Annotated in this window: 105 protein-coding genes, 1 tRNA gene and 1 pseudogene (2 of these 107 running past the window's edge); 57 read left to right on the top strand and 50 right to left on the bottom strand. The window is 66.4% G+C overall.

Annotated elements, in window-relative coordinates:
- From J2S53_RS05125 to J2S53_RS05095, 7 genes are all read right to left on the bottom strand, one after another.
- Positions 1-485 carry the beginning of a Gfo/Idh/MocA family protein gene (locus J2S53_RS05125; protein WP_456239991.1) on the bottom strand. The gene continues 679 nt to the left of window position 1, outside the view, so 485 of the gene's 1,164 nt are visible here — the first part of the coding sequence; it begins with the start codon at positions 483-485; its stop codon lies beyond the left edge, outside the window.
- Between the two features lie 108 nt (positions 486-593).
- A complete protein-coding gene (locus J2S53_RS05120; protein WP_456239990.1) occupies positions 594-1,658 on the bottom strand; it encodes a substrate-binding domain-containing protein in 1,065 nt (354 codons plus the stop codon).
- 56 nt (positions 1,659-1,714) lie between these two features.
- Positions 1,715-2,746 (bottom strand): ABC transporter permease, encoded by a 1,032-nt coding sequence (locus tag J2S53_RS05115; RefSeq protein WP_092972733.1) that lies wholly within the window; start codon positions 2,744-2,746, stop codon positions 1,715-1,717.
- On the bottom strand, positions 2,743-4,254 hold the full coding sequence (locus J2S53_RS05110; RefSeq protein WP_456239989.1) for a sugar ABC transporter ATP-binding protein: 1,512 nt from the start codon (positions 4,252-4,254) through the stop codon (positions 2,743-2,745). Before J2S53_RS05110 ends, J2S53_RS05115 begins: the two co-directional genes overlap by 4 nt.
- A 120-nt stretch (positions 4,255-4,374) precedes the next feature.
- A complete protein-coding gene (locus J2S53_RS05105) occupies positions 4,375-5,574 on the bottom strand; it encodes an ROK family transcriptional regulator (RefSeq protein WP_456242706.1) in 1,200 nt (399 codons plus the stop codon).
- Positions 5,575-5,888: 314 nt separating this feature from the next.
- On the bottom strand, positions 5,889-7,046 hold the full coding sequence (locus J2S53_RS05100; RefSeq protein ID WP_456239988.1) for a uroporphyrinogen-III synthase: 1,158 nt from the start codon (positions 7,044-7,046) through the stop codon (positions 5,889-5,891).
- Positions 7,047-7,258: 212 nt separating this feature from the next.
- Positions 7,259-8,653 carry an MFS transporter gene (locus J2S53_RS05095; RefSeq protein ID WP_456239987.1) on the bottom strand — a complete coding sequence of 465 codons (1,395 nt, stop codon included), beginning with the start codon at positions 8,651-8,653 and terminating at the stop codon, positions 7,259-7,261.
- A gap of 311 nt (positions 8,654-8,964) precedes the next feature.
- Between J2S53_RS05095 and J2S53_RS05090 the strand changes: the two genes are divergently transcribed.
- Positions 8,965-9,996 (top strand): LacI family DNA-binding transcriptional regulator, encoded by a 1,032-nt coding sequence (locus J2S53_RS05090; protein WP_456239986.1) that lies wholly within the window; start codon positions 8,965-8,967, stop codon positions 9,994-9,996.
- Positions 9,997-10,124: 128 nt separating this feature from the next.
- Here the strand turns inward: J2S53_RS05090 and J2S53_RS05085 are convergent, their stop codons facing one another.
- The 3 genes and pseudogenes from J2S53_RS05085 to J2S53_RS05075 all read right to left on the bottom strand — a co-directional run.
- Positions 10,125-10,892 (bottom strand): GH12 family glycosyl hydrolase domain-containing protein, encoded by a 768-nt coding sequence (locus tag J2S53_RS05085; RefSeq protein WP_456239985.1) that lies wholly within the window; start codon positions 10,890-10,892, stop codon positions 10,125-10,127.
- Between the two features lie 185 nt (positions 10,893-11,077).
- On the bottom strand, positions 11,078-11,749 hold the full coding sequence (locus tag J2S53_RS05080; RefSeq protein ID WP_456239984.1) for a lytic polysaccharide monooxygenase auxiliary activity family 9 protein: 672 nt from the start codon (positions 11,747-11,749) through the stop codon (positions 11,078-11,080).
- Positions 11,750-12,113: 364 nt separating this feature from the next.
- Positions 12,114-13,451, bottom strand: a pseudogene (locus J2S53_RS05075) (glycoside hydrolase family 6 protein); the annotation flags it as partial.
- 525 nt (positions 13,452-13,976) lie between these two features.
- Here J2S53_RS05075 and J2S53_RS05070 point away from each other — a divergent pair.
- The 5 genes from J2S53_RS05070 to J2S53_RS05050 all read left to right on the top strand — a co-directional run bounded on the left by J2S53_RS05070 (position 13,977) and on the right by J2S53_RS05050 (position 19,816).
- Complete coding sequence (locus tag J2S53_RS05070) at positions 13,977-15,302, top strand: ABC transporter substrate-binding protein (RefSeq protein WP_456239983.1); 1,326 nt, start codon at positions 13,977-13,979, stop codon at positions 15,300-15,302.
- Complete coding sequence (locus J2S53_RS05065) at positions 15,299-16,270, top strand: carbohydrate ABC transporter permease (RefSeq protein WP_456239982.1); 972 nt, start codon at positions 15,299-15,301, stop codon at positions 16,268-16,270. Before J2S53_RS05070 ends, J2S53_RS05065 begins: the two co-directional genes overlap by 4 nt.
- Positions 16,263-17,102 carry a carbohydrate ABC transporter permease gene (locus J2S53_RS05060; RefSeq protein WP_092972717.1) on the top strand — a complete coding sequence of 280 codons (840 nt, stop codon included), beginning with the start codon at positions 16,263-16,265 and terminating at the stop codon, positions 17,100-17,102. The genes J2S53_RS05065 and J2S53_RS05060 overlap by 8 nt, the downstream gene beginning before the upstream one ends.
- A gap of 88 nt (positions 17,103-17,190) precedes the next feature.
- Complete coding sequence (locus tag J2S53_RS05055; RefSeq protein WP_456239981.1) at positions 17,191-18,600, top strand: GH1 family beta-glucosidase; 1,410 nt, start codon at positions 17,191-17,193, stop codon at positions 18,598-18,600.
- A 121-nt stretch (positions 18,601-18,721) separates the two neighbouring features.
- Positions 18,722-19,816, top strand: coding sequence for an ABC transporter ATP-binding protein (locus J2S53_RS05050; protein ID WP_456239980.1), 1,095 nt, complete (start codon positions 18,722-18,724; stop codon positions 19,814-19,816).
- Between the two features lie 23 nt (positions 19,817-19,839).
- On the opposite strand, the gene J2S53_RS05045 is transcribed toward J2S53_RS05050, so the two are convergent.
- Positions 19,840-21,048, bottom strand: a complete 1,209-nt coding sequence (locus J2S53_RS05045; protein ID WP_456239979.1) for an AGE family epimerase/isomerase — start codon at positions 21,046-21,048, stop codon at positions 19,840-19,842.
- A gap of 523 nt (positions 21,049-21,571) precedes the next feature.
- Between J2S53_RS05045 and J2S53_RS05040 the strand changes: the two genes are divergently transcribed.
- Positions 21,572-22,588, top strand: coding sequence for a class I fructose-bisphosphate aldolase (locus J2S53_RS05040; protein WP_456239978.1), 1,017 nt, complete (start codon positions 21,572-21,574; stop codon positions 22,586-22,588).
- Positions 22,589-22,755: 167 nt separating this feature from the next.
- On the opposite strand, the gene J2S53_RS05035 is transcribed toward J2S53_RS05040, so the two are convergent.
- A complete protein-coding gene (locus J2S53_RS05035) occupies positions 22,756-23,952 on the bottom strand; it encodes an amidohydrolase family protein (protein ID WP_456239977.1) in 1,197 nt (398 codons plus the stop codon).
- Between the two features lie 185 nt (positions 23,953-24,137).
- Between J2S53_RS05035 and J2S53_RS05030 the strand changes: the two genes are divergently transcribed.
- The 8 genes from J2S53_RS05030 to J2S53_RS04995 all read left to right on the top strand — a co-directional run bounded on the left by J2S53_RS05030 (position 24,138) and on the right by J2S53_RS04995 (position 32,553).
- On the top strand, positions 24,138-25,430 hold the full coding sequence (locus J2S53_RS05030) for an SGNH/GDSL hydrolase family protein (protein WP_456239976.1): 1,293 nt from the start codon (positions 24,138-24,140) through the stop codon (positions 25,428-25,430).
- Between the two features lie 198 nt (positions 25,431-25,628).
- Entirely contained in the window at positions 25,629-26,651 is a 1,023-nt protein-coding gene (locus tag J2S53_RS05025; RefSeq protein WP_456242705.1) for a LacI family DNA-binding transcriptional regulator, read from the top strand.
- A 191-nt stretch (positions 26,652-26,842) separates the two neighbouring features.
- A complete protein-coding gene (locus J2S53_RS05020; protein ID WP_456239975.1) occupies positions 26,843-28,780 on the top strand; it encodes a cellulase family glycosylhydrolase in 1,938 nt (645 codons plus the stop codon).
- Positions 28,781-28,940: 160 nt separating this feature from the next.
- The gene (locus J2S53_RS05015) at positions 28,941-29,948 is read left to right on the top strand and encodes a glycoside hydrolase family 5 protein (protein ID WP_456239974.1); all 1,008 of its coding nucleotides are present in this window, start codon (positions 28,941-28,943) and stop codon (positions 29,946-29,948) included.
- Between the two features lie 317 nt (positions 29,949-30,265).
- On the top strand, positions 30,266-30,721 hold the full coding sequence (locus tag J2S53_RS05010) for an excalibur calcium-binding domain-containing protein (protein WP_456239973.1): 456 nt from the start codon (positions 30,266-30,268) through the stop codon (positions 30,719-30,721).
- On the top strand, positions 30,722-31,360 hold the full coding sequence (locus tag J2S53_RS05005) for a class F sortase (RefSeq protein ID WP_456239972.1): 639 nt from the start codon (positions 30,722-30,724) through the stop codon (positions 31,358-31,360).
- Between the two features lie 338 nt (positions 31,361-31,698).
- Complete coding sequence (locus J2S53_RS05000; protein ID WP_456239971.1) at positions 31,699-32,043, top strand: Scr1 family TA system antitoxin-like transcriptional regulator; 345 nt, start codon at positions 31,699-31,701, stop codon at positions 32,041-32,043.
- A gap of 69 nt (positions 32,044-32,112) precedes the next feature.
- Positions 32,113-32,553, top strand: a complete 441-nt coding sequence (locus tag J2S53_RS04995; RefSeq protein WP_456239970.1) for a GNAT family N-acetyltransferase — start codon at positions 32,113-32,115, stop codon at positions 32,551-32,553.
- 235 nt (positions 32,554-32,788) lie between these two features.
- On the opposite strand, the gene erm is transcribed toward J2S53_RS04995, so the two are convergent.
- A complete protein-coding gene (gene erm, locus J2S53_RS04990; protein ID WP_456239969.1) occupies positions 32,789-33,643 on the bottom strand; it encodes a 23S ribosomal RNA methyltransferase Erm in 855 nt (284 codons plus the stop codon).
- A 245-nt stretch (positions 33,644-33,888) separates the two neighbouring features.
- Positions 33,889-34,596, bottom strand: coding sequence for an SDR family NAD(P)-dependent oxidoreductase (locus J2S53_RS04985; RefSeq protein ID WP_456239968.1), 708 nt, complete (start codon positions 34,594-34,596; stop codon positions 33,889-33,891).
- Between the two features lie 478 nt (positions 34,597-35,074).
- Between J2S53_RS04985 and J2S53_RS04980 the strand changes: the two genes are divergently transcribed.
- Positions 35,075-36,394, top strand: a complete 1,320-nt coding sequence (locus J2S53_RS04980) for a multidrug effflux MFS transporter (protein ID WP_456239967.1) — start codon at positions 35,075-35,077, stop codon at positions 36,392-36,394.
- A gap of 203 nt (positions 36,395-36,597) precedes the next feature.
- A complete protein-coding gene (locus tag J2S53_RS04975; protein ID WP_456239966.1) occupies positions 36,598-37,890 on the top strand; it encodes an alpha-hydroxy-acid oxidizing protein in 1,293 nt (430 codons plus the stop codon).
- Between the two features lie 63 nt (positions 37,891-37,953).
- On the opposite strand, the gene J2S53_RS04970 is transcribed toward J2S53_RS04975, so the two are convergent.
- On the bottom strand, positions 37,954-38,220 hold the full coding sequence (locus J2S53_RS04970; protein ID WP_092972685.1) for a DUF3040 domain-containing protein: 267 nt from the start codon (positions 38,218-38,220) through the stop codon (positions 37,954-37,956).
- A 308-nt stretch (positions 38,221-38,528) separates the two neighbouring features.
- On the opposite strand from J2S53_RS04970, the gene J2S53_RS04965 reads away from it, so the two are divergent.
- Positions 38,529-38,963, top strand: a complete 435-nt coding sequence (locus J2S53_RS04965; RefSeq protein ID WP_456239965.1) for a DUF7144 family membrane protein — start codon at positions 38,529-38,531, stop codon at positions 38,961-38,963.
- A gap of 234 nt (positions 38,964-39,197) precedes the next feature.
- A complete protein-coding gene (locus tag J2S53_RS04960) occupies positions 39,198-39,467 on the top strand; it encodes a DUF1876 domain-containing protein (protein WP_092973570.1) in 270 nt (89 codons plus the stop codon).
- A 77-nt stretch (positions 39,468-39,544) separates the two neighbouring features.
- Here J2S53_RS04960 and J2S53_RS04955 read toward each other — a convergent pair whose 3' ends face one another.
- From J2S53_RS04955 to J2S53_RS04940, 4 genes are all read right to left on the bottom strand, one after another.
- Positions 39,545-40,450: a universal stress protein gene (locus J2S53_RS04955; RefSeq protein ID WP_456239964.1), complete on the bottom strand. Its 906-nt coding sequence runs from the start codon at positions 40,448-40,450 to the stop codon at positions 39,545-39,547.
- A 218-nt stretch (positions 40,451-40,668) separates the two neighbouring features.
- Positions 40,669-41,106: a universal stress protein gene (locus J2S53_RS04950; protein WP_456239963.1), complete on the bottom strand. Its 438-nt coding sequence runs from the start codon at positions 41,104-41,106 to the stop codon at positions 40,669-40,671.
- Between the two features lie 73 nt (positions 41,107-41,179).
- Positions 41,180-41,632 (bottom strand): universal stress protein, encoded by a 453-nt coding sequence (locus tag J2S53_RS04945; RefSeq protein WP_456239962.1) that lies wholly within the window; start codon positions 41,630-41,632, stop codon positions 41,180-41,182.
- Positions 41,633-41,742: 110 nt separating this feature from the next.
- Positions 41,743-42,561, bottom strand: coding sequence for a lipase family protein (locus J2S53_RS04940; RefSeq protein WP_456239961.1), 819 nt, complete (start codon positions 42,559-42,561; stop codon positions 41,743-41,745).
- A gap of 312 nt (positions 42,562-42,873) precedes the next feature.
- Between J2S53_RS04940 and J2S53_RS04935 the strand changes: the two genes are divergently transcribed.
- Positions 42,874-44,307 carry an endoglycoceramidase I gene (locus tag J2S53_RS04935; RefSeq protein ID WP_456239960.1) on the top strand — a complete coding sequence of 478 codons (1,434 nt, stop codon included), beginning with the start codon at positions 42,874-42,876 and terminating at the stop codon, positions 44,305-44,307.
- 154 nt (positions 44,308-44,461) lie between these two features.
- The gene (locus J2S53_RS04930; protein ID WP_456239959.1) at positions 44,462-45,343 is read left to right on the top strand and encodes a universal stress protein; all 882 of its coding nucleotides are present in this window, start codon (positions 44,462-44,464) and stop codon (positions 45,341-45,343) included.
- Positions 45,344-45,394: 51 nt separating this feature from the next.
- Here the strand turns inward: J2S53_RS04930 and J2S53_RS04925 are convergent, their stop codons facing one another.
- Positions 45,395-45,820, bottom strand: a complete 426-nt coding sequence (locus J2S53_RS04925) for a pyridoxamine 5'-phosphate oxidase family protein (protein ID WP_456239958.1) — start codon at positions 45,818-45,820, stop codon at positions 45,395-45,397.
- Positions 45,821-45,989: 169 nt separating this feature from the next.
- On the opposite strand from J2S53_RS04925, the gene J2S53_RS04920 reads away from it, so the two are divergent.
- The 3 genes from J2S53_RS04920 to J2S53_RS04910 are packed head-to-tail and all read left to right on the top strand — an operon-like array spanning position 45,990 to position 48,153.
- Entirely contained in the window at positions 45,990-46,880 is an 891-nt protein-coding gene (locus J2S53_RS04920) for a universal stress protein (protein WP_456239957.1), read from the top strand.
- 46 nt (positions 46,881-46,926) lie between these two features.
- Entirely contained in the window at positions 46,927-47,532 is a 606-nt protein-coding gene (locus J2S53_RS04915) for an Rv1733c family protein (protein ID WP_456239956.1), read from the top strand.
- Positions 47,533-47,541: 9 nt separating this feature from the next.
- On the top strand, positions 47,542-48,153 hold the full coding sequence (locus tag J2S53_RS04910; protein ID WP_456239955.1) for a CBS domain-containing protein: 612 nt from the start codon (positions 47,542-47,544) through the stop codon (positions 48,151-48,153).
- Between the two features lie 51 nt (positions 48,154-48,204).
- Here the strand turns inward: J2S53_RS04910 and J2S53_RS04905 are convergent, their stop codons facing one another.
- Both J2S53_RS04905 and J2S53_RS04900 read right to left on the bottom strand, forming a co-directional pair.
- On the bottom strand, positions 48,205-49,956 hold the full coding sequence (locus tag J2S53_RS04905) for a sensor histidine kinase (protein ID WP_456239954.1): 1,752 nt from the start codon (positions 49,954-49,956) through the stop codon (positions 48,205-48,207).
- Between the two features lie 115 nt (positions 49,957-50,071).
- Positions 50,072-50,719, bottom strand: coding sequence for a response regulator (locus J2S53_RS04900; RefSeq protein ID WP_456239953.1), 648 nt, complete (start codon positions 50,717-50,719; stop codon positions 50,072-50,074).
- A gap of 714 nt (positions 50,720-51,433) precedes the next feature.
- Between J2S53_RS04900 and J2S53_RS04895 the strand changes: the two genes are divergently transcribed.
- The 6 genes from J2S53_RS04895 to J2S53_RS04870 all read left to right on the top strand — a co-directional run bounded on the left by J2S53_RS04895 (position 51,434) and on the right by J2S53_RS04870 (position 57,121).
- Complete coding sequence (locus J2S53_RS04895) at positions 51,434-51,724, top strand: WhiB family transcriptional regulator (protein ID WP_165400782.1); 291 nt, start codon at positions 51,434-51,436, stop codon at positions 51,722-51,724.
- 334 nt (positions 51,725-52,058) lie between these two features.
- A complete protein-coding gene (locus J2S53_RS04890) occupies positions 52,059-53,069 on the top strand; it encodes an iron-siderophore ABC transporter substrate-binding protein (protein WP_456239952.1) in 1,011 nt (336 codons plus the stop codon).
- Between the two features lie 130 nt (positions 53,070-53,199).
- Positions 53,200-54,138 carry an NADP-dependent oxidoreductase gene (locus J2S53_RS04885; protein ID WP_130467320.1) on the top strand — a complete coding sequence of 313 codons (939 nt, stop codon included), beginning with the start codon at positions 53,200-53,202 and terminating at the stop codon, positions 54,136-54,138.
- A 296-nt stretch (positions 54,139-54,434) separates the two neighbouring features.
- Entirely contained in the window at positions 54,435-54,842 is a 408-nt protein-coding gene (locus J2S53_RS04880; RefSeq protein ID WP_456239951.1) for a cold-shock protein, read from the top strand.
- 302 nt (positions 54,843-55,144) lie between these two features.
- Positions 55,145-55,405, top strand: a complete 261-nt coding sequence (locus tag J2S53_RS04875; protein WP_456239950.1) for a DUF3040 domain-containing protein — start codon at positions 55,145-55,147, stop codon at positions 55,403-55,405.
- Between the two features lie 210 nt (positions 55,406-55,615).
- Complete coding sequence (locus J2S53_RS04870; protein ID WP_456239949.1) at positions 55,616-57,121, top strand: SDR family oxidoreductase; 1,506 nt, start codon at positions 55,616-55,618, stop codon at positions 57,119-57,121.
- 4 nt (positions 57,122-57,125) lie between these two features.
- Here the strand turns inward: J2S53_RS04870 and J2S53_RS04865 are convergent, their stop codons facing one another.
- Positions 57,126-57,518, bottom strand: coding sequence for a gamma-glutamylcyclotransferase family protein (locus J2S53_RS04865; RefSeq protein ID WP_456239948.1), 393 nt, complete (start codon positions 57,516-57,518; stop codon positions 57,126-57,128).
- 144 nt (positions 57,519-57,662) lie between these two features.
- A complete protein-coding gene (locus tag J2S53_RS04860; RefSeq protein WP_092972655.1) occupies positions 57,663-58,184 on the bottom strand; it encodes a hypothetical protein in 522 nt (173 codons plus the stop codon).
- A gap of 467 nt (positions 58,185-58,651) precedes the next feature.
- Here J2S53_RS04860 and ligD point away from each other — a divergent pair, with 467 nt between their 5' ends.
- Together ligD and J2S53_RS04850 are read left to right on the top strand one after the other, a co-directional pair.
- Positions 58,652-59,554, top strand: coding sequence for a non-homologous end-joining DNA ligase (gene ligD / locus J2S53_RS04855; protein ID WP_456239947.1), 903 nt, complete (start codon positions 58,652-58,654; stop codon positions 59,552-59,554).
- Positions 59,555-59,769: 215 nt separating this feature from the next.
- Complete coding sequence (locus tag J2S53_RS04850) at positions 59,770-60,657, top strand: universal stress protein (RefSeq protein WP_456239946.1); 888 nt, start codon at positions 59,770-59,772, stop codon at positions 60,655-60,657.
- 159 nt (positions 60,658-60,816) lie between these two features.
- On the opposite strand, the gene J2S53_RS04845 is transcribed toward J2S53_RS04850, so the two are convergent.
- From J2S53_RS04845 to selA, 4 genes are all read right to left on the bottom strand, one after another.
- Complete coding sequence (locus J2S53_RS04845) at positions 60,817-63,345, bottom strand: ATP-dependent Clp protease ATP-binding subunit (RefSeq protein WP_456239945.1); 2,529 nt, start codon at positions 63,343-63,345, stop codon at positions 60,817-60,819.
- Between the two features lie 122 nt (positions 63,346-63,467).
- Entirely contained in the window at positions 63,468-64,505 is a 1,038-nt protein-coding gene (gene ku, locus J2S53_RS04840) for a non-homologous end joining protein Ku (protein ID WP_456239944.1), read from the bottom strand.
- Positions 64,506-64,709: 204 nt separating this feature from the next.
- The gene (gene selB / locus J2S53_RS04835; RefSeq protein WP_456239943.1) at positions 64,710-66,473 is read right to left on the bottom strand and encodes a selenocysteine-specific translation elongation factor; all 1,764 of its coding nucleotides are present in this window, start codon (positions 66,471-66,473) and stop codon (positions 64,710-64,712) included.
- Positions 66,464-67,735 carry an L-seryl-tRNA(Sec) selenium transferase gene (gene selA, locus J2S53_RS04830; RefSeq protein WP_456242704.1) on the bottom strand — a complete coding sequence of 424 codons (1,272 nt, stop codon included), beginning with the start codon at positions 67,733-67,735 and terminating at the stop codon, positions 66,464-66,466. Before selA ends, selB begins: the two co-directional genes overlap by 10 nt.
- Before the next feature lie 238 nt (positions 67,736-67,973).
- On the opposite strand from selA, the gene J2S53_RS04825 reads away from it, so the two are divergent.
- On the top strand, positions 67,974-68,540 hold the full coding sequence (locus J2S53_RS04825; protein WP_456239942.1) for a DnaJ family domain-containing protein: 567 nt from the start codon (positions 67,974-67,976) through the stop codon (positions 68,538-68,540).
- Here the strand turns inward: J2S53_RS04825 and J2S53_RS04820 are convergent.
- Positions 68,508-68,603 (bottom strand) — tRNA-Sec (locus tag J2S53_RS04820). The two genes, J2S53_RS04825 and J2S53_RS04820, sit on opposite strands and share 33 nt — an antisense overlap.
- A gap of 61 nt (positions 68,604-68,664) precedes the next feature.
- Between J2S53_RS04820 and selD the strand changes: the two genes are divergently transcribed.
- Entirely contained in the window at positions 68,665-69,681 is a 1,017-nt protein-coding gene (selD, locus tag J2S53_RS04815; protein WP_456239941.1) for a selenide, water dikinase SelD, read from the top strand.
- 67 nt (positions 69,682-69,748) lie between these two features.
- Here selD and J2S53_RS04810 read toward each other — a convergent pair whose 3' ends face one another.
- The gene (locus J2S53_RS04810; protein ID WP_456239940.1) at positions 69,749-70,402 is read right to left on the bottom strand and encodes a TetR family transcriptional regulator; all 654 of its coding nucleotides are present in this window, start codon (positions 70,400-70,402) and stop codon (positions 69,749-69,751) included.
- A gap of 105 nt (positions 70,403-70,507) precedes the next feature.
- Here J2S53_RS04810 and J2S53_RS04805 point away from each other — a divergent pair, with 105 nt between their 5' ends.
- Entirely contained in the window at positions 70,508-72,244 is a 1,737-nt protein-coding gene (locus tag J2S53_RS04805) for an MFS transporter (RefSeq protein ID WP_456239939.1), read from the top strand.
- A 129-nt stretch (positions 72,245-72,373) separates the two neighbouring features.
- Here J2S53_RS04805 and J2S53_RS04800 read toward each other — a convergent pair whose 3' ends face one another.
- Positions 72,374-72,565 carry a DUF397 domain-containing protein gene (locus J2S53_RS04800; RefSeq protein WP_456239938.1) on the bottom strand — a complete coding sequence of 64 codons (192 nt, stop codon included), beginning with the start codon at positions 72,563-72,565 and terminating at the stop codon, positions 72,374-72,376.
- Between the two features lie 4 nt (positions 72,566-72,569).
- Complete coding sequence (locus J2S53_RS04795) at positions 72,570-73,436, bottom strand: helix-turn-helix domain-containing protein (RefSeq protein ID WP_456239937.1); 867 nt, start codon at positions 73,434-73,436, stop codon at positions 72,570-72,572.
- A 165-nt stretch (positions 73,437-73,601) separates the two neighbouring features.
- Between J2S53_RS04795 and J2S53_RS04790 the strand changes: the two genes are divergently transcribed.
- Positions 73,602-73,832, top strand: coding sequence for a hypothetical protein (locus J2S53_RS04790; protein ID WP_456239936.1), 231 nt, complete (start codon positions 73,602-73,604; stop codon positions 73,830-73,832).
- A 105-nt stretch (positions 73,833-73,937) separates the two neighbouring features.
- Here J2S53_RS04790 and J2S53_RS04785 read toward each other — a convergent pair whose 3' ends face one another.
- The 4 genes from J2S53_RS04785 to J2S53_RS04770 all read right to left on the bottom strand — a co-directional run bounded on the left by J2S53_RS04785 (position 73,938) and on the right by J2S53_RS04770 (position 77,296).
- On the bottom strand, positions 73,938-74,720 hold the full coding sequence (locus tag J2S53_RS04785; RefSeq protein ID WP_456239935.1) for an ESX secretion-associated protein EspG: 783 nt from the start codon (positions 74,718-74,720) through the stop codon (positions 73,938-73,940).
- 89 nt (positions 74,721-74,809) lie between these two features.
- Positions 74,810-76,072 (bottom strand): hypothetical protein, encoded by a 1,263-nt coding sequence (locus J2S53_RS04780; RefSeq protein WP_456239934.1) that lies wholly within the window; start codon positions 76,070-76,072, stop codon positions 74,810-74,812.
- A gap of 14 nt (positions 76,073-76,086) precedes the next feature.
- Positions 76,087-76,662 (bottom strand): DUF3558 domain-containing protein, encoded by a 576-nt coding sequence (locus J2S53_RS04775; RefSeq protein ID WP_456239933.1) that lies wholly within the window; start codon positions 76,660-76,662, stop codon positions 76,087-76,089.
- Complete coding sequence (locus J2S53_RS04770) at positions 76,655-77,296, bottom strand: hypothetical protein (RefSeq protein WP_456239932.1); 642 nt, start codon at positions 77,294-77,296, stop codon at positions 76,655-76,657. Before J2S53_RS04770 ends, J2S53_RS04775 begins: the two co-directional genes overlap by 8 nt.
- Positions 77,297-77,464: 168 nt before the next feature.
- Here J2S53_RS04770 and fdh point away from each other — a divergent pair, with 168 nt between their 5' ends.
- From fdh to J2S53_RS04730, 8 genes are all read left to right on the top strand, one after another.
- Positions 77,465-80,773: a formate dehydrogenase gene (gene fdh, locus J2S53_RS04765; RefSeq protein WP_456239931.1), complete on the top strand. Its 3,309-nt coding sequence runs from the start codon at positions 77,465-77,467 to the stop codon at positions 80,771-80,773.
- Complete coding sequence (locus J2S53_RS04760; protein WP_456239930.1) at positions 80,763-81,782, top strand: 4Fe-4S dicluster domain-containing protein; 1,020 nt, start codon at positions 80,763-80,765, stop codon at positions 81,780-81,782. Before fdh ends, J2S53_RS04760 begins: the two co-directional genes overlap by 11 nt.
- Positions 81,779-82,729 (top strand): NrfD/PsrC family molybdoenzyme membrane anchor subunit, encoded by a 951-nt coding sequence (gene nrfD / locus J2S53_RS04755; RefSeq protein ID WP_456239929.1) that lies wholly within the window; start codon positions 81,779-81,781, stop codon positions 82,727-82,729. The genes J2S53_RS04760 and nrfD overlap by 4 nt, the downstream gene beginning before the upstream one ends.
- Before the next feature lie 147 nt (positions 82,730-82,876).
- A complete protein-coding gene (locus tag J2S53_RS04750; protein WP_130467298.1) occupies positions 82,877-83,869 on the top strand; it encodes a ring-cleaving dioxygenase in 993 nt (330 codons plus the stop codon).
- Positions 83,870-84,005: 136 nt separating this feature from the next.
- Positions 84,006-84,950, top strand: coding sequence for a DUF5996 family protein (locus tag J2S53_RS04745; protein WP_456239928.1), 945 nt, complete (start codon positions 84,006-84,008; stop codon positions 84,948-84,950).
- Between the two features lie 60 nt (positions 84,951-85,010).
- Positions 85,011-85,457, top strand: coding sequence for a VOC family protein (locus J2S53_RS04740; protein WP_456239927.1), 447 nt, complete (start codon positions 85,011-85,013; stop codon positions 85,455-85,457).
- An 844-nt stretch (positions 85,458-86,301) separates the two neighbouring features.
- Positions 86,302-87,669 (top strand): MurT ligase domain-containing protein, encoded by a 1,368-nt coding sequence (locus J2S53_RS04735; protein WP_456239926.1) that lies wholly within the window; start codon positions 86,302-86,304, stop codon positions 87,667-87,669.
- Positions 87,666-88,382 carry a type 1 glutamine amidotransferase gene (locus J2S53_RS04730; RefSeq protein WP_456239925.1) on the top strand — a complete coding sequence of 239 codons (717 nt, stop codon included), beginning with the start codon at positions 87,666-87,668 and terminating at the stop codon, positions 88,380-88,382. Before J2S53_RS04735 ends, J2S53_RS04730 begins: the two co-directional genes overlap by 4 nt.
- Before the next feature lie 158 nt (positions 88,383-88,540).
- Here J2S53_RS04730 and J2S53_RS04725 read toward each other — a convergent pair whose 3' ends face one another.
- Complete coding sequence (locus J2S53_RS04725; protein ID WP_456239924.1) at positions 88,541-91,198, bottom strand: EAL domain-containing protein; 2,658 nt, start codon at positions 91,196-91,198, stop codon at positions 88,541-88,543.
- A gap of 320 nt (positions 91,199-91,518) precedes the next feature.
- The gene (gene murJ, locus J2S53_RS04720) at positions 91,519-93,153 is read right to left on the bottom strand and encodes a murein biosynthesis integral membrane protein MurJ (RefSeq protein WP_456239923.1); all 1,635 of its coding nucleotides are present in this window, start codon (positions 93,151-93,153) and stop codon (positions 91,519-91,521) included.
- Positions 93,154-93,355: 202 nt separating this feature from the next.
- Here murJ and J2S53_RS04715 point away from each other — a divergent pair, with 202 nt between their 5' ends.
- A complete protein-coding gene (locus J2S53_RS04715) occupies positions 93,356-93,751 on the top strand; it encodes a hypothetical protein (RefSeq protein ID WP_456239922.1) in 396 nt (131 codons plus the stop codon).
- Here the strand turns inward: J2S53_RS04715 and J2S53_RS04710 are convergent.
- Positions 93,738-94,661, bottom strand: coding sequence for a CPBP family intramembrane glutamic endopeptidase (locus J2S53_RS04710; protein ID WP_456239921.1), 924 nt, complete (start codon positions 94,659-94,661; stop codon positions 93,738-93,740). The two genes, J2S53_RS04715 and J2S53_RS04710, sit on opposite strands and share 14 nt — an antisense overlap.
- 53 nt (positions 94,662-94,714) lie before the next feature.
- Entirely contained in the window at positions 94,715-95,368 is a 654-nt protein-coding gene (locus tag J2S53_RS04705; RefSeq protein ID WP_456242703.1) for a hypothetical protein, read from the bottom strand.
- Positions 95,369-95,495: 127 nt separating this feature from the next.
- On the opposite strand from J2S53_RS04705, the gene J2S53_RS04700 reads away from it, so the two are divergent.
- Positions 95,496-96,077 carry a TetR/AcrR family transcriptional regulator gene (locus J2S53_RS04700; protein ID WP_456239920.1) on the top strand — a complete coding sequence of 194 codons (582 nt, stop codon included), beginning with the start codon at positions 95,496-95,498 and terminating at the stop codon, positions 96,075-96,077.
- A gap of 218 nt (positions 96,078-96,295) precedes the next feature.
- On the opposite strand, the gene J2S53_RS04695 is transcribed toward J2S53_RS04700, so the two are convergent.
- Complete coding sequence (locus tag J2S53_RS04695; RefSeq protein WP_092972597.1) at positions 96,296-97,450, bottom strand: acyl-CoA dehydrogenase; 1,155 nt, start codon at positions 97,448-97,450, stop codon at positions 96,296-96,298.
- 163 nt (positions 97,451-97,613) lie between these two features.
- On the opposite strand from J2S53_RS04695, the gene J2S53_RS04690 reads away from it, so the two are divergent.
- Positions 97,614-98,366: a TetR family transcriptional regulator gene (locus J2S53_RS04690; protein ID WP_456239919.1), complete on the top strand. Its 753-nt coding sequence runs from the start codon at positions 97,614-97,616 to the stop codon at positions 98,364-98,366.
- A gap of 148 nt (positions 98,367-98,514) precedes the next feature.
- Here J2S53_RS04690 and J2S53_RS04685 read toward each other — a convergent pair whose 3' ends face one another.
- Positions 98,515-98,979, bottom strand: a complete 465-nt coding sequence (locus J2S53_RS04685; protein ID WP_456239918.1) for a GNAT family N-acetyltransferase — start codon at positions 98,977-98,979, stop codon at positions 98,515-98,517.
- Positions 98,980-99,200: 221 nt separating this feature from the next.
- On the opposite strand from J2S53_RS04685, the gene J2S53_RS04680 reads away from it, so the two are divergent.
- Positions 99,201-99,983 carry an alpha/beta fold hydrolase gene (locus J2S53_RS04680; protein ID WP_456239917.1) on the top strand — a complete coding sequence of 261 codons (783 nt, stop codon included), beginning with the start codon at positions 99,201-99,203 and terminating at the stop codon, positions 99,981-99,983.
- A gap of 121 nt (positions 99,984-100,104) precedes the next feature.
- Here J2S53_RS04680 and J2S53_RS04675 read toward each other — a convergent pair whose 3' ends face one another.
- The gene (locus tag J2S53_RS04675) at positions 100,105-100,284 is read right to left on the bottom strand and encodes a hypothetical protein (protein ID WP_092972589.1); all 180 of its coding nucleotides are present in this window, start codon (positions 100,282-100,284) and stop codon (positions 100,105-100,107) included.
- Positions 100,285-100,511: 227 nt separating this feature from the next.
- Between J2S53_RS04675 and J2S53_RS04670 the strand changes: the two genes are divergently transcribed.
- Positions 100,512-101,561, top strand: a complete 1,050-nt coding sequence (locus J2S53_RS04670; protein WP_456239916.1) for a lipoate--protein ligase family protein — start codon at positions 100,512-100,514, stop codon at positions 101,559-101,561.
- Positions 101,562-101,635: 74 nt separating this feature from the next.
- Here the strand turns inward: J2S53_RS04670 and J2S53_RS04665 are convergent, their stop codons facing one another.
- The 3 genes from J2S53_RS04665 to J2S53_RS04655 all read right to left on the bottom strand — a co-directional run bounded on the left by J2S53_RS04665 (position 101,636) and on the right by J2S53_RS04655 (position 103,911).
- A complete protein-coding gene (locus J2S53_RS04665) occupies positions 101,636-101,857 on the bottom strand; it encodes a DUF5703 family protein (protein ID WP_092972587.1) in 222 nt (73 codons plus the stop codon).
- Positions 101,854-102,855, bottom strand: a complete 1,002-nt coding sequence (locus J2S53_RS04660; protein ID WP_456239915.1) for a YncE family protein — start codon at positions 102,853-102,855, stop codon at positions 101,854-101,856. The genes J2S53_RS04665 and J2S53_RS04660 overlap by 4 nt, the downstream gene beginning before the upstream one ends.
- 120 nt (positions 102,856-102,975) lie before the next feature.
- On the bottom strand, positions 102,976-103,911 hold the full coding sequence (locus J2S53_RS04655) for an aldo/keto reductase (RefSeq protein ID WP_456239914.1): 936 nt from the start codon (positions 103,909-103,911) through the stop codon (positions 102,976-102,978).
- 291 nt (positions 103,912-104,202) lie between these two features.
- On the opposite strand from J2S53_RS04655, the gene J2S53_RS04650 reads away from it, so the two are divergent.
- The 5 genes from J2S53_RS04650 (at position 104,203) to J2S53_RS04630 (ending at position 107,536) form a co-directional block, all read left to right on the top strand.
- Positions 104,203-105,033, top strand: a complete 831-nt coding sequence (locus tag J2S53_RS04650) for an undecaprenyl-diphosphate phosphatase (protein ID WP_130467285.1) — start codon at positions 104,203-104,205, stop codon at positions 105,031-105,033.
- Between the two features lie 35 nt (positions 105,034-105,068).
- Complete coding sequence (locus J2S53_RS04645) at positions 105,069-105,755, top strand: histidine phosphatase family protein (protein WP_456239913.1); 687 nt, start codon at positions 105,069-105,071, stop codon at positions 105,753-105,755.
- Between the two features lie 20 nt (positions 105,756-105,775).
- Entirely contained in the window at positions 105,776-106,213 is a 438-nt protein-coding gene (locus J2S53_RS04640; RefSeq protein ID WP_456239912.1) for a DUF6314 family protein, read from the top strand.
- Entirely contained in the window at positions 106,214-106,966 is a 753-nt protein-coding gene (locus J2S53_RS04635; protein ID WP_456239911.1) for a M24 family metallopeptidase, read from the top strand.
- A gap of 156 nt (positions 106,967-107,122) precedes the next feature.
- Positions 107,123-107,536 (top strand): hypothetical protein, encoded by a 414-nt coding sequence (locus tag J2S53_RS04630; protein ID WP_456239910.1) that lies wholly within the window; start codon positions 107,123-107,125, stop codon positions 107,534-107,536.
- Positions 107,537-107,613: 77 nt separating this feature from the next.
- Here J2S53_RS04630 and J2S53_RS04625 read toward each other — a convergent pair whose 3' ends face one another.
- Positions 107,614-108,852 carry an MFS transporter gene (locus J2S53_RS04625; protein WP_456239909.1) on the bottom strand — a complete coding sequence of 413 codons (1,239 nt, stop codon included), beginning with the start codon at positions 108,850-108,852 and terminating at the stop codon, positions 107,614-107,616.
- 364 nt (positions 108,853-109,216) lie between these two features.
- Between J2S53_RS04625 and J2S53_RS04620 the strand changes: the two genes are divergently transcribed.
- A complete protein-coding gene (locus J2S53_RS04620) occupies positions 109,217-109,705 on the top strand; it encodes a hypothetical protein (protein ID WP_456239908.1) in 489 nt (162 codons plus the stop codon).
- A 204-nt stretch (positions 109,706-109,909) separates the two neighbouring features.
- Here J2S53_RS04620 and J2S53_RS04615 read toward each other — a convergent pair whose 3' ends face one another.
- Both J2S53_RS04615 and cmtR read right to left on the bottom strand, forming a co-directional pair.
- Positions 109,910-110,713: a cation transporter gene (locus tag J2S53_RS04615; protein WP_456239907.1), complete on the bottom strand. Its 804-nt coding sequence runs from the start codon at positions 110,711-110,713 to the stop codon at positions 109,910-109,912.
- Positions 110,713-111,069, bottom strand: coding sequence for a Cd(II)/Pb(II)-sensing metalloregulatory transcriptional regulator CmtR (cmtR, locus tag J2S53_RS04610; protein WP_456239906.1), 357 nt, complete (start codon positions 111,067-111,069; stop codon positions 110,713-110,715). Before cmtR ends, J2S53_RS04615 begins: the two co-directional genes overlap by 1 nt.
- 175 nt (positions 111,070-111,244) lie before the next feature.
- Between cmtR and J2S53_RS04605 the strand changes: the two genes are divergently transcribed.
- Both J2S53_RS04605 and J2S53_RS04600 read left to right on the top strand, forming a co-directional pair.
- Positions 111,245-112,150 carry an LLM class F420-dependent oxidoreductase gene (locus J2S53_RS04605; RefSeq protein ID WP_456239905.1) on the top strand — a complete coding sequence of 302 codons (906 nt, stop codon included), beginning with the start codon at positions 111,245-111,247 and terminating at the stop codon, positions 112,148-112,150.
- A 182-nt stretch (positions 112,151-112,332) separates the two neighbouring features.
- A complete protein-coding gene (locus J2S53_RS04600; protein ID WP_456239904.1) occupies positions 112,333-113,523 on the top strand; it encodes a macrolide family glycosyltransferase in 1,191 nt (396 codons plus the stop codon).
- 120 nt (positions 113,524-113,643) lie between these two features.
- Here the strand turns inward: J2S53_RS04600 and J2S53_RS04595 are convergent, their stop codons facing one another.
- Positions 113,644-114,923 carry the 3' portion of a nucleoside recognition domain-containing protein gene (locus J2S53_RS04595; RefSeq protein WP_456239903.1) on the bottom strand. The gene runs 136 nt beyond the window's last position, so 1,280 of the gene's 1,416 nt are visible here — the last part of the coding sequence; its start codon lies beyond the right edge, outside the window; its stop codon occupies positions 113,644-113,646.

Below are 114,923 nucleotides of genomic sequence, written 5' to 3'. Positions count from 1 at the left end.
ACGTGCCGGATCGTGCCGATTCGGCCGTCGGCCACCATCCGCCGAGCCAGGGCCAGCGCCGGAACCCTGCGGTAGTTGAATCCCACCATGCTGCGTACACCGCGTTCCCGTGCCCTTCGAGCGGCATCGGTCATCGCGCTCGCTTCCGCGACGGAGTTCGCCAGCGGTTTTTCGCAGAGTACGTGTTTGCCCGCTTCCAACGCGGCGATCGCTATCTCGGGGTGGGTGTCACCAGGGGTGCAGATGTCGACCAGCGCCACGTCCCGACGTTCGATCAGTTTCTCCCAGTCGGTTTCGACCGCGGCCCATCCGAGGCGTTCGGCGGCTGCTGCCGTGTTGTCCGCTCGACGCCCGCACAACGCGGCCATCACGGGCTGTACGCGTGTGTCGAAGACCCGGCCGACGGTACGCCAGGCCTGTGAGTGGGCCGCTCCCATGAACGAGTACCCCACCATCCCGACGCCCAGTCGGTCGTTTTCCGTCATCGGTCACGGTCACCTTTCTGTGTGTGGCTCGTCCCGCTTCACGGGGAGCACCTCTTCGTTCGGTGCCCCGGAAGGTGTGTCCGCTGCTCGTGGCTGTTCTCGGCTCGCTCAGAACGCCGTTTTCAGGTATTCGTCGACGTTGTCCTTGGTGACGGTCGCCGAGTGCAGCGTGATCTCACTGGGCACGGCACTTTCCACCAGTCCCGACACGCTGCGCTGCTGTGCGATGAGCCTGGCCATGTTGACGGCCGAGGCGGACATGGTCGGCGGGTACGACACGGTGGCGGCCATAGGGCCGTCACCTGCCTTGATGTGTTCCATCATCACCTTCGAACCGGCGCCGCCCACCATGAAGAACTCGTCGCCCCGGTTGGCCTGCTCGATCGCGGCCAGTACCCCGACCCCCTGGTTGTCGTCGTGGTTCCAGACCGCGTCTATGTTGTTCCTGGCCTGCAACACGTTTCCCATGACCTGACGACCGGACTGCGGGGTGAACTCGGCGCTCTGACTCATCGTCACGCTCAACCCCCGTGACTTGAGCGCTTCCGCGAATCCCCTGCTGCGCTCGCGGGTCAGTTCCAGGTTGTCGATGCCCGCGATCTCGACGATCACCGGGTTCTCGACGCCCTGCTGCTCGAGACGATCGGCGATGAAGTTGGCCGCGTTGACCCCCATGCCGTAGTTGTCCCCGCCGATCCAGGTGCGATAGGCCAGCTTCGACGCGAAGACGCGGTCGATGTTGACCACCGGGATGTTCGCCCGCATCGCCTGTTCCGCCACCTGGGTCAGCGATTCACCGTTGAACGGTAGGATCGCCAGTACATCGACCTTTTTGTTGATCAGCGTCTTGACCTGTGATATCTGACGGTTCACATCGTTGGTGCCTTCCGTGGCCTCCAACTTGACGTCCTCGAAGCTCTCGGCCTGGGCGGTGGCGTTCGCGCCGATGGCACCCATCCAACCGTGATCGTCGGAGGGGATGGACAGTCCGATCGTGACGGTTTCGCCGGGTTGCGAGTTGTCACCCTGCTGTTGGCCGACGAGCTGGTTGGCGCCGTCGGACTCGCCGCTGCCGCTTCCGGTGCAGGCGGTGAGCAGCGCGCCCGCTCCCACGGCGGCCCCTCCCATCAGGAAACGGCGGCGTTGCGTCGCTGAACTGTCCCACTTCGACATGTCGATGCTCCTTCGACGACGGGTACTGCACGGTCTGGTCAGGAATCCCCCCGGTTTCAACCGGCCGATTCCTTGTTGGCACGGCGTTGCAGCAGCACGGCGATCACGATGATCACGCCCTTGGCTATCTGCTGGATCGGAGTGGACAGGTTGTTCAGCACGAAGATGTTGTTGACGGTGGTGAACACGACCACCCCCAGAATCGAACCGATCAGTGTGCCGCGGCCGCCGGAAAGCAGCGTGCCGCCGAGAATCACCGCCGCGATGGCGTCGAGTTCGTAGAGATTGCCGTGGGTGCTGGCTCCGGTGGCGGTGCGGGCCGTGAGCATGATCGCCGCGACGGCGCAGCACAGCCCGGACAGTACGAACACGATCGTGCGAATTCGACGTACATCGATACCGGCGAGCCTGGCTGCCTCCGCGTTACCACCGACGGCGAACACGTGCCTCCCGAACGTCGTCCGGTTCAGTAGTAACCATCCGAGGACCACGGTGGCGGCGAACATGTAGACGAGCAGCGGGATGCCCAGGAACTCCGTCGTGGCGATGGCACCGAATCCGTCCACCCGTACGACCTGTGGCTGTCCTCCCGAGATGAGGGTGGCCATGCCGCGGTAACTGGCCAGGCCCGCGATCGTCACGATCAGCGACACGAGACCGCCGTAGGCGATCAACACACCGTTGATGAGACCGCACACTCCGGCCACGACGACCGCGGTGAACAGCATCCCCCACAGCCCGAACTCCTGGGTGGCTCCCGTCGTGGCCCACACCGAGGCCAGGGCGATGATCGCGCCCACCGACAGGTCGATACCACCGCTGATGATCACGAAGGTCATCCCGATCGACAGCACGCCGATGATCGACGCCTGACTCAGCAGCAGCACCAGATTGGATACCTCGAAGAAGTTGTCCGTGGTGAAACTGCCCACCGCGATCAGAATCACCAGTACGGCCAACAGTCCGAGAATCTGCCGCTGATTACCGTCCGAGAATCTCGCGCGAGCGCTTCTCGTTCTCGGCGCCGCGGCTGTGGCGGACCGTGATTCCGACGCCGGCACCGTGTCGGTCTGCGATTGCTCCGTCACGCGGCACTCCCTTCGATGAACAGATCGAGCACTTCGGCCTCGTCGATCTCGTCGGCGGGGGACTCCCGAACGATTCGTCCCTCGCGAAGCACCAGGACGCGATCCGAAAGACCGAGAACCTCGGGTATCTCACTGGAAACCAGCAGCACTCCCACCCCGGAGTCGGCCAGCTCACGCACCAACGCGTAGATCTCGGCCTTGGCGCCCACGTCCACACCTCGGGTGGGCTCGTCCAGCAACAGCACCCTGCAGTCGGTCAGCAACCATCGAGCCACCACGGCCTTTTGCTGGTTTCCCCCGGACAACACTCGTACCGGTTGTTTCGTGTCCGATGGCTGGAGGCGCAGCGCGGTGGTTACTTCCTCGGCAGCGGCTTGTTCCCCGGTTCTGTCCACCCAGCCCAGCCGGGCGTAGCGCCCCAGAGCGGCCAGCGAGATGTTGTGCGCGATCGACTCGTACGGAACCAGGGCCTGACTCTTGCGTTCTTCCGGAGCAAGCCCCATCCCGGCACGTACGGCGGCTCGTACATTGCCCGGTGGGAGACGTCCACCGTCGAGTTCCACCCCTCCGTTACGGGGTTTGCGCGCCCCGTAGACGGTCTGCAGGATTTCCGAACGCCCCGAGCCCACGAGTCCGGCTATTCCCACGATCTCGCCACCGCGCACCGTGAACGAGATGTCCTCGAACTCACCGGTGCGGCTCAGCTCCGCCACCCGGAGCAGTTCGCTCTGCCGATCGGGAGCGCTCACGGAGTTACGTTCCGGGAAGGCGGAGACCATACTCCGCCCCGTCATCAGCGACACGACCCGTTCCGTGGGGGTGTCGGCCGCAGGAAGGCCCTCGGCCACCGTCCGGCCGTCCTTGAGCACGGTGATGCGGTCGCCGATCTCACGGATCTCGTCCAGCCGGTGTGAGATGTAGACGATCGAGATTCCCTGCCTGGTGAGCTCCTCGATCACCCGGAACAGGCCCGAGATCTCGTCGTGGGCGAGCACGGCCGACGGCTCGTCCATGACGATCAACCTCGCGTCGAGGGAGAGCGCGCGTGCCATGCTGACGAGTTGTTTGCTCGCCGATGACAGTTCACCGACCTCTCGTGCCGGGTCGATCTCGCCGTGACCGAGTCTTTCGAGCAGCCGCCGAGCGTTTCGCCGCATCTCAACGCGTCGTGCGAAGCCGACAGTGGTCGGCTCGTGACCGAGGAAGATGTTCTCGGCGACCGACAGGCCGTCGACCAGGTCCAGCTCCTGGTAGATCGTGGCGATACCGAGTTTCATCGCCGCGGCGGGGCTCCGGGCCGAGACCGTGTTGCCACCCCACTCGATGGTTCCCTCATCGGGCCGTTGTGCTCCCGCGAGCACTTTGATCAATGTCGATTTGCCCGCGCCGTTCTGTCCGAGCAGACAGTGCACCTCGCCGGTTCGCACCTCGAGGTCCACCCCGTCCAGCGCACGCACGCCGGGAAAAGTTTTCACTATTCCGCGCATTTGAAGCAGGGTCGTACTCATTCGCTAGACTCCTCGAACCGTCGTGCGTCGGGGAGACGCGAGGTGATGCCGAATCGAGTGACGGCTCCGGCGGGAGGTGGTGCACAACACCTGGTGAAGCTGATCATCGTCACAGTGCCCCTAACGTTCCTCGATGCCACGCGGTACGGACAGGACCTGGTCGCTGATCAACCTCGCACCGCCGACCACTCCGGCCGCCGCGGCCAGTTCGGACAGCACGATCGGCAGGTTGCCCGTGGCCAGTGGTAACGACCTGCGATAGACAGCGCTGCGCATCTCGGCCAGCAGGGAGTGGCCCGCGCCCGCCACACCGCCGGCCACGACCACCAGCCCGGGGTTGAAGAAGCTGACCAGACTGGCCAGCACCTGTCCCACGCGATGCCCACCGCTGCGCAGTAGCTGTACCGCTGCGGGATCGCCCACCGAGACGGCGTCGGTGACGTCGGCGGCCGAGAGTGCCCCCGACTTCTCGAACAGCTCGGCCAGCCGTGGGGACTTACCGGCCCGTGCCGCGGCCATCGCGTCCCGGGCCAGCGCTGTTCCGCTCGCGTAGGCCTCCAGACAGCCGCTGTTTCCACAGGCGCAGGGCGGCCCGTTCTCCTCGATCTGGATATGACCGATGTCGCCCGCGCTGCCCGAGACCCCCCGATGCAGCTCACCACCGACGACGATGCCGCATCCGATGCCGGTGCCTATCTTGACCAACAGGAAGTCGTCGACGGAGCGGGCCACGCCCGCGTGCAGCTCACCGAGAGCCATCAGGTTGACGTCGTTGTCCACCTGTACCGGCACGCCGAGAGCCTGGCTCATCGTCTCGCGGACCGGGTACTGGTCCCAGCCCGGCATGATCGGTGGAGCTACCGGAGCTCCGTCGCGGAAACTCACCGGTCCGGGGATGCCGACACCGGCACCGTGGATGTCCGGGGCGGTGCCGTCCGCACGTAGCTTGCTCAGCAGGTCGAGCGCGGTGTCCAACACGGTGTCGGGGCCGTTGTGGACTCCGATCTCGGCATTGCTGTGCCCGAGAACATCGAGCTGTCCGTCGGTGATGGCGACATCGACGGAGGTCGCGCCGATGTCCACGCCGACGAATCGAAGATGCTTCGACAGCCGGACGATCGAGGAACGGCGTCCGCCTCGGGATGCGGCGAATCCGCCGCTCTCCACGAATTCCAGTTCCGTGAGCCGGTCGACCTCGTGGGCCAGTTTCGACCGGGAGAGCTTGAGTGCCTCGCCCAGTTCCGCTCGGGAGTGCGGCCCACTGTCCCGCAGCAGCCGCAGCAGTCGTCCCTGCTGGGGGTTTTCCGGGCGTGATGCGATACGCGGCACCGTTTCTCCTCCCGTGTCCGGATTGCTCTCCAGGCGAGGTGAGACGTTAATCACGTTTCACGGGATGTGGCAATACTAGTGCCGCTTTTGAACAAACTTTTGCTGTGTTGAGAACAAAGTTTGTCGGCCGTTCGGAGCTGTTGACTGGTCCGTTCACAGTAACGAACGGCTCGATCGATCGGAGTTGTCTCCGCCCCGTATCTACTGTGGAGTTCCGAGCCCCAGTCGCGACGGTCCGGCCTGCCCCGCTCCCGGGCGGTATGGGGTGTTCCTCATGGAACAGGTGGTGCGTCGTGATACCCGCTTCAGGACGGCGGGCGTGCCCCGAGCATCTCCGAGCTGTCCATCCCGAGCCGGTAGCCCCGTTTGACCACGGTCTGCACCAATCGTCTCCTCCCCAGCGCGGTTCGTAACCTGCCGATCGCTGTCTCGACGGCGTGCTCCTCGCCACCGTTGGGCAACGCTGTCACCAGCTCCTCGCGAGACACCACTCTTCCGGGGTGCTCGGCGAGTTTGCGCAGCAGCGCCATCGGGACCGGCGACACGGGGCGTAGCTCGCCGTCGACGAGCACCGCCTGTCCGCGCAGCTCTATCTCCCGGCCGCCGATTCGCAGGTGGTCGCCCCGCTGTGGCAGGGAATGCGAAAGCGAACGCACCAATGATCCGAGCCTGGCCCGTTCCGGGAACGTCACCGCCACGTCGATCTCCCGCAGCGGTTGTGCGCAGACCGGCCCCACACAGGCCGCCACGACGTGTTCCCGGAAAGCCGTGAGCAGTCCCTCCCACCTGCCGGTGCGCCTGGCCAGCTCCAGCATGCTGGTCACGGCGGGTGCGCTGGTGAAGGCGAGTGCGTCGATACGCCGGTTCACCGCGGCGTCCACCAGCCCGTCCAGCGGGCCGATGTCCAGCGGTGCCGCCCACCGATACACTGGTACCTCGATGACCTCCGCCCCGGCCGCACGCAACTCGTCGGTGAACTCCGGCATCCGCCGGCCGTGCAGCTGTACCGCGATCCGTTGCCCGCGCACCCCTTCCTCGAGCAGTCCGTGCAGTATTTCCGAGTTGCTTTCCGAATCGGGACACCAGGCCTCGTGAAAACCAGCGGCCCGCAGTGCTCCGGTGGACTTGGGCCCTCTGGTGAGCAACCTGGCTTCGCTCAGGTGCCGGGCCAGTTCCGCTGCCAGTCCCCAATCCTCCGCCGCTTCCAACCAGCCTCGGAATCCGATACCCGTGGTGACCACGACCTTGTCCACCGGCCGCTCCGCCAGGTTCCGACTCGCCTCGAACAGTTCCCGGTCGTCGGCGAGCGGAAGGATGCGGATGGCTGGACCGTGCTGCACCTCCGCGCCTCGACGGCGCAGCATGGTCGCCAGTTCCTCGGCTCGTCGTGCCGCGGTCACCCCCACGGTGAAACCGGTGAGTGGTCCTGTCTGCCGTAGTGCTTCCTGTCGTTGTGCTGTCATCCCGCGCTCGGTTCGCGCTCACGTGGCTGTCGGAGAGGAGGATCCGCGCGGCGCTGTCGGCAGTGCGCGGCACGCGCACCTCCTCGATCGGGTGCTGCTGCTCGCATGCTCGTAGTCGTTGATGTCACTCCTGGTTCGAAGTGGTTTCCCGCCTGTTACGGAGTTCTCGCCGCGGTGCGTGGTGAGCTGTGCGTCCTGTCCCCGGGACGTGCTCAGATGCGGGCGTGGGAGAGGTTGGGGGCACGCTCGATGGCGAAAGTGCTCCGGACGTAGAACCACCAGGTGACGAGGGCACAGGCCAGGAAGAACACGAGGATCGCGAGCAGTGCCGGGATCAGCGTTCCGCCGGCCTGCAACGAGAACTTGAAAACCAGGTTGATGACCACACCGCCGAAAGCCCCGACGGAGCCGACGACCCCCACGACGGCGCCGGCCTGGCGCTTGGCCGCTTTCTGTGCGGCGTCCATGTCCTCGCCGGTTCTCGCCACCCGTGCACTCGTCTCGGTCCGGAATATCAACGGAATCATACGATAGGTGGAACCATTCCCTATCCCGGTGAAAACGAACAGGAGAACGAACGATCCGAAGAACAGCGCGAAGCTGTCCGCTCGTACGCCGAGAAGTACTCCCACCGTTCCCAGGGACAGTCCCACGAAGTTCCACAACGTTATTCGAGCCCCACCCAGCCGATCGGACAACCAGCCACCGATCGGCCGTGCGACCGATCCGATCAGTGCTCCGATGAACGCGATTCCGGTGAATCGCGAGAAATCGCTGAAAGCGATCCCGATAAGCGACGGAAAAGCGAACGAGAAGCCGATGAAAGATCCGAACGTCCCCACGTAGAGCAGCGCCATAACCGGAGTGTGTTTGCTGGTCAGCGCCTCGCGGTAGGAGTTGTTGTCCGGCTTGGCCGCCGTCAGGCTGTTCATGAAGAACCACGAACAGGCCGACGATACGACGATCACGGGCATCCACATCAGGGCGGCGTAGGAGAGGTTGATTCCGGTGCCCAGGTGTATCGCGAACGGCACGAGCAACTGACTCACGGCCACGCCGATGTTGCCGCCCGCGGCATTGATCCCCAGTGCCAGCCCCTTGCGGTGTTCCGGGAAGAAGAAGGAGATATTGGTCATCGAGGACGAGAAATTCCCGCCCCCCACGCCCATGACCGCGGCTGTGAGGAGGAAGAACCAGTAGGGTGTTCCCGCCGCGGTGACGGCACCGGCGAGCATCGCGCACGGAACGAGCAACAGCGAAGCGCTCGTGGTGGTCCAGCCCCTGCCACCGAATCGTGGTACGGCGAAGGTGTAAGGAATGCGCAGCGCCGCTCCTACCAGATTCGGCAGAATCAACAGCCAGAAGGTCTGCCCCACGGTGAACGCGTAGCCGACGTCGTCCAGGCTGACCACGACTATGCTCATCAACGTCCAGACGTTGAATCCCAGGTGTTCGGCCAGTACCGACAACCACAGATTGCGCCAGGCCACCCGCTTTCCGGTCCGGTGCCAGAATCCGGCGTCCTCCGGTTCCCAGTGGTTGATCCAGCGACCGGTTGTCGCTTGTTCCGCTTCGACCGGATTTCTCTCGACACTCTCGAGCGTCATCCGCGCACCTCCCGATGGTCGACCATGCTGAAAGCATTCGAACATGCCGTGATTTCCGATCGTCAACGTGTAATAAACGATGGGCGAAATTTCGCGCACGCCCGACGTCGGTCGCTGTGCGTCCCACCCGTTACCGGCGCTTAACTCTTCGGGTGGTGTGCGTCGTCCGGATGCCACACGATCGTGATGATCAAACGTCACTGTTCAGACGCACTGTGTAATATCATCAGGTCAGCGTAGGCGTTTCTTACGTGAGCGTTCCCAGTATTATGGCTGGGGTACGGGGATATGTGGGGCGAGCTGGAGGCCGTATGACGAGTCTTGGGCGTGTGCGGACGACGGGGCGGCCGACGCTCGAACAGGTGGCCGCGGAGGCGGGTGTGTCGCGAGGCACCGTGTCGCGAGTGGTCAACGGCTCGCTCGAAGTCAGTACCACCACGTTGCGCGCGGTGCAGGATGCCATCGACAAACTCGGTTACGTGCCCAACCACGCGGCACGCAGCCTGGTGACCAGGCGAACCGACACCGTGCTGCTCGTGGTTTCGGAATCCGAGGCACGAGTTTTCGACGAACCCTTCTTCGCGGGAGTCGTGCGTGGGCTCGGGCAGGAGCTGGCAAAGACGAATTTGCAGCTCAATCTGATGATGGCCAGTGGTGCTCGGCAACGGGACAGAGTGGAGCAGCTGGTCGGCAACGGTCACGTCGACGGTGCGGTGCTGATTTCACTGCACGGTGACGACCCCCTGCCGCGCAAGCTCGTGGAGGTGGGAGCTCCGGTCGCGTTGAACGGGCGCCCGTTCTCCTCGGAGGTCGCCGTACCGTTCGTCGACGCCGACAACCTGGCGGGCGCGAAGAGCGCCACCGAGTACCTCTACCAGTCAGGTAGGCGTCGTATCGCCACTCTGGCGGGTCCGCAGGACATGGCCGCCGGTATAGACCGGCTGGCGGGGTACCGGAGTGCTCTCAAGTCGCGGCGCGGCGTGACACGAGTCGTCGCGCAGGGCGACTTCGGGCAGGCCAGTGGTGAGCAGGCCATGCGCGACGTGCTCGAACGTGACAGCGACGTGGATGCCGTCTTCGCGGCCAGTGACCTCATGGCGGCGGGCGCGATGCGGGTGCTGCGCGAAGCGGGCAAACGTGTTCCCGAGGACGTCGCCGTGATCGGTTTCGACGATTCCGACGTCGCTCGCAACACCGAACCGGCCATGACCAGTGTCGCGCAGCCGGTGCAGCGGATGGGAACCGAGTTGGCGAAATTGCTGATCACACAGTTGGAGGATCCGGGGCGCAGCCTGGAACCGGTGATCCTGCCGACCGAGCTGGTCTGCCGCGGCTCGGCCTGACGCAGCGGGACTCGCCGCGGCGTTCTTCGGCTCGTGGTGGTGCGGGATCTCCCCGTTCGCATCGGTCGTTCACGCGGCAGCGGAGCGGGCGGGCACGAGTTCGTGCCCGCCCGCTCGTCAGTGACGGATCACCCGACGTTGACCGAGAAGTCGTTCGTCGCGAGTCCGGTGCCGTTGATCCACGGTTCGAATCCCGCCTGCACGCTGTTGAGATACCAACTCGGTTCGACGGAGCCCCGTTCGACAGCGTCGGCGCTGAAGGCGGTCAGATCCAGATCCACGGAATCGGTCGTTTCCGTCCGGACGTAGCTGATCACGTTCCAGCCGGCGTCACCGGTCCAGACCTCCCACTGGGCGCCGTCTATCGTCACGGTGCCCACCTGTGAACCGATCGGCTGGATGTCGCCCCGGTGATCGACCCAGATCATCAGTTCCGCGGCGTTCTGCCCCGAGTTGCTCGGCTGCGGATCGAACCACAGGTCATAGGCGGCGTTGTACGTTCCGGTATCCGGAGTGGTGATGTCCCAACTGGTGGTCGCCTCGGTCATCCGGTCGGCCCGCACGGGCAGCCCGGTGTTCGTCGTGCAGTTGCCGTAGTGACATCCCGCGTAGATGGAGGGGTAGCTCGCCGGTGAGCCGTTGGTGGCCTTGTCGTGGTTGGCCGTGGTCACCGTGAACGAGCTGCCGTCGACGCTGACGCACTGCTGGGTGTCGGCGCCCCACACGTTGTTCTGCACGATGTAGCGTCCACCTTCGACCTGGGTGGAGGCGTACTTGCCGCACATGGTTGTGGCGGGTTGTGCCGCGGCCGCACCCGTGCTCAACGAGCTCAGTGCCAGTCCGGACACGGCGAGTGCGAGTACGGCGCGTCGTCCGCGGTTGTTTCCGTTGAACATCGAGACGTAGTCCTATCCGATCCGGTGGGTGCTGCGGATTCCGTCCTCGGGCTCCACCGCCGCCTCACGGCGGTCCGTCGAGCCGCGAAACGGGTCCGTTGTCAAAGTGGTGATGGGAGCACTGAACGGGACCACGGTCGTCGTGTCCCATCACCACGCCCGACTGACCAGTCACGGTGTGACGATCACTCGAAGATCACGTCGGAGCAGTTGTAGAAGGCCTCCGGGCTGTCCGAGCGTTGCCAGATCGAGTAGATGAGGTGTCTGCCGTTCTTGTCCGGCAGCTCGGCCTGCCAGGTGTACTCGTCACCGTGGGGTCCGCTGCCGTTGATCGGCGGGTTGGTGACCGTGTTGAAGGGCTCGGGTTCCAGATCGGACCAGGCCAGTGGTTCGCTGGGATCCCAGCTGTCCTTCGTCACGTACTGATACCAGGTACCGGGGTGTGCGGCCCAGGCGTTGTACCGCAGGGTGACCGTCTCACCGGCGGGCATCGTGGTGGTCGGCCAGTCCGTACGGGCCATGTTGTAGGCGTCGAACGTCTCCGTGGGCCCGCACAGCTTCCCGTCGGGAATCCTCTCGCGATGGTTGTCGCCCACATCGCTGATCAGGTTGCCGAACCAGTTCCACAGCGCGGTCTTGCCGCCGCGCTCGATAGCCTCGGCACAGGCCGGGTTGGTGGGGGCGAGGTCACCGCCCTGGCCACCTTCCAGACCGTTGACGTAACAGGCGTAGGTTCTGGTTTTCGGGTACGTGAATCCGCCGTGGGCCTGTGCCACTCCGGGATTCATCGTCGAGGTGAACAGTGCGACCGCCGCGCCCAGGGCGCCGAGGGCGATCATTTTTCCTCGTAATCGCATTTCTGCTCCTGTTCGGTTCTCTTCGTGGTCCACCGTTGATTTTAGTGAGCGCTCCCGACGGACGAATGGTGCGATCAGGTGATTTTGTGTACTGTGGCGACAGTCTTTGGTGCTTCCCGATGTGATTTGCTTTTTCCGGGGGAGATCGTGGAACGTTTTTCCGTGTTGTTCCGGAGTCGGCAACTTTGATCAATTTGGAGGTCGGGCGAGCGGTCGATATGCGAAAAACCGCCCCGCCCGAATCCGATCGGGCGGGACGGTCCTGGTTCCGGCTGATCTACATGGCGCGGTGTTTCAATCGAGCCGGATCAAACTGTCGGTGGTGCTCCCCTCAGCTCGTTCCCTGCCGGGAGGCCGCTGTGTTGATTTCCGGATGAGCGTTCTGCACCAGCATCTTGAACTGCTCGTGGAACCAGTGACCCGCCAACGGCGAGTTCGGCAGTGCCCCGGTGGGGTTGTTGCCCGCGTTGGGTGCGACGTAGTCGGGGTCACACATCGGGTCGGCGTGTTTGCCCTCGTCGTTCGGGATCTCCTCGCTGGAACCGTCGGATTCGCCCGGAGGCTTCGTCCACACGAACGCGTCGATACTGGAGCCGTAGCCCGAGGGCGAGGCCTGTGGTGGAGTTCCGATGCCGGCACCGCTGACGTTGCACCAAAGGCCGCGGTGGGCGCGGCGGTCCACCTTCGATTCCTCGATGTAGGTGTTCAGGTCGTTGCTGGAGCTGGCCTGGGTCGGCCGTTCCGAACCTCCCCATCCGTTGCGGCCCGTGTCGATGATGGTTCCGACGTCACTGGGCCAGCCGTTGCTGATTAACTGGTCGTGGAGGTTTCTCGCGAAATCGGACTCGTCGAAATTAGGGTTCCACTTGTAGAAGTCTCCGGATCTGACCTGACCACCGCCGACCCGGGCGTTGGGATCGGTAAGGAAAGGCTCTTCCGTCGGAGTGTAGTTCGAAGTGTTGGTCGCGAATCCGTCGACGCTCTGGAATCCTGCCTCGGTGCTCTGCGCGACGTCAGTGTAGAGCTGTACCGTCTGGGTCAGATTGTTGTTCCAGCCCAGCCAGCCGGAGTGCGCGAAATCCATGTACGTGTAGACGTTCGAAATATCGTGCAGCTCGTTGAGGGCGTACTGCACGGCATCAACCTGAATGCCGCTGGACTTCGCCTCGGCGCACTCCGGATCGTCCAGATTGGTGACCAGGTTGGGCAGCCCGTCCGGCTCGATCACCGTGGTGATTCGGATGTCGTTGTACTTGGGGTCGTCCATCACGTCGGTGATGGCGTCGATGTAGTCGGTCTTGTAGCGCTGCAGGCCCTGCTGCGTCAGCGGCAGCTCGCCGTTCGAGGCCAGCGCGGAGCAGTCGCGTCCCGGCAGGTCGTAAACGACGAACGAGGCCGTGATCGGACCGGAGCCCTTCTGCGCCAGTGCCTCGTCGAGGTGCTCGCGCAGACTCAGTCGACCACTGTTGGCATCGCCGCCCTCGATCGCCGCGATGCGGTCGAGCCACACCGCGGTGGGGTACGACTTGACCTGCTGCATCTTGGCTTTCAGCTCGGCGTCCTGTGTTTGGTCGATGGACGACTGGACGTTCTCGGCATAGTCGGGATTCACGTAGGAGGTGGCTCCCTCGAAGGGGTTGTCCACATGGGCGGGAGCTGCCTCCGACGAGGCCGGGGCCAGTATGGGAACCGCCGCCGTCATCGCCAACGCGACGAATCCCGGCACGACGCGACGCCAAGTCGGTCTGCGCCCCTGCTCGGGTAATGAGTTGGATGGCATGCGAGATGCTCCTTGCCGTTTTCGGTTCTGCCGGTGACCGGTTGGCCGCCCGGCCACCGTCGACTGAGCGCAGCGGAGGAAGCTACGCCGAATCATTCCTCCCGAGCCCGGAACCATTCGGTGATCCAGATCACTGGGAGCGCTCCCAAGCTAGCGACTCGAACGCGTTGCGTAAACCCCTGAATTCGAACCCCCTAGTCGTGTCGGTTCGGTATCGAACACAGTTGATCACGTTGTGTTGTCCGATTTGGTTGCTGTGTCAGCCTGTTGCCCTCGTCTTTCGTGTGACTTGCTTGACAATCCACGGGTCCGCGAGCAGTCTTTCACGACTAGTGAGAGCGCTCCCAGCAAGACGAACGAGTGAGCCGGTGGAGGAGATGTCCGGGCGTGCGCTTCGCGGTCCGGGCGCCGCTGCCGACTCCATCGACGCCGCGACAAGGAGTGGTAATGCGGCACAGAAGGTTATCCGGGGTGATCGTGCTCATCCTGGTGCTGGCGTCGAGCCTGTTGTCGGGGTGCGCCCGGGAACAGGACGACGAGCGGACCCTGACCTACTGGGCGAGCAATCAGGGCAACAGTCCGCAACAGGACCGCAGGATTCTGAACGAGGAGTTCGAGAAGTTCACCGCCCGTACGGGTATCGAGGTGAACGTCGAGGTGATCGGCTGGGGGGATCTACTGAACAAGATTCTGGGGTCGGCTGTTTCCGGAGTGGGACCGGACGTGGTCAATCTCGGAAACACATGGGCGGCTTCGCTGCAGGCCACGGGTGCCTTCGTGCCGTTCACCGAGGAACGGATGCAGCAGTTGGGCGGACGCGACCGTTTCCTGGAAACCAGCATGAGCTCCACCGGCATGTCCGGTAGGCCACCGTCCTCGGTTCCGCTGTACGGGCTTTCCTACGGGGTCTTCTACAACAAGGCGATGTTCCGCGAGGCGGGAATCGAACAACCGCCGGAGAACTGGTCGGAGTTCGTCGACGTCGCCCGTGACCTCACTCGACCGAGCCAGGAGCAATGGGGGATGACGCTGGCAGGTGCCAGCTACACCGAGAACGCGCACTTCGCCTTCATGCTCGGGAACCAGGAGGGGGCCCAGCTGTTCGACTCGAACGGCAGGGCGACGTTCGCCTCACCGCGGATGGCCTCCGGCGTGCAGCGCTACGTGGAGCTGATGAGCGAGCACCGAGTGGTAAATCCCGATGATGCCGAGATCGGCTCGGCCACCGAGGCCGTGGGCAATTTCGCCACCGGTGAGGCGGGGATGCTGGTGGCGCAGAACAGTTCGATCGCCGCGATCCGCGCCGCCGGCATGTCGGACAGCGAGTGGGGGGTGTTCCCGCTCCCGACTCCGGATCCGTTGCCCGATGGAGGGGAAGCGGTCCGCAGTCACGTCGCCGGTACCAACATCGCGGTGTATCGCAACAGCGAGAACAAGGATGCTGCGATCGAGTTGGTCAAGTTTCTGACCAGTGCCGAAGAGCAGAGCATTCTCAACGAGAAGTACGGCAGCCTGCCCGTGGTCTCGGACGCCTACGACAATCCCGCTTTCAACACCGACGCGTTGCGTACTTTCTCCCGAATACTCGCCGAGTCGTCGAAGCAGGTCCCGATGATTCCCAACGAGAACCGATTCGAGACCACGGTCGGAGCCGCGGTGCGTGACCTGTTCGCCAGAGCGGGTACCAACCGTTCGGTGCGCAGCGAGGACATCGCGGAAGCACTGGACGAGGCACAGCAGAAGATGCGGAGCGGTGGAGGTTCGACACGATGACGGTGACCAGCACCGCTTCGACGGCACCACCTTCCGGCGCCGAGCCGAACGGTTCCCGAGCCAGACGTCCCAGGATCAGCAAACGCAGCGTGCCGTACCTGCTGCTGGCACCCGCGCTCTTCTTCGAGTTGCTGGTGCACATCGTGCCGATGCTCGGTGGACTCTGGATGAGCTTTCTGCGGCTCAACCAGTTCTTCCTGCGCGAGTGGATGAGCGCTCCGTTCACCGGGCTGCAGAACTACCGCTTCGCGCTGGATTTCGACGGCGCCGCCGGGGTCGAACTGTTCCAGTCCTTCGCCGTGACCATCGCCTTCGCGGTCATCACCGTGGGGGTGTCCTGGGTGATGGGGCTGGCCGCGGCGCTGTTCCTGCAGCGGTCCTTCCCCGGCAGGACCCTGCTGCGCGGGCTGTTCCTGGTGCCGTACGCCCTACCGATCTACACCTCGGTGATGATCTGGAAGTTCATGCTCGACCGCAGCGACGGTATGGTCAACGCGACGTTGTCCGATCTGGGGCTGGGCGGTGAACGTTTCTGGCTGCTCGGAAACAACGCGTTTCTGAGCCTGACGGTGACCGCGATATGGCGGTTGTGGCCGTTTGCCTTCCTCGCCCTGATGGCGGGACTGCAGTCCATTCCGACCGACATCTACGACGCCGCCGCGGTGGACGGTGCCGGGCTCTGGCAGCAGATACGCACGATCACCGTGCCGATGTTGCAGCCGGTCAGTCAGGTGCTGATCCTGGTGCTGTTCCTGTGGACGTTCAACGACTTCAACGTTCCCTATCTGCTGTTCGACCAGGCGGTTCCCTCCTCGGCGAATCTCATATCGATCCACATTTATCAGAACTCGTTCTTGACCTGGAACTTCGGACTCGGCTCGGCCATGTCGACCCTGTTGCTGCTGTTCCTGCTCGTCATCACCGCCGGGTACCTGATGCTGACTTCGAGGAGGAGCCGCAATGCGTGAGCCACGCTGGTTCCAGTGGGTTCGCGGTGTAGGACTGTGCCTGCTGACGCTGTTCACCGTCATACCGCTTTACGTCATGGTGACGACCTCGGTGAAGCCCCTGGCCGACGTGCAGGACACGTTTCAGTGGTTGCCCTCGGCGCTGACGCTGGAGCCCTATGTCGACATGTGGTCGACCGTGCGGCTGGCCGACTACTTCGTCAACAGTGCCGTGGTCTCGCTGGGCGCGGCCGCCTTCTCGGTGTTGATAGCGCTGTTCGCCGCCTACGCGATCAGCCGTTACCGCTTTCGCGGTCGTGACGCCTTCCGGTTCACCGTGCTGTCCACCCAGATGTTTCCGGGAATCCTGTTCCTGCTGCCGCTGTACCTGATCTACGCCACTGTCGGACAGGCAACGGGAATCGTTCTCCAGGGCAGCCACATCGGCCTGATCATCACGTATCTGACCTTCTCGCTTCCCTTCTCGATCTGGATGCTGGTCAGTTACTTCGACTCGATCCCGGTCGATCTCGACGAAGCGGCCTACATCGACGGAGCCGGCCCGGTCCAGACGTTGTGGCGGGTCGTGATCCCGGCCGCGAAGCCGGGCATAGCCGCGGTGTCGATCTACGCGTTCATGACGGCCTGGGGCGAGACCCTGTTCGCCTCCATCATGACCGATTCCGATTCCACGACCCTCGCGATCGGGCTGCGTGATTACTCCACACAGTCCACGGTCTACTGGAACGAGGTGATGTCGGCCTCGTTGGTGGTCAGCATTCCGGTCGTGCTGGGTTTCCTGGCCCTGCAGCGTTACCTCGTGCAGGGGCTGACGGCTGGAGCCGTCAAGTGATCCGGGGGAGCGAAGCCGTCCCCGGCCGTTTCGTTCGGCGCCTTACGGCGGGTCCGGACTTCGCAACAGCGGAAATGGAGCGAACGAGTTGACTGGCGAATCTACTTTCCCCACCTTCCCCGACGGTTTCAGGTGGGGAGTGGCGACCTCGGCCTATCAGATCGAAGGGGCGGTGGACGTCAACGGACGCGGGGCGTCCATCTGGGACACCTTCTCGCACCGAGCAGGTGCGGTGGACAACGGTGACACCGGCGATGTGGCCTGCGACCACTACCACCGTTACGAGGAGGACATCGCGCTGATGCGCGAGCTGGGGGTCGACAGCTATCGGTTCTCGGTGGCTTGGCCCCGGATACAGCCGCAGGGCAGCGGTGCGCCGAGCAGCGCGGGACTCGACTTCTACTCGCGGTTGGTCGACGAACTGCTCGCGGCGGGTATCGAACCGTGCCTGACGCTGTACCACTGGGATCTGCCCCAGCGGCTCGAGGAAGCGGGCGGATGGCGTGAACGCGACACGGCAGGCCGGTTCGCCGACTACGCGGCGATCGTGCACCGCGAGCTCGGCGATCGGGTGCGGTTGTGGACGACGCTCAACGAACCGTTCTGTGCCGCGTTCCTCGGCTACGCCGAGGGCAGGCACGCGCCCGGCGCCAGGGAAGGCCACGAGGCGCTCGCCGCCGCCCACCACCTCCTGCTGGGCCACGGCGCCGCGACAGCCGCGATGCGTGCGCAGCGTTACGGTGACGAGTCGTTCGGGATCACGCTCAACCTGAATCCGGTGACACCGGTCAGCGACTCCCCCGAGGACGTGGCAGCGGCCAGGCGCTACGAGTGCTACCAGAATCTCGCGTTCTCCGATCCGGTGTTGGCCGGGAGCTATCCGGACATCGAAAGCACGGTGTGGGGCGAGATCAGTGACTTCTCCTTCCGGCGCGGTGGTGATCTGGAACTGATCGGCACGGAGCTCGACTTTCTGGGCGTGAACAACTACTTCCCGGCTTACGTGCGTGCCGAACCCTTCGAGAGCGTCGATCCGAAGCTGCGCACGGCCGACGACATCGGGGTAGAACTCGATCCCCCCGAGTCGCTGCGACGGACCACGATGAACTGGCCGGTGGAGGCGGCGGGACTGTCCCGACTGCTGCTGTGGCTCGGCGAACGCTATCCCGAGCTTCCACCGATCTACATCACCGAGAACGGAACGAGTGGATTCGACGCGCCGGACGGCGAGGGCGAGATCCACGATGGGCACCGCATCGAGTATCTGGACACGCATCTGCGCGAACTGCGCGGCGCGATGCGCGCCGGGGTCGTCGTGCACGGCTACTACTGCTGGTCGTTGCTGGACAACTTCGAGTGGGCTGAAGGGTACAAGCAGCGTTTCGGCCTGGTGTACGTGGACTTCGAGTCCCAACGACGAGTCCGCAAGGACAGCTTCGACTGGTACCGCCGTGCCGTCGCGCACTCGCGGGAACCCGACAGCTCGTTGACAGGCTGACGCCCTGTTCGATTCCGGTCCCGGTGCGCCCCTCCGGCGGCCGGGGCCGCGGCCCGTGGCTCCGGTGTTGTCCACCGAAGCGCCACGCCCCCAACACATCCGAACGAATTGGAATACCGCCATGGCAGAAGTCGAATACCGCGCCGCCACGAGAGCCTATCCGAGCACACCGCCGGTCCGGGCGGTCGACTCACTGGACCTCGAGATCGGTGACGGCGAGTTCCTGGTACTGGTGGGGCCTTCCGGCTCCGGGAAGTCGACGGCGCTGCGCATGCTCGCTGGGCTGGAGGACGTCGACGAGGGCGGCATCTCGATCGGCAGCGCCGACGTCACCGGCACTCCTCCCAAGGCGCGCGACATAGCGATGGTGTTTCAGTCCTACGCGCTGTACCCGCACATGACGGTCGGCGAGAACATGGGGTTCGCCTTGAAGCTGCGCAAGACCCCCAAGGACGTGATACGCCGCAAGGTCGCCGAGGCGGCCGAGATGCTGGATCTGCGCGAGTTCCTCGATCGCAAGCCACGTGCCCTGTCCGGCGGGCAACGGCAGCGGGTCGCGATGGGCAGGGCCATCGTTCGGGATCCGAGCGTGTTCCTGATGGACGAGCCCCTGTCCAACCTCGATGCCAAACTGCGGGTGGAGACCCGCGCGAACATCGCCGCCCTGCAGCGGAAACTGGGCACCACCACCATCTACGTCACCCACGATCAGGTCGAGGCCATGACCATGGGCGACCGGGTGGCGGTGTTGGACGGGGGAGTCCTGCAGCAGGTCGCCGCCCCGCGTGAGCTCTACGACAACCCCGCCAACTCGTTCGTCGCCGGATTCATCGGATCACCCGCGATGAACCTGGAGACCGTCCCGTCGCGGGGAGACAGCGTGTTGCTCGGCGGTCATCGGGTCGAACTGGCCCGCGCCGCACAGGCCGCGGCGGAGGGCCTCGACGAGGTGATGTTCGGGGTACGCCCGGAGGCGCTGCGTCCGGTGCCCGCCGACGAGGAGGGTATCCGGATGGACGTGGAACTGGTCGAGGAACTGGGTGCCGACGCACTGGTAATCGGCTCCGTGGATGTCTCGGGTGTCGCCAAGCGGTTCACGGTTCGTACCGACGGCCGCGGCGTTCCCGGCGCGGGGGAGACGCTGAACCTGGTGCTGCGGGATCACGAGGATGTGCACCTGTTCCACCCCAGCACCGGTCAGCGGCTCGTCGCGTGAGTTAGCGGGCGTTGCCACCGGCCTCAGCGCGGGGCGGGTCGCAACGCCGTCGCCGCCGAGGGCGCCAGGGGAAGGGTCGGGAACAACGCGGCCTGGTAGGCGTGATAAGCGTCGGGCTTACCCGCCCACACGGTTGTCGAGGGGCGGCCGTCCGGGGTCAGCTCGTGGTGCCAACTGCCCTGTCCGTAGTCGATGTGCCTCGTCCGTGCGAAATCCCAGAACGTGGCATACCACCGTTGGTAGTAGGACTCGGCGGTACGTCGGTGCAGCGCGGCAGCGGTCAGGACCGCCTCGGCGGTGACCCAGTGCATTCGTTCGCGAACCTGCGGGCGGTCCTGCCAGTCCAGGGTGTAGACGAACCCGGGGTGACCGTCGGCGTGCCAACCGTGCTGTATGGCGGCCTCGAACAGATTCCGAGCGTCGGAGATCAGCCAGTTCGGTGACTCCTCCTCCCCGAGGGATGCCTCCAACTGCAGCAGCAGTCTGGACCATTCCAGCCAGTGCCCCACAGTGGTGCCGTGCGGGCGGAACGGGTCGTGCGGACGATCGCTGTTGTAATCTGGTTCGGGCTCCCACGCGGGAGTGAAGTGCTCCGGCAGTCGCCAGCCGTGGGTACGGGCGACCTCGTCGATCAGCGTTCCGGCGATCCGCAGCGCTCGCTGGTGCCAGATCCGTTCATCGGTGACGTCGCCCGCGGCGAGCATGGCTTCCACGAGGTGCATGTTGCTGTTGGCGCCACGGTAGGACTCGGTGATCGTCCAGGCTCTGTCCCAGCTCTCCAGCCCCAACCCCACCTGGTCGTCCCAGAAGCGGGACTCGACGACGCGCAGCGCCTCGGTGAGCAACTCCGCGGCGCCGGGGCGTTCCGCGGCCGTGGCGCTACTGGTCGCCAGTACCACGAAAGCGTGTTCGTAGGCACCCTTGGTGGTGTCGACCGTGCTGGTGAACCAGCCGCCGTGCTCGGAGTCGCGCAGTTGGTCGACCAGCGCGGCGATGCCGTGGTCGGCGAGTTCCGCGGCGTCAGGTTCACCGAGCAGATGGGCGAGACTGAACACGTGTGTCATCCGGGCCGTGATCCAGGTTTCCACTGGTCGGCCCGGATCGGGATTTCCGGCGTCGTCCAGCCATCCGAAGCCACCTTCGGAGCCGCGTGCGGCGGAAGCGAAGTCGAACAGCCTGCTCCGTTCGGCCGTCAGCCACTCGTGGTGTTCCGCGGAGTCGGGATTGGTCAATGTCGTTCCTCTTATCGGGTGGATGCGATACGTGGTGGCGAGTGATGACCGCCGCGGTGGGTGTGACCCGTGCGGACTGAATCGGTACTTCCTCCCACAGTCGTCGGACGCTATCGGCATCGGCCCCCGGCGGGAAGCACGGGTCGGCGGAGTGAGCTCGGTGAGCGTCCGGACGGCGGCGAATCCTCTCCCGATCGGCCGAATCGATTCCGTCGTGAGGCCGCACGGTTGTGTGTACCAATTCTGCTGTCCTCCGGGTGATGGGTACTTGTCGTAACCACCGAATTGCTACCGCCGAACGGGTGACCCGTTTTGGGCGATCGATATATAGCTTTCTGTGATGAATGGTCACCGGCTCGGGTGACGTGCGATACTTTACTGATTCGATTCCGTTCGATCTGATTCGATTCAAGGTGATTGGGTTCGGAATACCGGGCAGGAGTCTGTCAGGCTTGAAGTGAGTCCGGCCCGGCGATCACCGGCCGACAACGACAGGCAGATACGTCCCTAAGGAGAGCGCACCGTGTTCAGCGACGACATGCGGTTGATCGCACAGCAGATGGTTGCACCGGGCAAAGGCATTCTCGCCGCCGACGAGAGCACCGGAACGATGGAGAAGAGGTTGCACGCCGTCGGCCTCGACTCCAACGAGGAAGTGCGGCGCCAGTACCGCGAGCTGATCGTCTCCACGCCGGAGTTGGGGAGCTCGATCAGCGGTGTGATCCTGTACGACGAAACCGTCCGCCAGGACTCCGGCTCTGGGGTGCCGCTGCGCAAGATCGCGGAGCAGAACGGCGTCCTGCCCGGTATCAAGGTGGACAAGGGAGCCAAGCCGCTCGCCGGAACCGACGGTGAGAAGATCACCGAAGGACTGGACGGACTGCGGGACAGGCTGGCCGAGTACGTCCAGCTCGGCATGAAGTTCACCAAGTGGCGCGCGGTGCTCGACATCGGGTCCGGCAGGCCCAGTGACTACGCGATCCACACCAACGCCCACGCGCTCGCCCGCTACGCGGCGCTGTCGCAGGAGGCGGGGCTGGTTCCCATGGTCGAGCCGGAGGTGCTGATGGACGGCGACCACTCGTTGGCCGCCGCCGAGGAGGCGAGCACCCGGGCGCTTCGTCGTGTCTTCGCCGAACTCGCCGAGCAGCACGTCGATCTCGAGTCGATGGTGCTCAAACCGAACATGGTGGTCGCGGGCAAGGATCACAGCCCGCAACCCGGTTCCGTCGAGGTCGCCGAGGCCACGGTACGCACGCTCAAGCGAACCGTTCCCGCGGCGGTCCCCGGCATCGCCTTCCTCTCCGGAGGACAGAGCGACGAGGAGGCCACGGTCAATCTCAACGCGATCAACCAGCTCGGTCCGTTGCCGTGGCAGGTCACCTTCTCGTTCGGACGCGGCCTGCTGGCTCCTGCCCTGCAGGAGTGGGTCGGACGTGACGAGAAGTTCGACAGCGCCCAGCAGGTACTGGCACACCGGGCGAAGTTGAACGGGGCCGCCTGCGAGGGGCGTTACGAATCCGCCCTGGAAAACGCCTGATCCGTTCGGCCGTTCCCGCCGGGGATCCGGTGCCGCGATCGGATCCCGGAGTCGGAGAGGCTCGTTGATCACCGGGTTCGGCAGTGCTCGCCCGCTGCCGAACCCGGCTTCCGAAGCGCCGCCCGCCACGGAGGAGCCCGGTGACGACTTCGGAGGACTTGGGCGCCTCACCCACTCGCCGAGGGGTGGTGTGGTCTACCGTTCGCGACCGTCAGGGCCACCTCACCCAGATCGCCCAATCGCGTCAGCGGATCACCGCGCACCACCACCAGGTCGGCGGCCAGCCCCGTCGCCACCCGCCCGGTACGTTCGCCGATGCCGAGCGCGATCGCGGCTTCGGAGGTGGCCATCCGAAGGATCCGTTCGTTGCCGAACCCCAGGTGCTCGTACAGCCCCAGCGCTCCGGCGAAATCGTCGAACACCGAGTCCCGCAGCCCCGCGTCGGTTCCGATGATCACATCGACTCCTGCCTCGTCCAGGGTGCGGAGTCGTCGCTGGAACCGCTGCGCCCGTTCCGCACCGACCTTGTCGGCGAGCCGGTGCCAGTTGCGGGACTGCCCGGCACACACGCTGATACCGCGCTGCCGCATCTCGCGGATCACCGGCTCACGTTCGTCCAACCCGTCCGGTCCCAGCCACGTGCAGTGCTCGATAGTGCTCACACCTGCGGAGACCGCGCCCTCGATCGCGTCGGATCCGTGCGCGTGTGCGGCGACCGGCAGTCCGTGCCGCCGGCTTTCGTCCACGATGACTCGTAGTTCGGCGGCGTCGAACTGTGACTGCCACATGGCGGGCGACTTCGGGGTGATCTGCCCACCGGATGCCATCACCTTCACCACGTCCGCGCCGAGTTCCGCGCGATGCGTGACCGCTCGGCGCAGCGAATCCTCCTCGCGTTCCACCTCACCGCCGAGGAACCAGCAGTGTCCCTCACGGACGGTCAACGGTGGGCCCGCCGCGAGCACGCGCGGTCCGGCGATCTCGGACCGTGCGACGGCGTCCCTGATCCGGATCGCCGCGCCGTTCCTGTCGCCGAGGTCACGAACGGTGGTGGTTCCCGCGTCCAGGGAGTCGCGAGCTCGTTCGGCCATACCGTCCAGCAGCTCGTGGTCCTCGGTGGCCAGCAGCGTGTTGATCGGTTCTTCGCCCGCGTCGAAGGACAGGTGCACGTGTGCGTTGATCAGTCCCGGCAGGAGCGTGTGTCCTGGGAAATCGTACCTCTCCGCCTCGATCGCCGATTCGGCCAGCTCGGTGCGCGGACCCACTGCGGTGATCGTGCCCTCGTCCACGAGCACCGCACCGTCCTCGATGATGTGACCTTCGTTTCCGGTCCATATCCGTTCCGCCGTCACCAGTAGTCGCATTCCCGCGTGAAACCTCCGATTTCCGCATTGTCCCGGTGTGCCGATCTCCCGTTACTTTCCCGAATTCTCCTGCCGTAACCGGATCGGCGGTAGCGAATTCGAGGAATCGTGTGTTGAGTTTCTGGGAGCGCTCACATGTGCTGTTGTCGATCGGAGTTCGTCGAGAATCCGAGGAGCGATATCCGTTGCGTGGTTTGGTCCTTCGTACGTTGCTGTGCCTGCTCGGCTGTCTGGCCGCCGTTGCCGCGACCGCGCCGGCCGCCACCGCTCGTCCTGAGCCGGAGCCGCGTGCCCAGGAATGGGTGGCCGCATGGGCGGCCAGTCCCGTGCGAGGCAGCGATCTTCCGGGAACCGACTCGTGCCCGGCGGGGGAGGGGGTCGACGACGCCACGGTGCGCGATGCCGTGTTCATCAGCAGCGGCGGTTCCGAGGTCCGGATCAGACTCAGCAACGTGTACGGGAACGCTCCGCTTCGGAGCGGCCACGCGACTGTCGCGGTGCGCTCCGCCGGTGCCACCGCCGTGCCCGGAACCATGCGCGAACTGAGGTTCGGCGGGAGCTCGAGCACCGTGATCCCGGCGGGCGAGTACCGCTACAGCGATCCGGTCGAGCTGCGGGTCGAGGCGCTGTCCACGCTGCTGATCAGCGTTCACCTTCCCGAGACCACCGGTGCGCTGACCAATCATCCCTTCGCCAATCAGACCAACTACCTGGCACGGGGTGACACCGCTGCCGATCCGGCCGGTTCGGGATACAGCACCATGCCGTGTTGGGTCGTGGCGGATGCCGTCGATGTGCGCCCGAGTCCACGAATCGAGGGCACGGTGGTCGCCTTCGGAGACTCGATCACCGACACCGCCGCCACCACTTACAACTCCAATCAACGTTGGCCCGACCATCTGGCGCGACGGTTGCACGCCAGAAGCGGCGCCACCCTCTCGGTCGTCAACGCGGGGCTCGGCGGTAACCGACTGCTGGCCGAGCGCCCCGGGCAGCCCTATTACGGGATTGCCGGGGTGGACCGGTTCGCCGGGGACGTGTTGAGCCAGTCCGGGGTGCGCAGCGTGATCGTGCTGGAGGGGATAAACGATATCGGCTACAACGCCACCGCCGATGAGATGATCGCGGGCTACGAGCGGCTGATCGAGCTGGCCCACGCTCGGGGAGTGACCGTGTTGGGCGGCACGATCACGCCGTTCAAGGGATCGAGCGTCTGGACCCAGCAGCGGGAGGACACCCGGCAGCGGGTCAACGAGTGGATCAGGAATAGCGGCCGGTTCGACGCGGTGATCGACTTCGCGGCGGCCACCGCCGATCCCGACGCGCCGCTGCGGTTGCGACCGAGCTACGACGGCGGTGACGGGCTGCACCCCGGCGATGCCGGTACCGCCGCCATGGCGGATGCCGTGGATCTCGACGAACTGCTCGCGGTGTCGGTGGACCGGGCCGCGACGGTGACGGGTTCCGCGCACCACTGATCCGTTCTCGCAGCTGTCCTGGGGAGGTTTCCGGCGGCCACGGGAACCTCCCCGCGGGTGCCTATCCGACTCGGGCGTTCCGTGCGGGAGTCCGCCGGAGGTTCCGCCCGACGGGAAACGCGGAACAGCGGGGAAACCGGCCGGCGGAGCTCCTCTACTAGGGTGTTGCCGTACACCACAGCAGCACCCGGGGACGTGATGCCGTCGAAGCGCCCGACGATCTCCGACATCGCCAGAGCGGCGGGAGTCTCCACCGGCGCGGTCTCCTACGCGCTCAACAAGCGCCCCGGGGTCTCGGCGGCGACCCGCGACCGCATTCTGCGGATCGCGGCCGAGCTGGGCTGGGCACCGAGCAGCGCCGCGCGCTCGCTGACCGGCGGCAGGGCCGAAGCGGTGGGGCTGGTGGTGGACCGCCCCGCCCGCGAGATCGGGGTCGAGCCGTACTTCATGCAGCTGATCTCCGGGATCCAGGCCGAGCTGGCCGATGGCCCCACCGCGCTGCTGCTGCAGGTCACCGACAACGCCGAAGCCGAACTCGCGACCTATCGTCGCTGGGCCGCCGAGGGCAGGGTCGACGGTGTGCTGCTGGTGGATCTGCGTCATGAGGATCCCCGGGTCCGGCTCGTACGCGAGCTCGGGTTGCCCGCCGTGCTGCTGGCCGATCCGGTCGATCGGTTGGGCCTGCCCTCCGTGTGGACCGACGACCGGGGCGTGATGACCGAGGTGCTCGAACGGCTCGCGGCGCTCGGGCACCGCTGGATCACACGGGTGGCCGGGCCGGAGGAGTTCGTGCACACCGGTATTCGCTCGGACGCGTTCACCGAGGCGGCGGCACGACTCGGTTTGGAGGGGGCCCGGATCGTGCACGCCGACTACACTGACGAGTCCGCCGCGCGTGTCGTCCGTGCGGCGCTCTCCTCGTCGGAGGCTCCGAGCGCCCTGGTGTTCGACAACGACGTGATGGCCGTCTCCGCACTGGGGGTGGTGCGGGAGCTGGGACTGTCCGTTCCGGAGGACGTCTCGCTGGTGGCCTGGGACGATTCCGCGCTGTGCCGGTTGGTTCGACCCGCGTTGTCAGCGGTGCGCAGACCGATCGCCGAACGCGGAGCCACCGCGGTGCGGATGCTGCTCGAACTGCGCAGCAGGTCAACGCTCGAGGACCGGCGCACCTCCGATCCGGAGTTCGTCGAGCGGCACAGCACCGGATCTCACTCGGGGTGAGCCCCGGGAATCGAAGGCGCTTCGTCCGTCCGGTTCGGGATTCGAAGGCCGTCCGTGCTTCCTGTCCCACGTGGTTTCGCCTTGACTGTTAATCGCTTAAGTGATCCAATTCACTTCAGTGTTTCGTGTGGATTCGCGACTCGGATTCCGCGAGCCGCAGCGGTCCGCACACTGTTGATGGGAGCGCACGGATGCGTCGTGGTTTCGCCTTCGTCGAGACGAAGGACGGCCCGGTCAGCTGGTTCGGGGCCAATTTCTGGTCCGCGTCCGGCGGGCCGCGGATGTGGACTCGTTACGATCCCGAGTTGGTCCGTGCCGAGCTCGCCGTGCTGCGTGAGCACGGCTTGACACTGACCAGGTCGTTCTTCTTCTGGCCCGACTTCATGCCGGAGCCCGACCGGATCGACGAGAACTGTGCCGCCGCCTACGCGGATTTCCTGAACGCACACGTCGAAACGGGCATGCGGACCGTGCCGACCTTCCTGGTGGGGCACATGTCCGGTGAGAACTTCGATCCACCCTGGCGCGGGGGTCGTGACCTCTATCGGGACGTATGGCTGTTGGACCGGCAGAGCTGGTTCGTCGAACAGCTCACCGCGCGCTACACCGATCATCCCGCGGTGGCGGGGTGGTTGATCAGCAACGAGATGCCGATCTACGGCGAGCCCGCCGATCGGGAGAGCGTGACTGCCTGGGCGGGCCTGATGGTCCGCTCGGTGCGGGCGGGTGGGGCCACCCAGCCGGTCTCCATCGGCGACGGTGCCTGGGGTGCCGAGATCACCGGAACCGACAACGGGTTCTCGGTGCGTGACCTGGCCTCGTTGACCGATTTCCTTGGTCCGCACGTCTATCGCATGGAGGACGACCGGATCCGGCAGCACTTCGGGGCGGCCTTCATCTGTGAGCTCACCACCACGTTGGGCAGTCCCGTGGTGTTGGAGGAGTTCGGGCTGTCCTCGGACTTCGCCTCCGACGAGCACGCGGCGGTCTACTACCGGCAGGTGCTGCACAACAGCCTGCTCGCCGGCTCCACCGGCTGGATGGCCTGGAACAACACCGATTTCGACGAACTCGCCGAGCAGGACCCGTACCGGCATCACCCCTTCGAGCTCCACTTCGGCCTGACCACCTCGGGGCGCGAGCCCAAGCCGCAACTGCGCGAGATGGCGCGGTTCTCCGCGACTCTCGCCGCGATCGACGTGCTCGGTTGTGAGCGGGAACCGGCGCGGGCCGCGATGATCGTCCCGGAGCACCTGGAGGGCGACATCCCGATCAGCGACGGCGACGACGCACGGTTCGCGTTCAGCACGTTGCGTCAGGCTTACACCAGCGCGAAACTGGCCGACCTCCCGATCGGACTCTGCCGGGAGCGGGACGGTATCGTCGAGGACTGCTCGCTGTATCTGCTGCCCTCGGCCAAACAACTGACCGCGCCCTCGACGGGCAGGTTGGAGGAACTCGCGGCCTCGGGGGCCACGGTCTACCTCTCTTACTGCCACGGCACCGGTTCGTTCCAGCGCGGCCCGTGGATCGCCGGACTCGACCGGATCTTCGGGGTGAAGCACCAGTTGTGGTACGGGCAGGTGGATCCGATCGAACGCGACGAAGTCGAGCTCACCTTCCGGGCGGACTTCGGCGGTCTGGCCGCGGGCACGAAGCTGTCGCTGCCGGTAGCCGGTAATCAGCACAGCCGGGCCAGGCTGCCGGTGCGGGCCACCGATGCGGAGGTCGTGGCCGTGGATCAGGACGGCGAGCCTGCGGTGCTGCGCAACCGGGTCGGTTCCGGTTGGACGGTGCTGTGTACTTACCCGATCGAGCACATGGCCGACTGGACTCCCGGGGCGAATCCGGATGCCGCGGTAGGGCTCTACGACGCGCTGGCCGAGTTCGCCGGGGTGCGGCGGAGCGTGCGGGTGGCCGATCCTGCCGTGAGCGCGGACGTGCTGCGGCACCGTGACGGGCGGCGCTTCGTCTTTCTCACCAGCCAGAGCCCGGAGCCGCTGCGGGTGACTCCGGAAGCGACGGCGGGCGAACTCACCGGTCTGGACGATGAGAAGCCCGTGGACACCCTCGAACTGCCACCCTACGAAGTTCGAGTGCTGCGTATGTCGAGTTTCGACGCGGCATGAGTGCCGCCGCGTCTCGGTCGGCTCGCGGAATCGACGTTGTCGGCGTGTCGACCAGTCGCGCCGAACGAGCACATCTCGATCGGCGATGCTGACAGCGGAACGGAGGTGTGGTCGGCGGCGCGACGCGATGGAATGTTCGAGAATGTTTTCGGAGGAAAACATGAAACGACGATTGAGGTTACCCGCCGCCGTCCTCACCGTGCTGGCCATGTCGGTGTTGCTGACGCTTTCGCAGCTTTCGTTCGGGATGACCGGGAAAGCCGCGGCGGCAATGGGATTCCACGTCTCCAACGGCAGACTGCTCGACGCCAACGGGAACGATTTCGTGATGCGCGGGATTAACCACGCCCACACGTGGTATCCGAACGAAACGGACTCGCTGGCCGACATCAAGGCCACGGGCGCCAACACCGTGCGTGTGGTACTCAGCAGCGGTGACCTCTGGAACCGCAACGACACCGCCGACGTGGCGTCCGTGGTCGAGAACTGCGAGCACAACAAGCTGGTCTGCGTGCTGGAGGTGCACGACACCATCGGCTATCCGGAGAAGTCCGGTGCGGTGCCGCTGTCGCGTGCGGTGGACTACTGGAACAGCGTCAAGAGCGCGTTGATCGGAGAAGAGGACCACGTCCTCATCAACCTCGGCAACGAGCCGTTCGGCAACACCGGTTACGAGGCGTGGGCCGAGGACACCTCGAACGCCATCCAGCGGATGCGCGATCTCGGGTTCCAGCACACCCTGATCGCCGACGCCCCGAACTGGGGCCAGGACTGGACGTACACGATGCGCGACGACGCCGCTTCGGTATTCCAGGCCGACCCGCTGCGCAACACCGTGTTCTCCGTCCACATGTACGGCGTGTTCGACACCGCCACCAAGGTCAGGAACTACCTGAACCACTTCGTCGACGCAGGGCTGCCCATCATGGTCGGTGAGTTCGGGCATCGCCACTCCGATGGTGACCCGGCCGAGGACGCCGTCATGGCCACCGCCGAGTCGCTCGGGCTCGGCTACATCGGCTGGTCCTGGAGCGGCAACAGCGGTGGGGTCGAATACCTCGACATGGTGCGGGACTTCGACCCGAACCAGTTGACCCCGTGGGGCGAGCGCATCATCAACGGCCCCAACGGCATCCGGGAGACCTCCGAGGAGTCCTCGGTGTACTGACCCGTCCGATGTGAGTTCGAGTCGGTCGCACCACTCCGGCCGCGCGGTCGCCCTCGGGCCGCGCGGCCGGATCTTTTCGCTTCTTGCTTTCCGTTGTCGGCAGTACGGGCCCGCTGTAAACGTTCAGTTGCCCGTTCGATCCATTCTTTACGCTGGACGTGGCTCGATTACCTGCTGTAGCGATGTTGATTGCTACTGAAAGTGATATTCTTTGTCTAGCTTTCACGCTTCCGTGTGTATGGTTCCCTCTAAATTGTGATCTGTAGTGTCACTACTTGTTCTTCGTCTGCCACTGTTGTCGAGGAAAGTGGGTAGCCATGACACTTCGCAAGATCGCTGCCACTACGGCGCTCACGGTTGGGATCTCCTTACCACTGGCGGGCTTGGCCACGGCGCAATCCGCGGATCGTGGCTGTAAGGATTTCGCCACGCAGCAAGAGGCTCAGCGGGCCTACGACTCCGTGCCTGGCGATCCGGAAAGGCTGGACGCTGACGACGACGGGATCGCCTGTGAGGATCTTTCTTCCGACTCCACGGAATCCACCGAGGACAACAACGGTGCCGTCGGTGGTGATAGTGAGAACGGAGATGGAACCGCAGATACCCGGGGAGACTCCGGTGCCGCTCCTTCTGGCGGGGTGGATGCCGGATACGGTGGTGCCGCCACTCATGGTGATTCCCAATTGCTGTTGCCGTTGAGCGCGGCAGGCGGGGTGGCATTCGCCGGTGGAGTGCTTCTGATGTTCCGCCGTCGTTCCTCCGGCGGAGCGTGAATGAGCTTCCTCGGTCGTGGTTCGTCGGTAGTGCGTAGCGGTCACGGGGTATGGGTTCCCGTGGCCGCTACGCTCCTGTTGGCACTTCCGTGGTTGTTGACCGGAGCAGCCGCGCCCGCGGGCCCTGAATCCACCCGGGCACGATCCGCGGTCAGTGCGAACACAGCTATCGACCAACGCTTCGTTCCCCGACAGCAGGCCTTGCCCGTTCGTGTTCGGATTCCCGCTTTGGAGCTGGTCGCTCCGGTTGATCCCTTGGAACTCACCGATGAGGGCAGACTGGCCGCTCCGGATTCGGCGAATCGAACCGGTTGGTGGCGTGCGGGACCTGAACCCGGTGAACAGGGCCCGGCCGTGATCGCGGGACACGTCGACTCGAGGAACGGTCCGGCGGTGTTCTACGAACTGGACACGTTGTCGCCCGGAAACCGGGTGTTCGTGGATCGAGCTGACGGATCCACTGCCGTGTTCCGGACGTATCGCAGCGAGCGACACGCCAAGTCCGATTTCCCGACGAACAGGGTTTACGCTGAGACAGCTGCCCCCGGGTTACGGCTTATCACTTGCGGTGGGGTTTTCGACGAGCGCTCCGGTGACTATCTCGACAATGTGATCGTTTTCGCTGTCCGGGTTCGCTGATTCGCGATGCCGTTTGCGGGACGAGCAGTGGTTCTCGGTCTCGGGACGGTGTTGTGCAGGGGTACTGGTAAGCACTACTCCAGTGTGCGGACCGGCCGCTGCGGAGTGTCCAGCCACACGGTGTGGGTTCCGTCCGGCCCCACGGTCAGCCGTACCGGTTAGCACAGGGCACGCGTTCCTGGAACAGGTGGGTGGTACGTGCGACTCCGTCGGTGACCAGTTCCGGGGTGACCTGTGGTCGGTCGTCCATGAGTCCGCGTTGCGCACTCCGTCGGAGGTGGAGACATGACCCGTGAACAGCTCCATCACCTGTTGCGTCTCGTGGAAGAGCCGTACAAGTGCTGCCCATGTCCGTCGGAGCTCATACCGGCATAGAAGGCGCTTTCATATATCTGGCTTTCCCGCCCGAGCTGGAGAACGATCCAGGAACCGTCTATGTGGACACACGTGTCAAGGGGTACTACTACCGGCAGCCCGAGGAGATAGCCGTTTACCGTGCGGCGATGAGGCGGTTGCAAGCCGCAGGCTTGTCAGCCTGCGGAAATCGCCTGCTGCCTGGGCGGCTTTCACCACGGCGCTGCGCGGCGGACGATTCGACTGAGCCGCACCGGTTGTGGCTCCCGCACGAGCCGCTGCCGGGTCCGACGGTGGCAGAGCCCCGACCTCTCACCGGGTCGGGGTGAGCTCGTCGCCCCCGGGATCACGTGGAAAAGCAGTGGCGAGATCCCACCCGAGTCTGCTTCGATCGGGGCGTGTCGCCGCATCACCCTTACGAGTTCGACGACGATCCGAACCGGCTCGACCTCGACGCCGTCTGGCGTTTCCTGTCCACCGAGGCCTACTGGGGCCGCTGGCGCGAGTTCGACGACTTCCACCGACAGGTTCGGCACGCCTGGCGCGTGGTGGGCTGTTACGACCCGCACGGCGATACCGTCGGTTTCGCCCGGGCGTTCTCCGACGGCGTGGCCATGGCCTACCTTGCCGACGTCTACATCGAGACCGCGCACCGCGGTCGGGGCCTCGGCAGGGGACTGGTGCACGAGATGATCGACAACGGTCCGGGCAAGAACTTCAAATGGATGCTGCACACCGACGACGCGCACGAGCTCTACCGCGACTTCGGGTTCGCCGAACCGAACGCGAGGTACCTGGAGCGACAGCCCTCGTACCACAGCGGCTCCGGCTCGGTGTGAGATCCAGGGCCGGAGTTCCGCATCCACGCCGTGGATCTGGGTAACGGCGGCGCGTTCGCCGACATGTCCGCCGACTTCCTGGCGGACCCGCTCTCCGACGCCACGGGGTTGTGGGAGCGAAAGCGGCCGGGGCCGGGACACGGAGGTGGACGTCTCGCACGTCGCGTCCCCTTCCGAGAGCCCGGCTCCGGCTGTTCCGGTCACTGTCGATGCCCGCTTGGCGGAACCTCCCGACTCAGCGGTTCCGGTTCCGACCACGCCGCCCGGAACGTGTGGTGCCACCCCGCCGACGGTGCGGCGTTCCCTCGTCGGTCCCCTCGCTGGTCGCCGTGACCCGGTGCCACAGCGAGGCCCACTGCTCGGCGGTGAGTTCCTTGGGCAGCGATCGGGTCGAGACGTGCTCCAGGCGCAGCCACTCCCGCAGGGCGGAGCGGTCGATCCGCCCCGTGCGTTCGAGGATCTCGCCCAGCCCCCGTCCCCGGCCGGTGTAGACGTCTCTGACGAATCGCCGGTACTCCTCACCCGCTGTGGTGACCAGGGGGACTTCCCGCCTCCTCATCACGAGCAGGCCGCCGTCGACGGAGGGCACCGGCCGGAAGGCACGCGCCGGTACCCGCTGTCGCAGGCTGAACTCGTACCAGGGCCACCACTGGGCCGTGAGCATCGTTGCTCCGCCCACACCGGATCTCCTGCGGGCGACCTCCCACTGCACCAGCAGGACCGCGGTTCGCCACTCGTGCGCTCCCAGCACGCGTTTGAGCACCGCCGTGGTGAGATGGAACGGCAGGTTGCCTACCAGCACGTGCGGAGTCCCGGGCAGGGTGAAACGCAGGATGTCGGTGTTGACGACAGTGACGTGCTCGGGGGTGCGCCGCCGCAATCGTCGTGCTCTGCCGGGGTCGAGTTCCACGGCGGTGATCGGCCGTCCGGACCGGCCGAGCGGCACGGTGACGGCACCGTCGCCGGCGGCGAGTTCGACGATCGGTCCGTTCGTTCCGGCGACGAGGTTCTCGATCACGGCGATCGTGGACCGGTCGACGAGGAAGTTCTGGCCGAGCTCGTGCGGCCCGCCAGGGTGGGAATGAGACATGGGTGTGCTCCGCGGAGTGAAGAACGGAGCCGGGCAGCCGAGAGCCGCACCGGCGATGACTCCGATACGCGGCGGAGCTGCGAAAAGTGAAGATCAGCTCCCCGCCGTCAGCGGCGGGGCCTCACGTAGAAGGGAGCACTCGCGTTGATACCCATCGATGATTACTCTAGCAATGGTGCCGAACCGGCCGAGATGCCACACCACCGTCCGGGGACATCGGGGGCACTGTGCGGGAAGCGGTCGGTTCAGAAGACCAGCCGTAGCCGTCGCTGCTCGAGGTCGTAGCGCAGTTCGTGCGCGCTGTCGCGTATGCCGGAGACGATGGTTTCCACCACTTCGTCGGTGTCGGCGGCCGGCGGCATGCGGGGCGGTGTTCCGCTCAGTGCGCGATCCACCAGCCCGGTTTCCATGTGCGGTGGTCGGATGTCGAACACGTCGACTCCCCGTCCGCGCATTTCCCGTCGGGTGGCGGTCAGCCACGCCGACAGTGCCGCCTTGCTGGCCGAGTAGTCGGCCATCTCCGCCGTGGGATGGTCGGCCAGTATCGCGGAGAGCGCGGCCAACGTCCCCCCGCTTCGCTCCAGATGGGGAAGTGCCGCACGTGCGAGCACTATGGGCGCGAGCGTGTTGATGGTCAGCAGGTGCTCGGTCACCGCGTCCTCGGCGTCCGAGGTGCGGCCGAACGCCGCGACGCCCGTGGCGATCAGCACTAGATCCAGTCCGCCCAGGGATTCGGCCGCCGTGTCGACCACTCGGCGACAGGAGTCGGTGTCGATCGCTTCGAAGATCGAGTAGGGCGTTCCGTCGAGCTCCTCGGAAACGGTGGCGAGTTCGTTCCGGTCGCGTCCGGCCAGATAGGTGCGGGTGCCCGCCTCGTGCAGCTTGTGGGCGAGCTTGCCACCCAATACCCCGCTCGCTCCTACTATCAGGACGTTCTTGTTCCGCAATTGCACTTGAACTCCGGTTTTTCCGCCGGTGACTGCCCAGGAAAACGTTAGCCCAGCCCGTCGTGCCGCGCGATCACCACGGCTCCGCGTGGCGGGAAAACGGCCGCCTCCCGTGCCGGCGGGCCTGGTTCCAACGGCGGCGATTGGTCAACGTACTCACGAGTTGTTCGTGCGCGGGAAATTTCCTCGACGGCTGCTGTCCGGTAATGGGGCGTCGGGATTTAGGGGTGCCGTGGTCCGATCCCCCGAAACGGTGTGAATTCTTTTCGTTTTGCTTTGTGGTAGCCGACACGTTCCACGGGCGCCGGGGAACGAACCCGGCAGAGCGAGACATCACGGAGGGCCATCGAACGCATGCGTTTCGAAACCGATCTGCGAAGGTGCGACGTGCGTCCTGCCGGGCGATTCGAATCACGTTCGTACGACCGGCTGAAACCCGAGAGGCTTTTCGTTCCACGGGAATAAAACCTCCTTCACGTTCGCTGTGAAGTTGGCAGTCCTGTCATCTTCACACCCTGTACGGAAGGTCGTGATGGAACGAGTCGCAGAGCACAGCACTTCCACCCCGAACCAGGCGGGTGTGAGTGAACCCACCGGGTGGGAAAGAACCCGGATCATTCTCGTACTGGGCGCCCTGGTTGCCCTGGTTCCGCTGACCATCGACATGTACCTGCCCGCCCTGCCCGACATCGGTGAGAGTCTGGAGGCGAGTTCCTCGCAGACACAGTTGACCCTGACCGGGACCCTGCTCGGGCTCGGACTGGGACAGCTGTTCATGGGGCCGTTCTCCGACGCGGTGGGGCGCAGGATCCCCCTGATCGTGGGAATCTCGTTACACGTCGTGGCCTCATTACTGTGCTTGCTCGCCCCGAACATCCTGGTGCTGGGGATTCTTCGGGTGCTGCAGGGTGCGGGCGGTGCCGCGGCCATGGTCGTCGCGCTGGCCTCGGTGAGCGATCTGTTCACCGGACGCACCGCCGCGACCACGTTGTCCCGACTGATGCTGGTCAACGGAGCGGCACCGATCCTGGCGCCGACCCTGGGCGGCATCATCCTGCTGCAGTTGTCCTGGCGCGGTGTGTTCGCCGTGCTGGCCGTGCTGGGTGTCCTGCTGTTGGTGCTGGCCTCGTTGGCACTGCGCGAGAGCCTGCCGCCCGAACGCAGGCACAAGGGCGGCATAAAACCGGTGATGCGCTCCTACCGGGAGCTGTTCACCGATGGCCAGTTCCTGGTCATGGTGCTGGTGGCAGCGCTCGGCATGTCCGCGTTGTTCTCCTACATCTCCGGTGCCTCGTTCGTGCTGCAGGAGCAGTTCGGACTCAACCAGCAGCAGTTCGGCCTGGTCTTCGGACTCGGGGCTCTCATGATCATCGGTGCCACGCAGTTCAACGTCGTGCTGCTGCGCAAGTTCTCCTCCCACCAGATCGTGTTCGGGGCGTTGGCCACGGCCACGACGGCCGGGATCGTGCTGACCCTGTTCACCACCACCGGACTCGGCGGGATCGTCGGTTTCTTCGTGCCGCTGTTGCTCGTGCTGGGCTCGGTCGGCTTCGTACTGCCGAACGCCCCAGCGCTGGCGCTCTCCCGGCACGGTGACTCCGGGGGTACGGCCGCCGCGCTGTTGGGAGCCGGACAGTTCGGCCTCGGTGCGTTCACCGCCCCCGTCGTCGGCCTGCTCGGCAACGACGCCTCGGCACTGGCGATCGCCATGACAACGGGTGTGCTGATCGCGCTGATCGCCCTCACCGCCGTGACCATGGCGGGAAACCGTCGCAACGCGGCGGACTCGCGGGCCACGGCGTGAGCCCGGTTCCGACGGACCCTCCCGGCTGAGCCCGACCGGTTCGTCTCCTAGTTCGAGCGGGGCGGTGCCCGACGACACCGCCCCGCCGTGTTTTCCACGAACATGGCCGTGGGATCCGGGGTGTTCGGGACGGCCGCGGCGCGGCTATCTTCTGCGGTACCCGGAACAGGGGTCGGTTGGCTGAACGGCTTTGAGGGAAACGCATGTCACTGGCGAACAACATCGGCAACATCGGCCGCGCTATCCAGACGCACATATACCGAGAGGGGGTTTACGGCCGCAAGCCCCGGGTTCCGGTCGATCCGCGACGCCTGAGCCTGGCCGCCCGTTCGGCGATTTCGCGACGGGCCTGGAACTATCTGCAGGGCTCGGCCGGGACGGAGAGTACCGCCGCGGCCAACAGGACCGCGTTCGAGCGCCACCGGATCGTCCCCAGCATGCTTCGTGACGTTTCCAGCAGGAATCTCGGAATCGACCTGTTCGGCCGCGCGGTGCCCGCCCCGTTGTTCCTCTCGCCCATCGGGGTGCTGGAACTCGTCCATCGGCACGGTGACCTCGCGGTCGCCCGTGCGGCCGCATCCACCGGTGTTCCCGTGACGCTGTCCACCCAGGCCTCCTACTCGATGGAGCGGGTGGCCGAGGTCGCCCCGGACGCCGTCCGCTGGTTCCAGCTGTACTGGAGCAGTGACGACGACCTCGTCACCAGCATGCTCCGCCGTGCCGAGGAGTCGGGCTGCGAGGCCATCGTGATCACACTGGACACGCACGTGCTCGGCTGGCGCCCCCGCGACCTCGATGCGGGTTTCCTGCCGTTCGCACACGGTCAGGGCATCGCGCAGTACACCGCTGACCCCGTGTTCGCCTCCCTGGTACGACGACGTGCCGAGCGTCCGGCGATTTCCCCCGCTCCCACCCCAACACCGCAGGCGCTGCGGGCGTTGTGGTCGATGAGCCGCAATCATCCCGGCTCACTGCTGACCAACCTGCGCTCACCGTACCCGCGAGCGGCGGTCGAGACGTTCCTGGACGTGTTCTCCCGGTCCTCGCTGACCTGGGCCGAGCTCGACTTCGTCCGGCAACGGACCAGCCTGCCGATCGTGTTGAAGGGGCTGCAGCACGCCGAGGACGCGCGACGCGCCCTCGATGCCGGAGTGGACGGCATCCTCGTGTCCAATCACGGTGGCCGTCAGATCGACGGCGCTCTCGGGGCGCTGGACGCCTTGCCCGGCATCGTGGCCGAAGTCGACGACCGGATCCCCGTGTTGTTCGACAGCGGGATCCGCACTGGCGCGGACGCGTGCAAGGCTCTGGCGCTCGGCGCGACCGCGGCAGGCATCGGCAGGCCCTATGCCTACGGACTGGCCGCGGGGGGTGCCGAGGGGGTACGAACCGTGCTCGAACACCTGGTGGCCGAGCTCGACATCACCATGGCGCTGGCCGGAATCGCCGCACCGGCCGAGCTGGAACCGGGGCTGCTGCGGCCGGTTCACAGCTGAGTCCCGTGACCGGGCCGTGCCTTTGGAACGGGGCGCAACGGTTTCGGACCGGGCCGCAGTGGTTCAAACGGCACGCATCGTCCAGTCGTACAGCCCGATCATCACGGTCGCGAGCGCGACCCCCAGGAAGAAGCCCGCTCCTTCACCGAGCACCAGGCACAGCAGCGCGCACGCGTAGGAGAAGACGATTATCCCCGTGCGGAGGTTGAACCGCAGCCCGCGAGACCGGCGGGAACCCTCGTTGCTCATGAGTTCGGCCAGGTGGGGGTCGTCACCGCTGAGCTGGTGCTCGATCTCGTCCAGCCTGCGCCGTTCGTACCGATCGAGCATGGCCCACCTCCCAGGCCGTGGTGTCGTCACCGCAAGCATCGTCGTGACCGGTGGCGCTTCCGAAGGGTCTTATGTCATTCGTTCCCGGTTGACGAGGTCACGACACGCGGTTGACGCCTCCGCACGCCAGCGGTCGTGCGGCGCCGCTCCCACGGGACCTTGTGCCCTATGGGGCGTGATGTGTCCTGCCTAGGCTGAACTCGTCGATCGGCCCGTTTCCGTTGTTCTGCTGCAGCGGTGTTCAGCCGGTGCCGCTTGACGAAACGGATCCGAATCACCGGCTACGTTTGATGGGGGAGTGTTGGCAGATGGCACACGCCGAGCACGGGACCGGATCCCCGGTCGACCGTTCCCACGGAGTCCTGGCCAGCGGTGTGGAGATGTTCGCCAGCGTGCTGATGGTGATCATCGGGCTTTTCCACGTCGTTGTCGGCCTCACGGCACTGCTGCAGAGTTCGTTCTACGTGGTTGCCGGGGGTTACTTCTTCGGTGCCGACATCACGGCTTGGGGATGGGTGCACGTGGCGCTGGGCCTGCTGGTCGGAGCCACCGGTGCGGCGCTGCTGTCGCGACGGCGCTGGGCGCGCGTCACCGGTATCGTGATCGTCGCGGTGAGCGCGTTGGGCAATTTCCTGTTCATCCCGTTCCAACCGTTGTGGTCGGTATTGATCATCGCGGTGGACGTGGTGGTGATCTGGGCACTGGCTACTCAGCTGCGCGGAATTCCCGCGGTGCGTGAGTAATATTCGCAAAAATTGGTGCGGTCTTTCCGTCAACAACTCGATCACTTGTGGTGATAACGGTGTGCCCACCATCATGGGGACACCGGGCAGCCGCACGAATGTGAGCCCGATGATTCCCGTCCGGACAATGTCGGCGATTCGGATGCGAGATCCGTACAGCATCGGGACCCGTACAGCACCGGACGGGCCCGGAAGAAGCGCTTCCGAGTACTCGTGGGCGAAGGGAAGAAGATCATGATCGCCACAGAGGAATGGTCGGTGACGATTTTCATCGACGAACGCGAGGACCGAACACACGCCGAGGCCAGACTGCACCGGCAGCACCAGCCGGAGGTCCGGGCCAACGGCTTGGCCCGCCGCAATCCGCACGACAGCAACATTCCGCGGATCGGTGCCGAACTCGCCGCCTCGCGTGCGCTGTCACAGCTGGCGCACCAGTTGCTGGACGATTCCATCGCCGACGTCGAGCAGTCCACCGGTGAACCGGCCTACTTCCACACCTAGTAACGCCGCGGGGCTTGCTCCGCTCGGTTTCCGCGGATGCACCCACTGCCGTCAGCGCACCGGTGCCCGGGAGAACGTCAGTGGACCACGGCCACCGGGCACTGTGCGTAGTGTGCGACGGCGTAGCTGACCGAGCCGAGCAGGCTCGATCTGATCGGTCCCCTGCCGTGGCTGCCCACGACCAACAGATCGGCCTGTTCCGAGGCGGAGAACAACGCGTCCGCGGCTCCCTCATTGGTCACCACCTCGCTCCGCAGCACGACGTCCGGATAATTCTCACGTTGTCCGGCCACCGATTCCGAAAGCACCCGTTGACAGGTCTCGTGCGCCTCTTCCCAGTTGAGTTTGCGCCGCGCGGAGACGGACAGGGCGTACTTGCGGATCTCGTTCCACGCCAACAGGGCGATCAGTTCAGCGTCGTGGCGGAAGGCGAACTCGTAGGCGAACTCGATGGCACGTTGGCTGCCTCGGGAACCGTCGACACCCACCACCACTCTGGTGAACTCGTCCGGGCTATTGGTGATCCGTTCGTTCTCCCGCTCGCCCCGAACCACCACCACGGGAAGCTCGGCGGTGCGAACCAGTTCGGCAGAGGTGGAGCCGAGCAGCACCCGCCAGGGCTGTGTCTGCTCCGGGGGTCCCAGCACCAACATCTCGGCCCCCTCCGCGGCCTCGCCGAGAATCTTGGCCGGGTGCCCCATCCGTATCGAGGTTTCCATTTCCAGCCGCGGAAGTTCCGCACGACACTCGGCCACCATGGCCCGGAGTTCGTTCTCCGATTCGGTGCGCAGCGGTTCGGACTCCACCGCCTCACTGGGCAGGTGTATGCGGGTGATCTGTTCCAACGGTACGGGGATGGCGCGGACGATCAGCAGCGTCCGCTGTCTGCTGGCCGCTTCGAAAGCGGCCCACCGTACCGTCTGCCGTGAGTGTTCGAGTTCGTCGAATCCGACGACGACCTTGCCGGTCCGCTCCGCGCTCATCGCTGCCAACCCTTCGAATTCGCCCGTGGCGACGATTCATGTCCAGGCCATGATGTCGTTTCACGAGCGATCGAGCAGTCCCATTCGTCGTGAACGGGCACCTGAACGCTTTCGAACGTGCGTGAGTGAACCCGCTGCTCGATGTCCGGCCTCCGGGGTGAGGATTCGCGAGAGGTCACACCGAGTGAGCGCGGCGAGAGCCGCGTCAACAGGGTCCGCTATTCGCCGCGTTCGCGTACCACGACCACCGGACACGGCGCGTGGTGTACGCAGTGTTGACCGACCGATCCGAGCAACGCGCCGGTGAAACCCCCGTGCCCCCGGCTGCCCACGACCAGCAGATCGGCGTCCTCGGCCGCGTCCAGCAGGGCTCGCGCGGGAATTCCCCGCACCACTCGTTGCTGTACACCGACATCGACTCCGAGCTGGCTGACGGCGTCGGCGACCGCCCGCGCCAACTGCTGTTCGGCCCGCTGGTCGAAGTCCTCCTCCGGAATCGGAGCGCCCAAGCCGTAGTAGCTCGGGTGTGCCCAGGCGATCAAGGCGGTGATCTCCGCTCCGCTGTTGGAGGCGTAGCGCAGTGCCCATGACAGTGCTTCCGCGGCGCCCGCGGACCCGTCCACCCCGACGACCACTCGTTCCTGCTCGGTACTCATCGGGACCTCCCGTGCTTTCGACCGGTTCGTAGCTGGCCAGGAGCGGGAGCGGTTGCCGTGGATTCCTCGTACCTCATCCGGAGCCGTCGTGCTGCTCAGCCCGTACCACCACGACCGGTGTGCGGGCACGGGCCACGCAGTGCTGGCTGACCGATCCCAGCAACGCGCCGGTGAAACCGCCGTGACCGCTGTTGCCCACGACGATCAGTGCGGCCGCCGTCTCGTTCGCCACGTCCAGCAGCGCTCTGGCCGGATGGCCCTGGACCACCTCGCGGTGCGGGAAAACGGATGCCTCGTCGCCGAAGGTCTCCGCGAGCACGGCGTTGAGGATCCGTGCCGCGTCGTTGTCGAGATCCGCACCGTTCGGTACTTCCCAACCGTAGATCGGTGGGTAGTCCCAGGCGATCACGGTCGTTATTTCCCCGCCGGTGAGTTCGGCCTGCCGAACCGCCCAGCGGAGTGCCGCTTTCGAGGCCGGTGAGCCGTCGATCCCGACAGTGATCCGATAGGTGGTCTCCCCAGTCATCGCACCCCTCCACCGCCACGGTCCCCCGAGCGGAGCGAGGTCGCATTTCGGCTACGCCGAGCCGGGGCGGAGCCGCGGGCCGCGAACGACCCGCTGTGCGGTGCTCCGTCTCAGCTCACCTTCGCTTCCAGCAGTGCCACGTAGTTGTCCACGAAGTGGTCACGGAGACCGTCACTCGCGGGAGCGGACACGTCCGAGGTGAAGCCCGCGAGGCTGTCGGTCAGACCGTCGAATGTGGAGATCCGATGGTGCAGCTCGCCGTCGGTATCGAAATAGCGGACGTGCTGCACGTGGTGGAAAACGGGTTCCGGGGGGACCTGAGCCACGATGTCGTTGTTGTTGACGAATCGGAAGGTCCGGTCGGTGAACACCTCGTCGTAGTCACCGGCCAGTCCCCTGTCGCAGGTACGTGGTTGGCCGAAGGTGTAGACGCCGTCGGCGAGCAGCCCTGGATCCTCGAAGTACATGCGTGCCGAGGCGAGCATGGCAAGGGCTCCGCCGAGGCTGTGACCGATGAACCACAGTGTCTGATCGTTGTCCCGAAACTCGTCTACCGCTGCTTTCACATCCTGATACACCGAATCCAGGGCCTGGCTGAATCCCTGGTGCACCTTGCCCCTGCCCGCAGGGCCGGATTCCACGAGCGCGTTGGCGTCGGACAGCCAGTCCTTGAGCTGCTTCGGCTCGGTCCCTCGGAAGGCCACGATGATCATGTCGGCGCTGGCGGCGACGAAGCCTTGTGTGTCCTCGATGGGAAGCGAGGAATCCAACTCACTGTGGAAGTACCGGCAACGGTCGAATCCCCATTCCGCGATCTTCTCGCGTATCGAAGACTCGTCCTCGTAGGAAAGCCTGGCCGCCCGGGCCAGCCAGTACGCGTGTCCGAGGTTGTATCCGGTCGTTTTGTGGTCGATCTCGACAACGGGCACGAAACTCTCCCAGGGATTCGAAGGTGGTTCTGGTGGATCCGAGGGAACGGAACGGGGGATGTACCTTGCTGGCACCGGAGTCCCCTCAACAGCTCTTCTGTTCTCCTCGCTTCGGGCCACTGTGGCAAAACATGATCGACGATGGTGTTTCACTAGCCGGAAAGAGGGATCACTGTGCACCGTTTCGGTGAGCTCCGCAGTCGGGGCAGGTCTGCCGCCGATCCGGTGAAATCGTCGCCGCGGAGTCGGCATAAATGAATTTTATTCATATAGTTTCGGGCACCACTGACGCCGAAACTCGGGGGAGAGGACATGCGGCGACTGATTCCGACGCTGCTCGCGATGACGACGGCGGCGGGGCTGCTCAGCGGTGTTCCCGGGCACGCCGAATCCGAGGAGACTTCGGAGATCCAGAGCGGGCTGCGGGTTTCCGGGCGCTGGCTGGTCGACGAGCACGGCCGCAGGATGCTGCTGCACGGTGTGAACAACGTGGACAAGACCGCGCCCTACGTGCGACCGGGCGACGGTTTCACGGTCACCGCTCGTGACGCCGAACTCCTCGCCGGACACGGTTTCAACACCGTCCGGCTCGGTGTCTCGTTCGACGGCCTGATGCCACGAAGCGGTGATGTCGACGAGGCCTACCTGGACCGGGTGGCCCAGGTTGTCGACACCCTGGGCGAGGAGGGAATACACGTCCTGCTCGACAACCACCAGGACGGGCTCGGCCCCGACTGGGGCGGAAACGGGTTTCCCGACTGGGCGGTGGAAACCGAGCCGTTTCCGGGAGAACCGAATCCGGGTTTTCCGCTGTACTACCTGATGCCCAGCATGAACAAGGCGTGGAGCGAGGTGTGGAGCAACAGCGACGGGGCCATCGATTATCTCGGTGACGCGTTGGCCGCGTTGGCCGAACGCGTCTCTGACGAACCGGCGGTGCTCGGCATCGAACTGCTGAACGAGCCTTGGCCCGGTGCCGCGTTCCCGAGCTGCTTCCCGGCCGGTTGCCCGGCCTTCGACCGCAGGTACCAGGAGGTGCACGAGAAGCTGACCGCCCGGATCCGTCGGACCGATCCGGACGTTCCGGTGTTCTGGGAACCCAACGCCACCTGGAACCAGCTGATGCCCACCCACATGGCCGAGCCACCACTGACACCCCGGATAGCCGCGGAGCAGGTGGTGTTCTCGTTCCACGACTACTGCATAGCCAGCCAAGCCGCCATCTACCTGGGGCTACCAGAACAGCTGGTCGGAGTGTGCTCCGCACAGCACGATACGACCTGGAAAAACGCGGACTCGTTCGTCGAACGCACGAACGTGCCCGCCGTGGTCACCGAGTTCGGCGACAGCGATCCGCGGGTGCTGGCCAACACGCTGGAACGGGCCGACAGCAGGTTCGTGGGTTGGCACTACTGGCACTACGAGAGCATCTTCGGGCCCGATCCCGGAGAGGACCCCTTCCGCTCCGAGATAGGGGACCAACTGGTCCGAACTTATCCGCAGGCCACGGCGGGGACGCCCGAGTCGATGCGTTTCGACGCCACCACGGGGCAGTTCGAGTACACCTATCGACCCGATCCGACGATCCCGAAGCCCACCGAGATCTACGTCTCGGACCGGCACTACGAATCGGGCTACTCGGTAACGGTGCGCGGCGGACGGCTCACCTCCGAACCGGGCGCCCGAACGGTGACGGTCGAGGCCACCGGCACCGAGACCGTACGGGTGCGGATCCGGGACAGCTGATCCCTCTCCCGCCTGATCTCTCCTACCCCGGCGAGCCGTGTCGAGCACCGTTCCGGACGCCGGTGCACCAGGACCGATGCCCGACATCTCCGAAACGTGTCGGGAGGCTCGATCGGCGCGGGCGATCTGTGCGCTGTTGCCCGACCATCCGGGTATGGCCACTTCGCGCAACGGCAGGATCGTCGTGGGAACCGACGGCTCGGACTCGGCGGTGCGGGCCGCGCTGTGGGCCGCCGACGAAGCACGGCGTCGCTCGGCCGTACTGCGGCTGGTGCACGGGTACGCGATGCCGGAACGGGGATATCCACGTTTTCTCGTTCCGCTGCGTGCCCTGCGCAACGGACTCCGCGCCCAGGCGCGGACAGCACTGCACACCACGAGCGAAGCCGTGCGCGCTGCCGTACCCGGCATCGGGGTCGAGACCCGCGTAATCGAGGCTCCGCCGGCCGTTGCGCTGTTGCGGGAGTCCCACGGCGCCCTGCTGACCGTCGTCGGTTCGCGCGGACTCGGGGGTTTCAGCGGGATGCTGGTCGGTTCGGTGGCGATGGCACTGGTGGGGCACTCGCGCGTTCCCACAGTGGTGGTACGGGACGAGCATTCGCGCGATCCGGCACACCGCTCCCTGCCCGTCGTGGTCGGTGTGGACGGTTCCCCTGCCGGCTCGGCCGCCGTGGCGTTCGCCTTCCGGGACGCCTCGGCTCGCGGGGTGGCGCTGACCGCCGTGCACGTCGGCAAGGACGACCACTCATCGCCCTCCGGGACCGAATCGGACCGCGCGCTGCTTTCCGAACGGACCGCCGGATGGCAGGAGGACTACCCCGACGTGTCGCTGGAAAAGCTCCTGATCACCGGACACGTCGTACGCACCCTGCTCGAGGTGGCCTCCCACGCCCAGTTGCTCGTGGTGGGTAACCGGGGGACCGGGGGATTCCACGGGATGTTGCTCGGCTCGACCAGCCGTTCCCTCGTCGTGCACGCCCCCTGCCCACTGGCAGTGGTCGGCGCCGAGGACGCTACCGGGGCAGCCACCGCCTAGTGGAACTCCGTCTGCCACGGCGACGGCACACCGGGCATCGGACGGGTGACACTAGCCGATGGCTTCGCTGGTCACGTGCGGTAGTGCCAGCCGTCGTCCGGTTACCATCTCGAACGGTATCCGCAGGAAGTAGTCCCGCAGCGGCACCCAGGAGGACTTGGCCGGATCAGCCAGTGTGACCAGCTGATCGATGTCGCTGACCCGTTCGGCGCGTCCGTGGACTATCACGCTCCACCCCGACCGGGTCGCCAGATCGATGTGATCGGCCTCGAAGGCCACCACGTTCCCGTTGAGCTTGGACAGGCTTCCCTCCCTGCCGGTGCGGATCACCACGCTCGCGCCGTCCACTACGAAGTTCACGGGCCGGATCGCGGGCAGAGCCTCGTCGGTGAACACAACTCGACCCACCTGTGCGGAGGACAGCAGCACGATGCTCTCCCGCGTGGTCAGGGAGCGAAGCTCGTTGTGTGTGTTCATCGTGGGATCCCGGTGGTAATCGTCGGGTTCGTAACGCCAACGGTCCACCAACTCCCCGCGGCATCACAGGGCACAAAGTCATCCGGGCCCACCTTCGCGTGGCGAGTCGCCCGTGGTCGCCGTGCGCGAATGCCACCGGCCGGTCATGCTCGGTTCGGATGGAGGAAGTATGAGCCCGGCCGGTGGACCGAGCAGGACCGTGGTGGTGGGTGTCGACGGTTCCGATGCCGCCACCGAGGCGGTGCGCTGGGCCGCTTCGGTGGCTTCGTGGCACCACGCCCGGTTGTTGGTGGTGCACGTGTTTCGCCCCGTCGCGGCGGGCAACCGGCCGGAGGAGCACGTCGGGGCCGGGACACCGCACGACGCCGAACACATTCTCTCGTTCGCGGCCTCGGCGGCCGACGAGATCGCCACCGACCTACCGGTGTCCACCCGAAGCGTGCACGGGCGAGCGGTGCCCGCACTGCTGGCGGAGACACAACACGCGGACCTGCTCGTGCTGGGTGCTTCCGGACGGGGCGGATTTACCGGGATGCTGATCGGCTCGACTGCGGCGGCGGTGCTCAGCAGGGCTGCTTGCCCGGTCGTGGTAGTACGTTCCCGGCTCGGGGAGGAGCACTTCCCGGTCGAAGGGCCGGTGGTGGTCGGTATCGACGGAAGCCCCATCAGCGAACGAGCCCTGGCCGCCGCGTTCGAATACGCGGCACACTGGCGCACCGCACTGGTGGCGGTGCACGCCTGGAGCGATGTCGAGTACGACACGTCGGCGAGTTCCGACGGCACGGACGAGTCCTACGCCGAAGGCGGGGAGAGGTTGTTGGCCGAGCGCCTCGCGGGGTGGCGGCAGCGCTATCCCGACGTGACCGTGCGGCGCGTGGTCGGAAGGGACCGTCCTCGACAGCAGCTGTTGCGCGGTTCCGAGACGGCTCGTCTCGTGGTGCTCGGAAGTCGCGGTCGCGGAGGTTTTCGTGGACTGCTGCTCGGCTCCACCAGCCAGGCGTTGATCGAGCATTCCCACTGTCCGGTACTGGTGATACGTCCTCGGCAGGAGGAGTGGTGACCGGAAGTCGTCGGTACTCACGGATACCCCGAGAGAGGCGGTGACCATGGGGGAGTGTCTCCTGCGGTTGCGTCGGTTGCTGCTGCCGGGCGCCAACCCACTGGCCAGGGCCTCCGACCGGATCGAAGGAAGAGTGCTGACTCTCGTGCTGCTGCTGCCGCTGGTTGCCACACCGTTCGCGGTGGCCAGCGGTGCACAGACCTACGGGGAACAGCTCGGGGCGGCGCGTAGTCAGACACGGGAACGACAACAGGTCACCGCGGTGCTGCTGGACAACGCGGGGCCGCCACCGGCAGCGGTACGCGCCGGTGCCCGCGCCAGGGCCGAGGTGCGCGCCACCTGGCAGGCTCCCGACGGTTCCGCCCGTACCGGCATGGTGGCGGCCCCTGCCGGTTCCCCCGAACGTAGCCGGGTACGTATCTGGACGGATCCCAGTGGTCGTTCCGTCCCACCCCCGATGACCTCGGCCGCGGCGGTTCGCGAGGCGACGGCGGCAGCGGCCACGTTGTGGCTGACCGTGCTGTTCGGCGCCGTGGGCGGATTCTGGTTGTTCCGACGGTGCCTGGATCGTCTCCGCCGGTGTAACTGGCAACGCGAGTGGGAACACTTCGAACGCCACTGGAGTGGCTATCGGGACAGCGGTGAGGGGTGAGGAGCGGAGATGCGCGTAAGAGACGTGATGAGCGAGATACCCGTCACGGTGCGTAACGACACGCCGGTCAAGACGGCCGCCGCGTTACTGGTCGAGCACGGACTCACCGCACTGCCGGTGCTCGACGTTGAGGACTACCCGCTCGGCACGGTGACCGAGCTCGATCTCGTACGGGATCGCTTCCCGCGTGATCCGCGTTATTCCAACGAGGATCGGGAGCGGCTCGCGCCTCCGGAAACGGTGGGAGAACTGATCTCGACCCGCATAACCGGTATCAAACCCGAAACCGATGTGACCGATCTGGTCAAGGTGCTGCTGGAGGAACGCGTGCGCAGTGTGGCGGTGATCGACGAACAGCGACTCGTCGGTATGATCACCGGCCGGGACCTGGTTCGCACTCTCGCCAGGGACGACGATCTGTTGGCCCGCGACATCCGCTACCGGCTCTCCTTCATAGGTGGCCCCCGGCGATGGAGCATTCGGGTCTCCGGAGGTGTGGCGGTCATCGTCGACGAGTTCGACAGTCAGGAGGACCGACACGTCGCCCGCGTGCTGGCCGAGAGCGTGCCCGGGGTGCTGCGCGCCACGTGCAGCGCGGCCGAGTCGACGGCGACGGGATGAGGAGTCGTCGTTTCCGGAAGTCCCGCGCACCGCCCGGTTCGTTGCCGGCCGTCACGAATTCGGACGGGGCAGTGGTGCCGACCAGTTCAACCTGGTGCCTCCCTCGGGCAGCGGTCTCGTCTCCATCGTTCCCTCCGCCCGTCGTGCCCGTTGTTCGAGGTTGTCCAGGCCACTACGCGTGATACCGGTCGGTATTCCCGCACCGTCGTCGACGACGGTGACGGTCAGCTCGTCGGTGACCGAGACGGTCACCGACACGCTGTTCGCGTCGGCGTGCCGGACGGTGTTGCTCAGCGCTTCCCGGATCACGGCCTCGGCCTGTTCGGCCAGCTTGTCGGGGACCGCGCTGAGTGGGCCGGTCATGCGCACCTTCGCTTCCAGCCCGGTTTCGGCGATCGACTCCGAGACGATCTCGTTCACTCGGGTACGGAGCTCGGAGCCGTGGCGCGCGCTGTTGCGCAGATCGAAGATCGTGTCGCGTATGTCGTTGACCACCTGCTGTAGCTCCGCGGTGGTCGTGCTCAGCCGTTGTCCCACTTCGTGATCGGTGACGAGTCCCTGCGTGTTCCGCAGGGACAGCCCGATGGCGAAAAGTCGCTGGATCACGTGGTCGTGCAGATCACGCGCTATCCGGTCCCGGTCGCCGAGTATTTCCAGTTCGCGCAGCCGGTGTTGGTCGTCCGCCAGTCGGAGGGCCAGTGCCGCCTGGTCCGTGAATCCGGCCACCAACCTGAGCTGCTCGGCGTCGAAGGAAGTGGCTCTCGGATTCCGAGCCACTACGAGCACTCCCGAAACCGTTTCGGGACTGGAGCGCAGCGGCAGAATGAGTGACGGGCCGAAAGCCCCCGCGTCATCGCCCAGATCGAGCCTGTTCACCTGTCGGGGAACCCGGTCGCGGAAAACCGCTCCACAGGTCGAGGCGGTCACCGGGAGGTCCCTGCCCACCAGCCCGCTGCCCAATGATCCGACCGAGACCGAGACCGAGAGCCTGTCGACCTCCTCGGGAGGGAGATCGGGGTCTTGTGGCAAGGCCAGCAACGTGCAGTCGGCGTGGCTGATCTCGTGCGCCCGATTCGCGATCAGGTCAAGCACCTCGGCGGGATCGGTGGTCGCCAGCAGCGCGGCACGGATCTCACTCGTCGCCTCCTGCCAGCGTTGCCGCAATCGGGCCCGCTCGTAGAGCCGCGCGTTCTCCACCGCGATTCCCGCCGCGGCGGCGAGGGTACGAACCATCGTCTCGTCGGCCTCGGTGAAGGCATCACCGTCGACCTTTTCGGTGAGATAGAGATTGCCGAACACTTTGTCACGCAGCCGGATCGGCACACCGAGAAAGCTCCGCATCGGAGGATGATTCGCCGGGAAACCCACCGATTGGGAATGCTGGGACAGTTCCGTCAGCCGTAGCGGCTCGGGGTGATCGATCAGCAGTCCCAGCAGCCCCCGTCCACGGGGCAGCTCGCCGATTCGGTGGCGGGTCTCTTCGTCGATACCCTCGTATATGAACTCCGCCAGCCCGTCACCGTCCGGATTCAGTACCCCCAGTGCGCCGTACTTCGCTCCCACGACCCCCGCAGCCGCCTGGACGATCCGCCGGAGTGTCGTGTCCAGTTCCAGCTCGGAGGAAACCGCCAGTATCGCTTCCAGCAGTACGTCCGCCCTGTCGCCGGCACCGTTGTCCCGTTCGATGAGCTCCCAAGCACCGCGTAGAAGTTCCTGTGAACCGGACTGCGACTGCGCGTTTCGTGTTTCGTGGGGAAGCGGAAAATCGCCGAGTCCTCCGTGTGGCGACTCACTGCCCGACACGTTTCCACGATGCCACCGGTCGCGACACCCTGCCACTCCCACGTTTCGTGGTCGGCAGCGTTGAAGCGCCACGCTATCGCCCGAACCGCGTGAAACGAGCCGCTGGCACGGGACCTCAGCGCGGAGTCCGTCGTTGGTCGCGCAATCGGGTGGCTAGCACGGCTGCCTGAGTACGACGCTGCAGTCCCAGTTTGGTCAACAGGCGGGAGACGTAGTTCTTGACCGTTTTCTCGGCCAGGTACATGCGTTGCGCGATCTGACGGTTGGTCAGTCCTTCCCCGATGAGGTCCAGCAGGATCCGTTCGCGCTCGGACAGCTGGGGGAGCTCCTCCGAACCGCCCCCGCCACTCCGCAGTTGGTTCAGCAGCGTTCTCGTCGCCCGGCTGTCGAGTATCGAATGCCCCGCCCCCACCCGGTGCACGGCCGAGAGCAGTTCGAACCCCTGCACGTCCTTGATGACGTAACCACCGGCTCCGGCCAGGATCGCCTGCAGCATCGCTTCTTCGTCTGTGAACGAAGTCAGCATCAAACAGTTCAGCCCGGGAACCTTGGAACGCAGTTCCCGGCAAAGCTCAACCCCGTTGCCGTCGGGAAGCCGCACGTCCAGCACCGCCAAATCGGGCCGCAGTGCCGGGGCGCGAGCCAGCGCTCGTGCGACAGTGGCCGCTTCACCGACCACTTTCAGTTCCGGGTCCGATTCCAGCAGATCCGCGACCCCACGACGGACGACTTCGTGGTTGTCGACCAGGAACACCGTGATCATGCGATATCACCCCATCGATTTGGCGATCACCGGTGTACGGCGGAGCCCAATGATGTGTAGGATGCGGGTCGATCAGTTTCGTGCGGGTGAGCATTCGTACGGTTGATTGGCAGCCCCGCCATTGGTACGCCCCGCTGTCGCGGGTTGCTCCGTAGTGAGTAGCACGCGGCTGTGGTTACCACTCTGCGAGGGATACTGGGGCCAGTCAAGGTTTGAGCTCGCTAAACGCGGTGCTGGTCAAACAAGGCAAACGTGGCTACCGTGGTAATTCGGCCGTGATGCCGGAAGCTTGTGGTCCGGTGAGTGTGATCGCGTTGTCGGTCCTCGGGGTAATCACGGTGGATGCGGCGGCAACAACAGAAGGAGCGCTACCGCGTTATTTCGCGGTGCGACGGCGCGCGCGTTTTCCCGAGATCCTCGGATCGACGGTAAACATGTGCTGCGCGCCGGCCGGTTTTTCCGCTCGACGGGGTTTCCCGTGCGATCGGGCGGAGTGTTGTGAGCCGACACACGCGACCGGAACGGAACTGTCGCCGTTTCTGCGACGTTGCGGGTGAGGTTGGTCGCCATCCTCGTGACGTCGACGTGAACGGCACGTAGCGTCCGTGCGGCCTTTTCACAGCCACGGCTTGCGCTCATGCGTGGGCATGACTCCCGAACAGATCAACCAGGCAGGCACACGACCGCGCCCGAGAAGAGAGGAGGCGCCACATGATGGACAACACGAATACCGATTGGCAGCACCGCGCGAGCTGCCGCGACGAGGATCCGGAACTGTTCTTCCCGGTATCCGAGGTGGGGCCGGGCGCGCAGCAGGTGCAGCAGGCCAAGAAAATATGCGCCCAGTGCCCGGTCAGCTCCGAGTGCCTCGCTTACGCGCAGCGTACCGGACTGGATTTCGGCATTTTCGGTGGGATGACTCCGGAGGAGCGTCGTGAGTCGGGACGCCGTGCTCGTGGTGCGGCGAGGGTCGCCGATTCCCGGGAGTCCGCCGCTCGTCGGTGATTCGCGGAAAGTCGACGAGGACGGACTCGAACCTTCCTCCCGCCTCATGCCGCTGCCCCGTTCTTTCCGGATGTTTCGATCGTGACCAAGGCGTTTTCCGTCTTTCCCGGCGCGGCTGTGGCTCGCCGGGGGAGCCGGCGGGGAGGTTTCGCGTCGGATATCCGGGTGGGCCGTCTCGTCGTGACACTCCCGTGGGCGATGAGCACCTCGAGTGATCGGCTCCGCTGCCGCTGATCTTATTCACTAGGTTAGGCTAACCTTCGCAACGGTTGGGTGTGGTCGGGCTCGGCCCGGCTACACCGCCACCATCGGCCGCTACAGCGGGAGGACAGGGTTGCGGAGCAGACTCGGAGACGTACGTCGTCTCGGTGGTTTACTGAGCGTGTTGTTGTTGGCCACCGCGCTTTCGGCATGTGGCCAGGGGGACTCCTCGGGTGAGTCCGCGGGGGAAGCCACCGACAACGCAGCTTTCCCGGTCACCGTCTCGACCAAGTTCGGCGAGGTCACCGTGCCGGAGAAACCCGAGCGGGTGGTCGCACTGGGTTGGTCGGACGCGGAGACCGCGCTGGATCTGGGCGTTCAACCGGTCGGGGTCAGTGACTGGCTCGATTTCGGCGGAAACGGGGTGGGCCCCTGGGCGGCGGGAGAGTTCACCGAATCCCCCGAGATGCTGGGAACCAACGAGGTCGACTACGAGAAGGTCGCCTCGCTCGAACCCGACCTCATCCTCAACACCCGGTCGGACGGATCCGGGGAAAAACACCAAACTCTGTCGAAGATCGCGCCGACGATCGCCCCTCCCGCTGACACCGTTCCGTACGGCACCAGTTGGCGCCAGCAACTCGACCTGGTTTCCAAAGCGCTGGGCAAGCCCGATGCTGGGCAGGCCCGTATCGCCGAGGTGGAGCGGGCGTTCTCCGAAACGCTGTCCCAGCACCCCCAGCTACAGGACAAGACGGTCGGGGTGGGGGCCTACTACGGCAGCAACCAGTACGGGGCTTATCTCACCGGCGACTCCCGGGTTCGCTTCATGCGGGAGCTGGGGATGACGAACAACCCCGAGATCGACGAGCTGGGTTCCGGCAGCTTCTACGTCGACATCTCCCGGGAACGGCTCGACGTGCTCAGCGCCGATCTGACAGTGGTTTTCGCGATCAACGGTAGTCCGCGGCAACTGCGGCAGGATCAACTGCTGAATCGGACTTCCGCCGCGCGGGAGGATCGCCTCGTCATTCTGGACGACCCCGAGGTCGTCAATGCCTTCTCCAGCGGTTCCGCCAGTGGCATGGAGTACGCGCTGCAACAGGTCGCTCCGGTCTTCGCCGAGCACGTGGCCGACTCCTGAGCCGTTCCCGCCAGTACGTGTTCCTCCCCCGCTGGGTCGCGGCTTTCCCGCGCCGTCGTCGAACACCGACACGGCCGGGGAGAGCCCACCCAGGTGGAAGATTCACGGCGGATGTGCGGTTGTGCGGGGTATGCGAGTTATTGGAGTTACCGAGTTCGGCGGACCCGAGAAGCTGCGCGCCGTGGATGTCGCGCAGCCGAAACCCGAGGAGGGCGAAGTCAGGATTCGGGTGCACGCCGCGGCGGTGAACCCTACCGACACCGTGCTGCGCGCGGGCGGTCATCGCACAGCGGGGCTGGAACCGCCCTACATACCGGGTATGGACGCTGCCGGAGTGATCAGCGCGGTTGGGCCCGGCGTGACCACTCGGCAACCCGGGGACCGCGTCATGGCCGTAGTGGTCCCCGTGGATGAGCGGGGCGGTGCCTACGCCGACGAGATCGTGGTTCCCGAGGATTCCGTGGCGGCCATCCCGGAGGGAGTCGATTTCGCCGCCGCCGCCACACTGCCGATGAACGGGTTGACCGCTCATCTGGCGCTGGAGCAACTCGACCTGGCCGAGGGCGAGACCCTGGCCGTCACGGGGGCCGCGGGTGCTTTCGGCGGCTATGTCATTCAGTTGGCCAAGGACCGCGGGTTGTACGTGATCGCCGATGCTTCAACGGCCGACGAGCAGCTGGTACGTGATCTCGGTGCGGACGCGGTGGTACGCCGTGGTGCGGATGTGGCCGAGCGAATTCGTGAACTGGTGCCCGAGGGCGTGGCAGGAGTGGCCGACGGAGCGGTGCTCGATGGTGAGGTGGCCCCGGCCATTCGCGACGGTGGTGGTCTCGCCGTGGTGCGCGGCTGGAGCGGCGATCCCGGACGTGACATCCGTGTGCACCGGGTGCTCGTGGTTCATGCCGCCCGGGACCACGCCGCGCTGGACCTGTTGCGTGCGAAGGTCGAGAGCGGCGTACTCAGCCTTCGAGTCGCGAGTGTCCTACCGGCGGAGCGGGCTGACGAGGCCCATCGCAGGTTGGAAGGTGGTGGAGTGCGGGGACGTCTCGTACTCGACTTCGAATCCTGAACGAGCCCCGTTCGACGAACGCCCGGACGCGTCCAGAGCGTCCGGTCGTCCCGTCGAGTTGTCGCTGATACATTACCGACCGGGATTCACCGGGTATCGAGAGCTCGAGTCCGCCCATCCGGAACAGCTCGGTGGCCGACCGGGACGTGGCAGCTGGATCGAAGTCCGATCGGATCATCGAGCACGGGCTGGGAAGTACCACGGGCAAGTCCGTTGGCTTTCACACCGTGTGGTGTGACGGCTCGGAATGTTTCAGCGGGATCCCGCACGCTGTTCAGAGTTGATGAAACGAGGTAATGGGTATCAAGGGTGAGGTGATCCGGTTCGACAGTTCCCGGGGCTTCGGGTTCGTGTCGCCGGAAAGTGGTGGTGAGGATGTTTTCGTCCACGTCAACGACCTGTTGGTGGACGAGGGGTTGATTTCTCCGGGCACAACCGTCGAGTTCAACGTCGAGGACGGGGAACGCGGACTGAAGGCTTCGGACGTTCGCCTTGCCGGTGGCGCCCGATCCGCCGGCGGCTCCGGTGGGAGGTCATCGGCCGATTCGGAGGGGGACTCCGACGTCCTCTCGCCCGATGAGTTGTCCGCCGAGATAACCGAGGCACTGCTGGGTGCGATCCCCACGATGACGGGTGGTCAGATTCTGCAGGCTCGGCAACGGCTGCTCAAACTGGCCGAAGAACACGGTTGGGTCGGACGGTGACGAGCGGCGAGTCCTGCCGTGACTCCCTGCCGTTCGAACCTTCGCACGTGTCGGCTCGTGTGGCCGGCACGTAGTTGCCGGGACGAGCCTTCTCCCGCCGGATGCCCGGGCCGACCCCCGCGTCCGGCGGGAGATTTTCTCGCGTGAGTAACTCGGTGAACCGGGAGGACGAACCGCCACTCCGGAGTGGGAAATTTTCGGAATTTCTCCTGTTGCGAGGGCTGGTCGTTCACCCCTGTCCGGTGTGACACTACTTACCCCGGAGGACGGCAACGCGGACAGGCAGGTACGGGAGGTTGCCGATGTTGGGCAAGTACGAACGTCGCAGCCTGGAAGAGATCGAGAACCGGCTGAGCCAGGAAGATCCCGAGTTGGCACGCGGACTGGCACAGGGGAAACCGAAAACCATTCGGCGCAGGTTTCCGCCGTTGCTCGTGCTGGCCGCCGTCGTGATGACGCTTTCGGTGACCCTGCTCGTACTCGCCGAGTTCGGATCGGCCGTGCTCGCCGCTGTGCTGGCGGTTGGAGTATCGGCCTTCTGGTACTGGCGCAGCCGTTCCTGACCCGACTTCTTCGATCCGGGCGGCGAGCGTCGTTGGCGCGCGGTGCCTTCGCGGTGGGAACGGATCCGTTCTCGGTGTTTCCGCGCGCTGTGCCGTGCGATCGGCCGGCACGAATCACGACGAAATCCTCTCCGGTTCCGCGGGAACCCGCTGGTTCCCGTCAACGTGGAACGGAATGCGTGAACCATTTTTCCTTGTCATCATGTCGACATGCTGTGCCTGGTAACCGGTGCCACGGGGTACATCGGTGGTCGACTCGTGCCGCGTCTGTTGGCAGATGGTCATCGAGTCCGCTGTCTCGTGCGCGATCCGGACAAGCTCCGCGACGTCCCCTGGGCCGATCAGATCGAGGTCGTTCGTGGTGACGTGCTGGATCCTGGCAGCATGCGCGCCGCCTGCCACGGTGTTGACGTGCTCTATTACCTGGTGCACTCGATGTCCGGAACCGGTTTCGCCGAACGCGACCGCCGGGGCGCTTCGGAAACCAGTCGAGTGGCCGCGGAAGTCGGCGTCTCACGGATCGTGTATCTCGGTGGTCTGCACCCGGCCGACCGGAGCGAACTCTCCGAACACCTCGGTTCGCGTGTCGAGGTCGGAGACATCTTTCTCTCGGGCCCCGTACCCGCCGTCGTGCTGCAAGCCGCTGTCGTGCTGGGCTCCGGCTCGGCGAGTTTCGAGATGCTGCGTTACCTCACCGAACGGCTACCGGTGATGGTCACCCCGCGATGGGTACGAAATCGCGTTCAACCCATCGCGATTAGGGATCTGCTGCACTACCTGGTTCGTGCCGCCGAGATTTCGGAGTCGCTCAATCGGACCTTCGACATCGGTGGACCGGAGGTACTCACCTACGAACGGATGATGCGGCGCTACGCGGCGGTCGCGGGACTGCCGCGCCGCGTGATGCTGCCGGTGAGCGTGCTTTCGCCCAGGTTGAGCTCGCACTGGATCAACATAGTCACTCCCGTACCCAAATCGATCGGAGCTCCGCTGATCGACTCGCTGGTGCACGAGGCGGTGTGTACCGAACACGACATCGACGACTACGTCGCCGAACCCGAACAGGGACTGCTCTCGTACGAACAGGCCGTGCGCCTGGCTCTGGCCCGGGTTCGTGGCGGACAGGTCGACACCCGCTGGTCCGATGCCTCCGGGAAAAACCCTTCGGACCCGTTGCCCTCCGATCCGCAGTGGGCGGGTGGGAGTGCTTATCGCGATGTTCGGGTCCGTCGGACATCGGCAGCACCGGAGACGGTCTGGCGAGTCGTCGAAAGCATCGGAGGGAGCAACGGTTGGTACTCCATGCCGTTGGCATGGGCGGCACGAGGCTGGGTCGATCGTCTCGCGGGAGGCGTGGGACTCCGGAGAGGACGTCGTGACGCGCACGAACTCCGAACCGGCGACGCGCTGGACTGGTGGCGAGTGGAGCAACTCGACTCCGGCAGGCTGCTGCGGTTGCGTGCCGAGATGAAGCTCCCCGGACGTGCCTGGCTCGAACTGGGTGTCCATCCGGACACGGGCTCGGGATCCGTTTACCGCCAGCGCGCCGTGTTCGTGCCCCGAGGTCTGTCCGGCCATCTCTACTGGTGGGCCGTCGCCCCGTTCCACGGGGCCGTTTTCGGTGGCATGGCACGCAACATCGTTCGAGAGGCGGAGCAGTCGACCGGGCGGCACCGTGCCGCAGCGGGCTCTTCCGAGGATCACGGGCCCGGATGAACCGTCAGGACTCGCTCCAACCGTGGGAGAGTTCGGTCATGCCGGACACCGAACCACGCCAGACGTAGACCCAGCACCGGCGATGGTCCCGGAGTGTGTGAACGCGGCGGAGGTATTCTGGACCTTCGTAGCGATCCAGAACCGGCAGTGATCGCTCCGGTTCCCGCAGTACGTAGACCTCAGCGGGAATCCCCTCGTTCCTCCCGGGAGATGCCTCCGTGGGGACGAAAGCCGGATACCCCTGCCCGGTGTCGTAGAGCCGTCCCGGGAGCAGAGTGTCGTTCTCCCGCAGGCTCGCCAGGGATCTCATGAGGTCGCCGGCCGAACCAGTGCTGCGCAACGTGCCGTAAACAGCGACCCGTCGGGGTCGCTGTTCGTCGGGTCGCGGGAGTGTCATGTTCGTCGTTCCCACACGGCTCGCTCGAAACGGTCGCCCACCCCCACAATCCCCGGATCCGGCGGGAAACTCCCGGGCAGATCCCCACCGGTGATCACCGACCTGGTGCGTCACCGGGTCGCGTGCCAGCGGGGAGTTACCGAACTACTGTGAATCGGAGTCGGGCTCGCGTTTGCTCAGCCCGGACAGCAGCCGCTCCATCACCTGTGGATCGACGTCATCGGGAAGGTCCTCCGACTGCTCGGAGGCGTTGGAACGCTTCGGCTCCCGGCGAGGAAGCGGAACGTCGGAAGCACGCATCCCCTGCGGCAGCTCCAGCTCGCACCAGACGATGCGGCCACGTCCCTCGGGCGAGACCACACCGGTGTGCACCCCCGCGAGGTTCGACGAGACAGCGGGGGGAAGCACACTCTGGTCGTCCTCGACCTCGATCACCAGATTGTTGCCGTGAATCCGCAGCCGGACCGAGACGAACCCCGGTGACTGCGAATCCGAGTGCTCGACGACGGCGGAGACGAGCCGGGTGGCCGCCGCTGTCGCCTCGTCGGTCATCGGGCGCAGCGACCACTCGCTCAGGGTGAAACGGACGAACATGTCGGTGCAGTTCACGGCGCTTTGCAGCGCAACGAGCCGAAGGTCGTCGGTCTGCGCGGTCTCGGTATCCACCTCGGTCCTTCCCTCGTCGGCGTCGTAGCCGGTAACCGAAAGGTCACGTGTCGTCCAACCGGAGCCTCTGCGGTTGTGGCTCGGCCCACGAACCAGTTGTCACTTCCCACCGGAGGTACGTGACGGTAATGCCGACAACGGTACGCACACCCGGCTGGACTGTCCCGCGTTGGCGTTCGCGCCTACCGAGTGGGGCCGCGGTAACGCAACGTCCATTCGCGTGATACTTCGAATGTTCGCATATTCATGGTCACCGACCGAATCGTACCCACCGGCCACCGGGTGACTCCGCGGCTGTTCGGTGCGGCGTGTCGCGGGTCAAGCACGTGTGACTCCGGTGGCGTGTTTCGCCTCACAGTCGCATCCTCAAGGGGAGTCCGGGGAGGACACCGCTCGGCGGCGCCTCCCCCGTACAGCACGACCGGAAAGCTCCAGTAAGCCGTTGCCCAGCAGTCCGGAGCGGATACTTGAACGTCTCGTTCGACGTTGACGGTAGGTCTGTCAACGTTTCCCGTCCCGGGAAGGTGCTCTTTCCCATCGACGGGATCACCAAGCAGCGGATCGTCTCCTACTACCGCGAGGTGGCTCCGACGATGCTGCCCCACCTGCGTGGCCGTCCGATGGTCATGGAGCGGTTTCCGGACGGCATCGACGGTGAACGTATCGTGCAGCACAACGTGCCGGACTTCTTCCCCGAGTGGATCCGCCGCGTCCGGGTGACCAAGAAGAGCGGTGGGCACAACGAGCTCGTGGTCTGTGGTGACGCTCCGACACTGCTCTACCTCGCCGGGCAGGCCTGCCTGACCCCTCATCCGTGGTTGTCCACCCAGGAGCATCCGGCGGTGCCGGACCGGCTGGTGTTCGATCTCGATCCGTCGGTCGACGAGCCCGAGTCGCTGCGCACGGCTGCTCACCTGGTCGGCGAGGCTCTGGAGGAACTCGGCCTCGTTCCCTTCCCGATGACCACCGGATCCCGCGGGTTTCACGTGGTCACCCCGATACGTGGCGAGCTCTCGTTCGACGAGTCGCACGAACTGGCCTTCGCCGTAGCCCGGCTGCTGGTCGCGCGGCAGCCCGCGAGACTGACCGTCGAGCAGCGCAAGAAGGAACGCGGCGAACGCGTTTTCGTCGACTATCTGCGCAACGGCTATGCCCAGACCGCGGTAGCGCCGTACGCGGTGCGTGCCCGCACCGGTGCACCGGTCGCCGCTCCGCTGTGGTGGTCGGAGTTGGACTCGGTCGGTCCGGCCGCGTTCACCATCCACGACATGCCCGCGCGGTTGCGTGCCTACGGCGACCCGTGGGACGAGTTCGCTGATTACGCTCGGTCGGCCACGCACGCGCGGAGCCTGCTGTCCCGGATGCGGTAGGCCGCACCGGACAGAGTGCTCCGCACGTCAGCCCGCCGGATCGGTGAACGCTCGCGCGGCGGATCCGGGGCGGTGGCTCCTCGGATCGCTGCGGCCCGCTACGGCAGGTGTCATGGTTGGTTCCGGGCGCCGCTCCCGGCAGTCCCGGCAGGCTCGGGACACCGCGCCGACCTCCATCCCCGTCCGGACCGAGGCCACGACCACCGGAGTGAGACATGTCTACCATCGCGAAGCCGATTCTGGTCGGAATCGACGGTTCTCCCACCGCTTTCGAAGCCGTGCGTTGGGCAGCTCGCGAGGCATCCCACCGTTCGGCACCGCTGCGGTTGGTGCACGCGGACGTCTCCGCCCTGGGTTATGTTCCCGACACGCTGGGAACCTCCACACCGGAACCCACCAACGAGACGGCACAGGAGTTCGTCAGCGACTGGTTGCGCGACGCTCGGGAAATCGCGGCCGCCGAGGACCCGGAACTCGTGGTGGACACGGCCGTACGTACCGGATCCGCCCGCACCGTGCTGCTGGACGAGTCCAGCACGGCACGATTGGTCGTGGTCGGTAGCCGTGGTCTCGGCAGTTTCAGCGGGGTGATACTGGGCTCGGTCGCGATCGCGTTGACACACCACGGGCAGTGTCCGGTGGCGGTGGTTCGCGAGCCCGACGAGGGTGCGGAGCCCCCCGGCCTCCCCGTCGTCGTCGGTGTGGACGGTTCCGGGCCCGGTGAGCTCGCGCTGCGGTGGGCGTTCGACATGGCCTCGTCCCGCTCGACCGGGATCATGGCGGTGCATGCCTGGCACGACCTGGTGGTGGGGGAGTTGTGGACCCGCGAGCAGGCGGACAAGACCTGGGAGTCCGTCCGCGCCGACGAACAGCGGCTGCTCGCCGAAGTGCTGGCGGGCTGGCGGGAGGACTATCCCGACGTGCCGGTGCACGAGGTGGTCGGTTACGGCAAACCCGCACGACTGCTGCTGGAACAGGCCGACAACGCCCAACTGGTGGTGGTGGGGGCACGTGGTCGCGGCGGGCTGGCGGGGCTGCTGCTGGGATCGACCAGCCAGACACTGCTGCACCACGCGCCCTGTCCGGTCCTCGTGGCTCGCTGAGTGCTCACCCGAGCCGGAGTAACCGGGCGGTCGACACGAGGACGAGCAGAGACACGAGAACGGGCGGCGACTCCGGATGGAATCGCCGCCCGCCGTTACCCGGTGTCGGCCCCGTGGGGATGGGGCCTCACCCGTCGAGAGTCCCGACCGGAAGCCCGATCAGGCGGAGGCCTCCGCCGGTTGCGGTTGCACCGAGAACCGCAGCCGGTCCTGGTCGGCTCCGACGACCACGCGTTGACCGTGGGCGAGTTCCCCGTCCAGCAGCAGGTCCGAGATCGAGTCGTCCACTTCCCGCTGGATGGTCCGCCGCAGTGGGCGGGCACCGTAATCGGGTTGGTGGCCGTGTTCGGTCAGCCAGTCCACCGCGTCCGACTCGAACGTGATGTCGATGCCCTGTGCCCGCAGTCGCTGCCTGGTCTCGTCCAACAACAGTTCGGTGATGCTGCGCAGCTGGTCCGACTCCAGTTTGCGGAACACCACGATCTCGTCGATCCGGTTGAGGAACTCGGGGCGGAACGAGTCACGGAGTCGAACCATCAACCGGTCCCGTGCCGCCTCGGTGGTCTGTTCCTCCTCCCTGGTGCTGAACCCGAGTACCCCGGAACGGTTGGAGATGATGTCCGAACCGAGGTTGCTGGTCATGATCAGCACCGTGTTCCGGAAGTCCACAGTGCGTCCTTGGCCGTCGGTGAGGCGGCCGTCCTCCATGACCTGCAGCAGGATGTTGAACACGTCGATGTGTGCCTTCTCGATCTCGTCGAGCAGCACCACGGAGTAGGGCCTGCGCCGGACCTCCTCGGTGAGCTGGCCCGCCTCGCCGTAACCGACGTAGCCCGGGGGAGCGCCGACCATCCGACTGGCGGTGTGCGCCTCCTGGTACTCGCTCATGTCCAGCCGGATCATCCGGTCCTGGTCACCGAACAGCGACTCGGCCAGCGCGCGGGCCAATTCGGTCTTGCCGACCCCGGTCGGCCCCAGGAACAGGAAGGTGCCGACCGGCCGGTTCGGATCTCCCATGCCGGTTCGTGAGCGGCGTACCGCGCGGGAGACCGCGTGAACCGCTTCGCCCTGACCGACGACCCGGTGATGCAGCTGCTCCTCCAGCCGCATCAGCCTGCCCTTCTCCTCCTCGGTCAGCTGCGTGACCGGGATTCCGGTGGCCCGGGACACGACCTCCGCGATGTCCGTCGAACCGACCTCCGGGATCCCGTCGGGGCTGTGCCGCTGCTGTCGGATCCTCGTCTGCACCTGGTTTATCTCGTCCCGCAGCTGCGAAGCCTGCTCGTAGTTCTCGTTCGTGACCGCCTGGGCCTTGTCCCTGCTGAGCTGTTCGGCCTGCTCCTCCAGCTCGCGGACATCGGTCGTGGGGGTGCGGTTGCGCAGACGTTTGCGCGCCCCGGCCTGATCGAGCAGGTCGATGGCCTTGTCCGGCAGATAGCGGTCCGTGACGTAGCGGTCGGAGAGCTCGGCGGCGGCGTTGATCGCCTCGTCGTTGAACCGCACCTGGTGGTGCGCCTCGTAACGGTCCCGCAACCCCCGCATGATCTGGACCGTCTCCTCCACACTGGGCTCGGCGACGTCGATGCGCTGGAAGCGACGTTCCAGCGCGGCGTCCTTCTCGATGTTCTTGCGGTACTCGTCCAGTGTCGTGGCCCCGACGACGTGCAGATCACCCCGGGCCAGTCTCGGCTTGAGCATGTTGCCCGCGTCCACGGCGCCCTCGGAGCCGCCCGCGCCGACGACGGTGTGCAGCTCGTCGATGAAGATGATCAGCTGTTCGCTCTGCTGGCTGATCTCTTCGATGATCTTGTTCATCCGTTCCTCGAAGTCGCCCCGGTAGCGGGTACCCGCGACCACCCCGGACACGTCGAGCTGCACCACTCGCTTGTTCGCCAGCACATCGGGGACCTCGCCGTCGACGATGCGCTGCGCGATGCCCTCCACGACCGAGGTCTTGCCGACACCGGCCTCACCGATGAGCACCGGGTTGTTCTTCGTGCGGCGCGAGAGCACCTCCACGGTCTGCTCGATCTCCGACTCGCGACCGATGACCGGGTCCAGTCCGCCGTCACGGGCGCGTGAGGTCAGGTCCTGGCCGTACTCGTCCAGCGTGGGGGTCGGGCTGTGCTGCTGTGCCTCGGTGGTCTGCTGACCGCCGGAGCCGCGGGCGGACGCCCCGCTCTGCAGCGACTCCAGGGTCACGTGGGCCGCTGCCAGCATCTGGCCCGCCGTGGATTCCTGATTCGCCGCCAACGCGAGCAGCAGGTGATCCGGGCCGATGTAGGACGAGCCCACCGCGCGGGCGACCCGGTGCGCGTCCAGCAGCGCCCGCTTGGCGGCCGGAGTCAGCGCGGGCGGCTGGTCGGTGCTCTCGGTCTGCGGTAGCTGCTGCTCGACTCCCTGGGCGATCGCGGCGGGGTCCGCACCTGCCCGTTCGAGCATCGAACGCGTCGTATCGGTCTGGGTCGCCGCCCACAACAGGTGATGCGCGTCCAGGTCGTGTCCGCCGTGTTCGGCCGTGAACCGCGCGGCGGCAGCCATCAGTTCCTGGGCCTGGTGGGTCATCAGACGGGTGATGTCGACACGTTGCACCGGTCGCGGCGTGCCGCCCTGACCGCCGAGAAACCGGGCGAGGAAGTCGTCGAACGGACTCGAACCGGGCCCACCGGAACCGAAGAAGTTGGTCATTACTACCTCTTTCGTTCGCACGCTTCGTTGCGGATCGCGTCTCGTACAACATGAGCGACGCGGTTCGCCATTCCTGCGTCGGTTTCGCTCAAGGCTAACGCATCCGCTGGGCTCAAGGTGAGTTACCTCCTTGCTTTTCGAGGTCGTTCTCGTGACCCGGCTCCGGTCTCCTCCTCGGTTGTCCGCCCACCTCCGTGCACACCGGGTGATTCGGTGATGGCCTTTTCCAGCTGTGCCCGGTTGAGCTTGGATCTGCCCCGGATGTCGAGCTCGCGTGCTCGTCTCCGAAGCTCCTCGCGGGTCAGGGTGGACACCGGTGCGGGCTCCGAGCGCTCGGTGCCGCGGTCCGGGCGCTCACCCCCGCTCCCGGACCGTTTCTTCCCGGCGCGGGCATGTTCGGCGCTGCGGCGCAGCGCCTCGGCCAGATCCACGGTCGCGGTCGTTTCGACGTGCTCGGCCCCGCTCCGGGGAGCACGTCCCGCCGCCTTGTCCGCGAGCAGTCGTTCGATCCGGGCGGTGTGCGTGTCGACGTGTTCCTCCGGGTGCCACGCGGTGCTCATCGACCTGATCAGATCGCCGGCCAGCCGCAGTTCCCGCGAGCCGTACGAGTCCTCAGGTGGAGCGTGTTCCAGCACGTTCGCGGGGTCCCGTATCTCGTCGAGAAAGAACATGGTGTGCAGCACCAACGCTTCGTTCTCGGGGCGCAGTGCGGTCAGGTACTCCTTGCCGCGGAACACGAAGGTGGCTATGCCCACTCGTTCGGTCTCGGCCATCGCACGACGCAGCAGGCTGTATCCCCTGGCGTTCCGCCTGTCGGCGGGAGCGACCCAGTACGCCTTCTGGAAGTACACGGGATCGATCTCGGACAGCGCCACGAACTCCGCTATCTCGATCGTTCCGGAACGCTCCGGGGCGATGTCGTCCAGCTCGCGCTGCTCGACCGTGACCAGCGTGCCGTCGACCTCCAGCCCCCTGACGACCTCGTCGCCTTCCAGCTCTCTACCCGTTCGCTCGTTGATTCTGCGGTAACGCACCCTGTCGTGGGTTCCGCGCTCGTACTGGTTGAAGCGGATGCCGTGGTCCTCGGTGGCGCTGTACAACCCGACGGGAATGGTCACCAGACCGAACTTGAGCGAACCCGCCCAGATCTTGTGCGGCATGGTTTCCTCCTCACCCGACCGGTGGCCCCCGCAGCCGGTGGTCCCGCAGAACACGCCTCCGCGAGGCACGCGTTGTCCCTGCAGGCTGGATGCCCAGCTGACGCGGCCCGGCAAACCTCTTCGCGTCGGTCACCCGGTCGGCGCAGGGGAGGGCCATCCGCCGACCGGCCGCGAGCGGGCGGTTCTTGTTCCCGTCGGGACCGTTCAGCGCACTCGGTGGGTTCCGTCGGGAAGTCGTCGGGTGTAGCCCTCGCGGGCGAGCCGTTCCAGCAACGGGACGACCACCCGACGGCTCGTTTCCAGGGCATCACGTGCCTCGCTCGGGGTGAACGGTTCCGGCAGCGCGGCCAGCACGTCCCGCGCCCGCCGCAACGCCCCCGGCAGCAGGTGGATTCCCTCGCCGATCCGAAGCAGCTGACCGGCCTTGTTCGCCGCGCCGAGTTGTTCGTTGTCCAGTCCGAGTTCTCGGAGTTCTGCCGCGGTGGGTGCGTCGAAGGGGTGCCGAGCCAGCCGAGCACGGATAGCTGTGACGCCCCGCCGCACGTGCTCGCTCAGCTCGGGGCCTCGCAGCCGCAGCCTCCCGTCGCTCGTTCCGATCCCGGCGGCAGCCGCCGAGTTCAGCACCAGCGGCAGCAACGATGCGTGGGGCAGGCGCAGCTGCCGTGCCGCTTCCTGCTCGGAGAGACCGTCCGCCATCGGGTCCTCTCGGTGGATCCGTTCGAGGAGCTCGACGAGCCGTGTCGCGTACTCGTCCCGGGCGGTCGGATCCAGCAGCCAGTCCCCGACCACCAGGGCATGTGGGGGAGGGGACGCTCCCAGGACGCGGAGTTCCGAGGCGCGGATCGCGCGATCCCTCGCGAGCAGCACGGCGCCCGCGGGCTGATCTCTCGCCCGCTCCAGCTCGTGAGCGCGGGCGGCGGCAGCGCCCCGACGACGCAACTCCGGCGGACGCGCGTCGAGAACGTGGATCCCTGCGGGGATCCGGTGCTGTCCGGCGTCCCGCAGCAGCGCGTTGTCACCGATCCGCAGCGGAAGCCCGACACGCAGCGAGAGTCGCGCGGTGTCCGCTCCCAACGGCCGCAGCCGCACCTCGTTCGTGGCCGCACCGATGTGCATGCCCAGTTCGCGGGGCAGTTCGCCGGATCCCCCGTCCCGCAACAGCACGTCCACCCGGTCGGTGCTCCGCCACGCCCCCGGTGTCAGCAACGCGTCCCCGCGATCGAGTTCCCCCACGTGCACCCCGCGCAGGTTCAGCGCGACCCGCGCCGTCGCGCGGACCGTTTCGTACTCCTCTCCGAGGCTCCGCAGTCCCCGGACAGTCACGCGTTTTCCGGTTCCGGCCACCACGAGTTCGTCGCCTCGGGCCAGCGTGCCCGCGGACAACGTCGCGGTCACCACCGTCCCCGCGCCTCGAACGCTGAAGCAGCGGTCCAGCCACAGCCGCACGTCGGCGGTGGGGTCGGGATTCGGGAGCAGACCCGCGAGGTCGTCGAGCTTCCCGGTGAGTTCGGGCAACCCGGCCCCGGTGGTTCCACTGACGACCACTTCGGGAATTCCCGCCAGCGAGCTGCCCGCCAGTCGCCGTCGTGCCTGTTCCAGCGCGGGGAGCGGGGCGGCGAGATCGCCGCGCGTGATCGCCAGCACCCCTCGCCGCACGCGCAGGGCGTGCAACGCCTGCAGGTGCTCGTCCGACTGCGGCATCCACCCCTCGTCGGCGGCCACCACGAACAGCACGCCCGCGACCTCGCCGACCCCGGCCAGCATGTTGCGCACGAATCGCTGATGACCGGGCACGTCGACGAACGCCATCGTCTCGCCACCGGGCAGGGTCGTCCACGCGAATCCCAGGTCGATGGTCAGCCCGCGACGTCGTTCCTCGGCCCACCTGTCCGGATCGCTGCCGGTCAGGGCTTTGATGAGCGTGGACTTGCCGTGGTCCACGTGACCTGCCGTGGCGATCACTCGCATGACGCGCCTCCCACGAGCGGATCCGTCGCCCGCGCACCCCGGCGAATCGCCTCGACCAGTTCCTCGTCCCGCTCCGGGGCCAGCGCGAACAGGTCGACCAGGCAGTTCCCCCGTTCGATCCTGGTCAGCACCGGTGGCACGGTGCGGCGCAGTCGTTCGGACCAGTGCTCGGGCAGCACGACGGCCGCGCTGGGCAGCTCCACTCCCGGTGCTCCACCACCACCGATGCCCGCGGTGGTCTCCGCCGCCGTCGCCGCCACTCCCGCTGCCCGCGAGGACTCCGCGATCCGTTCGGCGCGGGCACGCAGTTCCCGCCGCGAGCGCTCCAGCGCACGCGCGGTCGGTGTGGGAGGTCCGTGCAGCGTGGCGTGCAGCGCGGCCAGGGTGAGCTTGTCGGGGCGCAGCGCACGGGCCAGCGGATGTCTCCGGAGCTTGTCGACGATAGCTGCCCTGCCGAGCAGCAGCCCGGCCTGCGGACCGCCGAGCAGCTTGTCACAGCTGGCCACCACCAGATCCGCTCCCGCCCGCAGCGTGCCGCGCGCGTCGGGCTCGTCCGGCAGCCTGGGGTGCGGTTCCAGCAGTCCGGATCCGATGTCGACGACCAGCGGAGCGTCCAGCTCGCGGAGTTCGCCCGGCTCGACGGCGGAGGTGAAGCCGCTGATCACGAAGTTGGACGGGTGCACCTTGAGCACGAATCCGGTTTCCGCCCCGATCGCCGCTCGGTAGTCGGCGAGCTCGACACGGTTGGTAGTGCCGACCTCGCGCAGTCCCGCGCCGGTGGAGCACAACAGGTCGGGGATGCGGAATCCGGCGCCGATCTCGACCATCTCGCTCCGTGCCAGCACGATCTCACGGCCCGCTGCCAGGGCGGTGGCGGCCAGCGTGAGTGCGGCCGCCCCGTTTCCCACCACGTGTGCGCTCTCCGCCTCGGGGACCGCGTCGAGCAGGCCGCGTGTGACGTTCGCCCCGCGACGGCCACGCTGACCGGTGTGGACGTCCAGCTCGACGTCGCAGGTTCCCGCGGCTTCCCGCAGGGCCAGCACCGCGGCCTCCGAGAGGGGAGCGCGGCCCAGGTTGGTGTGCAGCAGTACGCCTGTGGCGTTGAGCACCGGGCACAGCCCGCCGGTCGAGGTGGGCAGGTTCGCCGCCGCTTTCTCAGTCACCTGATCGGCGGGGATCTCACGGGCCCGAGCGCGTCGCTGTGCGTCATGGACGGCGCGTTTCACCCGTTCCCGGCCGAAGCGCTCGACGGCCGCGGCCATCCGGGGCTCCTCGAGCACCCGGTCCGTGGCAGGGATGTTCCGCCGCTCGTCCACGTTCGTGACGATACGCAGCGGGGGAGTGTTCGTTCGGCTTCGTGCGCTGGCACGTCGGATGTATTTTTCAATTGAAATACTCTGTTGTTTCAGTGTTAATCGAAATAAATCCACAACAGGAAACACTCGCGAGACACCGAGCCAACGGATGATCCGCAAGGAGATGCCGGTGCACAATCGGGTCATGACCGAACGGAGACCGCCGGGGATGGACTTCGAGACCTGGATCGATCGTCAGATTCGCACCGCCAGGGAGCGCGGGGAGCTCGACGACCTGCCCGGAACCGGCAAGCCGCTGCCGGATCTCGGCAACGAGAGCGAACTGTCCTGGGTCAAGAAGTACGTCGAGCGGGAGGGACTGTCCACCGAGGCACTGCTGCCGCCCGCCGTGCAGTTGCGCAAGGAGATCGACCGGCTTCCGGACACCGTGGCCGAGTTGCGTTCCGAGCAGGCGGTGCGTGAGCAGGTCGGTGAGCTCAACCTGCGCATCGCCGAGTGGCTGCGGGCTCCCAGCGGTCCACGCGTCAAGGTCGCACCCGTGGACGTCGAGGAGGTCGTGCGCCGCTGGCGTGACCGGCGTGCCGCCGTAGCCGAGGCCGAGGCCCAGTCCGCTTCGTCCTCGGCCGAGCGTGCCGACACCGACGGGACAACCGAACCGGCCTCGACCGGAGGTGGTGGTCGTTCCGGGCCGCGCACCTGGTGGCGCAGGCTGGGTGCGTGGCGGAGGCGGACGGGAATCGAACCCGCCTGACCGAGTTGCTCGGCCACGTCGGTTTTGAAGACCGCGGGGGCCACCAGGCACCCTTACGCCTCCAGTGCCGCCGTCCCGCGTGTTCCGCCATGCCGTTGTCCACCCCGTGGACTAGCTTCGGGGCATGACCGATGCCGGGACCGTCACGACCGAAAACCACCGCCTGACACGGTACGCGCACGGTGGCGGCTGCGCTTGCAAGATCCCCGCCGGCGAACTGGAGTCCATGGTCACCGGTGCCGGGCTTTCCGGCGGCGGCGCTCCGGCGGGCGGTGAGGTGCTGATCGGTGCCGGGGACGACGCCGCCGTGGTGCGGCTGCACGGCGACACCGCGATCGTGGCCACGGCTGATTTCTTCACTCCTGTGGTCGACGACCCCTACGACTGGGGCCGGATCGCGGCGGCCAACGCGCTGTCCGACGTCTACGCGATGGGGGCGCGTCCGCTGGTGGCGTTGAACCTGCTCGGCTGGCCACGTGATTCGTTGCCGATGGAACTGGCCGAACGGGTGCTGCGCGGTGGTGCTGATGTCGCGGAACTCGCGGGGTGCCCGGTGGGTGGTGGACACAGCCTCGACGATCCCGAGCCGAAGTACGGCATGGCGGTGACCGGTACGGCGGCTGCCACTCGGCTGCTGCGCGACGACGCCGGAACCCCCGGTGCTCCGCTGTCGTTGACCAAACCGCTCGGCATCGGGGTGCTCAACACCCGGCACAAGGCCACCGGAGAGGTTTTCCCGCAGGCGGTCGAGGCGATGACGACCCTCAACGACACGGCGGCGCGGGACGCGCTGGCGGTGGGTGCCGAGTGCGCCACCGACGTCACGGGGTTCGGGCTGCTCGGGCACCTGCGCGAACTCACCCGTGCCAGCGGTGTCTCCGCGGTGTTGGACTCGGGTGCTGTTCCCTATCTGGACGGAGCACGTGAGGCGGTCCGCGACGGGTACGTCAGCGGTGGGACACGCCGCAACCTGCGCTGGGTGGGCGAGTGCACCGATCTCTCCCGCGTGGACGAGAACGAAGCGCTGCTGCTGGCCGACGCGCAGACCTCCGGGGGACTGCTCGTCGCGGGGGAGCTGCCGAACGCCCCGGTGATCGGAAGGCTGATCAGCGCCGAGGAGAACGCCGTCACGGTCCGCTGATCACGCACACCTGCTCGCTCCACCGCGCGTGATCACGTAGTGGTCGAACACGTGCGGAGGCAGTCGCTCAGTCCGCGGCGCCCTTCCCGGTGACCTGGCAGAGCCCTTCGTTGGTGCTGTTGAGCACGTCCACGAGGATCTCCCGCAGCGTGGTGCCGTCCCGCCGGGTCAGCCAGGCGTGCATCGCGGAACCGAAGCACGAGACCATGGTCATCGACCACGCGCCGGGACGAGGGTCGCAACTGGGATCGGCTTCGATGTGCTCGGCCACCAGCTCGGTCATGTCCTGCATCCAGCGCTGCCGCATCAGATACATCTCGTACTGGCCGGTGGATTCCAGCACCTGCAGCAGTTCGGCGCGCATCAGGTGCTGTTCGCGGTCGGCCTCCATGCGGTCGGCCGCGTCGAGCATCGACGTCGCCAGCGCGCGCATCGGGTGTTCCCCTGAGCCGCGCGCGTTCAGCGCCTCGCGCACGTATTCGAGTTCGTTGCCGAGGTCGCCGAACAGCACGGCGTCCTTGCTGGGGAAGTATCGGAAGAACGTCCTGGGGGCGATGTCGGCGGCACGGGCTATCTGTTCCACGGTCGTGGCCTCGAAGCCCTGTTCGCGGAACAGTTTCAGGGCCGCGGACTCGATGCCCGCTCGGGTTCTGGCCGCCTTGACGGCTCGCCTGCCCTGGCCCTCCGTTTCGTCGGTCGGATCCACCGCAACGCTGGTCATGGCATCAGGCTCCTCGAAATCGCAGTTCAGCGTCAACTGTGCCCGTTGTCACCGATGACAAATGGCAGTACTGCCATATTCTGTGGGCGGGGAAAGGAGACACGCATGTCCGACGGTGACGCCCGCCACGGGGCGACGGGTGCTGCGACGACACCCGACAAAGGAGAGGAGGGTGCCCTGGCCGAGGGCATCGACGTGCGGGTCTACCGCCGCAGGTGGGCGACCCTGCTCGTGCTGTGTCTGGCGTTGTCGGCCACGATGCTCGCGAACACCTCGCTCAGCGTCGCGTTACCCCAGCTCTCCCGTGCGTTGGGAGCCTCGACCTCGGCGCAGCAGTGGTTCTCGGACGCCTACGCGCTGGTGTTCGCCGGTCTGCTGTTCACCACCTCCTCGATAGCGGACCGCTACGGGCGCAAGTGGATGCTGCAGGCCGGGATGGTGCTGTTCGGCCTGGTGTCGGTCTACGTGTGGCTGTTCGTGGGATCCAGCACCGAGATGATCGCCGCACGGGCCCTGCTCGGTGTGGGTGGCGCCATGATCATGCCGGTGACGCTGTCCATTCTGACCAGTGTCTTCCCCAGTGGGGAGCGTACCAAGGCGGTCGGGATCTGGGCCGCCGTCTCCGGCGCGGGCAGCGCCGCGGGACCGGTCATCGCCGGTGTGCTGTTGCAGTACTTCTCCTGGGAATCGGTGTTCGTGATCAATGTGCCGGTGGTCGTCATCGGCGTGATCGCCGGTGTCCGCTACATCCCGTCGCACACCGGAACCGAGGGGGGACACGGCGGGCTGGACCTGCTGGGGGCGCTGCTGTCCACCGCCGGGATCACGATCGCCGTCTACGCGCTGATCGAGGCGCAGTACGTCGGCTGGCTGTCACCGCGCACGCTTTCTCTGGTGGCTGTTGGCCTGGTGCTGCTGGCGTTGTTCGCGCTCTGGGAGCGCCGGGTGGCCGATCCGATGCTGGACGTCCGGTTGTTCCGCAGCCGTGGTTTCTCCGCTTCGGCGGTGGCGTTGACGCTGGTGTTCTTCGCGATGATCGGCGTGTTCTTCGCGCTGAGCCAGACCCTGCAACTCGTGTTCGGCTACTCGCCGCTGATGGCTTCCACCGCGATGCTGCCCATGTCGGTGATGATGATGCTCATCGCGCCGCAGGTCTCCAGGATCGTGGACAGGTTCGGTCCGCGTAACACCATCTCCGTCGGACTTCTGCTGGCGGCGTTGGGCATGGTCGGGCTCAGCACGTTGACCGTCGACTCCGGCTACTGGCAGATCCTGCTGCCGCTGTCGTGCACGGCGGCGGGGATGTCGCTTGCGATGGCGCCTGCCACCGATCAGCTGATGGCCAACGTGCCCCGTGAGCGCGCGGGGATGGGCTCGGCCACCAACGACGTCACCCGCGAGGTGGGGGCGTCGTTGGGTGTCGCCGTACTCGGCAGCGTGCTGGGAGGTAGCTATGCCGCACGGATCTCGGACTCGCTGACCGGGCTGCCCGAGCAGCTGCGGCAGACCGCCGAGGAATCGCTGCCCGGCGGCATGATGGTCGCCGAGTCGTTGGGCGCAAGCGGGCAGCGGCTCGCCGATGAGGTCTCGGTGGCCTGGATGAACGCCTCGCAGACCGCGTACCTGGCCTCGGCGGGACTGATCGCGGTGGCCGCGCTGGTGGCGTGGTTCTTCCTGCCCGGCAAGAAGCAACGCACCGAGGCGGCCGAGGTGCGGGCCTCGTCCGAGACGGAGCGGAGCGCGGCCGAGGAACCGGACAGCGCCAACGAGAAGTCGGAGAGCGTCAACGAGAATTCTGGGCGGGCCGACGAGAGGTCGAATACGGCCGTCACCGAGCAGTGACCGCGCCGATTCAATGACCGCCGTGCCGGTGTGGTGATCGCGGTCGGGGTGTCGATTTCGCGCGAAATCTACGTCGTGCTGGAGGCACCGCCCCCCACCGGCGCGGCGATTTCGCGCGAAATCGCCGGTTCAGTTCCCGGCGCGGTCCGACGCGAGACTGCGCAGGAAGTCGTTCCACCGGGCGCGGGGGAACAGCAGTGAGTCGCCGTGCGGGCGCTTGGAGTCCCGCGCGGCGACCCCGTGCTCGGTGGTGGCGATCTCCACGCAGTTCGCCTGGCTGCTGCTTCGGCTGCTCTTGCGCCAGTGCTTCACGGATGCCACGGATTCACTCCTTCTCGTGCTCGGCCGGTTCGTCGGCGAGGTGAGCGATGATCTCGCCGGAATCATCCGGGGTGAGCGCGAGTTCGCGCAACCGCCGCAGGGAGCGTTCCGCGGCGTCGACGTGCTCGGGCTGCTCCAGGAACGCGCTGTTGCCCCGGTGCTCCAGGTAGACCAGGTTCGGCTGCTTCGGGAAGTCCAGCAGCACGAACGGTCCCTCCATGCCGGAGTGGATCCCCGCCCGCTGCGGGACCACCCGGACGGTGACGTTCGGCCGCAGGTTGCTCTCCGCCAGGCGCAGCAGTTGCCGCCGCATCACGCCGGGGTCGGCGGTCGGGCGGCGCAGCACCGGTTCGTCCAGCAGCACCTCCAATCGCGGTGCGCGGCTGCCGAGCAGCACGGTCTGCCTGCCGACGCGGGCCTCGACCAGCCGTTGGACCTCGCGCTCCGGCAGCTCGTGGGTGGTTCCCCGGATGACCGCCTCGGCGTACTCGTCCGTCTGCAGCAGTCCCGGGATGAACTGCGTTTCCCAACCGTGGATCGCGGTGGCCTCGGCCTCGAACCGCATCAGGTCCTGCCACATCGCGGGCAGCGCGGCGTGCTGCACCTGCCACCAGTTGCGGTCCGTGCCGTTGCGCACCAGCGCGAGGATCTCCTCGCGCCGCTGGGTGGGTACGCGGTAGAGCCCCAGCAACGCCGCGACGTCGTCGGCGGCCAGCCCGCGGGTTCCCGTCTCCATCCTGCTGAGCTTGCTCATCGAGATCCCCAGCGACCTCGACACCTCGGCGGCGCTGAGGCCGTTGCGATCCCGCAGTTCCCGCAGCTCACCGGAGACCCGTCTGACCCGTGCCGGAATTCCGCTGCGTCGTTCCATGCTCGACCCTTCCTCGCCGGTCACTGTTCGCTCGCACCCTGACCGGTTGACCAGTGGTCAAGGAAGTGAGATCACGCGAAAGTGTCGTTGCGTGACCGCTGGGGACTCGCCGAACCTTCCTGTCGACATGATCGATTCGGTAGCCGTCACTTTCGGGAGGGGCAGATGCGCGCGCAGTGGTTGGTCGAAGCGGGCAGCGGTACGGCAGCGGTGTACCTGAGCATGCCGGGCCTGCACGAACTGGAGATCCGGCAGGACGGGAGCGTGCTGCGAGTGGACAGCGACCAGTTGCGACAGCTGTTGGACACGCTGTTCTGGCTGGACGAACTCCACGGTGCGGGCCTGCAGGAAGCCGCCGTCAACCTGTCCGAACAGGTGGTTGTCGGCAAGCCCTGATCGCTGTTCGTCACCCGCTCGATGCCGGTACTTCAGGAACGGGTGCAGCGGGGAGATCGTCCCGATCGAGTCCTCATCGGAGACGGAGCGGGCAAGCTCGACGGCTCAATCCGGCACGATGGTTCCGGCCAGCTCGCGTACCCGCTCCGCCAGCCGGTTCCGGTCGATCGGGGCGAAGGTGGTCCACGCCCGCCCACTGCGGATGGTTTCCTCCATCAGGTACCACCCGTTGTTGGTGGCGAAGCAGTTGGTCACCATCGGTGCCCTGGAACGGTTGCCGCGCCGGTCCATCCGCGCGGCCCCGAACTGGGCGTAGCCCACGCGTTCACCGCCCGCCATGTCCACCAGAGCGCTCGCGTCGTCGCGCCGCACCCCGCGGCGCAGCAGCGCCTCGCACATCGCCCGGTCGGAGTCCCCAGCCTCGGCCGCCGCCGCGTCGAGCTGGTCGCTGGGCACCGAGACCGCCTTGCCCGGGCCGGGGTTCGGCTCGGGGAGCACACCCACCACGGCCCGGTGCGGCGCGTCGTCGGTGCGCAGCTGGCGCAGGCGCACCACGCCGTCCTCCCGGACGGCCAGGGCCGAGCTGGCCGGGCCGTTCGCGGCCAACGCCGTACAGCGGTGTTCCCCCTCCTCGGACAGGTAGCGATACACCAGATCGAAGGAAGCCCGGTAGCGGTTCAGCGGGAAGAACACCCCGGAGACGGCGTCCTCGGCGTCCCGGTCGCCGAAACCGAGCCGACGCAGCTCGTCCCAGCTCCGCTGCTCGACGTCGCGCCGCTCCGACTCGGTGAGCCCCTCGGGCAGGACGTGCAGCGAGAGCGGCTTCGTCCCGAGCCGGAAGTGCTGCCAGGCGAGGTGGAACGCCTGTTCGGAAAGTTCGATGTTCACTCTTGCCCCCGAACGATCGCGGCGCCGGGAGGGCACCCGGCGCCGCGACACACGCTGCTGGATCCGATGGCGGGTTTCGACCGCCCGGATCAGTCCTCGCCGATCACCGGTGGAGCGACGCGCGGCAGGTCGCCGTCGAAGTAGCCGTAGTCACCCACGAGGTAACTCGGCGTCTCGTGCTCCTCGTCCTCTTCGCCCTGCTGGCCGCGACCGCGTGGCGCTCCCGCCATGCCGCCGCGACCGTTCGCCGCTCCCGAGGAGGAAGCGCCGCCCGCCGTGGCGGAACCGGTGGCCGGGCGCGCGATCCCGGACTGCCCACCGGGGCCGAGAGAACGGCCACCGAGTCCGGTGGAACCCCGACCACCCGTTCCGGAGCCGGTTCCACCGCCCGAGCCGCCCGAGAGCGAACCGAGGCCACGTATCGGGATCCGGCTGCCTGGGGCACGTCCGCTCCCGCCCGCGACGCCGGAACCGCCAGGGGCGCGGCCGCTGCCCGAACCGCTTCCGACGCCACCGCCCGGAGTGCCGGACTGCCCCGGCCGGTACCCGGAGGAGCCGCCTTCCGGCGGGCGCTGCCACGCGGATTGACTGCCCGCGGGCTGGTTGATCCCCGAACCGCCCCGGCCCGCCGACTGGCCCGAAGTGCCGGTGCCCGCCGTGCCGGTGCCGTGCGCGCCGCCCGAGGTGTCCAGCGAGCCGGTCCAGGAGCTGCGGGTGCCCGCGGCAGCGCCGCCGCTCGTGCCTCGGGAAGCGGCGAAGCCACCGACCTCGGGATTCGAGCCGGAGCGCACGCCGGTCTCGACGCCGCCGGGCGGGGGAGCGGTGAACGTCGGGGTCGCGCTGACGGTGGTCTGCGAGGCGGTGTCGTAGGATTTGAACGCCGTGACCGCGTCCTGCCGCAACTTCTCGTTGTGCGCCAACGCCTGCTCGTTGTCGGTCTTGCCGCCGGTGAGGCCCGCCCAGGCCTGCCCGAGGAAGTTCTCCTCCGGGACGGGCTTCTCCTCGGACGCGGCGGGAACGGAGGAGTACACCCTGCTGAAGGCCTGACCCTGCTCCTCCAGCCGCACCGCCTCGGCCGTGGCGTTGTCGGCCGCGACCTCGGTCCACAGCACCACCGGCGACATGGCGCCCTGCATGGCCTCCTGACCCTTGGACCGGTTCACGGCCCCGGCCCGCTTCAGCCTGTCCTTGACCTCGGTGGCGAGGTCGCGCATGTACCGCTCCTCGTCACGCCAGCGGCTGCTCTTCTCGTGGAGCGCCTCGGCGCCCTTGCCGCTGTTGACCCAGGAGCGCATCTGCTCCAGCTGTGCCCCGTCGAGGTTGGACGGTGGCAGCGTGCGTCTGTCCCCCATGATTCGGGCTCCCCTCAGGCGTTGGGCAGGTTCTTGATCGCGGCTTCGGCGAACTCGATCGTGACCGAGCATGCTTCGGGACGAGTTTGAAGGCGTACTGATCCGTTCACGAAGAGCGATCCGGAGTTCGTCACGTCTACCGCCACCATGCACCCGTACTGCTTCTCGACTTCGTAAGCGGGATAGCCAGCGATTTCCGTGCTCTCACCGCTGGGGCGCGCACTGGCGAACTCCTGCGCTGTTCTGCTCGGGTCTGCTGCTACGAACATGGCCCAGCCGCCGTCGGAGCCGGATTTACCCTTCTTGTAATCGCACCCTTGTTTGCTGTTTAGTTCTTTTTTTTCGAGTGGTTGGTCGACCCCGAGCTTGGTTGCTTGCTGCTGGGTGATGATGTCGCAGGGCTCGGAGAGGTCGAGGGATTTGGCGGGTGCGGTGCGTTCCGGCAGGCTCACTCCGGAGGTGCTGCTGGGTGCGCTCGTGCCGGTTTCGGTGGTGTCCTGCGCCGCTTGGCCGGTCTGGCCACCGCCGCATCCGACGAGCAGCAGGAGACCTGCTGCCAGGGAGATTCCTGTGGTGAGGGTGTTACGCATTCTGGATTCCCCGGTTGAAGCTGTCGGCGGCGTTGGCGTCGTCGGTGCGGGTCTGCTCGGCGCTGGAGCGCAGGCTCGCTGCGGTGTCGTTGAACACCTTCGCGAGTTTCAGGTAGTTGGGCATGTACGACCGGTCGTCCCCGGAGGCGACTTCGCCGTGGATCGCCGCGGCTCCTGTGCTGACCGGGTCGGTTCCAGGTGGAGATACGCTCGCCAATTCGCTGACCTCCCTCTGGCGGTCTTCCAATTCACTGGCCTTCTCCTCGAAGAACCCCGCCAGCGCGTCTACCTCGTCGGGGTCGACGACCATGCGCGTGTTGTCGCTGATGGCCTGGGCCAGTTCGGCCTTGGTGTTGGCGCGTTCGGCGATCCGGGCGATGTCGGCCATCTCCTTGGCGAGCCCGGCGGGGCCGGGGAACAGCGCGCTGTCGGCCACGTCCTGCATCTCGGCGTCCATCGCCGCCTGGTCCGCCGCATCCATCCCGGACTGAGCGTTCGTTCCCGAACCACTCGATTCGCCCGTACTCGACTGCCCGTTCGCCTCGTCGGCCACGCCTTCCCTCTGAAGGTCACTCGTACGTGTCATGCGCTCGCCCGGCAGCGTGATCAGTTGCCCATCGGGAACGTACCGCACCGCGCACTCCGCGTGTGCCGGGTTCAGCACATCCGGCGAAACCCCCGCCACTGGCTCGCCCGAGTGCGTGGATCGGCAGCCTGGTTGGGAAGCGGAAGCCTCGCGGTTGCGCCACCTCTCCGGCGGGCGCAGCATCGCCGGAGAGGTGGCGAGAGTTGGTGATCGGCGATGCGGGAATGGTTGCGTTGGCCCGTGCTGCGCCAGTTGACGGGCTCCGACCCGCTCGGTCGCGGGCAGGCGGCCCGCTCCGCGGCCACCGACCGCGAGCACGCCCGCACCGAGGACGCAGACGAGGTGGTCGGCTCGGTGTGCCCCTACTGCGCCGTGGGATGCGCGCAGCGCGTGTACGTGCGGGACGGGGCCGTCACCCAGATCGAGGGCGATCCCGACTCGCCGGTTAGCCGGGGCAGGCTCTGCCCGAAGGGCTCGGCCAGCCGCTCGTTGGTGACCTCGCCCGACAGGCGAACCAGGGTCGCCTACCGGCGGCCGTACGGCACCGAGTGGGAGGAACTGGACCTCGACACCGCGGTCGACATGATCGCCGAGCGGGTGATCCGCACCCGGGACGAGACCTGGCAGGAGACCGATTCGGACGGTACGCGGCTGCGCCGCACCATGGGAATCGCGAGCCTGGGCGGAGCCACGCTGGACAATGAGGAAAACTACCTCATGAAGAAGCTCTACACCGCCCTCGGAGCCATCCAGATCGAGAACCAGGCCCGCATTTGACACTCCTCCACGGTTCCCGGTCTGGGAACCTCGTTCGGCCGTGGTGGGGCCACAACCTTCCAGCAGGACCTGCGCAACTCCGACTGCGTCGTGATTCAGGGGTCCAACATGGCCGAAGCACACCCGGTCGGGTTCCAGTGGGTGATGGAAGCCAAACGGCGCGGCGCGAAGATAATTCACATCGATCCGCGATTCACCCGCACCTCGGCCATGGCCGACACGTTCGTTCCGCTACGAGCGGGCAGCGACATCGCCCTGCTCGGCGGGCTGATCAACCACGTGCTGCGGGGTGGGCACTACTTCCACGAGTACGTGGCCGCCTACACCAACGCGGCCACGATCGTCGACGAGTCCTACGCCGACACCGAGGACCTCGACGGTGTGTTCTCCGGTTTCACCGGAAGCAGTTACGACCAGAGCAGTTGGTACTACCAAGGGGCGCGGATCAACCCGGCCGCGGGCGAGCGTGACCAGTGGGACGGCGTCTTCGGTTCACCCGATCCCGACCGAGCGGCTTCGGAGGGGGAGTCGACACCTCGCGGGGAACCGGAGACCGATCCGAGCCTGACCCATCCGCGCTGCGTGTTCCAGATCCTCAAGCGCCACTTCGCCCGCTACACCCCGGAGCTCGTGGAACAGCTGTGTGGCATCGACCAGCGGCGATTCCACGAGGTCGCCGAGGCGCTGGTCGCCAACTCCGGAAGGGAGCGCACCACCGCCTTCGCCTACGCGGTGGGCTGGACCCACCACACGGTGGGGGTGCAGTACATCCGGGCTGCCTCCATTCTGCAGCTGTTGCTCGGCAACATCGGCAGACCCGGCGGTGGGATTCTCGCGCTGCGGGGTCACGCCAGCATCCAGGGCTCGACAGACATCCCCACCCTATTCGACCTGCTGCCCGGCTACATCCCGATGCCGCAGGCACACCCGAACCTCTCGCTGGACGGGTTCGTGGCCACCAACGCCGCCGACAAGGGGTACTGGGGCAACATCCGCGACTACGTCGTCAGCCTGCTCAAAGCCTGGTGGGGCGAGTACGCCACCGCCGAGAACGATTTCCGGTTCGACCACCTGCCCCGGCTCACCGGTGACCACGGCAGTTTCCGCACCGTGATCGACCAGATCGAGGGCAGGGTGCGCGGCTACTTCGTCATCGGCGAGAACCCGGCCGTGGGCACCGCCAACGCGCACCAGCAGCGCATGGGGCTGGCCAGTCTGGACTGGCTGGTGGTGCGCGATCTGAACATGATCGAAACCGCCACGTTCTGGAAGAACGGGCCGGAGATCGACAACGGTGAGACCACGCCGCCCGAGATCGGCACCGAGGTGTTCTTCCTGCCCGCGGCCGCGCACACCGAGAAGGACGGTACGTTCACCAACACCCAGCGCATGCTGCAGTGGCACCACAAGGCCGTCGAACCTGCCGAGGACCAGCGCAGCGACCTGTGGTTCTTCTACCACCTGGGACTGCGGATCAAGTCCAAGCTCGCGGCCCGACGGCTCGAACGCGACGCGGACCAGCGCGAACGCGACCGCCCCGTCCTGGAACTGACCTGGGACTATCCCACCGAGGGAGACATCGCCGAACCCAGCGCGGACGCCGTGCTCCGCGAGATCAACGGCACCGATGTCGAGGGACGGGCGCTGTCCTCCTTCACCCGGTTGCGTTCCGACGGCTCCACGCGCTCGGGGTGCTGGATCTACTGCGGCGTCTACGCGGGTGAGATCAATCGGGCCGCCAGGCGGGAACCGGGTGAGCGGCAGTCCTGGGTCGCCCCCGAGTGGGGCTGGGCCTGGCCCGCCAACCGGCGGATCCTGTACAACCGCGCCGCCGCGGATCCGCAGGGCAGACCGTGGAGCGAACGCAAGGCCTACGTCTGGTGGGACGCAGAACAGCGGTGCTGGACCGGCCACGACGTGCCCGATTTCGAGGCGACCAAACCCCCCGACTACCTGCCGGACCCCGACGCACACGGCCCTGACGCGCTGCGCGGCACCGACCCCTTCGTCATGCAGGGCGACGGGCTCGGCTGGTTGTACGCACCCGCCGGACTGCGCGACGGGCCGTTGCCCACCCACTACGAACCGCAGGAATCACCGCTGCGCAACACGCTGCACTCCACGCAGCGAAACCCCGCGCGGCAGCTGTACCACCGCCCGGAGAACCGGTATCAACCCAGCGGTGCCGAACCGGGAGCGGAGGTGTTTCCCTACGTGTTCACCACCTTCCGGCTCACCGAGCACCACACGGCGGGCGGGATGAGTCGGTGGTTGCCGCACCTGGCCGAGCTGGCCCCGGCCATGTTCTTCGAACTCTCCCCGGAACTGGCGGCCGAGCGCGAGCTGGTTCACCTCGGCTGGGCCACGGTGATCACCGCACGCGGAGCGATCGAGGGACGCGTGCTGATCACGCAGCGGATCCGTCCGTTGCGTTCGAACGGCAGGACACTGCACCAGATCGGCATCCCCTGGCACTGGGGTCCCAACGGGTTGACCACCGGTGACGCCGCGAACGAGTTGCTCGGGGTCGCGCTCGACCCCACCGTGCACATCATGGAGACCAAAGCGGGCACCTGCGACATCCGTCCCGGCAGCAGACCACGCGGTGCGGAACTCGAGACGCTGCTCGCCACCTACCGCGCACGGGCGGGCATCACCGAGGACACCGGCACCGACGACCCGCCTTCGGCGGCGGATGCCCGGTACCAGGACGCGAGCGACACCGACGGAGGTGAGGATGAGTCCTGACGGCGCTGCCGAACACCCGCTGTTCGGACTCGCACGTGCTGCACAGCCCGGTGGCGACGCTGGTACCTCCGCGTCCGGGGCCGCAGCCGCTCCGGCGGGAGGCAACCGGCTCAGCGGCCCGCTGGATGATCCCAGCGCCGAGGCGGGCTACTCGGAGCGGCATCCCGAGCGGATGGGGTTTTTCACCGACACCAGCGTGTGCATCGGGTGCAAGGCGTGCGAGGTCGCCTGCAAGGAGTGGAACCTGCTGGAAGAGGACGGGCTGGATCTGACCGGCATGTCCTACGACAACACCACCGACCTCGGTGCCACCACGTGGCGGCACGTGGCCTTCGTCGAACAGCGGATCGACCCTTCCACGCGTGCCCGCGTGGATATCGGGATGCCCGGTGTGGGAGCCCCGAACACGCTCGAGGAAGAGGCCGCGGACTCCGAGGCCACCGAGGTGCGTTGGCTGATGTCCTCGGACGTGTGCAAGCACTGCACCCATGCGGCTTGTCTGGACGTGTGTCCGACGGGAGCGTTGATCCGCAGCGAGTACGGCACGGTCGTGGTGCAGGACGACGTGTGCAACGGGTGTGGTTACTGCGTTCCCGCCTGCCCCTACGGTGTGATCGACATCCATCCCGACAACGGCGGAGCGTTCAAGTGCACGTTGTGCCAGGACCGGCTCGGTTCGGGACTCGCTCCGGCGTGTGCCACCGCATGTCCCACCGAGTCCATTCAGTACGGCCCGCTCGACCAGTTGCGGCAGCGGGCCGAGCAACGCCTCGAACAGCTGCACGAGCAGGGGATGACCGAGGCCAGGCTCTACGGGCAGGACCCCACCGACGGTGTGGGGGGTGACGGGGCGTTCTTCCTGCTGTTGGACGAGCCCGAGGTCTACGGTCTGCCACCGGACCCGGTGGTCACCACCCGGGATCTGCCCGCCATGGCCGCACACGCCGCGATCGCCGCCGCTACGGCCGCGTTGACCGTAGCGGCCTGTTTCCTGGGAGGTCGTCGTTGAAGGCGCGAGCGGACCGCGGTGCGAGTGCGGAGGGCTCCGACCGGAGTGCGGGAGACGAAGCGCGGGAGCCGTTTCGCTCGTACTACGGCAGGCCGATCATCAAGGAACCGACCTGGAAGGTTCCCGACGTGCCCGCCTATCTCTATCTGGGAGGCATGGCGGGCGCCTCGTCCGTCATGGGGGCCCTCGCCCAGCTACGTGGGTATTCCCGGCTGCGCCGGGTCGGGTTGCTCTGTGCGGCGGGAGGCTCCGGTGCCAGTGTGCTGGCGCTCATTCACGATCTCGGCCGGCCGCGACGGTTCCTGAACATGTTGCGCGTGTTCAAACCCACCTCGCCGTTGAGCGTGGGATCCTGGATCCTCGCTCCGTTCTCCGCGCTCAGCGGTGCCGTCGCGATCTCCGAGATCACCGGGTTCGCTCGTCCTCTCGCCAGGGTGACGGCCGGATTCGCAGCGGTACTGGCTCCGGCGATGACGACCTACACGGCGGTGCTGCTCGCCGACACAGCGGTGCCCGGCTGGCACGAGACTCGTCGTGAGCTTCCCTTCGTATTCGCTTTCAGTTCGGTGGCGGCGGCCGGTGCGCTGGGAACGGGATTGGCACCGCGGTCGGAGGCCGCTCCGGCGCGGCGAATGGCCGTGCTCGGGTCCCTCGGCGAACTGCTCGCGAGCCGAGTGTTGGAACAGCGGGCCGGCAGGATCGCCGAGGCTTACCGCACGGGCAGGGCGGGCACTACGTTGCGAACGGCTCGCGTGCTGGCAGCGGGATGCGCCCTCGGTGCGCTGTTCGCTCGGCGCAGCGGGAGCGTGGCGGTGCTGGTGGGTGTCAGTGGCACCGCCGCGTCGGCCGCCACTCGTTATGGGGTGTTCGAAGCGGGGCGGGAGACGGCTCGGGATCCCTACTACACGGTGGTGCCGCAGCGACAGGACAGCCGATCCGAGCAGTGACGGTGGCACCGCTGCCTCGTTTTCCCCTTGGGTAGTCGCGTGCGCTGCGAGAAGCACGGAGATACCGGAGGATGGGGCGAACAGCCACAGCCGTCCCGTCGGTTGCTCCGACAACCGTAGCGGGTGCCAGCGAGGGAGGCGGAGATCATGCCGACTACGCCAGGCGGATTACACCACGTGACCGCGATCGCTACGGATCCACAGCGCAACGCGGATTTCTACCGAACCGCACTGGGGCTGCGGCTGGTCAAACGGACCGTCAACTTCGACGCTCCGGACACCTATCACCTCTACTTCGGGGGTGAATCGGGTCAGCCCGGGACACTGATCACCTTCTTCCCCTGGCCCGCGGCGCCGCGTGGACGTCGTGGTGCCGGGCAGACCACGACCGTTGCCTTCTCCGTTCCGCAGCATTCGCTGGGGTGGTGGCAGCAGCATCTCGACGGTCTCGAGGTGAACGTCGGCACCCCCACCAGCAGGTCGAGCGAGGAGACCCTGACGGTCGCCGATCCGGACGGTCTGTTGATCGAGCTGGTCGGGCATCCCGAGGCGGACTCCCGCGCGCCCTGGGAGGAAGGACCCATCCCGCCCGAGTACGCCATACGGGGACTCCACTCGGTCACCGTGACGGAAATCGGGCATGAGCACACCGCTGAGCTGTTGACCGAGACCATGGGGTTCCGACTCGTGGAGGAGTCCGGCGCGCGGTTCCGATTCGCCACGGGTGCCGGTGGCTCCGGCGCGATGGTGGACGTGCTGTGCAGCCCCGAAGCCCCGCTGGGGATGGTCGCGGCCGGTACCGTGCACCATATCGCCTGGCGTGCTTCCGACGACGCCGAACAGGTCGACTGGCGGAACACGCTGCTGGATCAGGGGCTCGACGTGACCCCGGTGCTGGATCGTCGCTACTTCCACTCCATCTACTTCCGCGAACCCGGTGGCGTGTTGTTCGAGATCGCCACCGATCCACCGGGTTTCACCGTCGACGAGCCGTTGATGGAGTTGGGCAGGGCGTTGAAACTCCCTCCGTGGCTGGAGCCCTCCCGCGCCGAGATCGAGCAGGTGCTGCCCACGCTCAGGGTTCCCGCTCCGGACGAGGAGATCACTTTCACGCCCCCACCCGCGCAGCGCACGAGGTGAACGATGCCGCGCGGTTTTCCGGCGGTCGTTCTCGACGACGGCCTCCTGGGGTCGGACGCGAGTTGACCACCTCCCGCGAAGCGCCGATGTTCCGGATTCGGCCGCCGGCTCGGAACAGGTCGGGGAGGGAGAGGTGATGAACGGTACGAGCACACGAACCGAACGGGAACCGCACTGGCCCGAACTGCGGGTCGAGGACTGGAGCGATACCCGCGACACCCTGCACATGTGGTTACAGCTGGTCGGGAAAATCAAGCTGGCCTGCCAACCGATGATCAACCACTGGTGGCAGGTGCCGCTCTACGTCTCGGCTCGTGGTCTGACCACTGACTCGGTCCCGTACTACGACGATGTGTTCGACATCGAGTTCGACTTCCACGAGCACAGGTTGCTGATCCGTCGCAGTGACGGTGGGCGACGTGAGATCGCTCTTACCGCCAGAACCGTTGCCGACTTCTACCGGGAGACGATGGCGGCGCTGGACGAACTCGGAATACGGCTCACGGTGAGCCGTACCCCGAACGAGGTGGTGCGGGCCCTGCCCTTCGACACCGACACCGAGCACGCCTCCTACGAACCGGACAAGGCGTGGTTGTTCTGGCGGCAGTTGTTGTGTGCGCACCGGGTGTTCAGCGATTTCAGGTCGCGCTTCATCGGCAAGGTGAGCCCGGTGCACTTCTTCTGGGGAGCCATGGATCTGGCCGTGACCCGTTTCTCCGGACGTGCGGCACCTCGTCACCCGGGTGGGGCTCCCAACTGTGGCGACTGGGTCATGGTCGAGGGCTACTCGCACGAGCTCAGCAGTTGCGGTTTCTGGCCGGGAGGCGGAGCCGAGGGCGCGTTCTATGCCTACGCCTACCCGGAGCCACCGGGATTCGACCGTTACCCGGTCGGTCCGGCGGCGGCCCATTTCGAGCAGGGCGAGTTCCTGCTGCCCTACGAGGACGTTCGAACCGCGTCCTCACCGGAGCGGATGCTCGCGGAGTTCCTGCGCACCACCTACGAAGCCGCGGCCGAATGCGGTGGTTGGGACCGCCGGGCGTTGGAGGACGACCCGAAGCGACGAGCCTCCCCGCGGTGATCCCGGTTCGCCGTGCTGCCTCGTCTTCGATATCGATTTCGCGGAACGGATGAGGTGACTATGAGTGTCCAGGAATTCCCGGCACCGAGCGAGGGAATGCTGCTGACCCACTTTCTCACGGTCAGCGACGTGAGCCGCTCGCGCGCTTTCTACCGGGATGTCGTCGGCGGCCGAGTGGTGCTCGAGGAGAATCCGTGCACGCTAAGTGTGGCCAACAGTTGGTTGATCATGAATCCCGGAGGCGGTCCCACTCCGGACAAGCCGGAAACCACGTTGCGTCCGCCGGCCGACGGAGATCCGGTGTCCTGTTTCCTCAACATACGCGTCGCCGATATCTGGGCCGTTTATCGTGACTGGAGCGAGCGGGGAGCCGAATTCCTGACTCCTCCGGTGGATCGGGGGGCCGAGCTGCGTTGTTATCTGCGCGACCCGGACGGTTATCTCATCGAAGTCGGCCAGGCCACGGGGATGCTTCGGGGTAGATTCGCCGATCCCCCGCCGACGTGATCAGTTCCCCGAGGGCGAACCGCTACCTGCGTCTGTCGATGTGGATGTCCCAAACCGTCCACCCGATTCCGAGCGCGACGAAACCCGACAGCAACAGCAGCACGATCATCTCCATCGGTGCCTCCTCGGTACGCTGGTGCGCACGCGGCGAACCAGCCGTTTTCCGGCGGATTTCCTCGACGGTGGTTCAAGCGTGTTTCACTCACTCGTTCGAGTCAAGTGGATGTCATTCGGGTGTTCGGGTCCGTTTTGGATCGTCCTTCGGTTTCTGCTACTGCGTGTTGCCTCGATTTCTATCGGGAAGGTGGGACTGTTGTGTGACGAGCCGTTGAATACGAACAGTGAACTGTTGATTTTCGTGTTTTAATCACACGCGGTAACTCCGTTGTGTGGTGTCATTCTTTTGGGGGAGATATATGGCGGGAATGAGTGTCGACTCCCGATGTCGGCGATTCGGAGTAAACTGTGGTCGAGGGTTCACCCTTAGTGAGATCGAAACGATCCACGAATCGGATTCGGAAGGTGTGTGAGAGCGGACTCAGAAGCCGCCGGTCATAGGTGTGAACGCGCGGAAACGGACACGATGAATCATGTTCGCAGAACAGTTGCCCTGTCTCGCGGCGGCACTACAGCTGGCCGTCGCGTTACCCCGGGAATGGGTGGGTATCGCTGCCGTCGCCGTGGGAACGACACTGGCCGCGATTTTCGGTATCCGACTCCTCATTACGCGATCAGCGGCCAACGATCGCGCTGACGACGACAGTGAGACGAAGTCACGAAGCCCGCCCCGCCGTCGGATCACGGTGCCGCCCCCAGTCCGCCGCGTCGAGGAAAGGACCGGTCGATGACGAACACGACCCGCCGGAGCGAGCGAAGCGAACCAACGGGTCAATCACAACAGCACACACCGTCCGCACCGGATCCCGGACAGCGTTGGCGAGTGGTTTCCGCGCGACGTGCGCGGCGGGCCGACGTGCTGTCCCGACTCCGCACCGGCACGGCACTGGCGGCGGGAAGACTCGCCACGACCACCTCCAGAAGCCTGCGGCTGGGAAGCGGCGGCATCATCGGAGGCCGAGTGGCACTGGCGTTGCAACCGGATCTGCTCACACGACTGGTCGTGGACAAACGAATCGTGGTGATCACCGGCACCAACGGCAAGACCACCACCACCCACATGGTGGCCCAGGCGCTGCGTGCCGGTGGGGCCTCGGTCAGCAACGCCACCGGGGCCAACATGCTCGACGGCCACGTCGCCGCCCTGATGGCCGAGCCACGAGCGCCGTATGCCGCGTTGGAGGTCGACGAGCTGCATCTGGCCCAGCTGACCGACCGATTCCAGCCCTCGGTGATTCTGCTGCTCAACCTCAGCCGTGACCAGCTCGATCGTGTCGGGGAGATTCGCAGCGTGGAGTCCAGCCTGCGGCGCGCGCTGCGGCAGGCACCGGGTGCACGGGTGGTCGCCAACGCCGACGACCCCAACATCGTCTCGGTCGCGGCCGACCATCCCCACGTGACCTGGGTCTCGGGCGGCTGCCGTTGGAAACACGACGCGCTCAACTGCCCCAGGTGCGGGGCCTTCCTCGGGGAACTCGACCAGTCGTGGGAGTGCGTGTGCGGGTTGCGCAGGCCCCACGCCGACTGGACGGTCGACGCGGGCGGGCTCACCGCTCCGGACGGGGCGAGCGAGCAACTATCCCTGCCGTTGCCCGGGCAGGTCAATCGGGTCAACGCCACTTTCGCGCTCGCGGCCGCCGCGGCGTTGGACATACCCCGCGCCGAGGCGCTCGACCGTATCCGTCGACTGCGCGATGCCAGCGGCCGATACGAACACACGACCATGGCCGGACACGACGTGCGGCTGTTGCTGGCGAAGAACCCGGCCAGCTGGCTCGAGATGCTCGACCTGGTGGCCGAGAACGACCGCCCGCTGATCCTGGTCGTCAACAGCAGGCAGGCCGACGGACACGACGTCTCCTGGTTGTGGGACATCGAGTTCGAGCGGCTGGCTGGAAGGAAGGTCGTCGTCACGGGGGAGCGGGCGCTGGATCTGGCCGTCCGACTGCGTTACGCGGAAGTGAACTGCGAAATCGCCACGAACGTGCAGCGAGCACTGCACAGTGCCACCATCGGGGACTCGGCCGATTCGGTCGAGATCATCGCCAACTACACTGCTTTCCGGGACCTGTTCGCGAAGAGGCAACAACATTGACCGACGATTCGGCGATCCGCATCGCACTCGTGGTGCCCGACCTGCTGGGTACCTACGGGGATCGGGGAAACGCCCTGGTACTCGCGCAACGGCTTCGCTGGAGAGGTTATCGCGCCGAGATCGTGACCGTGTTGTCCTCGGCCGAAACCCTGCCCGAGTCCTGCGACATCTATCTGCTCGGTGGTGGCGAGGACGTCGCGCAACAGGCCGCGGTGAACTTCCTGGCACGTGGTGACGGACTCCGGCGGGCCGTGAACGCGGGGGCGGTCGTGCTCGGGGTCTGTGGTGGGTTGCAAGTGCTGGGCACCAGCTTCACCACCGGTGACGGCACCACTCAGCACGGACTGGGACTCATCGACATCTCCACCGAGCCCGGTCCCAACCGGGCCATCGGCGAACTGAGCACGCGCTCCGAGGAGCACGGTCTGGGGCTGCTCACCGGCTTCGAGAACCACCTCGGCAGGAGCACGGTCGGTCCGGCGGCCCGTCCACTGGGACGTGTGCTGCACGGCATCGGCAACGGCTCCGAGGACACCGAGGGGGCTGTCAGCGGGCGTGTCGTGTGCACCTATCTGCACGGCCCGGCGCTGGCGCGGAATCCGGCGTTGGCGGACACGATGCTGTCCTGGGCGGTAGGGGAGCCGTTGTCCGAACTGGCTCCTTTCCCGGAACTCACCGAGCTGCGGACCGAACGGGCGCGAGCCGCGGGATGACCGCACGCGTCGGGCCGGGTAACCTCGCTTCTCCTTCTGCGAGAGCCTCCTGGCGTCCGAGTGGTAGCCGAGCAGGATCCCCGGCAAGCCGTGACTTCAGACGTTTCCTCGAAGTCGGAAAGCACATTCCGTGCGGGTGGGGTCGCGGTCAGGGTGGGTTACGCCTGGTGGGTTTCGATGCGGGTGTGGGTGAGGTTGTGGAGGAGCGGCCGCAGCCGGGTGCTCAAGGGCTGTGTCAGTCGCAGGGTGACGTGTTTGTGGTGGGCGCGGGCATGCTGGTCGAGGGCGTGGATGACGCGGGGGTCGAGGATGTCGAGGCCGCGGTCGTTGATCAGGAGGTTGTGGGCTCGGGTGTGCTCCAGCGCGGCGGTGAACAGGTTGGCGCAGGGTAGGTCCAGCACCCCGGTCAGGGCGAGGCGGGTGTCGTATTCGTTGTCGGTGTGTTCGTCAGTGCTTTCGGCGTAGAGGCGGAAGGGACTGGCGGTGGGCGTGGTTACCGGGTGCAGGCAGGCCATCTCGGCGACAGCGGCGCTGCCGAGCTCGGTGAGGTTGTAGGCGCACAGTGCGGTCACGGGTTCGGTGCTGATCACGTGGTCGCACAGGTATTCGTAGTAGGCGAAGGCCGCGCGCTGGTCGGGGGTGGTGACCATGGCTGTGGCGTTGACGATGGCCCGAAAACCGGTGTAGCCGGCGGCGAGCGCCTTCTCGGCGGAGGTGAGGCGGGCGTCCATGGCCGCTTCGGCGTCGACGATCCCCCCGTCGCTGGTGGGGTAGAACTCTTCGATGGTTGCGACGCTCATCGCGCCCGTTTCCATCGCTGGGCCGAGGATCTCGTCGGCGGCGAGTTGTGCCCGTAACCGCGAGGCGGGGGCGTGGTCCACGTATTCGATCCGGTACCCGTGGCTGAGTCCGTCCCGGACGTACTCGCGGGCGCGGGTGCGAAACTCCTCGTGGTCTCGGAAGATCCAGCATTCGTGCCCGTCCGGAACAGGGGCACCCGCGGTGGTGACTTCGCCGGTCGTTCGCCGGCTCGGCGGTGTGATGGTCGGTGTGCGGGGCATCGTGTCGGGATCGTCGGGCGCGGGTTGGGTTTCGATGGGGTGCGGGCGGCTCCCCGCCTCCTTGCGGGCCGCGAGGGTGGGGGGACGCTGGATCAGAGCGCGCAGCTCGGCAGCGGGGACGCCTGCCGCGAACAGGAAGCCCTGGTAGTCGGTGAATCCGATTCGCGCCAGCTGGTAGAGCTGGCCGGTGGTTTCCACTCCTTCGGCCACGCAAGTCATGTTCCGGGCCTGGGCGATGCTCAGGGCAGCGCCGGCGATGGCGGCATCGACCGCTTCCCGCTCCAGACCGGCCACGAAGGTGCGGTCGAGTTTGAGGATCTGGACGGGAAGTTCCTTGAGGCGTTCCAAGGACGAATAGCCGGTGCCGAAGTCGTCCAGGGCGAACCGCACGCCCCGCTCCGCGAGTTCGTGCATGGCTGTCAGGGTGGCCGGGGCGAGATCGAGCAGGTCGGTTTCGGTGATCTCCAGGACGAGCCGGTGCCAATCCAGCCCGGTCGCGGGCACGATCCGTTCGATCTGCGCTGCGAAATCGGGCTCGTGCAGCAGCGTGCTACTGAGATTGACCGTCACCGCCACGGGCCGCCCCTGTTGGTCGGGCCAGATTGCCGCTTCACGCGCGGCGGCGCTCAAAACCCACCGGTCGAGTTCGGAGACCAGGTGGGCGTTGCGAGCGGCGGGCAGGACCGTCCCCGGCGACAGCAGGCCGTGCTGCGGATGCGGCCAACGCAGCAGCGCTTCCGCGCTGTGCACGCGGCCGGTGGGGTCGACGATGGGCTGGTAGTGCAGCGTCAGCTCATCGCGAGCCAGCGCCTGGCGCAGTTCCTGTTCGAAGTTGGCCTCGCGTTCCAGCGATGTGCTCAAGCCGGCATTGGCGCGGAAAACATGTCCGGTGCCGTGGTCTTTGGCCTGGTACATGGCCACCTCGGCCAATCGCAGTAGCTCCTCGGGCCGCTCAACCCCGGGATCGCTCGTGGTGGCGATTCCGATCGAGGCGGAGACCGCGATCAAATGGTCTTCCCGTGCCATATTCGTGCGCAGCAGCACCGAGATCCTCTCGGCCAGCTCCAGCGGCCCGCCGTGGGCGGCCACGTCCGGGCATACGATGAGGAATTCGTCGCCGGAATGCCGTGCCGCCGCGCACTCCGACGGCAACCCCTGCTGCAATCGTTGTGCCAGCCGCACCAGCAGATCGTCTCCGGCCGTGTGCCCCAGCGTGTCGTTGATGCGCTTGAAGTTGTCGAGATCGCAGAACAGCACAGCGCCCTCACGCTGTCCCTCGTCGGACAGCTGCTGGTCCAGTAGGCGGCGCACGCCTTTGCGGTTGAGCAGCCCGGTCAGCTCGTCATGTTCGGTCTCGGCGTGGAGGGCCTGCGTGTAGTGGTGACGTTGCCCGACATCGATGAAGGCCACCAGCCACACACCGGCCCACCCCTCGTACGCCAGGAACGTGGCGTGCACATCGCAAAACACCGTCCGCCCCTCGGCACACCGCAACCGTCGCTGATGACGCGTCAACCCGTCGCCACCGCGGTCCGTGCCGACACCACCGGCATACGCCGTGAGAGTGCTGCCGCGGTCATGTGGTGAGAGCAACTCCATCGACGAGCGCCGGACAAGGTTCTCGTGGGTGCGGCCCAGCAGCGCACACAGCGACTCGTTGACCGCCAACACACGCTCGTTTTCATCCAGCACCGCCATCGCCGTCGGCAGAGCCTGGAACAACGTGTCACTGCTCATCTGCAATACCCTGCGCATCGCGCTCCTCTCGGTTCACGCCCACCAGGCGCCGGCCATCGAAGACATCCTTGGCCAGTACCTGCGCACAGTCGGTATGCAGCCGTTCACCAGCCGTCTTGTCCGCAAGGATAGAGAGAGATTCCGAGATCTACCAGCATCGGAAGCAACTCATCGCGGGAACTTCCGACGTGGGATACGACCGCGGGACGGTATCCAGGGTTCGCTTCCGGTAGGTTCTCCGGCGCCCGTGTACGCCGCTTACCAACCTCGTGGCAACTTCACGATCGCGTACTTCCGCGAGCCGGGACCTGCCGTGCGGCAGTGGAAAGGGGAGCAGGTCACACCCGGTTCAGCAGTCCCCGCAGTCGTTGCCGGATGATGGTCATCTCCGGTATCGGCAACAACAGCATCAGTCCGAAGCCGAGGCCGAGCACGAGCGTGCCGCGAACTCCCAGGCCCACCCAGGCCGTGGCCACGTCACCGAGTCCGTGCATACTCCCTCCCAGCCAGTGCCAGACGAGGTACGCGACTCCGCATCCCACTACCGAGGCAAGCAGCGACCACCCAACCCCGACCAGGGTCCGTCTGGTCTGTATCCGCCCGAGTCGGATGTGCAACCACCACTGGCCCACGGCGGCGCCCACGAGGAAGCTCAACGACATGGCCAGTGCCACGCCGATCACCAGGTCGCGCGGATCCAACCACATCAGCAGCGTGTAGCACACGACGGTGCGGAACACGACCATGATCACGTTGATCAGCATCGGCGTCCGGGCGTCCTTCATCGCGTAGAACGCCCGCAGCTGCAGCATCGTGATCGAGAACGGCACGATTCCGGCCGCTGCCACGCCGAGCGTGATCCCGAGACGGTCCGCGGCGCCGACACTGCCCTGGCCGAGCGAGAAGAACGCCACCCCTATACCCGATCCCGCCGTGAGCATGAACGCGCTCACCGGCATCAGCAGGATCGCACTCAACCGCGACCCCAACCCCACGTCGCGGACGAATCCCTCGGTGTCCCCCTCGGCTATCGAACGACTGATTCGCGGCATCAGCGCCTGCAGCAGTGAGACCCCCAGCACCCCGTAGGGAACCTGCGAAAGCAGCCACGCGTAGTGGAACGTCGCCACGCTTCCCGACGTGCCCTGTCCGGCCACCCGGATGGTCACGATCATGCCGATCTGGCTGACAACGGTGTAGAGCACCACCCAACCCGCGAGCGAACCGAACTCCGCCAGCCGCCGGTCCCAACCCCACCGCCAACGGAACCGGAAACCGGTTCTACGCAGCGAGAGCACCATCACCGCACTCTGTGCCGCGATTCCGAGCATCGTGCCCAGTCCCAGAATCAACAGCTTCGCCTGCCCCATCCGCACCGGATCGGCCGATATCTCGCCGGGAGTCACCGCGTACAGGCTCACCGTGGCTATGATCACCAGGTTGTTCATCACCGGTGCCCAGGCTGGTGGGCCGAACACCTGACGTACGTTGAGAATGGCCATCAGCAGTGCCGACAGGCCGTAGAACACGATCCCCGGCAGCAGTAGGTAGGCGAAGGCCGTGGTCAACCCGCTGTTGGCACGGGTGTGCGAGCCGAGGTACAGCTCGGTCAGCAGCGGCGCCCCCAGCACTGCCAGTGTCGTTGCCGTCACCAGCAGAACCACGCCCATCGTGATCATCCACTGCGCGTAGGACTCGCCCTCCTCCGCACTGTTCTGCCGCGCGCCCACCAGCAGCGGAACGGCCACGCTCGTGAGCACGCCCCCCAGAAGCAACTCGTTGACCACGGTGGGCAGGGTGTTGGCCACGGTGTAGGAGTCGTTGATCATTCCCAGACCGAGTACCCACACCAGCAACACCTTGGCGAACAGTCCGCTGATCCTGCTGGCCATGGTGGCCACGGCCATGGCGCCGCTGGCGCTGCCCAGCGACGGCGTTCGCCCACGTGGTGGACGCTGGCGCTGCTCGACCACGGAAGTTCCCCCTGGCTGAAGTACGGCTGCTCAGGCACCGCCGAATCCGGTTGGTCAAACCGTAACGAAGCACTGAGCCGGTCGCGGGTTCGAAAACGCTCAACCACGTGATTCCGATGGAAAACTTCCGGTGCGAGCTGGGCTTCTCGGGCGCATACTGACCCCTCCGGGGGAGTCGTGCCGACTCGACAGGGGAGGGGTGATGGGCGGTTCTCCGGTGTTTTCCGAAGATCTTCCGGCAGAGGTGCGGATACTGGACAGTTGGCGCCGTGCGGGGGTGGACTGCGCGGTGGGGGAGCTGCGCGGGTTGTTCTACGGCTTCGCGCGGTTGGCGGGCCCGTCCAGCGGCTGGAGTCGTTATCGCCCCGGCCGGGTGAGCCGCGGTGGTGGTGAGGCGCTGGCCCCCGAGAAATTGGGGGGCTGGGTGGTGCTGGAGTTCGGACCGAGTGAGCGATTCTGGTCCCAGGAAGTGCGCGCCCGATTTCTCGGGGGAATCGGCGAACTGTCCGGGATGGACCGATGGGGGTGGGCCTGGGGGCTGAGTCGCATCCACGAGGAGGTCGACGAGTTCGTCGACGCGCAGCTCAGCCGTGGTTAGTGCGGTCCTCCCACCTCCCCGGGCGATGCCATCCACGTTCACATAGCCACACCAGGCCGACCACCGCCAGATTGACCGCGGCGAGGATCAGGTAGGACGGTCCACCCGCACCCACCGATCTTTCGTACGTGGACGTGCCGCCGTCGGCGAACAGCGAATTGAGCAGTGTCACCACGAGGTTGTTGCAGACGTGGAACGCGATCGGTGCTTCGAGACCTCGGCTGATCACCGCCATCAGGCCCGTACAGACACCGACGACGGTGAAATAACCCAGTAGCCACGGATCGGCCGACCCGTGGATGAGCGCGAACACCATGCTCGACCCCACCAGCCCGGTGAGCAGCGCCCAACGTGCTGCGGGAACCCATGACGCGATCGCAGGCAGCATCGTGCCGCGGAAGATGAGTTCCTCACCGGCGGCCTGTAGCGGGGTGGTCAGCACGACGACGAGGAGAAGCGCCACCGTCGTGTTGGTGATCTCGAAGCCGGTCCAGCCGGTGTCGCCCGGAGCGACGAGCGCCACCAGCGCGACACCCGCGGCGACCAGCAGAGTGGAGCCGCCGGAATACACTTTCCAACGTCGGGAGTCCAGCCGTCGCGACGAGCTCAGGAGGCTGTGCCAGGGCACCTCGGCGAGCCGTACCACGAATGACAAGGCCAGCAAGCCTGTCACCCCTACGCTGAGATTGTTCGCCAGAAGCGTCAGTGGCGTCATCTCGTTCGTGAGCGGATCGTCCCTCCCCGCGATCACCGCGGCCGCGTAGTAGAACACGATCTGCAGCAGGACCATCACCACCGGCAGTACCGAGACGATGACCAGGGGTTTCCACCAGTTCATCCGGACATGGGCGCCGAACGGTCGGGATGTGTCGATCGGCGGGGCGGAGGCGTCGAGGGGACGAGTAGGCATTGCGCACTCCCGGGGAGTTCGTGGTCGGCGAGAGGCACGGCGGCGCTTCGCGATCAGTTCGCCGCACCGTCGAGCAGCCAGTGGTATCGCAGGCGGAGGGCTCGTTCCACACCGGCTACCGCAGCCGAGGCGCCGAGCGTGAGGTTGAGCCACAGCGGCGGTTGGATCGGGGATTCGAAGCTTCCGAAGCGCTGGGCGACGGGTGGGATCTGCGAAACCGGTTCGACGATCTGCAGGAGGAGTAGGCAGGCACCGATCAGGAGCAGGACCAGCGAGAGGAGACCGATACCGCGGCTGACCACGGGATGTTCCCGCTCCAGGCGTGCGCGGCGTCCTTCCGCCGATCGGGAATCGGGGACGAGCTGCTTCTCGGCACCGCCGGTGGTCACGTAGTGGCAGCGCTTGATCCCGAAACCGCTCATCGCCACCTCGATCGTGCCGCCCTCGACGGGAAACACGGCGGGGAGCTTCGAGACGGCGTGCTGCCGATCGTCGAGGTAGAGGTGCGCCTCGACCTTCCCGGAACCCTGGTTCTGCCAGTGCCGCACGTCGACCGCGTAGTCCACCTGGGTCCCCGAGGGGCGCGGCAGACGGAGTCGGAACAGCGCGCGTCCCGGCAGCTGCCACCAACGGAAGCGTTGCAGTGCTCGACCGTCACCCTCGCGTACACGTCTCGCGGCACGTCGACGTCGCCACTCCTCGAACACGAACACCTCTCCAATTCCCTTGGTGGAATACTCCAACACACCGTGTTGGTTTGCTGAAGTCACGCTAGCACAGCGTACTAGTACAGTGTGTTGGAGGAGGTTGAGGTTGACGGCGGACGAGCAGGACATGAGTTCAAGGGACAGGATCATCGCGGCGGCCGCGGTGATGATCAGCGAGGACGCGGGGGCACGGCTCAGCGTGCGCGCGGTGGCGGAGCGGGCCGGTGTCAGCACCGGATCGCTCCGCCACCACTTTCCGACGCAGCGTGCGTTGCAGGACGCGGTGCTCGCACGCGTCTACGACGAGGTGGTCTCGGACGATCGGATCCACGACCGGACCGTCCCCGCCAGGGAACGGCTGATCGACTGTCTGCGGCTCGTGCTGACCCCCACGGTCGGCGAACAGGCGCGGGAGGCCTGGATCACGGTCTTCCGGACTTTCATCGTCCCCGAGCAGACCGATGAGGTCCGCGCTGCGTACCTGGGCATGGAGCGCGAGGGACAGCGTCGTGTCGAGTACTGGTTGAGCGTCCTGGTCGAGGAGGGCGCGCTCGCCGACGGCGACAACACGCGACGCGCCAGGTTCCTCTGTACCGTCCTCAATGGCCTGTCGATCGAGCGGGCGCTCCCGGCCGAGGAGTCGATCCTGCGGTCCGAGGCAGAGACGCTCCACACCGCGGTCGATTGCGTCCTGGGTTCTCCCGCTTGAGTACGCACCAAAGCGATCGGTGGACCGCTCGAACCGGGCTGAAACGTTCGGTGTGGGCGAGGTCTGCAGCCCACGGACGTGGTCGAGATACCGGCCGAAGTTCCGCCGTACGTGTTTCGTGGGATGTGGCGACGCCGGCCTGGTCCGACGGTCGACGATCGGACCGACCGCCGGACACGAGATCGACGGAGCGCCGGAGTCTCACGTCGCGCCGATCCTCACTTCAGCAGCGAGCGGGCCATCACCATGCGCTGGACCTGGTTGGTTCCCTCGTAGATCTGGGTGATCTTGGCGTCGCGCATCATGCGCTCGACCGGGAAGTCGCGGGTGTAGCCGGCTCCACCGAACAACTGCACCGCGTTGGTGGTGACCTCCATGGCCACGTCCGAGGCGTAGCACTTCGCCGCGGCGGAGATGAAACCGAGGTTGCCCTCCTCGCGCTCGGCACGTGCCGCCGAGACGTAGATCATGTGGCGAGCCGCCTCGATCTTCATCGCCATGTCGGCGAGCATGAACTGCACACCCTGGAAGTCGGCGATGGCCTGTCCGAACTGCTTGCGCTCCTTGACGTAGTCCACGGCGGCGTCGAGTGCTCCCTGCGCGATGCCCAGTGCCTGCGCCCCGATCGTGGGGCGCGTGTGGTCCAGGGTTCGCAGCGCGGTCTTGAAGCCGGTTCCCGGTTCACCGATGATGCGGTCCTCCGGGATGGTGCAGTCGTTGAAGTGGAGTTCGGCGGTCGGTGACCCCTTGATCCCGAGCTTTTTCTCCTTGCCGCCGACCTCGAAGCCCGGGTCGTCGGCGTGGACGACGAAAGCGCTGATCCCGTTCGGGCCCTTGTCCGGGTCGGTGACCGCCATGACCGTGTACCAACTGGACTCCCCACCGTTGGTGATCCAGCACTTGGTGCCGTTGAGTACCCAGTCGTTGCCGTCCCGGCGTGCCCGCGTCTTCATCGCGGCCGCGTCCGAGCCCGCCTCCCGCTCGGAAAGCGCGTAGGAGGCGGTGTGCTCACCCGCCGCGATGGAGGGCAGCACCTTGTGCTTGAGGTCCTCGGAGGCCGACAACAGGATCGGCATCGTGCCGAGCTTGTTCACCGCCGGGATCAGTGAGGAAGAGGCGCAGACCCTGGCCACCTCCTCGATGACGATGCAGGTGGCCACGGAGTCCGCTCCCTGCCCGCCGTAGGCCTCCGGAACGTGAACCCCGGCGAACCCCGACTTCGACAGCGCGTGGAAGGCCTCCCTCGGGTAGCGTTCCTGCTCGTCGCACTCCGCCGCGTAGGGTGCGATCTCCTTCTCCGAGAGAGAGCGAACAGCCTCCCGGAGCGCTTCGTGCTCTTCGGAGAGCTGGTAGGTGTCGAAGCTCGATTCCACGAGAGAGTCCTCCTGGTATGTGACACGGCCGTAGCCGGGCTTCCTGCTGTTTCTGACTTGGGAACACACCTGAGATTGGCATCGAGTGCCGTGGTGCGGCATGTTGTCGCGATGCTAGCGGCACTGAGTGCCATCAGCAATCCTGGCCTGTTACATTCCCGGCATGTCCGAGGGGAACTCCGGTGAGTCCAAGCCGCGCGCAGGCCGTACGGCGGACGGACGCCGTCAACTGCGTGGTGCGCTGGCCGTGGCCGCGCTCGACCTGTTCGCCGCCAAGGGCTACGAGTCCACCACCGTCGAGGACATCGTGGCGGCGGTGGGGGTCGGGCGACGTACGTTTTTCCGGCACTTCCGTTCCAAGGAGGAAGTGGTGTTCCCGGACCACGACGAGCGTCTCGCCGGGGTCGTACGCGAGCTCGAACAGGCCGGGGAATCCGAGCCGCCGATGGCGGTGGTGTGCCGTACAGCGGAGACGGTGCTGGACATGTATCTGGCCGATCCCGAGGTTTCGTTGAAGCGTTTCGAACTGACCAGGCAGGTTCCCTCGTTGCGTGACCGCGAGATCGTCAGCATCGATCGCTATCAGCGGGTCTTCGCACGTTATCTCCGACAACGGTTCTCGGAGCCGCCCGACGCGGAGCTGCGGGCCGCTGTCACCGCCGCCACGGTCGTGGCCACGCACAACCACGTGTTGCGTCGTTGGCTGAAGAGCGGGGGAGGGTTCGACGCGCGTGCGGCGCTGCGGGAAGCGCTGCACGAAGTGACGGCCGAAGACACGCGCGTCTCGTCTCCGGAGTCGGCCACCGACACCGGAGAGGTCGTTGTCGGCGTCGTTCGTACCTCGACATCCGTTCACACGGTGCGTGACCGGATCGAGAGTGTGCTGCGCGAGATGGACGGGAACGACTCGGACTGAGCAAGCCGCTCCGATACTCGACGTGTGCCGTAGTACGTTTTCGATAAATTACATCTGTCGTTTCAGTGTTGACCGAAATAAAAACACAACATCAAACAGGCCAAACCACGAAAAGAAACCAATAACGCTTCAGAGCACAAGAGGACAGTTACAGCTCAAGAGTCATGTGGACGCTGTTGGCGCTGGGTGCATAGTCCCCGAACGGTTCGCAGATCCGGAATCCGGCGGATTCGTACAACAGGCGAGCGGGAGTGAAGGCCGCGTTGCTCCCGGTCTCCAGGCTTATCCGTGAGTAGCCGTTCGAGCCTGCCCACTCCACGAGCTGACGCAACATCGTTCGTCCCACACCGCGTCCCCGGGCCGACTCCGTGGTGTGCATCGACTTGAGTTCCAGGTGGAACGGTTCGATCCGTTTGAGCGCGCCGATGGCCAGCAGCTCGGAGCTGTCGCGCAGGCCGAAGAAGGAGACGTCCTTCGAGTCGAGGCCCGTTTCGTCGAGCGCATAGCACTCCTCGGCCGGGCTGTGGTCCCGAGTGAACCTCAGGTGCCGGCCGAGCAGTTCCCTTGCTTCCGTGGAGTTGGGATCCTCGGTTCTGATCTCGAGATCGCTCATCAGTGGCATTCTGTCACGCTGTGCTTCCCGGGCCAGGGCGTTTCAGCACGGTTGTTCCGCTCTCTGTGCTCACCTCGTCACCGGGATCCGTTGCTGGTGCGTTCGGCGTGATCGCGGATGGTGTCGTTCACCTTCGACCAACGCGGTACGGTTTCGTTCGTCGTATGGCACCGGCAGGGCTCGTGCTCGACGACAGTCCGCGTAGCGCAAGGAGCAACGGTATGGACACGGCGGTTTTCACGTCTTTCGACGGTGCCGAGATCGCGTATCACACCTGGGAACCACGGGTAGCCGCCGAAGGGGTTCCTCGGGTAATGCTGCAGCACGGCTTCGCGGCGAGCACGGAGTCGAACTGGGTGGGGCCCGGTGTGGTCGATGCGCTACTCGAATCCGGTCGGCGGGTGGTCGGTGTCGACGCACGCGGGCACGGTCGTTCGCAGAAGAGCGGGGATCCGGCCTTCTTCGGTGAGCGGAACATGTCCCGTGACCACCAGGAGTTGTTCGATCGGCTGGAGCTGGCCGAGGTCGATCTGGTCGGCTACTCGATGGGTGCGATCGTTTCGCTGCTTACGGCCAGTCGGGATCGACGCGTTCGTCGCCTCGTCGTGGGTGGGGTCGGTGGGGCTGTCGTCGAGCTCGGCGGGGTCGACACCGGCGCGTTGGATGGTGGTGGGGAGCTGGTTTCGGCGCTGCGTGCCGACGATCCCACCAACCTGACCGGGCCGGCCGCGGAGTTCCGCCGGTTCGCCGAGGCCAACGGTGCCGATCTTCCCTCGCTGGCAGCGCAGGCTGCGGCGGTCCATGACACCCCGATCGAGCTGGACGCGATCACAGCCCCGACCGTGCTGATCGCGGGCACCGAGGACTACTTGGCCCGGAATCCCGAACGACTCGTCGAGGCACTTCCACACGCGACCCTGTCCACTCTCGCCGGGGATCACCTCGGTGTGGTGCGTGAGAAAGCTTTCGCCTCGACCATCGCCAGTTTCCTGGACGTGGGCTGATCACTCGCGCTCGAGGGTGCTGCCCGTGGTGTGGTGCAGTGAATTTATTCATGCTGTCATTTCAGTTTTGAATAAAATAAAAACCAAGTAAAACAACACCTACCAAATACGGAATAAATACTCAGTCATAACCGCGAACGAAGTGCGTCTCCTCAAGATCATCAGACTCCCACATGGTGGTGGTGTCGCTGAAGTGGTAGGCGCTCTGCCTCGGTATCCGCAGTGCTGCCGTCCGCATCGCTTCCTGATCGAGGGGAGTGGTGGTGACGGGGTGCTTGGCTTCGTTCTGCTCGGAGTGCACGGTGTACTCCTTAGCGGGAGGTGGTTGTATCCGCCCATCATGCGGCTCCCACGTTGCGTGCGCATTCCGATTGGCGTGTCCTCGAGGTAAACGTACTCGGATTGAGGAACGTCACCGCGACTCGTTCCGCATCTCACAACTTCGCAGCGCTCGTGGGGAGTCGTGGCTTGTGCTGCCTAGAGTTGATTCTCGGACGGATGACGCGGCGCTGGGAGTGAGGTACACGGGTGCACGGTGAGTACAAGGTTCCGGACGGGAAGCTGGTTTCGGCCGATGTGGAGGTGGTGGACCAGCGATTGAGTCGGGTGCGGATCAGTGGGGATTTCTTCCTGGAGCCCGACGAGGCGTTGGAAGATCTCAATCGGTCGTTGCGGGGCGCCTCCGTGAATGCGGACACCGAGACGCTGACCGCTCTTGTCCGGCAGGGACTCGACCCCGAGGCACGGTTGGTGGGGTTCACCGTCGAGTCCGTGGCCGTGGCGGTGCGGCGCGCGGTGACCGGGTCGACGGGGTGGCTCGATCACGAGTGGCGGTTGGTGCGGGAGTCGGCTCGTTCGCCGTTGATGCACATGGCGTTGGATCAGGTGTTGGCCGAGGAGGTGGCGGCCGGGAACCGGCCTCCCACGTTGCGCTTCTGGGAGTGGGCCGCTCCGTCGGTGATCATCGGCAGTTTCCAGTCGGTGCGCAATGAGGTGGACGTGCCCAGCGCCGAACGGTACGGGGTGGAGGTGGTTCGACGTATCACCGGTGGTGGTGCGATGTTCGTCGAACCGGGCAACACCGTGACCTACTCGCTGTACGCACCGAGTTCGCTGGTGGCGGGAATGTCGTTCGCGGCCTCGTATGCCTTTCTCGACGACTGGGTGCTGCAGGTGTTGCGGGAGTTGGGGCTGAACGTGTGGTACCAGCCGCTCAACGACATCACTTCTGACGGCGGCAAGATCGGTGGTGCGGCGCAGAAGCGGGTGGCGGCGGGGGCTGTACTGCATCACGTGACGATGTCCTACGACGTGGATGCGGAGAAGCTGGGGCAGGTGCTGCGGGTCGGTGGAGTGAAGCTCTCGGACAAGGGGGTCGGCAGTGTCGTCAAGCGGGTGGATCCGCTGCGGCGTCAGACCGGGTTGGAGCGGCAGATGGTGATCGATCGGCTGGTGGGCGGTTTCGGTGCCCGATACGGACTTGTCGAGGACCGCATCACCGAGAACGAGCAGCGCCGTGCCAAGGAGCTGATCTCCGAGAAGTTCGCCACCGAGGAGTGGTTGCACCGGGTTCCGTGAGCCGTGATTTCCCGGGCCGTGGGGATGGTGTGGGCTTGTGCGGTTTCGGGTGGCTTTACTGCCGGGTTCGCCCCTCAGGGCAGTGGGTTGGGCAGGCCCGGGGTGGTGCGTCGGCGGCGTAGCCATACCTTGCGGGTGCCGTCGGAGTACAGCAGCACGCGGGAGAGTTCCCAGCCGGCGAATTCGGCGTGGATGCTGAGCCTGGTCGCCGCGCTGAGCCGGGAGACCCCGGCTGGTAGGCGCAGCGGTTGGTACTCCCAGTCGGGGTCTGCCCCCGTGGATCCGGTGTCGGTCAATTTCGTACCACCTGTAGGCCGTCCCCGGTCGCCGAGGCGATGTAGATCGTCCCGGTTTGGGGGTTCACCGCCACCGAGTTCGGTTGTCTGACGGTCGGTAGGCGGTGGACTTCACGCGGTTGCCCGCCTGCCGTGTCGTAGCCGACGAGTTGGTTGCGTGCGGTCAGTGTGACCCAGGCTAGGTCGCGCCGGGGCGCGAACGCGAGTGCGTAGGGGGAGCCGGGAACGGGATAGCGCTGTTTCATGATCAGGGGGTCGGTGGCGAAGGCCATGATCTCCTCGCCGCGGGTGTCGATCGCCAGCACGCGGCCGAATTCGTCGGCGATCGCGTTGGTGGCGCCTTCACCGGCGCGTAGCGCTGGTTGCTTGTCGCCGGAGTTGATCTCGATCGGGGTCAGTGAGGTGGTGAGCCGGTCGAGAACGACGACTGTGGAGCCGCGTCGCACGAGGTCGTCGGCGCCGGGGAATCCGTCGACGCGTTGTTGGATCTCGCCGTCGCGCAGTATGGCGACGTCGTCGGTTTGTGAGCGGCTGACGAAGAGTTTGTCGCCGACGTCGAGTGCGTCGGTGGGCGAGCCCGGCACGTCGGTGCGTTGGGTGATCCGTGCGGTGTTCGGATCGATGCGGGCGACGGTGTTGGCCTCGGACAGTGCTGCCAGCAGGGTTGTTCCGTCCGGGCCGAGGCGCAGCGAGCTCGCCGGGGCGGGAAGTTCGACGGTGCGGGGTTTCTGTCCTGGTGCGTTGGTGTCGAACAGGCTGATTCGGGCTGTGTCGGTGTTGGTCAGGGCGAGGGTGTGTCGTCGTGGGACGAGCGTGATGTGTTCGGTGGCGGGGGCGGGTACGACCGTGCCTGCCGGTTGGGTGCGTGGTTGGGGGGCGGGGGCCGGTGTGGCAGAGGTGAGCTGGTCGGTGACCTGCAGTGGGCGGGAGGTGTTGTCGCCGGAGCATGCGGTCAGTAGTGCGACTGCGGCCAGACATGTGGTGATCAGGCGACGCAACGACGATCTCCCCTGGGTGTGCGGGAACGGACTGGTTCCCAGGGTCCCGCATTCGGTTGTGGGGTTGTGACAGGGTTGCTCGTCGCGGCGTGCGGGGGTACCCGGGGTGGGGTTGGTGGTTCAGTGGCCGTTGTGCGGGTCGCTGACGTCGTCGAGTGCGGCTTGGATGGCCGGTGGGAGAGTGATCTCCTCGCAGCCGAGGCAGGTTTTGAGTTGTTCGTGGGTGCGGGCGCCGAGCACGGGGGCGCCCACGGTGGGGCGGTCGCGGATCCAGGCGAGCGCGACGGCCGCGGGTGAGGTGCCGAGTCCGTCGGCGGCTGTGGTCACGGCGTGTGTGATGCGTGCGGCGCGGGTGGTGTCGTGGTGGTCGATGTAGGCCGTCAGGTTCGGGTCCGCACGGCGGGAGTCGGGTGGGGTTTCGTCGAGGTATTTACCGGTGAGGATGCCGCGGCCGAGTGGTGCTTGGGCGAGCGCGGAGAGCTGGTGGTGTTCGGCCGCGGGGAGGAGTCGGTTTTCCGGTGTGCGCCGCAGTAGGGAGTACTCGGTTTGAGTGCTGGCCAGTGGTAGGTGTGTAGGGAGTGTCCGGCGCAGTGTGGCGGTGGTGGCCAGTTGCCAGCTGTGTTGTTCGGACAGCCCGATGTAGCGCACTTTGCCGCTGCTGACGGCGTGTTGGAGTGTTTCCAGGGTTTCCTGCAGGGGGATGTTCGGGTTCCAGCCTCGTAGTTGCCACAGGTCGATGTGTTCCACGCGCAGGCGGCGTAGTGAGCCGTGCAGGCAGTCGAGCAGGTTGGTGCGGGATGTGCCTCGGGGCTCGGTTTGGGTGGCGATGGTCAGCCGTTCGCGCGGGACGGTGGTTTCCAGCAGTTCACCGAGGATGGCTTCGCTGCGGCCCTGTTGGTAGGTGGGTGAGGTTTCCAGCAGGGTTCCGCCGGCTTCGTGGAAGGTGGCCAGTTGGGCGGCTGCTTGGTCGGTGTGGGTGCTGTATCCCCAATTCATGGTGCCCAGTGCGAGTCGGGACACGTGTAGACCGGTGTTGCCGAGTTGTCGTTGTCGCACGAGGGCACAGCGTATTCCTGGTGTGGTCGTTTCGCTGTGTGTCGGGCCCGACACGATTCGTCCGCGTGGTGGCGCGTATCACAGCGCCGCTGTGGTGGTGGGGGGTGGGGCACGGGTGTTGCGTGGTGGGCTGCTTTTGCGGGAAAGCGGGTTTGCCCTGGAGGTTGTCGGTGGTGGGGGCGCTCCTGGGTTGGTTCGGGGGATGCTGCAAGATCTTTGGGGCGGGAGGGGTTGTAGAGATGGCGTCCCGGTTGGTGGGCGCGAAATTCGACTGTGCTGGAGTGGGTTTCGTTGACGTGGTTGCAGGCCGTGGTGCTTGCGGTGGTTCAAGGGCTGACTGAATTTCTGCCCGTCTCGTCGTCGGGGCATTTGCGGATCGTGTCGCAGTTGCTGTTCGACACCGATGCCGGGGCTTCGTTCACGGCGGTTACCCAGATCGGCACGGAGCTGGCTGTGGTGATCTATTTTTTCGGCGATATCGTGCGGTTGATCGGAACGTGGTTTCGCGGGATGGTCAACGCCGAGATTCGCCGGACGCAGGATTACCGGTTGGCGTGGTATGTCATCGTGGGTAGCATTCCCATCGGCATTCTGGGGTTCTTTTTTCAGGATCTCATTCGTGGTGCGTTGCGCAGTTTGTGGATCACCGCTACGACGTTGATCGTGTTCGGTCTGTTGTTGGGGGTGGCCGAGCGTTACGGGCCGCAGTTGCGTAAGCAGGCGGAGTTGCGGCTCAGCGATGGTGTGCTGATGGGGTTGGCGCAGTCGTTGGCGCTGGTGCCGGGTGTTTCCCGGTCCGGCGGCACGATCACCGCGGGGTTGGCGTTGGGGCTGAACCGGACCACGGCGGTGCGGTTCTCCTTCCTGCTGGCGATTCCGGCGGTGTTCGCCGCGGGGTTGCTGGAGCTGGGTCATGTGTTCAATCCCGAAGGGCCGGGTGTGCAGCCCAGCGGTCCGCAGATGCTGGTGGCCACGATTCTGGCCGGTTTGGTCGGTTACGCCTGCATCGCGTGGTTGTTGCGGTATGTGGAGAAGCACAGCGTTTACCTGTTCGTCTGGTGGCGTGTGGTTGTCGGTGTGGCGGTGTACGTGCTGTTGACGTTCGGGGTGCTGCAGGCCTGACCCAGCGGGGCCCGGGCGGCACGTATGCTGGCGCCGTGGCGACGGTGATTTTGCTGCGACATGCCCGTTCGGCGGCCAACGGCGCCGGTACGCTCGCCGGTCGCACGCCTGGTGTCGGGTTGGACGAGCGCGGGAGGGAACAGGCGATCGGCCTCGCCGAGCGGCTTGCGCCCGTCCCGTTGCGAGCTTTGGTGGCTTCTCCGTTGCGGCGTTGTGTCGACACGCTGTCCGGGCTTTCCGGGCAGCGTGGTCTGGCGGTGGAGACCGAGCAGGATCTGGCCGAGGTCGACTACGGTGACTGGACCGGGCGTTCGGTGCGGGAGTTGAGTGAGGAGCCGCAGTGGAAGGTGGTGCAGCAGCATCCTTCGGCCGCGGTGTTTCCCGGTGGTGAGGGGCTGGCCGGGGTGCAGGCCAGGGCCGTGGCCGCGGTACGTGCGCACGACGCGCGGTTGGCGGCCGAGTACGGCGAGGAAGCGGTGTGGTTGGCGTGCACGCACGGCGATGTGATCAAGGGGATTCTGGCCGACGCGTTGGGGCTGCATCTGGACGGTTTCCAGCGGATCGTGGTCGAGCCGTGCTCGTTCAGCGTGGTGCGCTACACCGACACGAGGCCGTTCGTGCTGCGGATCAATGACACCGGGACCGACCTGTCTGGGCTGTTGCCCGCCGATCGGAAGGATACCTCGGGCGATGCCGTGGTTGGGGGGTCGACGGGCGGTTGACTGGTTCGCGCCGTTATCCCGTGCTCGATTTGAGCGCGTTTCTGGTGGGCTCGTGGTCGTTGCACCGAACGATTCTCTCGCCGGAGGGGGAGCGGTGGGGTGAGTTCACCGGTTCGGCATCGTTCGCACCCGCTGGTGAGGTGTTGACCTATGGGGAGCGGGGAACGCTGCGGCTCGGTGGTTATCAGGGCTCGGCTTTTCGGCAACTGCGGTATCAGCTGACCGGGCCGGGGCAGGCCGCGGTGTATTTCGACTACGGGGATTTCTTCCACGAGTTGGATCTGCGTGAGGGGCACTGCGACACCACTCATCCGTGTCGCGACGATCTCTATCGCGGTGAGTTCGAGGTGCTCGACGCCGACACGTGGTGGCAGTGTTGGGAGGTCTTCGGGCCGACGAAGAACCACACGCTGCGTACCGAGTTCCGCCGCGGCGACTCCGGGGGACGGGGAATGTGAATGCGTCACCGTGTCGAACTCCGCGGTGACGACGAGCTCGAGCTGTTGAGTTCGGCGGGTGCTGCCGTGGCAGCCGCGTTGACGGGCGTGGGCGAGCGGGTACTTCCCGGGGTGTTTCCTGCGGACCTCGAACGGGCCGCGGTGGCGTCGCTGACCGAGTGGGGCGCGGCGCCGGCGGTACCGATCCCCGGTGGTGGCGCACGTGCGTTGTCGCTCTCGCGTAACGACGTGGTCTGTGGTGGCCCACCAGCGGGGGAGTGTCTGCGTGTCGGTGAACTGGTGACTGTGGAATGTGCGGCGAGCGTGGCCGGTTGGTGTGCCTGGTCGGCGTTCGGGACGTCGGTGGGGGTTCCCGCCGAGTCGGACCTCCGGTTGACGGAGACGGCTGCCGAGGCTGTGCGCAGCGGCATCGGAGCCGTGTCTGTGGGCAACCGGTTGGGGGAGGTAGCGCACGCGATCGGGGTGGTCGCGCGGGGTGCCGGCTGCGGCATGCCGGTGGGGTGCGGCTACGGGATCGGCCGCCGGGTGTGTGAGGGCCCCGTGGTTCCGGCACCCGGGAAGCGGTCGACGGGTGTGACGTCGCGTCCGGGACTGGTGTTCACGGTCGTGGCCGGGGTTTGCGACAGCGGCAGTGACGAGGTGGTGCGCGGGCAGGACGGTGTCGTGGTCACCGGTGACGGCAGTCGGGCGTGCGTGTTCGGCCACACCGTGGCGGTCACCCGCTGGGGGCCGCGAGTGCTGACCAGCTCGTGATCACCGGCGTTTTCTGCTGAGCAGGGATCGCGGCACCTCGGCCGGACACGGTGGGCGAGGTCGGGTTCGTTGATCGCGGTGCTGCCGAGTGCAACCCGGACGGACTGGGTAGTTTCACGGATGCCCGGTCACGGGTGAGCTCGTCACCGTGGGGGTATGAGCGGACGGCGACTCGTGGCACGGATCTACCGCGAGCTGATCAGCGGCGTGGTGCTGGCGCTGTTGACCGCGTCGTGCTGGTGGGGCTGGATGGCGTGGGACCACATTTATCACACCGACCCTGCGACGGGGACGGCCAGCGGCCCGTACCAGGCGTGGCAGGTGATCGGCTGCGTGGTGTGCCTGATCGGGCTGGGGGTGTTCGCCACTGTCAGACTTCCCTGGTGGCTGGTGCTTGCGATCATGCCGCTGTCGTTCACCGCGGCGTGGTCGTGGACGGCCGCCAACACCGACAGCACCGGGCTGTGGGGTGTCGGCGCGGTGCTGGTCTTTACCGGCATGCTGGCCGGAACGGGGCTTGTCACCGGACTGACCACCGCCGTTCGTTCCAGCAGGATGCGAACCGGGTGACACTCGGCGCGCTCGACCTGGTGCTGAATGCTGAACGTCGACGACGAGCTCTGCACCTCTGCGCCGTGGCGTACAACTCATCGAGTTGGGTGAAGCAGCCGTGCGGGGGTGAACGATCGGCGTAGCAGCAGCACGGTCGTTACTGTCAGGCCGCCCGCCGCGGTGATGGCCAATGCCGGCCCGATGGCGGAGGCCAGGGCCCCGACGACCGCGGTGCCGAGCCCCTGGGCCGTCATGAGTCCGCTACTGAACAGACCGAAACCTCGTCCACGCAGCTGTTCGGGAACGAGTTCGGCGAAAGCCGCCTGCAACGGCAGCGAATAGGAGACACATGTTCCTTCGGCGACGAGCAGGACCATCGCGATGACGGGTCCGGGGCGTGCGGCGAAGGCGAGCAGTGGTGTACCGGCCAGCAGGGCGAGCGGGAGGGCCAGGCGTGCGCGCGTGGCGGGGTGGAACAGCCGGGCGATAGCCACATCTCCGAGCACCATGCCCACCGGCAGCGCCGCGAGGAGATAGCCGGCAGTTCCCTCCGGAAGGCCGGCGCGTGCGGCATAGGCGACCAGAGTTGCCTCGGCCCCGGCCAGGGCCGCGATCGGCAGCCACAACCCCAGCAGCAGGCCGCGCGTATTGCGGTTGCTGCGTAGTAGACGCACATTGGTGCGCCACGTCTCGATGGCGGTCGTGCCCAATGCGAGCTCGGGTGTTCGGGCCGCGCGGTGGTGCAGACCGAGCCGCCAGAGAGCCGCGGCCAGCAGGTAACTGCCAGCGGCCAGCAGCAAAGCGGTGTGCGGCCCCAGCAAGGCCAGCAACACGCCTCCTACCGCGTAGCCGGCGATTTGCGTGGTTGAGGAGATCGTCTGCACGATCGATCGCCCGAGCACGTAGCGGTCTCCGGTCAGGATCTCCGGCAGCAGGGCCCCGGTCGAGGCCGACCGAAGTGGGGAGAGGGTTCCGGCCGCGGCCAACACCAGCAGCACTGCCCAGACGGGAAGCCATGCCGCGGCAAGGATCCCGGTGATCGCGGTCTGCAGCAGGTCGTAGGCAACGAGCAGCTGGCGTGGGCGTAGCCGATCTGCCAGGGCCGTCAGCGTGCTGCCGCCGATCGCTTGCGGGATGAATCCGGCGCCGAAAGCTACCGCGCTCAGCAGAGCCGAGTCGGTCGCCTCGAAGACCAGCACCGACAGCGCGAGGGCCCGCAGCGTCTCGGCCAGCAGCATGAGCAGGTTGCCCACCAGGACAATCCGGAACTCGGGTTCGGCCAGAATCTCGCCGTACGTCGTACTCCCGCGTTCCGTTCGGTGCTGCACAGCCATCGCGCCAGCCTCGGCCCAAAAGGAACGACGCGCAAAGCCTTTTACGCGTTCGATCACCTACCCGATCTCATGATCGTGCTCGGTTACGACGGCTCGGGAACACTTTTGCACGTTTCCTGAACGGAAACAGGGTGAGGCAGATGAGGTGGGTGGCGCCGCGGATATACCTCGTGAGGTTTGCGCACTGGTAATCGCCGGGTTCTGGCGGAAGGTGCTGTTTCGCTTTTTCATGTTGCCCCGGCGGATGTGCGTGTGTTGGGTCCGGTCCGGAGGTCTCTCACGGGAGCAATCATGGTGCTGACCCGGACTCGTCCGAAAACATCGGGGCGCCGACGCCGACGCGACCGCTAGCCTAGGAGGCACGATGATCCGAGAACGTAGGGATGAGGACCTCGACCGGCTGTGCGACCTGCTGGGCGAGCTGGACGAGCACGCCCGCGTGCTCGGAACACGGCACCCCCGGGACTGGCTGCAGGAGGTCGAGGCCGAGCGCTCCTGGGTGTTCGACCAGGCACCGGTACGCGTCGCCCCGACCCGCAACGTGGTCGGCCACGTCCAAGTCTCCCCACCGCCCGAGGCCCGCTGGGTCCGCGACGTCGCCGCGCAGACCTCTCGGCAGGTCGACGAGCTGCTGGTGATCGGGCGACTGTTCGTGAAACCGGCCAAGCACGACTACGGCATCGCGCGGTACCTGCTCAAGGAATCGGTGAAACACGTCGAAACACGCGGGAGGCTGCCCGTGCTGGATCCCGCCGACCTCGCCCTCATCCCACCGTCGCTGCCCACCAAGCTCGGCTTCACAGAACTCCACACCGAAGATCACACCCCCAGCCCCCTGATCAGGGCAGAGTGACCCACGAGGCCACCCCACCCGTTCACGGCCCCGCCCACGACCCGCGCACGGACAACCAGAGCCTCCACATCCAACGGAACCCTCACCTCTCATCCCACCTCTACGGGGTCACCGTCACAACCTGCTTCAACCGGGAACCGCGGGGGTCAGAGACGGTGTGGCCCACTGCTGCGGCGGCGCGACCGGGGACGTGCACCGGGCGAATCATTGCTTGTCACCCTCGTGGTCACAGCAGTCGTCGCCTTCGGCAGGGTGGTTGCCGGCCAGTGCCGTAGTAGGGGCGCAGCAGCCGTCGCCGCGCCAGGCTTCCCGGCCTTCCCTGACCGCGACCGCGGCGATGACCAGCGCCACGATCGGATCGGCCCAGGACCATCCGAACACGGCGTTGAGGACCAGCCCGACCAGCAGCACCCCGGAGAGGTAGCTGCACAACAAAGTCTGCTTGGAATCGGCCACCGCACTGGCCGACCCCAGCTGACGTCCGGTGCGCCGCTGGGCCAACGACAAGCCTGGCATGATCACTACCGACAGGGCCGCCAGCACGATGCCCACCGTGGAGGACTCGGCCTCGGCTCCGCCAACCAGGGAGCGAACCGCCTCGACGGTGACGTAGGCCGCCAACACGAAGAACGACACCGCGATGATCCGCAACGCGGTGCGCTCCCGCGCCTGACGGGTCGCGACTTGGCGGGCGGAGAACTGCCATGCCACCGCCGCCGCCGAGGCCACCTCGATCGTCGAATCCAGCCCGAACCCGATCAACGCCGTCGACGAGGCCAGCGTGCCAGCGGTGATCGCCACGACAGCCTCGATCACGTTGTAGGAGATCGTGGCCGCCACCAGCAGCCGGATCCGCCGGGACAGCACCGCCTGCCGCCGCGATTCCGGCCCCACCGCGGTGGCGCCCGCGGAAGCCGCACCCGGCTGCGGGGTGCAGCACCCATCGACACACCCGGTCTCACCCGTGCTCCCGAGCTGCAGATGGTAACGCGAGGAGCCCGCCGTCATCAGGCAGTCACCTCCCGGACCTCGTCCCGCGCGTGAGCGTCCTCGGTAGCGCACGCATCGCTCGGCTCCACCGCCAGCACCACCTGCACCAGCTCGGACAGCGCCTGGGCCAAATGCTCATCGGCCAGCGCGTAATGCACCTGCCGTCCCTGATACGTGGCCACCACCAGCCCGCAGCCACGCAGACACGACAGGTGGTTGGACACATTCGACCGTGACAGCCCCAGCTGCTCGGCCAACTGGGCCGGATAGTGCGCCCCGTCCAGCAGCCGCACCAGAATCCGGCACCGCGTCGGATCTGCCAACGCCCGTCCCAACCGGGCCAGCACCGCCTCCCGCGTCTCACACGTCAACATACGCGCAACGGTACATCGAACACTGAACTACAGTCCAGGCTGAACTGTTCATGTTCTCCTGTACGGGAGCGCGTCACCGACCGATGGTTCGCGAGACATCCACGTTCGTGGAGCGTTTCCGCGGTGGGTCGATTGATCGTGCGAGTCTCCGGCCGGTGTCGGTAAGCTCGGCGGCATGTCCCAGATCGACTTCGTTTCTCGCGTGGGCGTGTGGTGGACCAGCGACCTGTGGTCGATCAACGATGTGCTCACCCGTGCCCGTGAGATCGAGCGGCTCGGTTACGGTTCGCTGTTCTACGGCGAAGCCGGTGGTAAGGAGACCTTCACCCAGGCCGCCGCGCTGTTGGGCGGCACCGAACGTCTGGTGGTTGGCACCGGGATCGCCAACATCCACGCCCGCAGCGCCCCGGCCAGCGAGTCCGGTGCCCGTACCCTCGCCGCGCTGCACCCGGGCCGTTTCGTGCTCGGGCTGGGGGTCAGCCACGCCCCGCTGGTGGAGCACAGCTACGCCGGTTCCTACTCTCGACCGCTGAGCACCATGCGTGACTACCTGCGAACCATGGACGCGGTCCCGGACGGGATCGAACCGGGTGCGCAGCGCCCGGCCCGGCTGTTGGCCGCGCTCGGACCGAAGATGATCGAGCTGTCCGGTACCGCCGCCGACGGGGCGCACCCGTACCTGGTGACCCCGGAGCACACCGCGAACACCCGCGAGCGGCTCGGTCCCGACAAGTGGGTGGTCAGCGAGCAGGCTGTCGCGCTCACCACGGATCGGGAGGCCGGTCTGCGGCGTGCGCACCAGCACCTGCACATGTACTCGCAGCTGCCGAACTACCAGAACTCATGGCTGCGGCAGGGATTCGACGAATCCGACCTGGTCGTCGGCGGCTCGGACAAGCTGGCCGAAGGCATGGTCGCCATGGGAGACGCCGGGACGGTCGCCACGCACGTGCGGCGGCACCTGGAGGCGGGCGCCGACCACGTGCTCGTGCAAGTCCTCGACGACGACCCGCTGCCCGCACTGCGCGAACTCGCCCCCGCTCTCCAGCTGAAACAAAAGTCCGACCACTGGGAACGGTAGAACGCGAACCGTGCCCTTCGCGGACCCAGACTGCCCGTTTTGGCGTATTCGCACCACACAGCGATGTTGATGATGTCACGTTTGGGGGTATGTACGGGCGTGAGCGGAATCGTCGGGGAATAATCGAACGGCGGAAACCGGCAGTCGTGCCATTATTTCTCCCGAAGTCGTTGTGAGGATGTATGCCCCGCCATTTCGCGTTCGTCGCGCCGCCGTTCGACGGGCACGTGAACCCGACCCTGCCGCTGGTGGAGGAACTGTGCCGTCGGGGCCATCGGGTCAGCTATGCCACCGGCAACCACAAACTGGACACCGTTGCCGCCGCGGGGGCACGGGGTGTCGACACGCGAGTGGACGTTTCCGTGCCGCCGACACCGTCGCTGGACGAGATCACCGTCGAGATGATCACCGACATGATGCACATGATGCTCGATCACACCCGGGACAGTCTTCCGGTGTTGCGCGAGCACTTCGCGGCGGACCCGCCGGAAGCCGTGTGCTACGACATGATGAGCCTGGGCGGGCCCATGCTGGCCGAGGCACTGGGGGTTCCCGCGGTGGCGCTGGTACCCAGTTTCGCCGCCAACGAGCGGTTCTCGCTGATGAAGTACTTTCTGCCGGACGGCTTCGACCCGGACCACCCGGCGTTGCGGGAGATCGCCACGCGTCACCACGAACTGGCCGAGCAGTTCGGCGTGTCGGCTCCGGAATCGATGTTGGCACCCACCCCGGCCGGGTTGAACCTGGTTTTCGTGCCCCACCAGTTCCAGCCCGCCGCCGAGACCTTCGACGAGCGATTCCGGTTCCTGGGGCCGTCGATGGGAGACCGGGCACGAGGGGACTCCTTCACACCCCGCGACGAGCACGCGCCGTTGCTGTTCATTTCGCTGGGCACCACGTTCAACGAGCGCCCCGATTTCTACCGCGAATGTGTTCGCGCCTTCGGTGACAGCGGATGGCAGGTGGCGATGTCCATCGGGGACCGGATCGAACCCGACGAGTTGGGCCCGCTGCCCGCCAATTTCGACGTGCGTCCCCGGTTTCCACAGCTCGAGGTGCTGCGGCACGCCGAGGTGTTTCTCTCACACGCGGGGATGAACTCCACCATGGAGTCGCTGTATCACGGGGTGCCACTGGTGACCTATCCGCAGATGGCCGAGCAGCGGGCCAACGCCGACCAGGCCGAGAAACTGGGCCTGGCACGGCGACTGCCCGACAATGTCGACGCCGCCGCGCTGCGCAAAACCGTCGACGAGGTCGCCGGGGACGAACGTATGCGCGCCACGGTCACCGCCACCGCGGCGGGCATACGTGGCACCGGCGGAGCGGTGGCCGGTGTCGACGCGCTGGAGGCACACCTGGCACGGTCCTGATTTCCCGACCGCCCCCTGGACGAGCTCGGCGCCGCTCGTCGGGCGTTCCTGGTTCCGCGGGCCACACCGGCCGCCCCGTCCGTCCCTGCCGGGAAGTCGAGGGGGCCGCACCGGTGGTGGCTATGCCCAGCCCGCCAGACGCGCCACGGTCGCGGTCAGCCCGGTGACGGCGAAACCCAGCCCGATCGGCAGCAGCGTGGCCACCGTGGTCCATTTCGGGCTTTTGGTTTCGTTCCAGATGGTGAGGATGGTGGTGCTGCAGGGATTGTGCAGCAGGCTGAACAGCATCAGGTTCACCGCCGTCAGCAGGGTCCACCCGCCGGCCTGGGTCAGCACCGTGTGGGTCTGGGCAGTGCCGAGCTCGAGCATCACACCCTGCTGCGCGTCGAACAGGTTGGGCCCCAGCGTCATCGTCAGCATCAGGATGGTGGGGATGATGATCTCGTTGGCCGGGATCGCCACGACGTAGGCCAGCAGGATGATGCCGTTGAGGCCGAGCACCCACCCCAGCGGATCGAGCACGCCCACCAGGTGCGCGGCGATGCTCGCGTCGGCGACGGTGACGTTGCTGATCAGCCAGACGACCGCTCCGGCGGGGGCGGCCATGACCACCGCGCGGCGCAGCACTTTCAGGGTGCGGTCGATGAGGCTGGTGTAGAGGGTGCGCCACACCTTCGGTGGGCGATAGGGGGGTAGCTCCAGGGAGTAGGTGGAACTGTGACCACGCAGTACCGTCTTCGACAGCGCCCAGGACACCAGCAGTGTGACCAGCACACCGAGAAACGCCACGGTGACCACGCTGCCCGCGGCGATCACACCCGCCAGGGCGGGCGGAGCGAGGGCTCCGATGAAGATCGTGCCCATCAGGATGAGGGTGGGCCAGCGTCCGTTGCAGACGCTGAAGTTGTTGGTGATGATGGCGATCAGCCGTTCCCGACGGCTGTCGATGATTCTGGTGGCGGTCACCCCGGCCGCGTTGCAGCCGTAGCCCATCATCATCGACAGGGACTGTTTGCCGTGCGCGCCCGCCTTGGCGAACAACCGGTCAAGGCTGAACGCCACCCTCGGCAGATAGCCGAAATCCTCCAGCAGGGTGAACAGTGGGAAGAAGATGGCCATGGGGGGCAGCATCACCGCCACCACCCATGCGGTGGACAGATACACCCCGTCCAGCAGCAACCCTGTCGCCCAGTCGGGGATCGGCAGCGGCACCACCAGCGCGTGCAACCGGCTGTGACCGTAGTCGACCAGCACACTCGACAACAGGCTCGACGGGCCCGCCGCGCCGGAGATGGTGAACCAGAACACGCCGAAGAACAACAGGCCCATCGCCACGAACCCCCACACCCGGTGGGTCAGCACCCGGTCGAGCACGCGGTCGAGGGTCGGTTTCGCCCCGT

The organism is Actinopolyspora lacussalsi (genome assembly GCA_030803735.1).
GTDB lineage: Bacteria > Actinomycetota > Actinomycetes > Mycobacteriales > Pseudonocardiaceae > Actinopolyspora > Actinopolyspora lacussalsi.
Note: the sequence above shows the minus strand (reverse complement) of the source record. Positions and strands in the feature narration are given on the sequence as shown.

Coding starts and splice junctions, on each gene's coding strand:
- erm (WP_456239969.1), bottom strand. CDS start 33,643: ATGTCTCATTCCCACCCTGGCGGGCCGCACGAGCTCGGCCAGAACTTC.
- J2S53_RS05015 (WP_456239974.1), top strand. CDS start 28,941: ATGAAACGACGATTGAGGTTACCCGCCGCCGTCCTCACCGTGCTGGCC.
- J2S53_RS04735 (WP_456239926.1), top strand. CDS start 86,302: ATGACGAACACGACCCGCCGGAGCGAGCGAAGCGAACCAACGGGTCAA.
- J2S53_RS05090 (WP_456239986.1), top strand. CDS start 8,965: ATGACGAGTCTTGGGCGTGTGCGGACGACGGGGCGGCCGACGCTCGAA.
- J2S53_RS04900 (WP_456239953.1), bottom strand. CDS start 50,719: ATGATCACGGTGTTCCTGGTCGACAACCACGAAGTCGTCCGTCGTGGG.
- J2S53_RS05085 (WP_456239985.1), bottom strand. CDS start 10,892: ATGTTCAACGGAAACAACCGCGGACGACGCGCCGTACTCGCACTCGCC.
- J2S53_RS04710 (WP_456239921.1), bottom strand. CDS start 94,661: ATGCCTACTCGTCCCCTCGACGCCTCCGCCCCGCCGATCGACACATCC.
- J2S53_RS04630 (WP_456239910.1), top strand. CDS start 107,123: ATGAGCGGACGGCGACTCGTGGCACGGATCTACCGCGAGCTGATCAGC.
- J2S53_RS04690 (WP_456239919.1), top strand. CDS start 97,614: ATGTCCGAGGGGAACTCCGGTGAGTCCAAGCCGCGCGCAGGCCGTACG.
- J2S53_RS04600 (WP_456239904.1), top strand. CDS start 112,333: ATGCCCCGCCATTTCGCGTTCGTCGCGCCGCCGTTCGACGGGCACGTG.
- ku (WP_456239944.1), bottom strand. CDS start 64,505: ATGCCGCACAAGATCTGGGCGGGTTCGCTCAAGTTCGGTCTGGTGACC.
- J2S53_RS04745 (WP_456239928.1), top strand. CDS start 84,006: ATGAACGGTACGAGCACACGAACCGAACGGGAACCGCACTGGCCCGAA.
- J2S53_RS04805 (WP_456239939.1), top strand. CDS start 70,508: ATGTCCGACGGTGACGCCCGCCACGGGGCGACGGGTGCTGCGACGACA.
- J2S53_RS04920 (WP_456239957.1), top strand. CDS start 45,990: ATGAGCCCGGCCGGTGGACCGAGCAGGACCGTGGTGGTGGGTGTCGAC.
- J2S53_RS04960 (WP_092973570.1), top strand. CDS start 39,198: ATGATCGCCACAGAGGAATGGTCGGTGACGATTTTCATCGACGAACGC.
- J2S53_RS04880 (WP_456239951.1), top strand. CDS start 54,435: ATGGGTATCAAGGGTGAGGTGATCCGGTTCGACAGTTCCCGGGGCTTC.
- J2S53_RS05100 (WP_456239988.1), bottom strand. CDS start 7,046: ATGACAGCACAACGACAGGAAGCACTACGGCAGACAGGACCACTCACC.
- J2S53_RS05005 (WP_456239972.1), top strand. CDS start 30,722: ATGAGCTTCCTCGGTCGTGGTTCGTCGGTAGTGCGTAGCGGTCACGGG.
- J2S53_RS04925 (WP_456239958.1), bottom strand. CDS start 45,820: ATGAACACACACAACGAGCTTCGCTCCCTGACCACGCGGGAGAGCATC.
- J2S53_RS04725 (WP_456239924.1), bottom strand. CDS start 91,198: ATGCGCAGGGTATTGCAGATGAGCAGTGACACGTTGTTCCAGGCTCTG.
- J2S53_RS04845 (WP_456239945.1), bottom strand. CDS start 63,345: ATGACCAACTTCTTCGGTTCCGGTGGGCCCGGTTCGAGTCCGTTCGAC.
- J2S53_RS04620 (WP_456239908.1), top strand. CDS start 109,217: ATGATCCGAGAACGTAGGGATGAGGACCTCGACCGGCTGTGCGACCTG.
- J2S53_RS04895 (WP_165400782.1), top strand. CDS start 51,434: ATGGACAACACGAATACCGATTGGCAGCACCGCGCGAGCTGCCGCGAC.
- J2S53_RS04935 (WP_456239960.1), top strand. CDS start 42,874: ATGCGGCGACTGATTCCGACGCTGCTCGCGATGACGACGGCGGCGGGG.
- J2S53_RS04685 (WP_456239918.1), bottom strand. CDS start 98,979: ATGAGCGATCTCGAGATCAGAACCGAGGATCCCAACTCCACGGAAGCA.
- J2S53_RS05010 (WP_456239973.1), top strand. CDS start 30,266: ATGACACTTCGCAAGATCGCTGCCACTACGGCGCTCACGGTTGGGATC.
- J2S53_RS04975 (WP_456239966.1), top strand. CDS start 36,598: ATGTCACTGGCGAACAACATCGGCAACATCGGCCGCGCTATCCAGACG.
- J2S53_RS05050 (WP_456239980.1), top strand. CDS start 18,722: ATGGCAGAAGTCGAATACCGCGCCGCCACGAGAGCCTATCCGAGCACA.
- J2S53_RS04615 (WP_456239907.1), bottom strand. CDS start 110,713: ATGACGGCGGGCTCCTCGCGTTACCATCTGCAGCTCGGGAGCACGGGT.
- J2S53_RS04965 (WP_456239965.1), top strand. CDS start 38,529: ATGGCACACGCCGAGCACGGGACCGGATCCCCGGTCGACCGTTCCCAC.
- J2S53_RS04950 (WP_456239963.1), bottom strand. CDS start 41,106: ATGAGTACCGAGCAGGAACGAGTGGTCGTCGGGGTGGACGGGTCCGCG.
- J2S53_RS05095 (WP_456239987.1), bottom strand. CDS start 8,653: ATGACGCTCGAGAGTGTCGAGAGAAATCCGGTCGAAGCGGAACAAGCG.
- J2S53_RS05070 (WP_456239983.1), top strand. CDS start 13,977: ATGCGGCACAGAAGGTTATCCGGGGTGATCGTGCTCATCCTGGTGCTG.
- J2S53_RS04875 (WP_456239950.1), top strand. CDS start 55,145: ATGTTGGGCAAGTACGAACGTCGCAGCCTGGAAGAGATCGAGAACCGG.
- selB (WP_456239943.1), bottom strand. CDS start 66,473: ATGCGAGTGATCGCCACGGCAGGTCACGTGGACCACGGCAAGTCCACG.
- J2S53_RS04915 (WP_456239956.1), top strand. CDS start 46,927: ATGGGGGAGTGTCTCCTGCGGTTGCGTCGGTTGCTGCTGCCGGGCGCC.
- J2S53_RS04715 (WP_456239922.1), top strand. CDS start 93,356: ATGGGCGGTTCTCCGGTGTTTTCCGAAGATCTTCCGGCAGAGGTGCGG.
- J2S53_RS04760 (WP_456239930.1), top strand. CDS start 80,763: ATGAGTCCTGACGGCGCTGCCGAACACCCGCTGTTCGGACTCGCACGT.
- J2S53_RS04700 (WP_456239920.1), top strand. CDS start 95,496: ATGAGTTCAAGGGACAGGATCATCGCGGCGGCCGCGGTGATGATCAGC.
- J2S53_RS04775 (WP_456239933.1), bottom strand. CDS start 76,662: ATGCGTAACACCCTCACCACAGGAATCTCCCTGGCAGCAGGTCTCCTG.
- J2S53_RS04870 (WP_456239949.1), top strand. CDS start 55,616: ATGCTGTGCCTGGTAACCGGTGCCACGGGGTACATCGGTGGTCGACTC.
- J2S53_RS05025 (WP_456242705.1), top strand. CDS start 25,629: ATGCCGTCGAAGCGCCCGACGATCTCCGACATCGCCAGAGCGGCGGGA.
- J2S53_RS05020 (WP_456239975.1), top strand. CDS start 26,843: ATGCGTCGTGGTTTCGCCTTCGTCGAGACGAAGGACGGCCCGGTCAGC.
- J2S53_RS04790 (WP_456239936.1), top strand. CDS start 73,602: ATGCGCGCGCAGTGGTTGGTCGAAGCGGGCAGCGGTACGGCAGCGGTG.
- J2S53_RS04885 (WP_130467320.1), top strand. CDS start 53,200: ATGCGAGTTATTGGAGTTACCGAGTTCGGCGGACCCGAGAAGCTGCGC.
- J2S53_RS04795 (WP_456239937.1), bottom strand. CDS start 73,436: ATGGAACGACGCAGCGGAATTCCGGCACGGGTCAGACGGGTCTCCGGT.
- selD (WP_456239941.1), top strand. CDS start 68,665: ATGACCGATGCCGGGACCGTCACGACCGAAAACCACCGCCTGACACGG.
- selA (WP_456242704.1), bottom strand. CDS start 67,735: ATGGCCGCGGCCGTCGAGCGCTTCGGCCGGGAACGGGTGAAACGCGCC.
- J2S53_RS05120 (WP_456239990.1), bottom strand. CDS start 1,658: ATGTCGAAGTGGGACAGTTCAGCGACGCAACGCCGCCGTTTCCTGATG.
- J2S53_RS04605 (WP_456239905.1), top strand. CDS start 111,245: ATGTCCCAGATCGACTTCGTTTCTCGCGTGGGCGTGTGGTGGACCAGC.
- J2S53_RS04970 (WP_092972685.1), bottom strand. CDS start 38,220: ATGCTCGATCGGTACGAACGGCGCAGGCTGGACGAGATCGAGCACCAG.
- J2S53_RS05035 (WP_456239977.1), bottom strand. CDS start 23,952: ATGCGACTACTGGTGACGGCGGAACGGATATGGACCGGAAACGAAGGT.
- J2S53_RS04850 (WP_456239946.1), top strand. CDS start 59,770: ATGTCTACCATCGCGAAGCCGATTCTGGTCGGAATCGACGGTTCTCCC.
- J2S53_RS04825 (WP_456239942.1), top strand. CDS start 67,974: ATGACCGAACGGAGACCGCCGGGGATGGACTTCGAGACCTGGATCGAT.
- J2S53_RS04680 (WP_456239917.1), top strand. CDS start 99,201: ATGGACACGGCGGTTTTCACGTCTTTCGACGGTGCCGAGATCGCGTAT.
- J2S53_RS04780 (WP_456239934.1), bottom strand. CDS start 76,072: ATGGGGGACAGACGCACGCTGCCACCGTCCAACCTCGACGGGGCACAG.
- cmtR (WP_456239906.1), bottom strand. CDS start 111,069: ATGTTGACGTGTGAGACGCGGGAGGCGGTGCTGGCCCGGTTGGGACGG.
- J2S53_RS04910 (WP_456239955.1), top strand. CDS start 47,542: ATGCGCGTAAGAGACGTGATGAGCGAGATACCCGTCACGGTGCGTAAC.
- J2S53_RS04635 (WP_456239911.1), top strand. CDS start 106,214: ATGCGTCACCGTGTCGAACTCCGCGGTGACGACGAGCTCGAGCTGTTG.
- J2S53_RS04945 (WP_456239962.1), bottom strand. CDS start 41,632: ATGACTGGGGAGACCACCTATCGGATCACTGTCGGGATCGACGGCTCA.
- J2S53_RS05080 (WP_456239984.1), bottom strand. CDS start 11,749: ATGCGATTACGAGGAAAAATGATCGCCCTCGGCGCCCTGGGCGCGGCG.
- J2S53_RS04810 (WP_456239940.1), bottom strand. CDS start 70,402: ATGACCAGCGTTGCGGTGGATCCGACCGACGAAACGGAGGGCCAGGGC.
- J2S53_RS05110 (WP_456239989.1), bottom strand. CDS start 4,254: ATGAGTACGACCCTGCTTCAAATGCGCGGAATAGTGAAAACTTTTCCC.
- J2S53_RS05060 (WP_092972717.1), top strand. CDS start 16,263: ATGCGTGAGCCACGCTGGTTCCAGTGGGTTCGCGGTGTAGGACTGTGC.
- J2S53_RS04740 (WP_456239927.1), top strand. CDS start 85,011: ATGAGTGTCCAGGAATTCCCGGCACCGAGCGAGGGAATGCTGCTGACC.
- J2S53_RS04865 (WP_456239948.1), bottom strand. CDS start 57,518: ATGACACTCCCGCGACCCGACGAACAGCGACCCCGACGGGTCGCTGTT.
- J2S53_RS04750 (WP_130467298.1), top strand. CDS start 82,877: ATGCCGACTACGCCAGGCGGATTACACCACGTGACCGCGATCGCTACG.
- J2S53_RS05065 (WP_456239982.1), top strand. CDS start 15,299: ATGACGGTGACCAGCACCGCTTCGACGGCACCACCTTCCGGCGCCGAG.
- J2S53_RS04930 (WP_456239959.1), top strand. CDS start 44,462: ATGGCCACTTCGCGCAACGGCAGGATCGTCGTGGGAACCGACGGCTCG.
- J2S53_RS04955 (WP_456239964.1), bottom strand. CDS start 40,450: ATGAGCGCGGAGCGGACCGGCAAGGTCGTCGTCGGATTCGACGAACTC.
- J2S53_RS04625 (WP_456239909.1), bottom strand. CDS start 108,852: ATGGCTGTGCAGCACCGAACGGAACGCGGGAGTACGACGTACGGCGAG.